The sequence below is a fragment of the Ruegeria sp. AL11 genome (assembly GCF_056540865.1).
In genome coordinates this window covers 108,968-221,597 of the sequence record NZ_JBQFXO010000010.1, presented here as the reverse complement: position 1 = coordinate 221,597, position 112,630 = coordinate 108,968, and the positions used below count along the sequence as shown (strand labels likewise).

106 protein-coding genes, 1 tRNA gene, 2 pseudogenes and 1 riboswitch (2 of these 110 cut by a window edge) are annotated in these 112,630 nt (G+C 57.9%); of the genes and pseudogenes, 45 read left to right on the top strand and 64 right to left on the bottom strand.

Going from position 1 to position 112,630, the window contains the following annotated elements; genetic code table 11:
- The 6 genes from ACR0IP_RS17270 to ACR0IP_RS17245 form a co-directional block, all read right to left on the bottom strand.
- A protein-coding gene (locus ACR0IP_RS17270) for an endonuclease/exonuclease/phosphatase family protein (protein WP_480526907.1) crosses the window boundary here: on the bottom strand, positions 1-683 show its 5' portion. It extends 346 nt beyond the left edge of the window; the window shows 683 of its 1,029 coding nt (coding positions 1-683); it begins with the start codon at positions 681-683; the stop codon falls past the left edge of the window.
- Entirely contained in the window at positions 680-1,510 is an 831-nt protein-coding gene (locus ACR0IP_RS17265) for a hypothetical protein (RefSeq protein WP_480526905.1), read from the bottom strand. The genes ACR0IP_RS17270 and ACR0IP_RS17265 overlap by 4 nt, the downstream gene beginning before the upstream one ends.
- Before the next feature lie 333 nt (positions 1,511-1,843).
- Positions 1,844-2,449 (bottom strand): 3-isopropylmalate dehydratase small subunit, encoded by a 606-nt coding sequence (gene leuD / locus ACR0IP_RS17260; protein WP_170472726.1) that lies wholly within the window; start codon positions 2,447-2,449, stop codon positions 1,844-1,846.
- Positions 2,450-2,491: 42 nt separating this feature from the next.
- Positions 2,492-3,046, bottom strand: coding sequence for an HdeD family acid-resistance protein (locus tag ACR0IP_RS17255; RefSeq protein ID WP_170379776.1), 555 nt, complete (start codon positions 3,044-3,046; stop codon positions 2,492-2,494).
- Positions 3,047-3,083: 37 nt separating this feature from the next.
- Entirely contained in the window at positions 3,084-4,487 is a 1,404-nt protein-coding gene (gene leuC / locus ACR0IP_RS17250; RefSeq protein ID WP_170379774.1) for a 3-isopropylmalate dehydratase large subunit, read from the bottom strand.
- A 43-nt stretch (positions 4,488-4,530) separates the two neighbouring features.
- Positions 4,531-4,638 (bottom strand): isopropylmalate isomerase, encoded by a 108-nt coding sequence (locus ACR0IP_RS17245; RefSeq protein WP_170379772.1) that lies wholly within the window; start codon positions 4,636-4,638, stop codon positions 4,531-4,533.
- A gap of 230 nt (positions 4,639-4,868) precedes the next feature.
- Between ACR0IP_RS17245 and rsfS the strand changes: the two genes are divergently transcribed.
- From rsfS to ACR0IP_RS17230, 3 genes are read left to right on the top strand one after another with little or no spacing between them, the layout of a single operon-like run.
- Positions 4,869-5,228 (top strand): ribosome silencing factor, encoded by a 360-nt coding sequence (gene rsfS / locus ACR0IP_RS17240; RefSeq protein ID WP_170379770.1) that lies wholly within the window; start codon positions 4,869-4,871, stop codon positions 5,226-5,228.
- A 44-nt stretch (positions 5,229-5,272) separates the two neighbouring features.
- Positions 5,273-5,743 carry a 23S rRNA (pseudouridine(1915)-N(3))-methyltransferase RlmH gene (rlmH, locus tag ACR0IP_RS17235; RefSeq protein WP_170379769.1) on the top strand — a complete coding sequence of 157 codons (471 nt, stop codon included), beginning with the start codon at positions 5,273-5,275 and terminating at the stop codon, positions 5,741-5,743.
- Between the two features lie 12 nt (positions 5,744-5,755).
- Positions 5,756-6,241 (top strand): NAD(P)H-dependent oxidoreductase, encoded by a 486-nt coding sequence (locus ACR0IP_RS17230; protein WP_170692384.1) that lies wholly within the window; start codon positions 5,756-5,758, stop codon positions 6,239-6,241.
- Between the two features lie 3 nt (positions 6,242-6,244).
- Here the strand turns inward: ACR0IP_RS17230 and ACR0IP_RS17225 are convergent, their stop codons facing one another.
- Positions 6,245-6,592, bottom strand: a complete 348-nt coding sequence (locus ACR0IP_RS17225) for a hypothetical protein (RefSeq protein ID WP_480526901.1) — start codon at positions 6,590-6,592, stop codon at positions 6,245-6,247.
- Between the two features lie 35 nt (positions 6,593-6,627).
- Positions 6,628-7,338 carry a DUF599 domain-containing protein gene (locus ACR0IP_RS17220; protein WP_480526899.1) on the bottom strand — a complete coding sequence of 237 codons (711 nt, stop codon included), beginning with the start codon at positions 7,336-7,338 and terminating at the stop codon, positions 6,628-6,630.
- A gap of 81 nt (positions 7,339-7,419) precedes the next feature.
- On the opposite strand from ACR0IP_RS17220, the gene ACR0IP_RS17215 reads away from it, so the two are divergent.
- The 8 genes from ACR0IP_RS17215 (at position 7,420) to ACR0IP_RS17180 (ending at position 17,124) form a co-directional block, all read left to right on the top strand.
- Entirely contained in the window at positions 7,420-8,859 is a 1,440-nt protein-coding gene (locus tag ACR0IP_RS17215) for an FAD-linked oxidase C-terminal domain-containing protein (RefSeq protein WP_480526897.1), read from the top strand.
- Between the two features lie 49 nt (positions 8,860-8,908).
- A complete protein-coding gene (locus ACR0IP_RS17210; RefSeq protein ID WP_480526895.1) occupies positions 8,909-10,009 on the top strand; it encodes an FAD-binding protein in 1,101 nt (366 codons plus the stop codon).
- A 4-nt stretch (positions 10,010-10,013) separates the two neighbouring features.
- Entirely contained in the window at positions 10,014-11,333 is a 1,320-nt protein-coding gene (gene glcF / locus ACR0IP_RS17205; RefSeq protein WP_170692374.1) for a glycolate oxidase subunit GlcF, read from the top strand.
- 119 nt (positions 11,334-11,452) lie between these two features.
- Complete coding sequence (locus ACR0IP_RS17200; RefSeq protein ID WP_480526893.1) at positions 11,453-12,244, top strand: trypsin-like serine peptidase; 792 nt, start codon at positions 11,453-11,455, stop codon at positions 12,242-12,244.
- Between the two features lie 8 nt (positions 12,245-12,252).
- Entirely contained in the window at positions 12,253-13,056 is an 804-nt protein-coding gene (locus ACR0IP_RS17195; RefSeq protein ID WP_480526891.1) for a trypsin-like serine peptidase, read from the top strand.
- 126 nt (positions 13,057-13,182) lie between these two features.
- Positions 13,183-13,650 (top strand): Hsp20 family protein, encoded by a 468-nt coding sequence (locus tag ACR0IP_RS17190; protein ID WP_170484927.1) that lies wholly within the window; start codon positions 13,183-13,185, stop codon positions 13,648-13,650.
- A 190-nt stretch (positions 13,651-13,840) separates the two neighbouring features.
- A complete protein-coding gene (locus tag ACR0IP_RS17185) occupies positions 13,841-14,881 on the top strand; it encodes a glycosyltransferase family 2 protein (RefSeq protein WP_480526889.1) in 1,041 nt (346 codons plus the stop codon).
- The gene (locus ACR0IP_RS17180; RefSeq protein ID WP_480526888.1) at positions 14,881-17,124 is read left to right on the top strand and encodes a glycosyltransferase family 2 protein; all 2,244 of its coding nucleotides are present in this window, start codon (positions 14,881-14,883) and stop codon (positions 17,122-17,124) included. The genes ACR0IP_RS17185 and ACR0IP_RS17180 overlap by 1 nt, the downstream gene beginning before the upstream one ends.
- A 103-nt stretch (positions 17,125-17,227) precedes the next feature.
- On the opposite strand, the gene ACR0IP_RS17175 is transcribed toward ACR0IP_RS17180, so the two are convergent.
- On the bottom strand, positions 17,228-18,196 hold the full coding sequence (locus tag ACR0IP_RS17175; RefSeq protein WP_170379746.1) for a glycosyltransferase family 2 protein: 969 nt from the start codon (positions 18,194-18,196) through the stop codon (positions 17,228-17,230).
- A 193-nt stretch (positions 18,197-18,389) separates the two neighbouring features.
- Here ACR0IP_RS17175 and ACR0IP_RS17170 point away from each other — a divergent pair, with 193 nt between their 5' ends.
- Positions 18,390-20,600, top strand: a complete 2,211-nt coding sequence (locus ACR0IP_RS17170) for a hypothetical protein (protein ID WP_480526886.1) — start codon at positions 18,390-18,392, stop codon at positions 20,598-20,600.
- Between the two features lie 9 nt (positions 20,601-20,609).
- Here the strand turns inward: ACR0IP_RS17170 and dxs are convergent, their stop codons facing one another.
- The 6 genes from dxs to ACR0IP_RS17140 all read right to left on the bottom strand — a co-directional run bounded on the left by dxs (position 20,610) and on the right by ACR0IP_RS17140 (position 25,867).
- The gene (gene dxs / locus ACR0IP_RS17165) at positions 20,610-22,538 is read right to left on the bottom strand and encodes a 1-deoxy-D-xylulose-5-phosphate synthase (protein WP_170692360.1); all 1,929 of its coding nucleotides are present in this window, start codon (positions 22,536-22,538) and stop codon (positions 20,610-20,612) included.
- A gap of 16 nt (positions 22,539-22,554) precedes the next feature.
- Positions 22,555-23,421 (bottom strand): polyprenyl synthetase family protein, encoded by an 867-nt coding sequence (locus ACR0IP_RS17160; RefSeq protein WP_480526883.1) that lies wholly within the window; start codon positions 23,419-23,421, stop codon positions 22,555-22,557.
- Positions 23,422-23,664, bottom strand: coding sequence for an exodeoxyribonuclease VII small subunit (locus tag ACR0IP_RS17155; RefSeq protein WP_170484940.1), 243 nt, complete (start codon positions 23,662-23,664; stop codon positions 23,422-23,424).
- Positions 23,661-24,587: a histone deacetylase family protein gene (locus ACR0IP_RS17150; protein WP_480526881.1), complete on the bottom strand. Its 927-nt coding sequence runs from the start codon at positions 24,585-24,587 to the stop codon at positions 23,661-23,663. The genes ACR0IP_RS17155 and ACR0IP_RS17150 overlap by 4 nt, the downstream gene beginning before the upstream one ends.
- Before the next feature lie 69 nt (positions 24,588-24,656).
- Positions 24,657-25,358: a response regulator gene (locus ACR0IP_RS17145; protein ID WP_170379735.1), complete on the bottom strand. Its 702-nt coding sequence runs from the start codon at positions 25,356-25,358 to the stop codon at positions 24,657-24,659.
- Positions 25,355-25,867: a MarR family transcriptional regulator gene (locus ACR0IP_RS17140; protein ID WP_170379733.1), complete on the bottom strand. Its 513-nt coding sequence runs from the start codon at positions 25,865-25,867 to the stop codon at positions 25,355-25,357. The genes ACR0IP_RS17145 and ACR0IP_RS17140 overlap by 4 nt, the downstream gene beginning before the upstream one ends.
- Positions 25,868-26,026: 159 nt before the next feature.
- On the opposite strand from ACR0IP_RS17140, the gene ACR0IP_RS17135 reads away from it, so the two are divergent.
- The 4 genes from ACR0IP_RS17135 (at position 26,027) to ACR0IP_RS17120 (ending at position 28,872) form a co-directional block, all read left to right on the top strand.
- A complete protein-coding gene (locus ACR0IP_RS17135) occupies positions 26,027-26,893 on the top strand; it encodes a branched-chain amino acid aminotransferase (protein ID WP_170379731.1) in 867 nt (288 codons plus the stop codon).
- Positions 26,894-27,004: 111 nt separating this feature from the next.
- Positions 27,005-27,955, top strand: coding sequence for an AraC family transcriptional regulator (locus ACR0IP_RS17130; protein ID WP_480526932.1), 951 nt, complete (start codon positions 27,005-27,007; stop codon positions 27,953-27,955).
- A 111-nt stretch (positions 27,956-28,066) separates the two neighbouring features.
- Positions 28,067-28,432, top strand: a complete 366-nt coding sequence (locus tag ACR0IP_RS17125) for an SPW repeat domain-containing protein (RefSeq protein WP_170692347.1) — start codon at positions 28,067-28,069, stop codon at positions 28,430-28,432.
- Positions 28,433-28,683: 251 nt separating this feature from the next.
- Complete coding sequence (locus tag ACR0IP_RS17120; RefSeq protein WP_170692344.1) at positions 28,684-28,872, top strand: hypothetical protein; 189 nt, start codon at positions 28,684-28,686, stop codon at positions 28,870-28,872.
- Here the strand turns inward: ACR0IP_RS17120 and cobO are convergent.
- The 5 genes from cobO to ACR0IP_RS17095 form a co-directional block, all read right to left on the bottom strand.
- Positions 28,866-29,465 carry a cob(I)yrinic acid a,c-diamide adenosyltransferase gene (gene cobO / locus ACR0IP_RS17115; RefSeq protein WP_170692341.1) on the bottom strand — a complete coding sequence of 200 codons (600 nt, stop codon included), beginning with the start codon at positions 29,463-29,465 and terminating at the stop codon, positions 28,866-28,868. The two genes, ACR0IP_RS17120 and cobO, sit on opposite strands and share 7 nt — an antisense overlap.
- A gap of 56 nt (positions 29,466-29,521) precedes the next feature.
- Complete coding sequence (locus ACR0IP_RS17110; RefSeq protein ID WP_170555248.1) at positions 29,522-30,457, bottom strand: DMT family transporter; 936 nt, start codon at positions 30,455-30,457, stop codon at positions 29,522-29,524.
- Between the two features lie 54 nt (positions 30,458-30,511).
- Positions 30,512-31,174, bottom strand: a complete 663-nt coding sequence (locus tag ACR0IP_RS17105) for an HD domain-containing protein (RefSeq protein ID WP_170379718.1) — start codon at positions 31,172-31,174, stop codon at positions 30,512-30,514.
- Positions 31,158-32,258, bottom strand: a complete 1,101-nt coding sequence (gene aroC, locus ACR0IP_RS17100; RefSeq protein ID WP_170379717.1) for a chorismate synthase — start codon at positions 32,256-32,258, stop codon at positions 31,158-31,160. Before aroC ends, ACR0IP_RS17105 begins: the two co-directional genes overlap by 17 nt.
- A gap of 141 nt (positions 32,259-32,399) precedes the next feature.
- Positions 32,400-32,837: a 6,7-dimethyl-8-ribityllumazine synthase gene (locus ACR0IP_RS17095; protein WP_170661772.1), complete on the bottom strand. Its 438-nt coding sequence runs from the start codon at positions 32,835-32,837 to the stop codon at positions 32,400-32,402.
- A 75-nt stretch (positions 32,838-32,912) separates the two neighbouring features.
- Positions 32,913-33,067: riboswitch (FMN riboswitch) on the bottom strand.
- Positions 33,068-33,121: 54 nt separating this feature from the next.
- On the opposite strand from ACR0IP_RS17095, the gene ACR0IP_RS17090 reads away from it, so the two are divergent.
- Both ACR0IP_RS17090 and ACR0IP_RS17085 read left to right on the top strand, forming a co-directional pair.
- Positions 33,122-33,751 carry an FMN-binding negative transcriptional regulator gene (locus ACR0IP_RS17090; protein ID WP_480526877.1) on the top strand — a complete coding sequence of 210 codons (630 nt, stop codon included), beginning with the start codon at positions 33,122-33,124 and terminating at the stop codon, positions 33,749-33,751.
- 56 nt (positions 33,752-33,807) lie between these two features.
- Positions 33,808-34,416: a glutathione S-transferase gene (locus ACR0IP_RS17085; protein WP_480526875.1), complete on the top strand. Its 609-nt coding sequence runs from the start codon at positions 33,808-33,810 to the stop codon at positions 34,414-34,416.
- A 3-nt stretch (positions 34,417-34,419) separates the two neighbouring features.
- Here ACR0IP_RS17085 and ACR0IP_RS17080 read toward each other — a convergent pair whose 3' ends face one another.
- Positions 34,420-34,863, bottom strand: coding sequence for a cytochrome c family protein (locus ACR0IP_RS17080; RefSeq protein WP_170679603.1), 444 nt, complete (start codon positions 34,861-34,863; stop codon positions 34,420-34,422).
- A 153-nt stretch (positions 34,864-35,016) separates the two neighbouring features.
- Here ACR0IP_RS17080 and ACR0IP_RS17075 point away from each other — a divergent pair.
- From ACR0IP_RS17075 to ACR0IP_RS17060, 4 genes and pseudogenes are all read left to right on the top strand, one after another.
- Positions 35,017-35,115: pseudogene (locus ACR0IP_RS17075) on the top strand (hypothetical protein); the annotation flags it as partial.
- A 210-nt stretch (positions 35,116-35,325) separates the two neighbouring features.
- Positions 35,326-35,910 carry a ubiquinol-cytochrome c reductase iron-sulfur subunit gene (gene petA / locus ACR0IP_RS17070; protein WP_170379708.1) on the top strand — a complete coding sequence of 195 codons (585 nt, stop codon included), beginning with the start codon at positions 35,326-35,328 and terminating at the stop codon, positions 35,908-35,910.
- Positions 35,911-35,924: 14 nt separating this feature from the next.
- Entirely contained in the window at positions 35,925-37,256 is a 1,332-nt protein-coding gene (gene petB / locus ACR0IP_RS17065) for a cytochrome b (RefSeq protein WP_170379706.1), read from the top strand.
- 17 nt (positions 37,257-37,273) lie between these two features.
- Positions 37,274-38,062 (top strand): cytochrome c1, encoded by a 789-nt coding sequence (locus tag ACR0IP_RS17060; protein ID WP_170644066.1) that lies wholly within the window; start codon positions 37,274-37,276, stop codon positions 38,060-38,062.
- Between the two features lie 198 nt (positions 38,063-38,260).
- Here ACR0IP_RS17060 and mtaB read toward each other — a convergent pair whose 3' ends face one another.
- Positions 38,261-39,517: a tRNA (N(6)-L-threonylcarbamoyladenosine(37)-C(2))-methylthiotransferase MtaB gene (gene mtaB, locus ACR0IP_RS17055; protein WP_480526871.1), complete on the bottom strand. Its 1,257-nt coding sequence runs from the start codon at positions 39,515-39,517 to the stop codon at positions 38,261-38,263.
- A complete protein-coding gene (gene dapF / locus ACR0IP_RS17050) occupies positions 39,514-40,356 on the bottom strand; it encodes a diaminopimelate epimerase (RefSeq protein WP_170379700.1) in 843 nt (280 codons plus the stop codon). The genes mtaB and dapF overlap by 4 nt, the downstream gene beginning before the upstream one ends.
- Before the next feature lie 212 nt (positions 40,357-40,568).
- On the opposite strand from dapF, the gene ACR0IP_RS17045 reads away from it, so the two are divergent.
- A tRNA-Lys gene (locus ACR0IP_RS17045) sits at positions 40,569-40,644 on the top strand.
- 355 nt (positions 40,645-40,999) lie between these two features.
- Here ACR0IP_RS17045 and ACR0IP_RS17040 read toward each other — a convergent pair.
- From ACR0IP_RS17040 to ACR0IP_RS17025, 4 genes are all read right to left on the bottom strand, one after another.
- On the bottom strand, positions 41,000-41,479 hold the full coding sequence (locus ACR0IP_RS17040) for a hypothetical protein (RefSeq protein WP_170379698.1): 480 nt from the start codon (positions 41,477-41,479) through the stop codon (positions 41,000-41,002).
- Between the two features lie 1,019 nt (positions 41,480-42,498).
- On the bottom strand, positions 42,499-43,812 hold the full coding sequence (locus ACR0IP_RS17035) for a Fic family protein (RefSeq protein WP_480526869.1): 1,314 nt from the start codon (positions 43,810-43,812) through the stop codon (positions 42,499-42,501).
- Between the two features lie 89 nt (positions 43,813-43,901).
- Positions 43,902-44,393, bottom strand: coding sequence for a hypothetical protein (locus ACR0IP_RS17030; protein ID WP_170379645.1), 492 nt, complete (start codon positions 44,391-44,393; stop codon positions 43,902-43,904).
- 59 nt (positions 44,394-44,452) lie between these two features.
- Positions 44,453-44,884 (bottom strand): hypothetical protein, encoded by a 432-nt coding sequence (locus ACR0IP_RS17025; RefSeq protein ID WP_170379643.1) that lies wholly within the window; start codon positions 44,882-44,884, stop codon positions 44,453-44,455.
- Positions 44,885-44,941: 57 nt separating this feature from the next.
- Here ACR0IP_RS17025 and ACR0IP_RS17020 point away from each other — a divergent pair, with 57 nt between their 5' ends.
- From ACR0IP_RS17020 to ACR0IP_RS17010, 3 genes are all read left to right on the top strand, one after another.
- Entirely contained in the window at positions 44,942-45,196 is a 255-nt protein-coding gene (locus ACR0IP_RS17020; protein WP_480526868.1) for a transcriptional regulator, read from the top strand.
- 113 nt (positions 45,197-45,309) lie between these two features.
- Complete coding sequence (locus ACR0IP_RS17015; RefSeq protein ID WP_170379641.1) at positions 45,310-46,065, top strand: LuxR C-terminal-related transcriptional regulator; 756 nt, start codon at positions 45,310-45,312, stop codon at positions 46,063-46,065.
- 1,264 nt (positions 46,066-47,329) lie between these two features.
- Positions 47,330-50,335 (top strand): tandem-95 repeat protein, encoded by a 3,006-nt coding sequence (locus tag ACR0IP_RS17010; protein ID WP_170379639.1) that lies wholly within the window; start codon positions 47,330-47,332, stop codon positions 50,333-50,335.
- Positions 50,336-50,902: 567 nt separating this feature from the next.
- Here the strand turns inward: ACR0IP_RS17010 and ACR0IP_RS17005 are convergent.
- The 8 genes from ACR0IP_RS17005 to ACR0IP_RS16970 form a co-directional block, all read right to left on the bottom strand.
- Positions 50,903-52,885 (bottom strand): hypothetical protein, encoded by a 1,983-nt coding sequence (locus ACR0IP_RS17005; protein WP_170379637.1) that lies wholly within the window; start codon positions 52,883-52,885, stop codon positions 50,903-50,905.
- The gene (locus tag ACR0IP_RS17000; RefSeq protein ID WP_170379635.1) at positions 52,885-54,117 is read right to left on the bottom strand and encodes a hypothetical protein; all 1,233 of its coding nucleotides are present in this window, start codon (positions 54,115-54,117) and stop codon (positions 52,885-52,887) included. Before ACR0IP_RS17000 ends, ACR0IP_RS17005 begins: the two co-directional genes overlap by 1 nt.
- A 12-nt stretch (positions 54,118-54,129) precedes the next feature.
- Positions 54,130-54,372: a hypothetical protein gene (locus ACR0IP_RS16995; RefSeq protein WP_170379633.1), complete on the bottom strand. Its 243-nt coding sequence runs from the start codon at positions 54,370-54,372 to the stop codon at positions 54,130-54,132.
- Complete coding sequence (locus tag ACR0IP_RS16990; RefSeq protein WP_170379274.1) at positions 54,356-54,589, bottom strand: HGGxSTG domain-containing protein; 234 nt, start codon at positions 54,587-54,589, stop codon at positions 54,356-54,358. The genes ACR0IP_RS16995 and ACR0IP_RS16990 overlap by 17 nt, the downstream gene beginning before the upstream one ends.
- A gap of 272 nt (positions 54,590-54,861) precedes the next feature.
- A complete protein-coding gene (locus ACR0IP_RS16985) occupies positions 54,862-55,620 on the bottom strand; it encodes a hypothetical protein (protein WP_170379630.1) in 759 nt (252 codons plus the stop codon).
- A gap of 237 nt (positions 55,621-55,857) precedes the next feature.
- Positions 55,858-56,325, bottom strand: coding sequence for an SH3 domain-containing protein (locus ACR0IP_RS16980; RefSeq protein ID WP_480526930.1), 468 nt, complete (start codon positions 56,323-56,325; stop codon positions 55,858-55,860).
- Positions 56,326-56,825: 500 nt separating this feature from the next.
- Complete coding sequence (locus ACR0IP_RS16975) at positions 56,826-57,161, bottom strand: hypothetical protein (protein WP_170379626.1); 336 nt, start codon at positions 57,159-57,161, stop codon at positions 56,826-56,828.
- 319 nt (positions 57,162-57,480) lie between these two features.
- The gene (locus ACR0IP_RS16970; RefSeq protein WP_170379624.1) at positions 57,481-58,116 is read right to left on the bottom strand and encodes a hypothetical protein; all 636 of its coding nucleotides are present in this window, start codon (positions 58,114-58,116) and stop codon (positions 57,481-57,483) included.
- Positions 58,117-58,396: 280 nt separating this feature from the next.
- Here ACR0IP_RS16970 and radC point away from each other — a divergent pair, with 280 nt between their 5' ends.
- The 3 genes from radC (at position 58,397) to ACR0IP_RS16955 (ending at position 60,809) form a co-directional block, all read left to right on the top strand.
- Positions 58,397-59,314 carry a RadC family protein gene (gene radC / locus ACR0IP_RS16965; protein WP_480526864.1) on the top strand — a complete coding sequence of 306 codons (918 nt, stop codon included), beginning with the start codon at positions 58,397-58,399 and terminating at the stop codon, positions 59,312-59,314.
- 43 nt (positions 59,315-59,357) lie between these two features.
- Positions 59,358-59,753 (top strand): thermonuclease family protein, encoded by a 396-nt coding sequence (locus tag ACR0IP_RS16960; protein WP_480526862.1) that lies wholly within the window; start codon positions 59,358-59,360, stop codon positions 59,751-59,753.
- A 234-nt stretch (positions 59,754-59,987) separates the two neighbouring features.
- The gene (locus ACR0IP_RS16955; protein ID WP_480526860.1) at positions 59,988-60,809 is read left to right on the top strand and encodes an LEM-3-like GIY-YIG domain-containing protein; all 822 of its coding nucleotides are present in this window, start codon (positions 59,988-59,990) and stop codon (positions 60,807-60,809) included.
- 25 nt (positions 60,810-60,834) lie between these two features.
- Here ACR0IP_RS16955 and ACR0IP_RS16950 read toward each other — a convergent pair whose 3' ends face one another.
- The 10 genes from ACR0IP_RS16950 to ACR0IP_RS16905 all read right to left on the bottom strand — a co-directional run bounded on the left by ACR0IP_RS16950 (position 60,835) and on the right by ACR0IP_RS16905 (position 67,157).
- Positions 60,835-61,293, bottom strand: a complete 459-nt coding sequence (locus tag ACR0IP_RS16950) for a putative molybdenum carrier protein (protein ID WP_480526858.1) — start codon at positions 61,291-61,293, stop codon at positions 60,835-60,837.
- On the bottom strand, positions 61,290-61,973 hold the full coding sequence (locus ACR0IP_RS16945) for an SOS response-associated peptidase (protein ID WP_480526856.1): 684 nt from the start codon (positions 61,971-61,973) through the stop codon (positions 61,290-61,292). The genes ACR0IP_RS16950 and ACR0IP_RS16945 overlap by 4 nt, the downstream gene beginning before the upstream one ends.
- Before the next feature lie 646 nt (positions 61,974-62,619).
- Positions 62,620-62,934 (bottom strand): hypothetical protein, encoded by a 315-nt coding sequence (locus ACR0IP_RS16940; RefSeq protein ID WP_480526855.1) that lies wholly within the window; start codon positions 62,932-62,934, stop codon positions 62,620-62,622.
- On the bottom strand, positions 62,931-63,377 hold the full coding sequence (locus ACR0IP_RS16935) for a DUF5681 domain-containing protein (RefSeq protein WP_480526853.1): 447 nt from the start codon (positions 63,375-63,377) through the stop codon (positions 62,931-62,933). Before ACR0IP_RS16935 ends, ACR0IP_RS16940 begins: the two co-directional genes overlap by 4 nt.
- A 149-nt stretch (positions 63,378-63,526) precedes the next feature.
- Complete coding sequence (locus ACR0IP_RS16930; RefSeq protein WP_170379612.1) at positions 63,527-64,051, bottom strand: GntR family transcriptional regulator; 525 nt, start codon at positions 64,049-64,051, stop codon at positions 63,527-63,529.
- Complete coding sequence (locus ACR0IP_RS16925) at positions 64,052-64,258, bottom strand: transcriptional coactivator p15/PC4 family protein (RefSeq protein WP_170379611.1); 207 nt, start codon at positions 64,256-64,258, stop codon at positions 64,052-64,054.
- A 100-nt stretch (positions 64,259-64,358) separates the two neighbouring features.
- Positions 64,359-64,733 carry a hypothetical protein gene (locus ACR0IP_RS16920; protein ID WP_170379609.1) on the bottom strand — a complete coding sequence of 125 codons (375 nt, stop codon included), beginning with the start codon at positions 64,731-64,733 and terminating at the stop codon, positions 64,359-64,361.
- A 108-nt stretch (positions 64,734-64,841) separates the two neighbouring features.
- Positions 64,842-65,078, bottom strand: a complete 237-nt coding sequence (locus ACR0IP_RS16915; protein WP_170379606.1) for a helix-turn-helix domain-containing protein — start codon at positions 65,076-65,078, stop codon at positions 64,842-64,844.
- Positions 65,079-65,197: 119 nt separating this feature from the next.
- Positions 65,198-65,848: a hypothetical protein gene (locus ACR0IP_RS16910; protein ID WP_170379604.1), complete on the bottom strand. Its 651-nt coding sequence runs from the start codon at positions 65,846-65,848 to the stop codon at positions 65,198-65,200.
- Positions 65,835-67,157, bottom strand: coding sequence for a tyrosine-type recombinase/integrase (locus ACR0IP_RS16905; RefSeq protein WP_170379602.1), 1,323 nt, complete (start codon positions 67,155-67,157; stop codon positions 65,835-65,837). The genes ACR0IP_RS16910 and ACR0IP_RS16905 overlap by 14 nt, the downstream gene beginning before the upstream one ends.
- 792 nt (positions 67,158-67,949) lie before the next feature.
- On the opposite strand from ACR0IP_RS16905, the gene ACR0IP_RS16900 reads away from it, so the two are divergent.
- The gene (locus tag ACR0IP_RS16900) at positions 67,950-69,536 is read left to right on the top strand and encodes a glycosyltransferase family protein (RefSeq protein WP_480526849.1); all 1,587 of its coding nucleotides are present in this window, start codon (positions 67,950-67,952) and stop codon (positions 69,534-69,536) included.
- A 389-nt stretch (positions 69,537-69,925) separates the two neighbouring features.
- A pseudogene (locus ACR0IP_RS16895) lies at positions 69,926-70,066 on the top strand (IS3 family transposase); the annotation flags it as partial.
- 528 nt (positions 70,067-70,594) lie between these two features.
- On the opposite strand, the gene ACR0IP_RS16890 reads toward ACR0IP_RS16895, so the two are convergent.
- From ACR0IP_RS16890 to ACR0IP_RS16870, 5 genes are read right to left on the bottom strand one after another with little or no spacing between them, the layout of a single operon-like run.
- Positions 70,595-71,137, bottom strand: a complete 543-nt coding sequence (locus ACR0IP_RS16890; protein ID WP_170472846.1) for a DUF3833 domain-containing protein — start codon at positions 71,135-71,137, stop codon at positions 70,595-70,597.
- Positions 71,134-71,751, bottom strand: coding sequence for a DUF3833 domain-containing protein (locus ACR0IP_RS16885; RefSeq protein ID WP_170661782.1), 618 nt, complete (start codon positions 71,749-71,751; stop codon positions 71,134-71,136). The genes ACR0IP_RS16890 and ACR0IP_RS16885 overlap by 4 nt, the downstream gene beginning before the upstream one ends.
- Complete coding sequence (locus tag ACR0IP_RS16880; protein ID WP_480526846.1) at positions 71,748-72,971, bottom strand: MFS transporter; 1,224 nt, start codon at positions 72,969-72,971, stop codon at positions 71,748-71,750. The genes ACR0IP_RS16885 and ACR0IP_RS16880 overlap by 4 nt, the downstream gene beginning before the upstream one ends.
- Complete coding sequence (locus ACR0IP_RS16875; protein ID WP_480526844.1) at positions 72,971-73,516, bottom strand: hypothetical protein; 546 nt, start codon at positions 73,514-73,516, stop codon at positions 72,971-72,973. The genes ACR0IP_RS16880 and ACR0IP_RS16875 overlap by 1 nt, the downstream gene beginning before the upstream one ends.
- Positions 73,470-74,801 carry an NAD(P)/FAD-dependent oxidoreductase gene (locus tag ACR0IP_RS16870; protein WP_480526842.1) on the bottom strand — a complete coding sequence of 444 codons (1,332 nt, stop codon included), beginning with the start codon at positions 74,799-74,801 and terminating at the stop codon, positions 73,470-73,472. The genes ACR0IP_RS16875 and ACR0IP_RS16870 overlap by 47 nt, the downstream gene beginning before the upstream one ends.
- 228 nt (positions 74,802-75,029) lie before the next feature.
- On the opposite strand from ACR0IP_RS16870, the gene ACR0IP_RS16865 reads away from it, so the two are divergent.
- Positions 75,030-75,755, top strand: coding sequence for an SDR family NAD(P)-dependent oxidoreductase (locus tag ACR0IP_RS16865; RefSeq protein WP_480526840.1), 726 nt, complete (start codon positions 75,030-75,032; stop codon positions 75,753-75,755).
- A 16-nt stretch (positions 75,756-75,771) separates the two neighbouring features.
- On the opposite strand, the gene ACR0IP_RS16860 is transcribed toward ACR0IP_RS16865, so the two are convergent.
- Complete coding sequence (locus ACR0IP_RS16860) at positions 75,772-77,424, bottom strand: DUF6504 family protein (RefSeq protein WP_480526838.1); 1,653 nt, start codon at positions 77,422-77,424, stop codon at positions 75,772-75,774.
- A gap of 61 nt (positions 77,425-77,485) precedes the next feature.
- Positions 77,486-77,773 (bottom strand): I78 family peptidase inhibitor, encoded by a 288-nt coding sequence (locus tag ACR0IP_RS16855; RefSeq protein ID WP_170379547.1) that lies wholly within the window; start codon positions 77,771-77,773, stop codon positions 77,486-77,488.
- 130 nt (positions 77,774-77,903) lie between these two features.
- Between ACR0IP_RS16855 and ACR0IP_RS16850 the strand changes: the two genes are divergently transcribed.
- On the top strand, positions 77,904-79,016 hold the full coding sequence (locus ACR0IP_RS16850) for an S-(hydroxymethyl)glutathione dehydrogenase/class III alcohol dehydrogenase (RefSeq protein ID WP_170379545.1): 1,113 nt from the start codon (positions 77,904-77,906) through the stop codon (positions 79,014-79,016).
- Between the two features lie 54 nt (positions 79,017-79,070).
- On the opposite strand, the gene ACR0IP_RS16845 is transcribed toward ACR0IP_RS16850, so the two are convergent.
- The 3 genes from ACR0IP_RS16845 to ACR0IP_RS16835 all read right to left on the bottom strand — a co-directional run bounded on the left by ACR0IP_RS16845 (position 79,071) and on the right by ACR0IP_RS16835 (position 83,532).
- Positions 79,071-80,009, bottom strand: a complete 939-nt coding sequence (locus tag ACR0IP_RS16845) for a DMT family transporter (protein WP_170661794.1) — start codon at positions 80,007-80,009, stop codon at positions 79,071-79,073.
- 142 nt (positions 80,010-80,151) lie between these two features.
- The gene (locus ACR0IP_RS16840; protein WP_480526834.1) at positions 80,152-80,565 is read right to left on the bottom strand and encodes a group III truncated hemoglobin; all 414 of its coding nucleotides are present in this window, start codon (positions 80,563-80,565) and stop codon (positions 80,152-80,154) included.
- 48 nt (positions 80,566-80,613) lie between these two features.
- Positions 80,614-83,532, bottom strand: a complete 2,919-nt coding sequence (locus tag ACR0IP_RS16835; RefSeq protein ID WP_480526832.1) for an error-prone DNA polymerase — start codon at positions 83,530-83,532, stop codon at positions 80,614-80,616.
- Between the two features lie 111 nt (positions 83,533-83,643).
- Here ACR0IP_RS16835 and ACR0IP_RS16830 point away from each other — a divergent pair, with 111 nt between their 5' ends.
- Positions 83,644-84,108, top strand: a complete 465-nt coding sequence (locus tag ACR0IP_RS16830; RefSeq protein WP_170379539.1) for a DUF1203 domain-containing protein — start codon at positions 83,644-83,646, stop codon at positions 84,106-84,108.
- Here ACR0IP_RS16830 and ACR0IP_RS16825 read toward each other — a convergent pair.
- Positions 84,105-85,097 (bottom strand): ABC transporter ATP-binding protein, encoded by a 993-nt coding sequence (locus tag ACR0IP_RS16825; RefSeq protein WP_170379840.1) that lies wholly within the window; start codon positions 85,095-85,097, stop codon positions 84,105-84,107. The genes ACR0IP_RS16830 and ACR0IP_RS16825 overlap by 4 nt on opposite strands.
- Before the next feature lie 87 nt (positions 85,098-85,184).
- Here ACR0IP_RS16825 and ACR0IP_RS16820 point away from each other — a divergent pair, with 87 nt between their 5' ends.
- The 4 genes from ACR0IP_RS16820 to polA all read left to right on the top strand — a co-directional run bounded on the left by ACR0IP_RS16820 (position 85,185) and on the right by polA (position 89,611).
- Positions 85,185-85,364 carry a zinc-finger domain-containing protein gene (locus ACR0IP_RS16820; protein WP_170379537.1) on the top strand — a complete coding sequence of 60 codons (180 nt, stop codon included), beginning with the start codon at positions 85,185-85,187 and terminating at the stop codon, positions 85,362-85,364.
- A 90-nt stretch (positions 85,365-85,454) separates the two neighbouring features.
- On the top strand, positions 85,455-86,117 hold the full coding sequence (locus tag ACR0IP_RS16815) for a YrbL family protein (RefSeq protein ID WP_170692284.1): 663 nt from the start codon (positions 85,455-85,457) through the stop codon (positions 86,115-86,117).
- Between the two features lie 154 nt (positions 86,118-86,271).
- Positions 86,272-86,742 carry a hypothetical protein gene (locus ACR0IP_RS16810; RefSeq protein ID WP_170379533.1) on the top strand — a complete coding sequence of 157 codons (471 nt, stop codon included), beginning with the start codon at positions 86,272-86,274 and terminating at the stop codon, positions 86,740-86,742.
- Between the two features lie 70 nt (positions 86,743-86,812).
- Positions 86,813-89,611: a DNA polymerase I gene (gene polA, locus ACR0IP_RS16805; RefSeq protein WP_480526829.1), complete on the top strand. Its 2,799-nt coding sequence runs from the start codon at positions 86,813-86,815 to the stop codon at positions 89,609-89,611.
- 43 nt (positions 89,612-89,654) lie between these two features.
- On the opposite strand, the gene ACR0IP_RS16800 is transcribed toward polA, so the two are convergent.
- Positions 89,655-89,885 (bottom strand): DUF2798 domain-containing protein, encoded by a 231-nt coding sequence (locus ACR0IP_RS16800; protein WP_480526827.1) that lies wholly within the window; start codon positions 89,883-89,885, stop codon positions 89,655-89,657.
- A 49-nt stretch (positions 89,886-89,934) separates the two neighbouring features.
- A complete protein-coding gene (locus tag ACR0IP_RS16795) occupies positions 89,935-90,714 on the bottom strand; it encodes a hydroxypyruvate isomerase family protein (RefSeq protein ID WP_480526825.1) in 780 nt (259 codons plus the stop codon).
- A 175-nt stretch (positions 90,715-90,889) separates the two neighbouring features.
- Here ACR0IP_RS16795 and ACR0IP_RS16790 point away from each other — a divergent pair, with 175 nt between their 5' ends.
- The gene (locus tag ACR0IP_RS16790; protein WP_480526823.1) at positions 90,890-91,831 is read left to right on the top strand and encodes a DMT family transporter; all 942 of its coding nucleotides are present in this window, start codon (positions 90,890-90,892) and stop codon (positions 91,829-91,831) included.
- Here the strand turns inward: ACR0IP_RS16790 and ACR0IP_RS16785 are convergent.
- Entirely contained in the window at positions 91,828-92,406 is a 579-nt protein-coding gene (locus tag ACR0IP_RS16785) for a DUF1285 domain-containing protein (RefSeq protein ID WP_480526821.1), read from the bottom strand. The genes ACR0IP_RS16790 and ACR0IP_RS16785 overlap by 4 nt on opposite strands.
- Positions 92,407-92,470: 64 nt before the next feature.
- Between ACR0IP_RS16785 and ACR0IP_RS16780 the strand changes: the two genes are divergently transcribed.
- Genes ACR0IP_RS16780 through ACR0IP_RS16765 form a run of 4 tightly spaced genes read left to right on the top strand, consistent with a single transcriptional unit; the run spans position 92,471 to position 99,148 of the window.
- A complete protein-coding gene (locus ACR0IP_RS16780) occupies positions 92,471-93,478 on the top strand; it encodes an AAA family ATPase (RefSeq protein WP_170722031.1) in 1,008 nt (335 codons plus the stop codon).
- Positions 93,475-94,350: a DUF58 domain-containing protein gene (locus ACR0IP_RS16775; protein ID WP_480526819.1), complete on the top strand. Its 876-nt coding sequence runs from the start codon at positions 93,475-93,477 to the stop codon at positions 94,348-94,350. Before ACR0IP_RS16780 ends, ACR0IP_RS16775 begins: the two co-directional genes overlap by 4 nt.
- On the top strand, positions 94,347-97,109 hold the full coding sequence (locus tag ACR0IP_RS16770; protein WP_480526817.1) for a DUF4159 domain-containing protein: 2,763 nt from the start codon (positions 94,347-94,349) through the stop codon (positions 97,107-97,109). Before ACR0IP_RS16775 ends, ACR0IP_RS16770 begins: the two co-directional genes overlap by 4 nt.
- Positions 97,106-99,148 carry a hypothetical protein gene (locus ACR0IP_RS16765; protein WP_480526815.1) on the top strand — a complete coding sequence of 681 codons (2,043 nt, stop codon included), beginning with the start codon at positions 97,106-97,108 and terminating at the stop codon, positions 99,146-99,148. Before ACR0IP_RS16770 ends, ACR0IP_RS16765 begins: the two co-directional genes overlap by 4 nt.
- Positions 99,149-99,232: 84 nt before the next feature.
- Here ACR0IP_RS16765 and pbpC read toward each other — a convergent pair whose 3' ends face one another.
- Both pbpC and ACR0IP_RS16755 read right to left on the bottom strand, forming a co-directional pair.
- Positions 99,233-101,293, bottom strand: coding sequence for a penicillin-binding protein 1C (gene pbpC, locus ACR0IP_RS16760; RefSeq protein ID WP_480526813.1), 2,061 nt, complete (start codon positions 101,291-101,293; stop codon positions 99,233-99,235).
- Positions 101,290-106,713, bottom strand: coding sequence for an alpha-2-macroglobulin family protein (locus tag ACR0IP_RS16755; protein WP_480526812.1), 5,424 nt, complete (start codon positions 106,711-106,713; stop codon positions 101,290-101,292). The genes pbpC and ACR0IP_RS16755 overlap by 4 nt, the downstream gene beginning before the upstream one ends.
- 116 nt (positions 106,714-106,829) lie before the next feature.
- Here ACR0IP_RS16755 and ACR0IP_RS16750 point away from each other — a divergent pair, with 116 nt between their 5' ends.
- Positions 106,830-109,019, top strand: a complete 2,190-nt coding sequence (locus tag ACR0IP_RS16750; RefSeq protein WP_480526810.1) for a response regulator — start codon at positions 106,830-106,832, stop codon at positions 109,017-109,019.
- 92 nt (positions 109,020-109,111) lie between these two features.
- Here the strand turns inward: ACR0IP_RS16750 and yaaA are convergent, their stop codons facing one another.
- From yaaA to ACR0IP_RS16735, 3 genes are all read right to left on the bottom strand, one after another.
- Positions 109,112-109,882: a peroxide stress protein YaaA gene (gene yaaA / locus ACR0IP_RS16745; RefSeq protein ID WP_480526808.1), complete on the bottom strand. Its 771-nt coding sequence runs from the start codon at positions 109,880-109,882 to the stop codon at positions 109,112-109,114.
- Positions 109,883-109,915: 33 nt separating this feature from the next.
- Positions 109,916-111,955 carry a DNA helicase RecQ gene (gene recQ / locus ACR0IP_RS16740; RefSeq protein WP_480526807.1) on the bottom strand — a complete coding sequence of 680 codons (2,040 nt, stop codon included), beginning with the start codon at positions 111,953-111,955 and terminating at the stop codon, positions 109,916-109,918.
- A 78-nt stretch (positions 111,956-112,033) separates the two neighbouring features.
- On the bottom strand, positions 112,034-112,321 hold the full coding sequence (locus tag ACR0IP_RS16735) for a YggT family protein (RefSeq protein WP_170472916.1): 288 nt from the start codon (positions 112,319-112,321) through the stop codon (positions 112,034-112,036).
- A gap of 129 nt (positions 112,322-112,450) precedes the next feature.
- Between ACR0IP_RS16735 and ACR0IP_RS16730 the strand changes: the two genes are divergently transcribed.
- Positions 112,451-112,630 carry the 5' end (the start) of an MFS transporter gene (locus ACR0IP_RS16730; protein WP_170661828.1) on the top strand. 1,188 nt of this gene lie beyond the right edge of the window, so only the first 180 of its 1,368 coding nucleotides appear in the window; it begins with the start codon at positions 112,451-112,453; the stop codon falls past the right edge of the window.

Sequence of the window (112,630 nt, the reverse complement as noted above, 5' to 3'; positions counted from 1 at the left end):
GACCAGAACCGGATCTCATCGCGATTGCGCAGGCCGTTGCGGTCCTCTGGCCCGTCGAAGACCGGCGGAGTGGCGTGAAAGGTCATCAGATTCAGATGACCAAAAGGCGTGGTGACGGGAACCACCCAATGCCCAGTGGAGGACAGCCTCTGCGCCGCTTGCGCCTGCGCTGACGGGTAGGGCGCGCCATTCACGACCGGCAGTTCAGCACCTGGAAGTTCGGACCACAACAGAGGCGCAAAATCCTGCGTCTCGTCCTGTGCGATATCATACCGGGACAGAACGGCCAGCCCACCATGACCCGTAAACAAGCCCCAACCCTGCGAGTCGCCCGGTCCTTGGGTGCGCTCGTCTCCATCCAGGTCCAGCCCGCTGTCTATCCCGGTATTGGGCTGCGCGGCAAAATGATGTGGATAGTCCAGACCGGCCGCGCGCAGCTCGTCGATCAAAGCGGCCAGCGCCTGGCCACCCAAATCCCAATCGATCCCCTGCAACGCCAGAATGTCGGGCTGGACGGCCACCAAGACGTCAACGACGGCCTGAACCTGATCGTCATCTCGCTGAATATCGCGCAGCAGCAACCCGGGGCCTTTGCGGCTGAGTTCGGTGTTATAGGTGGCAACGCGCACGGTCTCTGCCTGTGCTGCCAGAGGCAGCAACAGCAGGATCAGGGCACGGATCATGCGGTCTGAGTGGACTCGGTCGTGGAATAGGCGCGGCGTTTTTCGACGATCAGCCCGGCAATCCGAAGGGTTGCCATGCCGCGCATGATCATGCTTGCGGGCAGGAAGGCCCAGGCGCACATGGTCCAGATCAGGGTCTGAGGGTTGCTCAGCGAGATCGGGAGCAAGATATTTGTCAGCAGCTTCATCACTGCCGGGATCAGGAAGGGCAACAGGATGCCGATGCAGATGTTCAGGCGCCCATCGCGCTGCAGGCGTGTAACCACGTCTCCGCCCTTGGTCGGGTCGAACAGAGGCAGGTTTGTCCACACATTGAACGCCCCGTTTCCGGTCGGCCAGCCGCGCAGTTTCACAGCATAGGCGAAGCTTGCGATGGTCACCAATGCTGCCATGTAGGCGATGCTGGCAGCGACACGAACAAGCTCAACCAGCGGCTGGGAAGCGTCTGCGGGCAGCATCAATACAATCAGCCGAACCGGCGAGTAGGGGAAATCCACCACATTCGCGACGGACAAGCCCATCGCGTAGGAAAAGCGGGTCATTTCAGTCGGCGCATAGGCGTTTTTGCAGATCAGCGTCAGGAACGTGACCATCGACATCAGGCCAACGAAGCGCAAACGGTTCACCGGCGGCGCATCACGGAATTCGATAAAGCTGGGGAAGGCCGAGTTATATTCGGCAAAGGTCAGGATGAACGCGAGGATCGCGAGGAAGACAATGACCTCGGTCCCGTTCGTAGATGAAACTGGCAGGTACAACGCGGGGGTTAACACCATAACGGCGACCAAAATCCCACGTATCGCCGCCCCTGTCGTGCGTGCAATCACTATCCGAACCCTTTTTCAAACCGGAACCAGCCAATTCTATGTCGGCTTCATTCCAACTTGCGCCCGTCGCCTGCGTTTTATGACGGATACCTCTTTCGGCCCAACATGGACGATAAGCGGTAATTCGCTCAAGCCAGGGTGCAGATAACACGTGATTTCGGGCAAAATGATGGCGCAACTGGTGCGGGATTGCATCAATTTCGACGCAAATCCGACGTGTATCTCAATTTGAGACCTACATGTTGTGGTTCTCGGATTTTCAACCCCAAGAATGCGAACGGAGCCGCCTTGGCGACTCCGTTAGGTTGAGTACCAACAGATTCGTCCCCAGAATCACACCCAGGGACGGGCCTGACCGGCGTGATCTTCGAATTTGTCGATGTGATGGTCTTTTTCCATCGTCAGGCCGATATCGTCCAGACCGTTCAGCAGGCAGTGCTTGCGGTGCGGGTCGATGTCGAAGGTAATCTCAACACCGTCTGAAGTGGTGATCTTTTGATCTTCCAGATGCACGGTCATGCGGGCGTTTTCGCCCTTGTGCGCGTCATCCATCAGTACCGCGTGATGCTCTTCTTCGACTACGATGGGCAGGATGCCGTTCTTGAAGCAGTTGTTGAAGAAGATGTCGGCGAAGCTGGTCGAGATCACGACTTTGATGCCGAAATCCTTGATCGCCCAAGGTGCGTGTTCGCGCGAGGAGCCGCAGCCGAAATTGTCGCCGGCCACCAGAATCTCGGCCTCGCGATAGGCAGGTTTGTTCAGAACGAACTCTTCGTTTTCCTGCCCGTCGTCGTGATAGCGCATCTCGTCAAACAGAACGACGCCAAGGCCGGATCGTTTGATGGTCTTCAAGTGTACTTTGGGGATGATCATATCGGTGTCGATATTGATCAGCGGCATTGGGGCGGCCACCCCGTGGACTTTGTCAAACTTTTCCATGTCTACACTCCTGCGGGGTAGGGCCGCGCCCGTGCCTCGCGTTTAAGCTTCTTTCGCTTCAGTTGTTTCGTCTTTGGGTGCGTTCTTGACGAAGAACGCCATGAAGACCAATCCGAACCCGTTAAACAGCATCTCGATGCCCAGGAAGATCCCCAGAATGCTCAGCAGAGCCTGCGGTTGCTGCCCGACATAGCTCCAGATGATGCCTGCGAGGACGATCGACAAGATGCCCGAGATCATCGTGGGCCAGAAAAACTGAGTTCCCTTCATCTGGAACGACAGAATGATCCGCGCGATGCCGCCTGCCATGAACAGGATCAGCATCACAGTCGCCAGCGTCAGCGTGCCCTGCAACGGGTGATCCAGAAAGGACCAGCCCAGAAACAGCATGACCGCACCCATGATGAGTGACAGGATTTTGTTGCCAACGCCTTCAACCGTGAAGCCGCCAACGACCTGCAGCACGCCCGAGATCAGCAGCAACACGCCGGTTACCACCGTCACGGCGACAGATGCCACGACAGGTGCGCCCAGCACAAAGATACCGAACGCTATGGATAGGAGCCCCAGCAGGAGCCATTTGATCCAGTCACTCATTTGTTCAATCCCTCAAATATCTAGATATGAGGGGACCTTACATCAATTCACGGACGTCTGTCAGCCGTCCTGTGATTGCCGCAGCGGCAGCCATTGCCGGGCTCAGCAGGTGAGTCCGCCCACCACGCCCCTGACGGCCTTCGAAATTGCGGTTCGAAGTCGCGGCACAGCGCTCGCCCGGTTGCAGCTGGTCGGGGTTCATCGCCAGGCACATCGAGCATCCCGCCAGACGCCATTCGAAACCGGCCTCTTTGAAAATCTCGGCAAGGCCTTCTTCTTCAGCCTGCGCGCGGACAAGACCGGAACCCGGCACGACCATGGCGCGCATGCCGTCCTTGATCTTCTTGCCCTTCAGAATTTCCGCGGCGGCGCGCAGATCTTCGATACGACCGTTGGTGCAGGATCCGATAAAGACGGTGTCGACCTCGACATCGCTCAGCTTCTGACCGGCTTCCAGACCCATGTATTCGATCGAACGGCGGGCCGCGTCGACCTTACCGCCCTCGAAATCTTCAGGGTGCGGAACAGTTGCGGTGATCGGCAGCACATCCTCGGGGCTGGTGCCCCATGTGACGACCGGGGCGATATCTTCGCCGCGCAGCGTGATGACCTTGTCGAAATGCGCGCCTTCGTCGGTGTATAGCGTTTTCCACCAGTCAAGCGCCGCTTCCCACTGAGCGCCTTTCGGAGCATGCGGGCGGCCTTTGACATATTCAAACGTGGTTTCGTCCGGCGCGATCAGGCCAGCACGCGCGCCGCCTTCGATCGCCATGTTGCAGACGGTCATACGGCCCTCCATCGACAGATCGCGGATCGCTTCGCCGCAATACTCGATGACATAGCCGGTGCCGCCAGCAGTGCCGGTCTCACCGATCACGGCAAGAGTGATATCCTTGGCGGTCACGCCCGGCTGCAATTTGCCGGTGATCTCGACCTTCATGTTCTTGGATTTCTTCTGGATCAGGGTCTGGGTGGCCAGAACGTGCTCAACCTCGGACGTCCCGATGCCGTGGGCCAGCGCGCCAAACGCGCCGTGCGTGGCGGTGTGGCTGTCGCCGCAAACAACGGTCATGCCGGGCAGGGTCCAGCCTTGTTCTGGCCCGACGATGTGGACGATGCCCTGACGGACGTCATGCACCGGGTAGTAGTGAATGCCAAAGTCCTTGGCGTTCTTGTCCAGAGCCTCGACCTGAATGCGCGATTCGGGGTTTTCGATCCCGTTCACACGATCCGGAGTGGTCGGAACGTTGTGGTCCGGCACGGCAATCGTCTTTTCCGGTGCGCGCACCTTGCGGCCTGCCATGCGCAGGCCTTCGAACGCCTGCGGGCTGGTCACTTCGTGAACCAGGTGGCGGTCGATATAAAGCAGGCAGGTGCCATCATCGGCTTCATGCGCGACATGGGCATCCCAGATCTTGTCATAGAGTGTTTTGGGGGACATCGGTCCTCTCCCGTATGTAATGAGAAATAGCTGGCGAGGTGGCTTAGGCCGCCGATAGGCGGGCCAGAACCGTGCGGGCAGCCCCATAGAACCGTTCGCGCAACCGCGCGCGGTCTTCCAGATTCTGCTGTTGGGCTACATTGAGTCTCATATTCCGGTCAGATATAGACACTGGCCGAGTCTATCAAGGTCTTGTAAGGCCCCCAGATGCCATCAGGGCACATTCATGCGAGGCATCAGGCGTGCTTCATTGAAATGTCATGGGTCGCTTGCTACCTTGAATTTACCCTGCGCCGGGTTTTACGGCGCGCAGCAAAGGAGGACTATGTCCTGTCTCTACATACCCAGGCGGGTTTGCCCGCCGATGACGGGGCCAGTGTAATGGCCCACTCTCAGTCAATCAGCGACAAGCTGCTTGAGCGTATCCTTTCCTCACTTTCCGACGACAAGGCCGAAGACGTCGTGCAGATCAACCTGCAAGGTAAGTCTTCTGTTGCTGATCACATGGTGATTGCCTCGGGTCGGTCGACCCGTCAGGTCGCAGCCATGGCGGAAAAGCTGACGGATCGCATCAAGCAGGAATTCGGTTTCACCTCGAAGGTTGAAGGCAAGGATGCCGGCGACTGGGTGTTGATCGATACGGGCGACGTGATCGTCCATATCTTCCGCCCCGAAGTGCGTGAATTCTACCAGCTGGAAAAGATGTGGCAGCCTGCGGGCGGCAGCGCCTCAGCTAACTGAGGCGCCATCCCGGCCTTTATTGAAGGGCCGGAGGCGAGAGAGATATGCGTATCAGCATAGTTGCGGTCGGGCGATTGCGCGCCGGACCCGAGAAGACCCTGCTTGACGATTACCTGACCCGATTCGACCGGACCGGCCGTGGCCTGGGCCTTGGTCCTGCGCGGGTGATCGAGGTTGAAGACAAGAAAAACGCCGGCATGGGCGCCGAGGCCGGGTTGCTGCGTAAGGCGCTGCCCAAAGGAGCGGTGATCTGTACGCTGGATGAGCGTGGACGGCTGATGTCCTCACCGGATTTTGCCCAAAAGCTGGGAAACTGGCGTGACGCCGGGCGGCAGGATCTGGCGCTGATCATCGGCGGAGCAGACGGAATTGACCCCTCACTGCGCGCCGAGGCGGATTTTTCCATCTCATTCGGGTCCATGGTCTGGCCCCATATGCTGGTCCGTGTGATGTTGGCCGAGCAACTCTACCGGGCCGCAACCATCTTGTCGGGCGGCCCCTATCACCGGGTCTGAAACGGGTCTGACATGGCGCAGCTTCTGATTGTCTATCATTCGCGCACTGGCGGTGCTCGGCAAATGGCCGAAGCAGCGGCCGAGGCCGGTAGGGATGAGGCAGATATCGTCCTGAAAACCGCAGATCAGGCCGGACCCGAAGATTTGCTGGCCGCCGACGGCTACATTTTCTGCGCCCCCGAAAACCTCGCCGCGATTTCGGGCCTGATGAAAGAGTTCTTCGATCGCTGCTACTATCCCGTTCTGGGCCGGATCGAAGGCCGCCCCTACGCCCAGATGATCTGTGCCGGATCAGATGGAGAGAACGCCGCCCGCCAAACCGCCCGCATCGCCACCGGCTGGCGGTTGAAAGAAGTACAGCCGCCTTTGATCATTTGCACCCATGCTCAATCGCCTGAGGCGATACTGGCTGAGAAGACAATCCCCGAAGACCAGCTGGATCAGTGCCGCGAAATCGGCGCTGCTATGGCGGCTGGGCTGAGCCTCGGGGTGTTCTGATCCTTAGTTCAGGTCGATGATCGTGGTGTCTTCGCTCCAACCACCGACATTGTCGCGGGCTTGAATCTGCACCTGCGTGGTGCCTTCGGGAATCGAGACGCCGCTCAGTGAGCGGGTGAAGGGCTGTTCGTCCACATGCGGGTGATGCAATACGCGCATACCAAGCTCGGCCCCGTCCATGTCCAGCACGCGCCAACCATCGGCGTAGTCATCCCATCCGGTATCCGGATGCCGGATCGTCACATCAAAACGCCACGCATCTCCGCTGCGGCTGGCCGAGACGCTCTCGATGGTCGGCGGATCGGCAAGAACGGGTGTGGCAAGGAAAGCGGTCAGAATCAGGTAGCGCATGGGCAGATCCTAAGGAATTGATTGCGAAATAGGGATCACGTCTTGGTGTCAGGGGGTAAGGTCAGAAGCACCGTTCGCGAATGTGATGCGAACTCACGCCGGTAGAGAACACCAAAAGTGATCACGGTACCGATGATCAACGCGAGGGGGCCAAGGAACCACGCGAGCGAGGCAAGCGCGAAGTAGGTGGCCCTGAGCGCGCGGTTGAAGCTGCGGGCGGCGGTCACACAAATCTCGGCGGCTTGCGCTGCGCGCGGGTAGGCTTCCGGGTCATCGGGATCATTCGGCACGGCGGCCATCAGAACGGCGCAGTAGCCAAACAAGCGGTGCGCCCAGACGTATTTCAGGAACGCGTTTGCCAGAAACAGGATCACGACGAGGATCTTGATCTCCCACACCAATGCAGGGGCGCTGCCGATGGCCAGATCGCTGGCAACGCCTGCCAGTTGCTCGGTATTGCCCAACAAGGCCAGCCCACCGCCAATTGCGATCATTGTGGTTGAGGCGAAGAAGGTGCTGCCCTGCCGCATGGCCGCAACAACCTGCGCGTCAAACATACGGGGCTGGCGGGTGACCATCTCGTGCATCCAGCCACGGCGGAAATCATCCATCATCATCGCAACGGACAGTTTGCCCGGCGAAGGGTGTTCGATCTTCCAGCCGATCCCTTGCCAGGCCGCCAGCAAAAGCAGAACGGCGGCATAGTCCAGCGTCGAAAACATAAGCGCGCGATCAATCCAGGTCATGGCGCGACAGTAGGGTCAGATCATAAAACTTGCCAGACGGAGAAATTGGTAATATTATTTTACCAAATTGGAGGATCAGCCATGGAAATGCCCCAGCCAAATCCTGAAGTGCTTGCGCGAAAGCAGGCCGTTCTGGCGCGATTGCTGCAGGTTTTGCCTGAGGATGCGGTGATTCACGACCCGTCAGAGACTCGGGCCTATGAGTGTGATGCGCTGACCGCGTATCGTTGCCCGCCCATGCTGGCGGTGCTGCCATCGACCACGCAAGAGGTCTCGGACGTGCTTCGCATTTGTCATGACGAGGGCGTGCCGGTGGTCCCGCGTGGCTCGGGGACTTCGCTTGCAGGCGGGGCGCTGCCAACGGCGGATAGTGTGATCCTTGGCGTGGCACGCATGAATGACGTGCTGGAGACCGACTATGATAACCGCTTCATCCGCGTTCAGACCGGCCGCACCAATCTCAGCGTGACCGGCGCGGTTGAAGAGGAGGATTTCTTTTACGCCCCCGACCCTTCATCCCAGCTGGCCTGTGCAATTGCGGGGAATATCGCGATGAATTCGGGCGGAGCGCATTGTCTGAAATACGGCGTGACCACCAACAACCTGTTGGGTGTGACCATGGTGATGATGGATGGCAGCGTGGTCGAGATCGGCGGCGCACATCTGGACTCCGGCGGTCTGGACCTGTTGGGGGTTATCTGCGGCTCGGAAGGGCAGCTTGGCGTCGTGACCGAGGCGACGCTGCGCATCCTGCGCAAACCAGAAGGCGCGCGGCCTGTTCTGATGGGGTTCGATGACAATGAGGTGGCCGGTCAATGTGTCTCGGACATCATCAAGTCGGGTATTTTGCCGGTCGCGATCGAGTTCATGGATACGCTCTGCATCAAGGCATGTGAGAACTTCGCCCATGCCGGCTACCCCGATTGCCACGCGCTGCTGATTGTCGAGGTCGAAGGCTCGGATGCCGAGATCGACTATCAGCTGTCGAAGATCGTCGAGATCGCGAAACGTCACAACCCGGTGGAACTGCGCGAAAGCCAGTCCGCTGAGGAAAGCGCCAAGATCTGGCTGGGTCGGAAATCGGCTTTTGGCGCGATGGGGCAGATGAACGACTACATGTGCTTGGACGGCACGATCCCCGTCTCGGCGCTGCCACAGGTTCTGCGCCGCATCGGAGAGTTGAGCGAGGACTATGGCCTGCCCGTCGGCAACGTTTTCCACGCGGGCGACGGCAATATGCACCCGCTGATCCTGTTCGATGCCAACAAGCCCGGTGATCTGGAAAAATGCGAGGCGTTTGGCGCCGATATCCTGAAGCTTTGCGTAGATGTGGGTGGCTGCCTGACCGGAGAGCACGGGGTGGGCATCGAAAAGCGAGATCTGATGTCGCATCAATATAGCGCGGCCGATCTTGAGGCGCAGATGGCGGTGAAGGATGTGTTCGACCCGCAGTGGTTGCTGAACCCAGCCAAGGTGTTTCCTTTGGACGTGTCACAGGCGCGCCGGATGGCTGCGGAATAGGGGGCTCTGCCCCTATCCCCTCGAGGTATTTTAGAACAGAAGAAGTGTCATGAGACCTGAGACAGAAACGGAACTGGCCGAGATCGTGGCCGGGTTGCAGGGGCCGGTGCGTATTGCAGGTGGCGGGACGCGCGGGGTGGATGGCCCGGGGGCGGTTTTGAATGTGGACGGATTGCGTGGGATATCGCTCTATGAACCCGGCGCGCTGACTTTGGTTGCGCAGGCGGGAACTCCGGTGGCTGAGATTGACGCCGCGCTGGAGGCCGAAGGTCAGCAACTGGCGTTCGAGCCGGCGGACTACCGCGCGCTGTTGGGCACCTCGGGTGAGCCGACGATTGGCGGAGTTATCGCTGCCAATATCTCGGGGCCGCGGCGGGTGCAGGCCGGGGCGTGTCGGGATTTTCTGCTGGGCGTGCGCTATGTCGACGGACAAGGGCAGGTCGTGAAGAATGGCGGGCGGGTAATGAAGAATGTCACCGGCTATGATCTGGTCAAGTTGATGGCAGGCTCCTGGGGGACGCTTGGGGTGCTGACCGAAGTGTCGTTGAAAGTTTTACCTAAATCCGAAGCGGTCGTGACCCTGGGCGTGCCGGTTGCCCATGCCTCGGGCGCGGTTGAGGTTCTGTCTGCCGCATTGAGGTCGCCTTGTGAGGTGAGCGGGGCTGCCTTTGCCCCCGAAACAGGTCAGGCATTGCTGCGGATTGAGGGGTTTGCGGATTCGGTTGCGTATCGTGTTGGGCGATTGCAGGACGTGCTGTCCGGGTTCGGCGAGGTCGCCGTTGTTGAGGATTCAGATGCCACTTGGCGCGCGATCCGGGACGTGACCCCGTTCGTGGGGAAAGAGGGCGATGTCTGGCGTATCTCGGTCAAGCCCAGCGATGCGCCGGAAATCACTGCGCGGCTTGAGGCCAATAAACTCTTACTCGATTGGGGTGGCGGTTTGATCTGGGCGTTGGTGGATGAGGGCACCGATGTCCGCGCGCGGCTTGGCGGTTTTCAAGGCCATGCCTCTATCGTGCGGGCTAAACCCGAGACGGTTCAGGCGCTGGGCCGGTTCCAACCGGAGCCCGCACCGGTTGCAGCCCTGAGTCAAGGGTTGCGGCAGCGGTTCGACCCAAAAGCTCTGTTTAATCCGGGATTGATGGGGTAGGCCGATGCAGACGACTTTCACCGAAGAACAGCTGCAGGATCCGGCGATCAAGCGCTCGAACGAGATCCTGCGCAGTTGCGTCCACTGCGGGTTTTGCACCGCCACATGCCCCACCTATCAGGTGCTGGGGGATGAGCTGGACAGCCCACGCGGCCGTATCTACCTAATCAAGGATATGCTTGAGAATGAGCGTGTGCCGGACGAGAAGACGGTCAAACATATCGACCGGTGCCTGTCCTGTCTGGCCTGCATGACGACCTGCCCGTCGGGCGTGCACTACATGCATCTGGTTGATCACGCGCGCGAATATATTGAAAACAACTACAAGCGCCCATTGTCCGATCGTGTGCTGCGCTGGGTTCTGGCGCAGATTTTGCCCTATCCGATGCGATTTCGCTGGGCCTTGATCGGGGCCAAGCTGGGGCGTCCGTTCCGGTTTCTGATGCCAGATGCCCGGCTGCGGGCGATGCTGGACATGGCGCCGAAACATATCCCTCCGGTCAGTCGCAATGACGACCCGCAGAGCTTTGCGCCCAAAACGCCGCGCAAAAAGCGTGTGGCTTTGATGACGGGCTGTGCGCAAAAGGCGCTGAACACCGATATCAACGACGCAACGATCCGTCTTCTGACCAGGTTGGGATGCGAGGTGGTTGTCGCCGAGGGGGCCGGATGTTGTGGTGCGCTGACCCACCACATGGGCAAAAGCAAGCAGAGCCACGCGGCGGCTGCAAGCAATATCCGTGCTTGGGTGCGTGAAATGGATGGGGATGGGCTGGACGCCATCGTCATTAACACCTCGGGCTGTGGGACGACGGTCAAGGACTATGGGCACATGTTCCGAAATGACCCTCTGGCACAGGACGCGGCACGGGTGTCGGCCCTTGCGATGGATGTCAGTGAGGTCCTGATGCAATTGGATCTGCCCGAGCAGTCGGATCAAGGGCTGACCGTGGCCTATCACGCGGCGTGTTCGCTGCAACACGGGCAGCAGATCAAGACCTACCCGAAGGAGCTGCTGAAAAGCGCTGGCTTCAAGGTTGTTGAACCCGCTGACAGCCATCTGTGTTGCGGCAGTGCGGGCACGTATAATCTGATGCAGCCCGAGATCTCGGGCCAGCTGAAACAGCGCAAGGTGCGCACGCTTGAGGCTAAAAAGCCCGACCTGATCGCTGCGGGGAATATCGGCTGCATGATGCAGATCGGATCGGGGACCGAGCTGCCGATCGTCCATACGGTCGAGTTGCTGGATTGGGCCACCGGAGGTCCGAAACCTCGTGGTTTGCAGACGGGCAGGGCGACTTCCGAGGTGCCTATTTTGCGCTAGGCAGCGATGATGCGCCTTGGCATCAGTTGAACAGGAAATTTCCGCCAAGCCGACCTGCCCTATTTTCGCCCCACGCGACCCGTAGAACAGTTGATCGGAACGGATAGCCGGAGAACCGCGTGCGCAACTGGATCAAGGCCATCGTGCTGAGTGTGCTGCCAATGGCTGCCTCGGCGCAGGATACCGGGCTGAAAAGCCTTGAGACGTCGGATTCCGGGCGGCAATGGATGGCCGTGGGGCGGCTGGATATTGATGGCACCGGATTTTGTACCGGCGCGCTGATCTCGCCCACGCTGGTACTGACAGCCGCGCATTGCCTGTTCGAAAAACATACCAAGAAGCGAATCGACCCGTCGCGGATCGAGTTTCTGGCGGGTTGGCGACGTGGGAGCGCTTCGGCCTATCGTCCGGCGCGACAGGCCGTGATTCATCCGAAATATGTCTATAACGGCAGGGCCACAAGCGACCGTGTCCGTTACGATCTGGCGCTGATCGAACTCTGGCAGCCGGTTCGCAACACCACCGTTATTCCTTTTGAAACCGGCGCGCGCCCAGACCAAGGCGAGCAGGTGGGTGTCGTGTCCTACGCGCATGACCGGGCCGAGGCCCCGTCACTGCAGCAGGTTTGCTCGGTCATGGCTGGGCACCGTGGTGTTTTGGTAATGTCCTGCGACGTTGATTTCGGGGCCTCTGGCGCGCCGATTTTCTCTCTGAGTGGTGAGCGTCCGCGAATCGTATCTGTGGTGTCGGCCAAAGCCGAGCTTAACGGGGAAAACGTGTCGCTGGGTACCGCGCTGGATGGATCGCTACAACTGCTGCAGGCGGAACTGTCCAATGGAAATGGGTTTGGCCTGTCTTCGGGCAGCACCGGGTCTGGCAAGAATGTCGGGGCAAGGTTTATCAGGCCATGATACGCGCCTTGGCACTTCTCATTTTGTGCGCCTCTAGTGTGGCCACGGCAGCGCAGGCCCAAAGCAACAAACGCACGCTTACCGATCGCGATGACCTCTACGGGTGGGAGGCGATCGGCCGACTGGATGTCGGCAAACGATCTTTCTGTACGGGGACGCTGATTGCGCAGGACATGGTGCTGACAGCCGCCCATTGTGCCTTGGATAAACGCACCGGACAGGCCTATGAGCCGGGCGAGGTAACATTCCGCGCTGGGCTGAGCAATGGCGTCGCACTCGCCGAGCGCAAGGTGGTGCAGATTGCCACGCTGCCAAGCTATGGGTCCAATGACCCTTTATCGTCTCAGGGTGTGCGCGAGGATGTGGCGCTTATGCGGCTGGATGAGCCGATCCCCTATTCGATTGCCGATCCTTTTGTCCTTTATAAGGGACCCGTCATCGGCTCGGAACTCAGTATCGCCTCCTACGGGCGAGGCCGGTCCGAGGCCATAACGCGCGAAAAATCCTGTCGAATCCTGGATCGGCGAGACGGGCTGATCACCTTTGATTGCGACGTCACCTTTGGCTCATCGGGGTCGGCCGTTCTGACCAAAAACGGGTCGCGCTGGCAGATTTTGTCGGTTGTTTCCGCCATTGGCGAGAGTGGAGGCCGCAAGATCGGATTCGGGATGGAACTGTCTCCGGTCGTCTCCGAACTCAAGGCGATCATGCGGCGGGATGCACCCCAACCCAAAGCCAATATCCGCAGATTGCAGGTGGGTTCGGGCAAGTCCGGATCGGGCGCGAAATTCATCAGCTCGGGCGGGGGTTGAACTTACGTAAATCGTTACCCATTTGATTTGTATCGGATCGCCACAACGGGGTCCGGTATCACCCGAGGCCCGTCCAGATTGGAGGGCTGAACATCGTAAATCGCTCTAGGATGAGGATAACGACACATGCGTAGTTTTGATTTTGCACCGCTGCACCGCGCCACCATTGGTTTCGACCAGATCGCCGACATGATGGACCGCGTTCTGACCAACGACGTGGCACAGCCCAGCTATCCCCCATACAACATCGAAAAAACCGACGCCGACACCTATCGGATTTCCGTCGCTGTCGCCGGTTTTTCCGAAGAAGACCTGTCCGTCGAAGTGAAGGAAAACGCGCTGATCGTGGCTGGCAAGAAAGCCGCCGAGGACAAGGACCGCAGCTATCTGCACCGCGGTATCGCCACCCGCGCGTTTGAGCGCCGCTTTGCTCTGGCCGACCATGTCCGCGTGACAGGCGCCAGCCATGAAAACGGCATGCTGAACATCGACCTCAAGCGCGAAGTACCCGAAGCGCTGAAGCCGCGCCGGATTCAGATTTCCTCGGGCAAAGCCATCGAAAAAGATGTGGTTGATGCCAAGGCCGTGAACTAACGCGCCTTAAGTTCCTGCGGCGGTCTCCTCCTCCCTGACTGCCGCAACACCCGCCCCGCGTTCCTCCAGACGCGGGGCGTTGTTTTTTTGGCGCTACCCAAGGGCTCCCTTCCCTGATCAACCACGTGGCTTTCCTGTCCCGATCTGCCTATAAGTGAATGAAAAGACCAAGAGCAGTCAGAGGTCATGCATGACCCTATTGGGCATCACATGTCAGAAGGATGACGGGCCGTTTCTGGTGGAATGGCTGGCCCATCACCTTGCGGCAGGCGTCGATCGGTTTCTGGTGCTGAGCCACGATTGCTCGGATGGTTCAGATGCGTTGTTGCAGGCGCTGGCCCAGGATGCGCGGATTGAGCATTTTCCATTCAACCCTAAGGGCAACAAGGCCGTGCAGTGGCAGGCGTTGAAACACGCCTCGGATCACCCAGCTTACGCTTCGGCCGACTGGGCGCTGTTTTTCGATTGTGATGAATTCTTGTGTCTGCGGGATGCCACTCTGCCAGATTTGTTGACCCGGTTTGAGGCGGCGTCGGCGTCTTTCGACGCTCTTGCCTTGCCGTGGCGGTTTTTTGGCACGGGTGGTCAAGTACAGCGTGGCAGCGGTTTGACGCCCGAGAGGTTTACACAAGCCGCGCCCGAGGATTTGCATTTTCCGCTCGGCCACCTGTTCAAGACGCTCCACCGTCCGGCGGCGTTTCAGAAGCTGGGGGTGCATCGGCCCCGCAGCAAACCGTCAAAACCCGCGCGCTGGATCGGGCCGGATGGGGCGGACCTGCCGTTGGGCTTCGTGTGGAATGATAGCGCGATTTCGCTCTATGGTCTGCCTGTGGACGCGCGTCAGGTCTGGTTGAACCACTATGCCTTGCGCTCGCGCGAAGAGTTCATGGTTAAACGCGCGCGCGGTTTGCCGAACCACACGGAGCGCGAAATCGGGGTGACCTATTGGGCCGAGCGCAACTGGAACACGGTCGAAGAGACAAGCATTTCCGCAATGATGAACGTGACCCGTGCTGTTTACGCCGACCTGATGGACCTGCCCGGCGTAGCTGCCGCGCATGAGGCCTGCCTGAACTGGCACCGCGCCGCCTATGCGGCCTTGCAGCAAGATATCGAGGCCGTACGGCTGGAATTCCGCCTAGGGCTGGTCAACAGCATCCCGCCCTCGGCGCAAGAGGGGGCTGCGTTTGTTGCCCGACAGGTCTCGCTTTTGTCGAAGGCGGCTGAGTGATGGGGCTGATCGAACGGCAGCTTGCAGGTCAGGATTTGGGTGTCGCGATCCTGCTCGATGCGGTTGTGCATCAGGATGGTGGCGCGCAGGTCGTCACGTTGTTCTTTGATCGTTTGTTTGCGCCCGAGGATGTCATCCCCCCTAAGGGCAGTGTGCTTGAGGAGACGGGCGCTGTGGGCGACGCGCGCATCCTGCGATACCGCCTACAGCAGAACGCCCGCCCTCGGTTCACGATTAGCGGAGAGACCTTTGATCTGACCTGTGCGCCGTCGGAATGCGCGTTGTTTGAGGGGAAGAACGCCTTCATCGCCCAACGCAACGGCGAAAGCGCCGAGATCGTGTTGGAGTGGTTGGCCTACCATATCGAAACGCAGGGGCTTGAGGCTACGGTGATCCTCGACCGAGCCCCTCCCGGTACCGAGGATGGGTTTGCCGCCGCGCTTCGCAAGGGGCTGGAAGCTCACGCTCTAACCTGTCAGGTGGTGCTGGTCCAAAGCCCGGTGCCGCTGGGCAAACCCGACCTGCCGCCCGAGGCGCACCCGTTTTGCGTCAGCGAGTCTCCGGGAAAGGACCGGATGGAGGTCCCGCCGCCCAGCCCATGGGACAGCCCGCTTGGCGCGTTTTCGGTCTATGAAATCATGCGTACCCGGTTTCTGGCGCAGGCGCGCGCCGTGGCAAATATCGACGTGCATGACCTGATGGTCGAAACAGATACATCTGTATTCGACGCAGCCGTTGCAGCCGAGGGCGGGCTGATCGCGCTGTTCGGACGGCATTGCTATCCGTGGCGCGTGCGTGCGGGCCAAAAGGCGCATTTCGGCGATCATATCTGCGTGCAATTCGATGCGACGGGCGGTCGGCAGCGCTGGTGCATCGCGCCAGCCAAATCCGCCCCAGATGCGGTCTGGCGGCTGGTCCGGGTCGGAAATGCGCGCCCGAATTCGACCCTAACTATGGGGTTCTACCGTCACATGCTGTTGCGGCACCCGACACGCTCGATCTCGAAAATTGTGCCCAAGACCTCTCTGATCGAGCATGAGCCGCTGTTGCAATTGTCCGCCACGACCTGGGGGCACAAACCGGTGCGGATGCCCGAGTTGGAGGTCACCTCAAAGGAAACAGGGCGCGGGCGTTGTGCCATCGTGACCACGATGAAGAATGAAGGCCCGTTTATTCTTGAGTGGCTCGCCTATCATCGGGCCATTGGGTTCGATGATTTCCTGATCTACACCAATGACTGCACCGACGGCACCGATACGATGCTGGAGATGCTGCAAAGCAAGGGCCTGGTTCAGCACCGAGACAACCCGTTCCGTCGGATGGACATGCGCCCGCAGCACGCGGCCCTGCATTCCGCGGATGATGAGCAGATCGTCAGGGATGCCACGTGGGTCGCCTGTATTGATGTGGATGAATACGTGAACATCAAATGCGGCGACGGCACTCTGGACGCGCTGTTTGCCGCTGTGCCCGACGCGAACATGATCGCGATGACATGGCGGTTGTTCGGCAATGGCGATCTGCACGGGTTCGAGGATAGACCCGTCATCGAACAGTTCCAGCGCTGCGCCCCTGAATATGCCCGCAAACCGCATCAAGCCTGGGGGTTCAAGACGCTTTTCCGCAATATCGGCCTGTTCCGAAAGCTCGGCGTGCATCGCCCCAAGGGTCTCAATCCGCAGTTGTGGGAGGAGATCAACTGGGTCAACGGGTCCGGTGCGCCGATGCCGCGCTCGATGTTTCGCAATGGCTGGCGGTCCACGATAAACACCTATGGCTACGATCTTGTGCAGTTGAACCACTACGCCGTCCGCTCGGCCGAGAGCTTTCTGGTCAAGCGCGACAGGGGCCGGGTGAACCATGTTGAGCGGGATCAGGGCCTCGCCTACTGGTTCCGCATGAACAACAACTACGCTGAGGATCACTCTATCGCGCGCATGGTGCCAGCGATGCGGGCCGAGTTGGACCGCCTGCTCAGCGATCCCGAGATCGCCGCCGCACATGCCCATTCGGTAGATCGCCACCGCGCCAAGATCGCGGAGCTGAAGGCCACGCCGAACTACGCCGCGTTCTACGCCGAACTGACCGGCGCGCGCCTTGAAAAGCTTGCGCGTCTGCACCGGCATTTCGGGGCGAATGTGTTCCTCAAAGGTCCTTCATCCATTCCGGATGACGTGCTGGAACGTGACCCCGACAAGGATTGGTTCTTTACCGTCGATCATGACGGGGAAACCCAACACTAGATCGCTTTGTGTTTAATTTGATTCGAAATACGCTGCCTCTCCCTGCGGTCGAACGCGCATTTCGATGATTTTTTCTCAGGTAAAACGCAAAACGCTTGAGACCCTAAAGCGCGGCTTTTAGCCCGTTGACCAGCTCGTCCATTTCCGGATCCAGCTTCATTGAGGCTGCCTTGCGCCGGTGCCATTCCACCGCCCGTGCATGCAGATCGCCCAAAACCGGGTCAGATTTCAACTCATCCGCCAGCTTGTTGCTTTGCGGGGCGTAGCGCTCGATCGAGGTGTCTTTCTCGTCGTTGAGGTTGAACCTGTCCCAGTACTCCATGCCCAGCACATGGTGGCTGTGGTTCGCCCGCCCGCGCGCGCGTTTGATCAGAAAACTCTCCATCGAGCGCAGCGCATAGTGGTTGACCTGCGCGTGGGTAAACAGGGGCGGGTTCTCGGTGCGGGCGCCATTTACGACGTAGTCCGCGCCGCCGGGCAGAACGCGCTTGGTGTCCGAGACATGCTCATCCAGAGACACCGGCGCATGCAGGCCCATCCGCTTGAATTTATGCTGGTTGGTGTAGAGAGACTTGACGAATTTACCGGTTTTGGGCCGTTCCTCTGCGTCCCATTCAAGCTCGCCCATGGTGAATTGCTGGGTGACTGGCGCGTCGTCGAACCGCTCGATATGGTCCGGGCCGAAGACCCGCCAAGGAACCGAGATTACATCCGCATCCGCACCAGACCCTTCGACCAGCGCGCGGGCCGAGCCATCGCCCATATGGATATTCAGGTACTCATCCACATCGCAGACAAAGACCCATTTGGCATCCATCACGATGTCGTAGCGACGCGAGGCCTGCCGCAGGGCCGAACGGTGAATGCCGCCGCTGCGAATGATCGTGTTGTGCTGGGTGACCAGCCCCATCTCTTGCAGGCGCAGAAGGATTTCGACGGTGGGGTCGGTGCAGTCATTCGTGCAGACCAGAATGTGGTCAAAGCCCAGCGTTTTGTAATGCGCCACCCAATCAATGATGTAGGGGCCTTCGTTTTTCATCGTGGAGACGACTGTATAAGTCTCATTGCTCATGACTGTCTGCTCGCTTGCCTGCTTTGGCGCTTGGGTCTTGTCTATGCGGCGCAAAACGGGATGCACCAAGGTCACGCCCGGCCAACTATTCGCGCCTGCTGCGTAATCTGGCGGTACCCAAGCGCGGCGCAAGACCTTAGGATCAAGAAAACGACGCGTGTGCCAAAATACACGCAGGCACAAGGATACGCGGATGGCACGCACGCGCGAGGTTGGCACGTTATGGATCGGTGGCGCGCTCAGTTGGCTTGAACAGCTGTGCCTGAAATCCTTTGTGGACAAGGGGCAGAAGATCACCCTGTTTTCCTACGAGGATATCCCCAACGTCCCCGATGGTGTGATCCGCCGCGACGGGCGCGAGATCATAGATACCGACGATTTCATCAAATACGAACAGAAGAACTCCTTCGCGCTGTTTGCCGATTGGTTCCGGCTGCACATGATTCAGAAATGCCCCGGCATGATCTGGATCGACACGGATGTCTTTTGCCACCGTCCCATGACCTATGACAGCGACTATGTCTTTGGGCATGAGCTGCCGGACTCGCCTCGGATCAACAACGCGGTGCTGGGGATGCCTTCGGACAGTGAGCTATTGCGCCAGATGCTGGACTTCACCGAGGATCGCTATTCCATCGCACCGTTCCTGCCAAAGGCGAAACAGCGCGCCATGCAGCAGGCGGCGGAAAGTGGCAATCCGGTTCACATTTCGCAGCAGCCATGGGGTGTCTGGGGGCCGATGATGGTGACCCATTTTGTTCACGCCATGGGTTTGGAGCACCACGCCCTGCCCGTCAGCGCTTTTTACCCGGTCACCTTCCCCGAGCGATATAAGTTCATGCGTCGTGTGGCGTTGGCCAAGCAGCTGATTACCGAAGACACCACGGCACTTCATCTGTGGGCCTCCAACAAACGTCAGCTGGGCAACCATCACAACGGCCTGCCGCCCAAGGGCACATATCTTGCCAAGCTTGTGGCCGAGACGCGCATCAACCCCGTCCTCGCGCCGATCAAAGGGCGTGGGCACACGGTGTTTGACGGCGCGCTGATTGATGAGGTCGACCTGACCGAGGTCCGCTCGGTCGCGGATTTGACCGGCAAGGCGCGCAGCTTTGTTCTGGCGCTGCATCACAAGTTCGATTGCGACGTCAAGCTGGTCGACGTCAACCGTCGCGGCAAGTTCAAATCCGAAGAGGAGCCGTGGATCGCCGACTATGTCGCCTTTCTGACCGATCATGAGGTTGACCGGGACCGGATCGAAATCATCACCTCCCAGGACCGGCTCAAACCGGTGGATGTGCTGTGCAATCTCGAAGGATTCGGCGATCGCTACAAGGTGCCGTTCCTTGAGAAATTCCTGACCCGGATGCTGCATTCCGACACGCGGCTCTTCATGGATATCCGCAAAGGTTCGGGCGCGTTTCCCTTCCTCAGGGCCTTCGGGACCAATGAAAAGATCGCCACGCATGAGGTTGATGGGCACGAGGTCACCCGCGTCAAGGTTCTGCCAAAACCGCCAGAACCCACCGATGCCGCAAGCAGCTGGGCGCGGATCGCGACGGATCTTGCAGGCAAGGACGGCTGGTATCGACCCGGTGAGAACGGGCACTCGCTGCTTTATATGCCGCGGTCCAAGGACACTCTGGTCGTGACCTTCGACAATCTGGACGTGGCGATGAACAATCGCAAAGATCGCCGCCCATGGGGATATTCCTTCATCAAAGAGCAGAACTGGTCGATGCTGTCGGCCATCGCGGGCGGCTGGACTTGGTATCGCGAACCGTGGGTCTATGACCAATTCGATAACCTGAAGCAAAGCGGTTTCTTCCAGCAGTTTCAGCGTGTTGTCTTTTATGGGGCCTCGATGGGCGGCTATGCGGCCTGCGCCTTTTCTCCGGCAGCACCGGGCTGCGATGTGGTTGCGATCTCACCGCAAAGCACGGTCGACAAGTCCGTGGTGCCGTGGGAGACGCGCTATAAAACCGTGTGGGATCGGGACTTTACCGGCCCCTATGGCGATGCCGCGCAGGTCAGTCAGGCCGCACGACGGGTGTCGATCCTCTATGACCCTTATGAGCCGCTGGATGCGGGCCACGCAGCGCGGTTCACGAATACCAACGTCTCGCATCTGCGCGCGCCGCTGCTGGGGCATCGGTTGGGGTCCTCTCTTCTGCAGATGGGTATCCTGCACCCGATCATTCTGGGGGCGTTGAACGGAACCTTGACCGAGGCTGAGTTCTACACCCTTCTGCGCGCCCGCAGACAATTCCCGCGCTATCAGCGAGAGCTGTTCAATCGCGCGGTCAAGAAAGGGCACAAGGACCTCGCCCGTCGCCTTGGCGCACATATCCTTAAGCAAAACCCCAACCGGGCCGTGCGGCTGGGGTTGAAAGAACTGGGTTAAACGCGGCGATCAGGCGCGTTTTTCGCCGATGGTCGCAACGCCCAGAACCTCCAGAACCTTGGCTTCGATCTGTTCGGCATTCATGCCCGCCACCGCGTACATATCCGCTGGGCTGGCCTGATCGATGAAGATGTCGGGCAAGACCATCGAGCGGTATTTGAACCCGCGATCAAACACGCCTTCCTCGGCCAAGAGCTGCGCGACGTGACTGCCGAACCCGCCCACGGCGCCTTCTTCGATGGTGATCAGCGCCTCGTGGTTTTCGACCAGATCAAGGATCAGATCGCGGTCCAGCGGCTTGGCAAAGCGCGCGTCCGCAATGGTCGGGGTGATGCCGCGAGCAGACAATGCCTCGGCCGCTTTCTGCACCTCGGCGAGACGGGTGCCGAAGGACAGCAAAGCCACGCGCGCGCCTTTCTGCATCAACCGGCCCTTGCCGATTTCAAGAACTTCGCCCCGTTCGGGGAGGTCAACGCCAACGCCCTCACCTCGGGGATAGCGGAACGCAATCGGGCCATCATCATGGGCTGCGGCAGTGGCAACCATATGCATCAGCTCGGCCTCATCTGCGGCGGCCATGACGACCATGCCCGGCAGATTTGCCATATAGGCAATATCGAAGGACCCGGCATGGGTGGCCCCATCCGCGCCAACAAGGCCGGCACGGTCGATGGCAAAGCGCACTGGTAAGCGCTGGATCGCCACGTCATGCACAACCTGATCATAGCCGCGCTGCAAAAAGGTCGAATACATCGCGCAGAAGGGCTTCATCCCCCCTGCCGCCAGCGCCGCCGAGAAGGTCACACCATGCTGCTCCGCAATCGCCACGTCAAAACAGCGCGATGGGTAGCGTTCTGCAAACAGGTTCAGCCCGGTACCATCGGGCATGGCGGCAGTGACGGCGACAATCTTGTCATCCCGCGCGGCTTCTTCCACCAGCGTTTTGCCAAAGACCGACGTATAGGACGGCGCGTTTGAGGGCGCTTTTTTCTGTTCACCCGTGACCACATCGAACTTGGCGGTCGCGTGGCCTTTGTCGCGGGCCTGCTCGGCCGGGGCGTAGCCTTTGCCCTTTTTGGTCAACACATGGATCAGGATCGGCCCCGTCGCCCGTGCCTTGACGGTGCGCAGAACCGGCAGCAACTGGTCCATGTCATGCCCATCAATCGGGCCGAGGTAAGAGAACCCGAGCTCTTCGAACAATGTCCCGCCAACGGCCATTCCTTTGAGCATCTCTTTGGCGCGTTTGGCTCCTTCGCGGAACGGCTCGGGCAGCAGAGAGACCGCGCCTTTGGCGGCGGCCTTCAGCTCGTGAAACGGTTCCTCGGCGTAAATGCGCGACAAGTAGGTCGACAGAGCGCCCACAGGTGGCGCGATGCTCATCTCATTGTCGTTCAGGATCACGATCAGGCGCTTTCGCAGGTGGCCTGCATTGTTCATCGCCTCAAACGCCATGCCCGCAGACATCGAGCCATCGCCGATCACCGCAATCGCATCGCCCAACCCCTCTGGTGTTACTCCGCCCAAATCGCGGGCGACGGCAAAGCCCAAAGCGGCGCTGATCGAGGTGCTGGAATGCGCCGCGCCAAACGGGTCATAGGGGCTTTCACTGCGTTTGGTGAAGCCGCTGAGGCCATCCTTCATGCGCAAGGTGCGGATACGGTCGCGGCGTTCGGTCAGGATCTTGTGCGGATAGCACTGATGCCCCACATCCCAGATGATCTTGTCGCGCGGTGTGTCGAAGACCGCATGCAACGCCGTCGTCAGCTCAACGACACCCAGGCCTGCGCCCAGATGCCCGCCGGTGACCGAAACGGCCGAGATCGTCTCGGCCCGCAATTCCTGCGCCACCTGATGCAATTGCGCGTCCGAGAACTGCTTCAGATCCGCAGGGCGGTTCACAAGGTCCAGCAGTGGCGTATTCGGACGGTCAGACATTTGGCGCGTTCCTGGCTTAGCTGTCCCGGGCAATAACGAAGCGAGCAGCGTCCTTCAAGGTTTCAGCCTTTGCCCCATACCCATCCAGCGCGGCGCAGGCTTCGCCCACCAGCTCTGCTGCACGGGCCTTGGCTGCATCCAGTCCCAGAAGCGAAACAAAGGTTGCCTTGCCCGCATCTGCATCTTTTTGCAGCCGTTTACCTGCCTTTTCGGCATCGCCCTCGATATCCAAGATGTCATCGGCGATTTGAAAAGCAAGCCCAAGGGCTTGGGCATATTGGCGCAACGGGGTCGGATTAACCTGCGCCAACCGAGCGCCCGCGCAGGCGGACCATTCGATCAACGCCCCCGTCTTGCCTGCTTGCAGCCGTGTGATTTCGTGCAGCGAAAGCGGGGCAGAGGCCGTTTCAGCCGCAATATCCAGTGCCTGACCGAGAACCATGCCCTGCGCCCCACTTGCCTTGGCCAGAGTCATTGCCAGTTCGGCGCGAATCTCGGGCTTGCCGACTTCGGGCCGTGTGCAAAGCTCAAACGCCAGGGTCTGCAAAGCATCCCCGGCCAGAACGGCAGTGCCTTCGCCCCATTTCACGTGAACCGTCGGGCGCCCGCGTCGAAGGTCATCGTCATCCATGCAGGGCAGGTCATCATGGACGAGGGAATAGGCGTGCAACGCCTCAATTGCCGTCGCAGGCCAGATTGCCTGAGCGGCGTCAATGCCATGCAGGCGCGCGCTTTCCAGAACCAGAAACCCCCGCAGACGCTTTCCGCCTTCGGTGGCGTAGGCCATGGCCCGCGTCACGTCCAAATCGTCAAGCGCCCCCAGAACCATGTCAAAATGGCTCTGAACCCGCGCCGCATCCTGCGCCAGCCTGTCGCGAAACATTTATTGACCTTCGACTGGAGTCGTCCCGGTTGGCTGCCCGCTGGCGTCCAGCGTGATGGCGGCGACCTTCTCTTCGGCACGCTTCAACTCATCTTCGCAGCGCTTTTTCAAAGCCGCGCCGCGCTCATAGAGGGCAATCGACTGATCCAGCGCCACATCACCGCGTTCCAATTGGCCGACTACGGCCTCAAGCTCTTTCATCGCCTGTTCAAACGTCATCTGCTCAACGGGGGTATCGGTCATCGTGTTGCCTTCATCAGTTCTTCCACATGGGCGCGTGTCGCCTCGGCCAATGCGTTCAGATCATACCCGCCCTCCAGAGTCGAGACGATACGGCCTTCACAAACATCATCCGCGATCTTGCACAGCTCGGCGGTGATCCAGGCGAAGTCGCCCGTGGACCAGTTGAGATTGGCCAGTGGATCGTCCTGATGGGCATCAAACCCGGCCGAGATAATGATCAGCTCGGGCTTAAAGGCCCTCAGGCGCGGGAAGGCCTGCGCCTCATAGGCTGCGCGCATCTCAGCCCCACCGCTCGCAGGTGGCAGGGGTATGTTCAGAACCGTGTCGTAAGCCCCGGTTTCATCGGGTCGACCGGAGCCTGGCCATAAGGGCATCTGCTGGCTGGTGATCACAAGCGCGCGTTTTTCGTCCCACAACAGGTCCTGCGTGCCATTGCCGTGGTGTACATCGAAATCCACCACCGCGACACGGTCCAGCCGGTGATGGTCCAGAGCATGTTTGGCACCCAAGGCGGCATTGCCGAACAGACAAAACCCCATCGCCTTGTCGGTTTCCGCGTGGTGCCCCGGCGGGCGAATGGCGCAGAATGCGTTCGGCACCTCACCAGACAGCACCAGATCCACCGCCCGAACAACGGCCCCAGCGCCCCGATACGCAGCGTCGACCGACCCCGGAGACATAAACGTATCCCCATCAATCTGCGTATACCCCTCTTCAGGCCGCGCGGCCCGGATATCGCGGATATAGTCCTCAGGGTGAACCCGCAGCAAATCACCATCCGCCACCATCGGAGCGGTCCTGCGGTCCAGATCCAAAGCCTCCAACGCATGTAGTATATGCTCTAGCCGCGCCACACGTTCAGGATGGCCATCGGGGGTGACATGGCCCAGACAATCTGCATGGGTCAACAAGGCCGTCTTCATCAGGATCCCCTCTTCATCTGGCTAAAAATATCTTCGCCGAAGGCATAAAATCGCCGCTCAGCGGCCCGGTCAATCCGGTGCCAGCATATACCCTGCTCCGCGAACGGTTTGCAGGTATCGCGGCTGCTTGGGGTCCTGCTCGATCTTGCGACGCAATCGCGTGATTTGCACGTCAACCGCCCGTTCCTGCGCCTGTCCCTTGTCGCGTCCCAGGTCCTCAACCAGCTTTGCCCGGCTGATCGGCTCCCCCGGTTTGGCCGAGAAAATCTTCATCAACTGGCTTTCCGTCGCGGTCAGACGCACCGGGTCCTCGCCCTGCCACATCTCTCCCCGCTCGATGTCATAGCGGATCGGGCCAAGGGTCAGGATTTTCGCTGCCGCATCTTGAGCAGGAGCTTCCGGCATCCGCCGCAGAATGGCATTGATGCGCAGCAACAGCTCTTTCGGCTCAAACGGTTTGGCCAAATAGTCATCGGCCCCGGCCTCAAGCCCAGCAATCCGATGCTCGGTCTCGCCACGCGCCGTCAGGAGAAGGATCGGAGTGCTGTGGGTCTCGCGCAGCGCTTTGGTCAGGCTTACACCATCCTCGCCGGGCATCATAACATCCAGAACGATCATGTCGAAGTCCAGCCCGGACAGCACCCGACGCGCATGCGCCGCATCGCGCGCGGCGGTCACCAGAAACCCGTTCCGCATCAGGAACTTTTTCAGCAGGTCGCGAATGCGCTCGTCATCGTCGACGATCAGCAGGTGGGCATCCATATCGCTCATGAGGTCGTATCCCGCAACTTCTTGTAAGCATGACGCATATCAGCATCCATCATTGCTTCAAGTACTTTGCGGAAACCGGCCACGGCCTCGGGCCCCGCATCCTTGTAAGCGGCCCGCATCCGCGCGCGCTGGGCGTCGGACAATGTCGCCTCAAGCGCGCGGCCTTTTTCCGTCAGAAACAGATGCCGCTCGCGCTTGTCGACGGTCCCAACCCGGCTTTCGACCATGCCGTCTTCGATCAGGGTCCGCAGCACCCGGTTCAGGGATTGTTTGGTCACGCCCAGAATGGCCAGCAGGTTGTTGACCGTCGTGCCTGGGGCGCGGTTGATAAAGTGGATCGCGCGGTGATGCGCGCGCCCGTAAGACATGTCCGAGAGGATACGATCCGGATCCGCCGTAAACCCGCGATAGGCGAAAAACATCGCCTCAATCCCCTGCCGCAACTGCTCATCGGTTAGGAATAACAGGCTTTCACCCCTGTAAATCGGGGCGGGGCGGATTTCGGACATATCATGCCTCATGCGTTACTCGGTTTGCAGTTTAAGTCAGCCTTATTGACATTCCAAGGGCAGACAGGTATCGAATCGCAGTTTTTGCGCAAGATTGTGTCCGCTCCGGACCTAACTAGCGCAACATTCGCAAATTCAACCCGGTTCAGGAGGTTTCGCATGGCGGGGTATGATGATCGTGATGGCACCATCTGGTTGGATGGTAAGCTGGTCCCATGGCGCGAGGCCAATGTCCATATCCTGACACATGCGATGCACTACGCCTCGTCCGTGTTCGAGGGTGAGCGCGCCTATAACGGCAAGATCTTCAAGAGCCGGGAACATTCCGAACGCCTGATCGCCTCGGCCGAGGCTCTGGACATGCCGATGCCTTACGATGTGGATCAGATCGAGGCCGCCAAGGAAGAGGCCCTGAAAGCCAGCGGCCTGCAGGACGCATACGTCCGCGCGCTGGTCTGGCGTGGTTCGGGCGAGGATATGGGCGTGGCCTCGGCCAAGAACCCCGTGCGGATGGCTGTCGCCGTCTGGCCGTGGGGGGCCTACTACGGCGACGCCAAGATGCAGGGCGCCAAGCTGGACATCGCCGAATGGAAACGCCCCAGCCCGGAAACCATCCCCGTGCATGCCAAAGCGGCGGGTCTTTACATGATCTGCACCATCTCCAAGCACAAGGCCGAGGCCAAGGGCTGCTCGGATGCGCTGTTCATGGACTGGCGCGGCTATGTGGCCGAGGCCACCGGTGCAAACGTCTTCTTCGTCAAGGATGGTGAGGTCCACACACCGCTGGCGGATTGCTTCCTGAACGGCATTACACGCCAGACCGTGATCCAGATGCTGAAAGACAAAGGCATCACCGTGCATGAACGCCGTATCAAGCCCGAGGAAATGGCTGATTTCGAACAATGCTGGCTGACCGGAACGGCGGCCGAGGTCACTCCGGTCGGGCAGATTGGCGACTACACCTTTGAAGTGGGCGATCTGACCCGCGAAATTGCGGAAGACTACGAGAAACTCGTCCGCGCCTGATAAGACCTGAAACCCCCGCTTCGGCGGGGGTTTTTGTTGCAGGTCGTGCAGAGTGTTTTGCAGATCGTTCAACAGCATGGACCTTGGCGTGCCGCGCTGTATCTTTGTCCTATGTTGGACCTTCTCAGCGATATCCTCACCCGCCTATCCCTGCGCGGTACGTTCTATTTCCGAACCTCCTTCACCCCGCCTTTCGGGATTCAGGTGCCCGGCTTTGAAAACGTGGCCCGGTTTCATTTCGTCCAACGCGGAGAACTGAAGGTCAACATCCCGGCAACTGGCGAGACTGTGCGTCTGAAACAGGGCGATCTGATCGTGATCCCGCATGGCGCGCAACATGCGCTGCTGTGCAATGAGGTCAGGCCGTTTGACGCTCTGCCATTGGAACAGGTCCTAGATATCGCGGGCTATACCGGTGAAGGCGTTCTGGTCTATGGCGGCGGGGATGAGGAACGCGACACCCAACTGATCTGTGGGCATTTTTCCTTCACGGGACAGGCTGGCCGGAATGGCACCGGTCATATGCTGATCGACCGGCTGCCGCCCTACATCCTGATCCAGAACTACGGACAAGAAGCGGGATCGTGGATCGAGGCCACCCTGCGCATGATCGGCTCAGAAGTGTCCGGCGCGCGGATTGGCGGTGACCTGATTGCTCTGAAACTGTCCGAAGTGCTGTTTGCTCAGGCGATCCGGGCCTATTTGGAGCATCAAAGCCCTGACGATGACGCCTTGGCCGGGTTTGCCGACCCACGAATCTCGCGCGCTTTGACCGCGTTCCACCAAGCCCCCGCGCAGGAATGGAGCGTGGCCAGCCTTGCCAACGAGGCAGCGATGTCGCGCACGGCCTTCGCTCAGCTCTTTGCCGAGAAGATGGGAACCACCCCGATGCAATATCTGACGGACTGGAGGATGCAGATCGCCTGCCACGGTCTGACCGAGGGGCGTTGGAACGTGGCCGACGCCGCAGCCGAGGCCGGATATGCATCTGAGGCGGCGTTTTCGCGGGTGTTCAAGAAGCAGGTCGGAGTATCCCCGGCCGCTTATCGCGAGATGCACTGATCCACCAATACTTCTGAACGATCTGCAATGTTTTGCAAACGATCTGGGCTGCTGCGGTCCCAATGCAGGTCTTATTATTGATCTGTCTCTGATTGAGGAAAGGAAACCCAGATGTCCCTCCGTTTTGTCACACGCAATATTCACGCTTATCTCGACTATCCCGTTGCCATTGCGTTGATGGTGCTGCCCTTTGTTCTGGGGTTGGGCCAATCCAACCCGCTGGCGCTTTGGCTGTCCGTTGTCACTGGCGTTGCCGCTTTCGTCCTGACGGTGTTCACCGACCATCACCTGGGGATTTGGCGGGTGTTGCCTTACAAACTGCACCTCGCGGTGGATCTGGCCGTTGGTGTGACCTTCCTATTGGCCCCCAGCCTGCTTGGCTTTTCGGGAATCGACGCGTTGTTCTACTGGCTGAACGGGGCCGCTGTAGTCGCTGTGATCTCGCTCAGCGCGCCTGAACAGACCGCAGCGGCCTGATTCCAGTCTATCCCTCACTGCTCAAAGCCGCGCCATCTTGCGCGGCTTTTCCCTTTTTTAGGATCTGCTTTTCCGGGCAAAGCAGGCTCGCTATCTTGCCCGGTCGTTTCCCTTGCAAAAACCGACAAAAACAGTCAGAAAAAATCAACGCCAGATGAACCGATCAAGCACATGGTTCCGGGGCGGTCTGTGGGCTCAGCAAGTTCAGTCGTGATGGCCCGCCACCGTTCCGGGAACGACCGAGGGCACCGATGCGTACCAGATTTGAAGAGCTGCTATCCGACCCGTGTTGCGCGTCCTGCGATTGCGACGCACTAGCCTCGGATGTCGCGGCCTATCTGGATCGCAAGACCTGCGACGCAGAAAAATGCCGAGAGCTGAACCAACAGCCCTCGGACGATGTTCTCAGAGAAACACCCAAAAGGGCGCGCGGTCAGTAGTCCACGCCGCGCTGGGCTTTGATTCCGGCCTTGAAAGGGTGCTTTTCTTCGGTCATCTCGGTAACCAGATCGGCATAGTCCCGCAGTTCTTGCGGGGCATCACGTCCCGTCAGGAATACGCTGGTCTTGTCGGAGCGGCCATTCAACCCCTCGATCACACGCTCAACTGACAGGTATTCGTAGCGCAGCGCGATGTTGATCTCATCCAGTACGACCAGATCGTAGTCTCCGCTGGCCATCAGGTCGCAAGCCTTGTCGAACGCGGCTGTGGCGGCCGCGATGTCGCGCTCGCGATCCTGAGTGTCCCAGGTGAAGCCTTCGCCCATCGTGTGCCACGTCACCAGATCGCGTTCTTCGAAAAAACGCCGCTCGCCGGTTTTCCATTTGCCCTTGATGAACTGAACAACGGCCACCTTCTGCCCCCAGCCAAGTGCACGGATCACCACTCCAAAAGCGGCCGAGGATTTGCCCTTGCCCTTGCCGGTATTGATCAGCACCAGGCCACGGTCAGGGTCGACCGCTTCGGACACTTTCTTGCGGTGCTTGGCCTGCACCTCTTGCATCTTTTCCTTGTGGTCTTGTGCGTCACTCATGTGGAGCCCTCATTAATTGTTGCGCTCAAACTAAGCGAAGTTGGCGAAAGGTAAAGTCACGGTTTGTGGTCCGTCAGAGACCGCGCCTTGCCGCGCTCCAACCCCAGCTGATGCTCGCGCCAGACCACGACCACATTGCCTGCAATCACCAGCGCAGCCCCCAGCAAGATCGCCAGCGTTGGCAGCTCATCGAACCAGAAATAGCTGATCGCAATGGCGAATAGCATGGTTGTGTAGTCATACGGCGCTAGCATCGACGCCTGACCAAACCGATAGGACGAGGTCACAAGGATTTGCGCAACCCCACCAATCAGGCCCACAACGACCAACAACAGAGCCTGATCCAGTGTCGGCATGGTCCAACCCCAAAACACGGTCAGTGATGACAGGAGCGTCGCAGTGATCGAGAAATAGAACACGATGGCGGCGGGGTGGTCGACCTTGACCAATTGCCGGATATGGATTTGCACAAAAGCCCGCGCGATGGTTGCAGCCAGAACGCAAAGGGCGCCAATCGTTGCCGCCACCTCCATCTCGGTGCTGCCGAGCCGAGGCCAAAGCATGATCAGAACCCCAACCAGCCCAAGCATCACCGCACCGATGCGGATCATGCGAATGCGCTCACCCAACAGCAGGGCGGCCAGGACGAGGGTAAAAATCGGGGTCGCGTAGCCAATGGCGGTGACCTCGGGCAAAGGCAGCAGGCTGAGGCCGGTAAAGGTCAAGCCCATTGCGCTGGTGCCCAGAACACCGCGCCAGAAATGGCCCATGGGTTTCTTGACGACAAAACCCTGCGACAGCTCCCCGCGCCAGATCAGCCAGGCGATGATGACGGGAATCGCCAGGAGAGACCGGAAAAAGACCAGCTCACCCGGTGGAAAATCTTCGGACAACGCCTTGACCAAGGCCGACATCAAGGTGAACAGCATCAAGGCGGCCAATTTCAGGCCCACAGCAAGAGCCGGGCGGTGCGATGTCAAGGATTGTGCCATTGGCCGGGAACCTGCGCTTTTGGCGCGGAAAGATCAACGACGGGATTGTACCAATCAGGGGGTTTCCCATGGCGCGGGCACGGGGTGGCCGATTTCATCCGCGAAGGCCCTGAGGAATTCTAGCATCTGCGCCCTGCGTTCTTGTGCCAGAGCATGACCCGCCTCGGTCAACATGTCGTCGGGCAGGTTAAGCAGTTTCACTTTCCAATGGTCGATTGAAAATCTCAGGTCGTCCAGATCGCGCGACACGGCAAAGGGATCTTCGGGGTCGTAAAGATCCCGGCCCAATGCACCAGCCACCGCAAAGGTGCGCGCAATACCGATCGCCCCCAGCGCATCGAGCCGGTCCGCATCTCGCAGGATACGAGCCTCGGGCGTGCGAGGCGGGATGTTGGCCGAGAAGCTGTGTGCCTCAATTGCGTGTTGGGTGGCTTGGACCAGCGCGTCAGAAAAGCTCAATTCCCGCAGAATAGGCTCTGATTCCTGCGCGGATTGGCGTGAGGCCAAGTGGCGGTTCGGGTCGTTCTTTGGCAGGTTGATCAGATCATGCAGGTAACTGGCGGCCAGCAGCACGGCCATGTCCGCCTGATCATCCGCAATCGCCTGAGCATTCCGCCAGACGCGGTCCAGATGGGCCAGATCATGAGCCGGATCGGTTTGCATACGCTGCGCGACGATGCCGCGCAGGCGTGTGCGCAGATCAGCCGATATGTCCACGGTTCTCGCCAATCTGGCCACGATGCAGCAGCAGGTGGTCCAGGATCACACAGGCCATCATCGCCTCGCCGACCGGAACCGCGCGGATGCCGACACAGGGGTCGTGGCGGCCTTTGGTGATGATCTCGGTTTCCTCACCCGATTTGGTGATCGTCTTGCGCGTGGTCAGAATTGACGAGGTCGGTTTGACCGCAAAGCGCACCACAATGTCCTGTCCGGTCGAGATGCCACCCAGAATGCCGCCCGCATGGTTCGAGCTGTACTGAGGGCCGTTCTGGCCCATGAAGATCTCATCCGCGTTGGCCTCACCGGTCAGTTCGGCGGCGGCCATGCCTTCGCCGATCTCGACGCCTTTGACGGCGTTGATCGACATCATCGCGGCGGCGAGATCAGTGTCTAACTTGGCGTAAATCGGTGCGCCAAGCCCGGCGGGGACGCCGCGCGCGACGACTTCGACGATCGCGCCGACCGAGTTGCCGGACTTGCGCAGGTCATCCAAATAGGCGGCCCAGTCCTCGGCGGCTTGGGCGTCAGGCGTCCAGAAGGGATTCTGTTCGATCTGCGACCAGTCGAAATTGGCGCGGTCGAATTTGTGCGGGCCGATCTGGGTCATGTAGCCGGTGATCTGCACATTCGGCGCGATCTGTTTGATTGCTTCGCGCGCCAGTCCTCCAGCCGCGACGCGTGACGCGGTTTCACGGGCCGAGCTGCGCCCTCCGCCGCGATAGTCGCGGATGCCGTATTTCTGCCAGTAGGTGATATCGGCATGTCCCGGGCGGAACTTCTCCATGATATCACCGTAGTCTTTCGAGCGCTGGTCGGTGTTCTCGATCATCAGCTGAACGGGCGTGCCGGTGGTTTGGCGTTCGAACACGCCAGAGAGGATTTTGACCTGATCAGGTTCGCGCCGCTGGGTGGTAAACTTGTTTTGCCCCGGTTTGCGCTTGTCCAGCCAGTGCTGGATCATCGCCTCGTCGATCTGCACGCCCGGAGGGCAGCCGTCGACCGTCGCGCCCAAGGCGGGCCCGTGGCTTTCGCCCCAGGTGGTGACGCGGAAGAGGTGTCCAAAGCTGTTCATCGACATGGGGCGGGCTCCTTTGCGGGGTTGTGATTAGCGGGGAGAGCCTTTGGCCTCAAGCGAATTTGCATTTGATATTGGGGGAGGGGGCTCTGCCCCCGTCGCGCAAGCGCGCCTCCCCCGAGGTATTTTCAAACAGAAGAAGGATCAGGTTGCGTTGATCGCTTGACGGGTTTTCGTGATGTTGAGGGCGGCGTTGGCGGCCTCGCGCCCTTTTTGCACGAAGTGGTCGCGGTAGATGGCGTTGTGGTGGCCGGTTTCCTGATATTGATGTGGGGTCAGCGAGACCGACAGGACGGGTACGCCAGTGTCGAGGCTTGCGCGCATCAGGCCGTCAACCACGGCCTGGGCCACGAAATCGTGCCGGTAGATGCCTCCATCAACCACGAAGGCGGCACAGGCGACAGCTGCATATTGGCCGGTTTGGGCCAGATCGCGTGCAATCAGGGGCATTTCAAACGCGCCGGGGACGTCGAACACGTCAACCTGATCGGCGGGGATGAGCTCCAGAAACCCTTCGAGCGCGCGGTCAACGATATCGGAATGCCAGTTGGCTTTGACGAAAGCATAGCGGGTGTGTGTCATCATGATCTCCTTAGCAAAACAGACACTTCACCCAAGGCGATCACGAGCAGACACGCCGTTTCACCGACGCATCTGGCACGTTCTCTTTCATCCGGACTTTAACCGTCGGCTCTGGCCTCTCACCAGATCTGCTGACACCCCTTCGTGAACACGGCGAGGCCGCTCGCGGGCTTACAGGTCATCGCCCGCATACCGCCGGTGGGGAATTTCGCCCCGCCCTGAGAACGAGGCGGACCTTGCATAGATTGGGCCTCCTCTGCAAGAGATTTGGCAGGAGGAGTCTCATGCACCCGAATCCCGCCTTCCGCGCTGAGGAGATCAGCCGACATATCGCCTTTGCCCGTGATCGCGCCTTTGGCGTTTTGGCTGTGTCTACTGAGGCCGCGCCTTTGATCAGCCACGTACCGTTTTTACTGTCTGAGGATGGCTTGGTGGTTGAGTTGCATCTTGTCCGGTCGAATCCGATTGTTCGGCTGCTGAAGGCGCCGCAGGCAGCCCGGATCGCAGTTTCGGGGCCCGATAGCTATGTCTCGCCCGATTGGTATGAGGTGAGCGATCAGGTGCCGACATGGAACTATGTCGCCGTTCACCTAACCGGCGTTCTGGAACTGCGCCCGGCGGAGGAGATGCGGGACCTGCTGGACCGGCAGTCGGCGTTTTTCGAAGACCGGCTACGCCCGAAGCCGCCCTGGCACAGCGGCAAGATGGATGACGACGCGCTGGAGCGGATGACGCGGATGATTCTGCCCTGCCGGATGCGGGTCGAGGATATTCAGGGCACGTGGAAGCTGAACCAGAACAAGCCCGACGACGTTCGTATGAGGGCGGCAGAGCAGGTCGGGAATTTTGGAATCGGCTCGGAAGTGCAGGCCTTGCAGGCGTTGATGCGCGCTGTAGAGCCCTCGGGGAAATGACGGCTTTTGTTTTCTTCAACCTGCTGTAAGGTCAGCCCAAACAAAGGAGTGCGCGCATGAAACTCTATCACAGTCTGACTTCACCCTATGTCCGTAAGGTTATGGTTTTGTTGCATGAAACAGAACAGCTGGAGGATGTTGAGTTGGAAACGGTGGCGGGTACGCCAGTGGCCCCAGCCGCGCCCTTGATCGGCAAGGCCCCTTTGACCAAGGTTCCGGCCCTGGAGCGCCCCGATGGACCGACCCTGTTCGACAGTCGTGTGATCTGCGCCTTTCTGGATGACCGCGCCGGGGGGCGGCTCTACCCTGAAGGTGCGCGGCGCTGGGATGTTCTGACGCTTGAGGCGCTGGCAGATGGCGTACTGGATGCCGCTCTGCTGATGACATATGAAAGCCGGCTGCGTCCCGAAAACAAGCAATGGGATGAATGGGTGGATTCGCAATGGGTCAAGGTCGAACGCGCTTGTGCCGTGTTGAACCAGCGCTGGATGGCGCATCTTTCGGGCCCGCTGGACATGGGGCAGGTGGCCGTGGGCTGTGCGCTGGGCTATCTGGATCTGCGCCATGACGCGCGGGGCTGGCGCAAGGGCAATGATGCCCTCGCAACCTGGTTTGCCGAGTTTGACGCGCGTCCGAGCATGGTCGCCACGCGCCCGGTGACGTAAACCTTACTGGCTGAACGTCGCCAGATAGGCGGCAATGTCGTCCGCACCTTTCTTGAGCTTCACGCTCATATTCGGGCGCGCGGTATCGTCCTGCAGGAACTCTTTGATGAACCCGATCGGGTCCTCGGAGTAAGCGGCGATGTTTTCCTCGGTCCAGACCAGACCTGCGTCGCCGGCGCGGATCATGTCGTCGGTGAACATGCCGATGGGTAGGCGTTCGCTGCCATAGCGATAGTCGTTCTCGGATCCGGCGGTGCGGCCCACAACCCCGTATAGGTTGGGGCCTGTGATGCCGCCTTTGACCAGAACCTCGCCATCCTTGATGATCGCGTGGCATGCCGAGCAGCGGTTGTAGAGTTTTTCGCCTTTGGCGGGGTCTCCGGCCGCGGTGGCTTGGGTCGAAATAGAAATCGTTAACAGAACGGCGGCCAAGTGGGTCTTTGACATGGGGGGTCTCCTGATCGGCGTTCGCGCGAAACCGGGCATCAGGTATTCGCGCAATAAGTGCAACAGGAAACAGGCCCGTTCGCGGTGCTAAAAATCGTCTATTTCAGGCATATGATTTGTTGCTGAACAAACCCGGTTTCGTATGTCGGATTTTTCAGGTTTTCGCACCAATGCGACCCGCTTGTGCTGTCGGCCCAGGTTCGCTGGTCCCGGTCAGATTGGGGTCACAGGGCGCGAATCAAGCGGGGCTGATTCGACGCTTCGTTGAAACATGAGGACGAGAAACATCAAAAAGACTGCCCCGCGCGATGATAAATTACGCAGATGCGGCGTATTGCGCATTCAACACCGCTGGACGAATACTATTCTGCTCGGTAGAGAATTCCGCTAAGACCCGGCATCCGTGCCGGGTTCCAGCTATTGGCCCGTTCGCACGGGCGCTAGACAATCGGAGAAAACCTCGTGTCCCACGTAGAAGACCACGAAGGCACCCGCAGAGATTTCCTGTACTACGTCGCGGGCGGCGCAGGGGTCGTTGCGACCGGTGCTGCGGTATGGCCTATGATCAATCAGATGAACCCGTCGGCGGATGTGCAGGCTCTGTCCTCGATCCGTACGGATGTAAGCGGGGTTGAGCCGGGTACACAGCTGACGGTCAAGTGGCTGGGTAAACCGGTCTTCATCCGTCACCGCACAGGCGCTGAAATCGCCGAAGCGCAGCAGCAGGACGAAGAAGCGGTAGGTAACCTGCCTGACCCGCTGGCCCGGAACTTCAACATCAACGCAGATGCACCCGCGACCGACGCCAACCGCGTCATGCCATCGCCCGAAGGCGAGGCAGAGGGCGCGTGGATCGTTCAGATGGGCGTTTGTACCCACCTGGGCTGCGTGCCTCTGGGTGATGCAGGCGACTTTGGCGGCTGGTTCTGCCCCTGCCACGGCTCGCACTACGATCTGGCAGGCCGGATCCGTAAAGGCCCCGCGCCTGAGAACCTGCCGATCCCACCGGTCGAGTGGGTCGACGCTTCAACCATTAAACTCGGCTAAGGGAGACCCAACTTATGTCCGGCATTCCCCACGATCACTACGAGCCGAAGTCAAACGGCGAAAAGTGGCTGCACAGCCGCCTTCCCATTGTCGGCCTGATGTACGACACCCTGATGATCCCCACGCCCAAGAACCTGAACTGGATGTGGATCTGGGGCATCGTTCTGGCCTTCTGCCTGGTGCTGCAAATCGTCACCGGCATCATGCTGGTTATGCACTACACGCCGCATGTCGATCTGGCCTTTGCCAGCGTCGAACACATCATGCGTAATGTGAATGGCGGTTACTTCATCCGCTACCTGCACATGAACGGCGCATCGCTGTTCTTTGTCGCGGTCTACATTCACATGTTCCGTGGTCTCTACTACGGCTCATACAAAGCCCCGCGTGAGATCACGTGGATCATCGGTATGCTGATCTACCTGATGATGATGGGCACCGCCTTCATGGGCTATGTTCTGCCTTGGGGTCAGATGTCCTTCTGGGGTGCGACCGTGATCACCGGCCTGTTTGGCGCGATCCCGTTTGTGGGTGATGCGCTGCAGACATGGCTGCTGGGCGGACCCGCAGTGGATAACGCCACGCTGAACCGCTTCTTCTCACTGCACTATCTGCTGCCGTTCATCATTGCGGCGCTGGTTATCGTGCATATCTGGGCCTTCCACACCACCGGCAACAACAACCCCACGGGTGTTGAAGTGCGTCGCGGCTCAAAGGCCGAGGCTGAGAAAGACACGCTGCCCTTCTGGCCGTATTTCGTGATCAAGGATCTGTTCGCTCTGGCGGTCATCCTTGTCGTGTTCTGGGCCATCGTGGGCTTCATGCCGAACTATCTGGGCCACCCCGATAACTATATCGAGGCTAACCCGCTTGTGACGCCTGCACATATCGTGCCCGAATGGTACTTCCTGCCGTTCTACGCGATCCTGCGTGCCTTCACCGGTGAGGTCTGGGTTGTTCAGTTCGCCAGCTTCATCACCGGCGGCATCATTGATGCGAAATTCTTCGGTGTTCTGGCGATGTTCGGTGCGATCCTGGCCATGGCTCTGGCGCCCTGGCTGGACACCTCGACTGTGCGTTCAGGTCGGTATCGTCCGATGTTCAAATGGTGGTTCTACCTGCTGATTATCGACTTCTTTGCTCTGATGTGGCTGGGTGCGATGCCCGCGGAAGAACCCTATGCGACCTTCTCGCTGATCGCCTCTGCGTACTGGTTTGCGTATTTCCTCGTAATCCTGCCGCTGCTTGGCGTGATCGAGAAACCTCTGGCCCCGCCTGAGACCATCGAAGAAGACTTCAACGCGCATTATGGCAAGGCTGACGCCGACGCCACGCCGGCCGAGTAAGAAGAGGGACCGGAAACATGTTCAAGAAACTTGCAATCGGCGCTGCGTTTGCCCTGGCCCTTACCCCTGCCGCTTCCTTTGCGGCAGGCGACTACGACACTCATATCGAGGATTTCGACTTCTCGTTTGAGGGTCCGTTTGGAACCTGGGATCAGAACCAGCTGCAACGCGGTCTTCAGGTCTATACCGAAGTCTGCGCGGCCTGCCACGGCCTGCAATACGTTCCTTTGCGCGATCTGGAAGCGCTGGGTTACAGTGAAGAGCAGGTGATCACTTATGCGGCGGACAATTTCGAGGTTTTCGACCCCGAATTGGACGATTTCCGCCCGGCGATCCCGACTGACCACTTCCCGGCGAACAACGGTGTTGGCGCGCCGGACCTGAGCCTGATGGCCAAAGCGCGCGCGGGTTTCCACGGCCCCTACGGTCTTGGCATCAACCAGCTGGTCAAAGGCATGGGCGGCGCGGAATACATCGCCTCTCTGCTGGACGGCTACACTGGTGAAGAGAAGGAAGAAGCTGGCACGATCCTGTACGAAAACAAGGCCTTCCCCGGAGGCTGGATTTCGATGGGCCCACCGCTGTCCGAAGATCAGGTTGAATTCGCCGACGGCCACGCGGCCACCGTCGAAGCGATGTCCGAAGACGTTGCAGCCTTCCTGATGTGGGCCGCTGAGCCCAAGCTGACGGACCGCAAGAACGCTGGTTTTGTCGGCGTGATCTTCCTGACCGTCCTGTCGGTGCTGCTGTATCTGGTGAACAAGCGCCTGTGGGCACCGCATAAGGGCAAGCTGCGCGAGCAGTGAAGCTTTTGAGCTTTTGAAATTGGAGACCCCCGCGCCTTTCAGGTCGCGGGGTTTTTTTTGATGGGGCAAATGGGCCAGCCCCTCTTGGCCTGCGGCCAATTCCGGGGCTCCGCCCGTTCGCGGCTGAAATCGTCCACTGGACGATTTCTTTTACGCCGCTCACCCCAACGGGGTATTTTTAGCCAGATGAAGAGCGGATCAGGCTTGCAGTTGGGTTGTCGTTTGCCCGGTGATTTTGGCGGTGACGATCTGGCCTTCGGGATGGGGGGTGTCGAAACTGACCTCAGTGAATTGTTCGGTGCGGCCCATATGCGGGTTTTCCATCAGGATGTGATGGGTTTGACCGATCTGAGCTGAGAGGTGTTTGGCGACCTGAGCCTCTCCGGCCGTGCGCAGGCGCGCGGCGCGGTCCTTAATGATCTTGCCGTTGACCTGCTGTGGGATTCGCGCCGCTGGCGTGCCTTCGCGTTTGGAGTAGGGGAAGACGTGCAGCCAGGTCAGGTTGCAGTCCGTGACCAGCTTGAGGGAGTTTTCGAAATGCGCTTCGGTTTCCGTAGGGAAGCCAGCGATGATGTCAGCACCAAAGGTCATGCCGGGGCGCAAGCTGAGGGCCTCTTCGGTGAAACGGATCGCGTCATCGCGCAGGTGGCGGCGTTTCATCCGCTTCAGGATCAGGTTGTCGCCATGCTGCAGCGACAGGTGCAGATGCGGCATCAAGCGAGGCTCGGTCGCGATGGCCTGCATCAGGTTTTCGTCCACCTCGATCGAATCGATTGAGCTGATGCGCAGACGCGGCAGATCGGGCACGAGCTTCAGAATGCGCATGACGAGATCGCCCAGTTTGGGCTGAGCGGGCAGATCCGCGCCCCATGAGGTCAGGTCAACACCGGTCAGGACGACCTCGTTATAGCCTTTGTCGACCAGCCGTTTGATCTGATCCACGACCACTCCAGCCGGCACACTGCGAGAGTTCCCGCGGCCATAGGGGATGATGCAGAAGGTACAACGGTGATCACAGCCATTCTGGACCTGCACATAGGCGCGCGAGCGGGTTCCGAACCCGTCAATAAGATGCCCTGCCGTTTCGGTGACCGACATGATGTCATCGACCTGAACGGTTTCGGTCTCGCCGATGAAATCAGCCGCCATGCCTTTCCAAGTGTCAGGCTGCATTTTCTCGGTATTGCCGATCACGGCATCAACCTCGTCCATGGCCGAGAAGGTCTGCGGTTCCGTCTGCGCAGCGCATCCGGTCACGATCAGGCGCGCATTGGGGTTTTCGCGGCGCAGCTTGCGAATCTCTTGCCGCGCCTTGCGAACCGCCTCGGCTGTCACGGCGCAGGTGTTCACGATCACCGCATCTTGCAGACCCGCTTGCTGAGATAGCTCTTTCATCGCCTCAGTCTCATAGGCGTTCAGGCGACAGCCCAGAGTGGTGAATTTCGGGGCGCTCATCCCAGTGACCTCAGAAATTCAGGGGTGAGAGTGCCCGAGAAAACATAGCAGGTCGGCCCGGTCATCCAGACGCCATCATCGCGCCAATCGATCCAGATAGTGCCGCCGTCCAGCTCGATCTGCACCTTGCGTCCCGTCAGACCGCGCCGGGCCGCAGCAACGGCCGTTGCGCAGGACGAAGACCCTGAGGCCAGCGTGATGCCCACGCCACGCTCCCAGACGCGCATACGGATGTGGTCCGGTCCGATCACCTGCGCCACCTGCACATTAGTGCGTTCGGGGTAAAGGGGGTGGTGTTCGTATCGCGCGCCGAACTCGGCCAGGGGAATCGCTTCGGCGTCGTCCACAAAAAACGTGCAATGGGGGTTGCCCATGCCGGTCGCCGAGGGTGTGCCCTCAATCGGGAGTTCCAGCGTTTCCATCTCTTCGCCCAGCGGTATGTCCTGCCAGTCCAGTTGAGGCTGTCCCATATTGACCGAGGTCAGGCCGTTGCCTGCATCCTGCGCGTATAAAGTGCCGCGTTCGGTCGTCAGGGTCAGGTCTGTTTTGCCGCTTTCTTCCATCAGGAAACGGGCGATACAACGCGTTGCGTTCCCGCAAGCGGCTGAGGTCGAACCGTCTGCGTTGTAGAACACGAGATGCGCGTCGGCCGCTCCGTTTTCGATTACGGCCAGTTGGTCGAATCCCACACCAAACTGGCGGTGTCCGATTCCCTTTGCCAACGCAGCGCTGATCGGCGTCGCCTGCGCGCGCGCGTCGACAATAACGAAGTCATTGCCCAGCCCGTGCATCTTCATGAAGGGCAAACCGGTATCGAGTCTCTGTTGCATGGCGGGCATATAACGTTGGTCCTGCGATGAATCCACCCTGTGGCGTCGATTCCTGAAAAAAGGGCTTGACCCCCCTGCACCACCTGCCTAATTAGGCCGCCTATCGGGTCGCCGGAAACACTGATTACTCTGGCGAAACGAGGTGCAAAATAAGGTCTTGAACCCGGTCGGGAAAATGCCTTAAAGAGCGCCACGGATCGTAAAGATCCAGACAAAAGAGTGGGCCGTTAGCTCAGTTGGTAGAGCAACTGACTTTTAATCAGTGGGTCGCAGGTTCGAATCCTGCACGGCTCACCACTTTTTTTCTTTTTAAAACAGTAGGTTCAGACTGGCGTTGTCCAGATGTGTTTGAGCCAATTCGTGCTGCGTTGCCGTGCTAGGGGACATATGGGGGACAAAGCTCCAAATTCTTGCCTTGAATCGAATGAGAACAAGGGTAGAACATTAGGTTATGAACAAATGGCCCAGAACAATTCCGTTGGACCTCAAATGCAAATTGGAGAGTATCCGCGAGTATCGCAGCGCCCCATCACTACAGGATGATTGGGGTGTGATCTTTGAGTGGCTAAACCAGCACGGGATCCAGCCACCAAAGCATCCGCTGCCTAGAGAGCCAGAGATCAAACACCAGATGGGTCGAAACTGAAGCTGTCTAAGCCTCAGGTGTCATTTCATCTATCAATACTTTGATCAGTTCCAGCACGAGCACATTGGCATTCTCGCGCTTAACGAATGTATAGCCAACCTCACCCAAGATAGCAAAAGCACTACCCTCCGAATAAGTAAGCTCCGCTGGTGCGAGCAACCTTATCCAGATACCCCCATAACAAGTGCCGTCCGAACCACGCCCACTGTGGACCAGGATGTCAAAGTCCATCTGCTTTCCAACTTCAGAACTGTCATCTTCAACATAGATGGAGTAGCCAAGCTCTCTCAGCTTGTCTTGCGCATAGGTTTTTGCCTCACCGATATTGGTCCAGCAGCCACCGACAGCTTCGTCTTGGACAACGACCTCAACGCCTCGCATATTTTCGGGCGCCACTACGTTCTCCAAAACCCAAGCCTGGGCAGTCGTTGGTAAAACAGGTGCAGCTACAGCAGCGACAAATGCAATTGGTGCAAAACGTTTCATCGATATCTCCTTTCCACAGCACTCGAAAAGTAGATGGGAACAAACTTTCAACCCGGCATGTGATTTGCAGACGAATTTGGGCCAAATGGTCGAAATGATGGCAGAAACCAAAAAGTCCCGCGCTACCGAGGGATGGAAAGGTGAGCGCGGGGAACAGTTTGGGGTAGACGAGTTACGTGCCTGGGGGAGAACTGGATGAATTTATGCTCGATCAAAAAACGAAGCGATTTCAAACTGACCGGTATGGGTTCTCCGCGACAGGCAACTCTGTCAATCTTGCCCGTACCGATTGGCTTGCTTGGCCTCGGAGACGCCAACGGTAAGAGGCCCGTTTCTTTTCAATAGAAATCCAAACAAAAGCCTTTTTGAACCATCCACCTGTCCGCTCCAAACTCTACGAATAGAGCGTCCAAAAGATAAATTCGGAATACATTTTCCAAGTTCCGCTCAGGCATGCGAAGGATAGCGTGTTTTAAACGGAGTTTTGCATTGAAGCGTATTGTATTGGCTAGCTTTCTAGCGGTTTCTCTTTTGCCTTCCATTGCGCAGTCTCAAAACGCTGACACACGCGCGCCTACTCAAACCTTTTGGGATCGAGCCAAAGCCCTCAGTGAACCGAACAGACTAAACGCAGCCTGTTGTAAGGTTTGCCGGAAAGGAAAGGCGTGTGGGAATAGCTGCATAAATCGGAGCTATACCTGCCGCAAAGGACCAGGTTGCGCCTGCAATGGATAAAAACTGCTTTCAGTGAAACAACCGGCTCGTTTCAGGATCGGCGGCATATCTGAGGCTCAGCCAAGGGGTATAGTTCAGTTGGTAGAGCAACTAACTTTTAGTCAGTGAATCGCAGGTTCGAATCTTGCACATCTCACCACTTTTTTATATTATAATCAATATCCTAGTAGGCCAAACACATTTCGGAGCTTTGCCAGAGTAGCCGTTCTTGTTGTTTTGGGGGCATGCGGGGGACATTTTTGCTGGATTTGCAGAAAACCCAGTTCTCATCGAATCCAGTAGCTTTAGGCCCGAACAATCTCCATTAGCGGCTCGAAAGAGTACAACGCAGCTCTACGCCCGCTTGCCGGTACAAGTTCCCTCAACAAACCTTGGTCAGAGAGGGTCTTCGTAAACTTGGCTGCTGTTTGCTTTGGTATTCCACTCTGCCTAGTGAACCGATTGTTGCGAAAAATCGGTTGGCTGAAGATGAAATCTTGAGCAACGGTAGTCCACTGAGATGCAAGTGCTTCTCGGAAAACCTCTTTCATATCTTCGTAGAGCAGATTTATTTCATTGGCGGTGCCGAGATTCCGGCTTGCTTGCTGCGCGATGGCTTCAAGAAAAAACTCACACCACCCTGTCCAGTCTCCAGACAGGGAGACCTGACGCATTCTTTCGATGTACTGTTCCTTCGCTTCTTCAAAGTAACTACTTACATAGAAATGTGGCTGGCTTATCAGGCCTTTCTCCCAAAGGCCCAACGTGATTAAAAGACGTCCTATTCTACCATTTCCGTCGTTGAACGGGTGCAGCGCCTCAAACTCAATATGAGTCAATGCCGATGTTATCAGTGGTAGGTATTGGTCGCCGTTCAATACCTCTATTAGCTTCTCCATGGACGGCCCCAATTGTTCTGGAGAAATCGGTATAAAGTTTACTTCACGCCTTCGGTCGTCTCCTATGTAGTTTTGCTCTGTCTTATATTTTCCGGGCGATTTTGCTGCTCCACGTCCAAAACTCAGCAGCGTTCTATGCGCTTGCTTGATGAGAGCTTCCGATAGTGGATGTCCACTGGTCATTGCATTTTGAGCGGACTTAATAGCTACACCAAACAGTGCAACTTCAAACGCTTCTTGCCTTGTTTCACCTTTCGCTGGTTGTGTGGCATCTTCGTGGTCTGCTTCATATCGCAACACTTCGTCCAAAGTAGATATTGTTCCCTCCATGCGCGAAGAAACGAGGGCTTCTTGGCTCCTAAGCGGTGCCAGTAGTATTTCGCTGTTGTGCAGTGACTTTAGCATTTGGTCGTACCGAGCCAATGCATCTGTGGCCTGAGTTGCTGGTCCGATCAATTTTGCATAATCGAGGGATTGCGGAGGAAATTGCCCGTAGTGATATTCAACGGCATTTGAGAAGTCGTATTTTCCGATTGCGATTGCCATCGTTTCAACCTGTTTGTGTCTCTGTGAGCCGTGTTTTAGAGTCTCAAAGGCTGTTGCATCTATAGCGTGGGCCTCTACGGCGCTTGAGGGTGATTTTTTCTTCTTTTGGAGACACAACATCGTTTGTGTCCCTAATGCAAGCATCAAAGTGCGTTGTGACTCTAAATCTGACACTTTTTGTGCCTCAAAAGCTTAGGCCATAGCGGAAGCCCAAGGAGGCATCACAATATATGGTCTGGGTTCACGTGAACTTTTAAATTAGCTTAACCCCTAGCCACCACCAACGGCGGTTCCTTCGGAAACGACCGGATGTCGAACCACTTGAAACAGGTGCCATCCGGGTTGCGCTTGTCACCCATGTGCAAAAACGCCCCTGCTGTCCTATGCCGTATTAGCGCCGCTCTAAAGGCCCTCAAATCTATCAACCACCAGCTACGGATAGTTTGCCCATCTGGCCCCGCATGGCCGTAGAACATCCAGTCTCCATGGCCGTTCACAATCTTGGATAGCTCCGTTTCTGCACCTGTGGGCAGCTTTGCCCTGATGGTGAATTGATGCGGGTATCTGTCGGCGAACCCGTGGCGTCTCACCCTGGCTGCAATACGCATGTCTTTGGCATCCAGCATCAGCAGGTCTGTGGCTTGAAAGTGGTCTAACGGATCTGGTGCGGCTTGGAGGATGTGGGTGCCGATGATGCTCTTTATCTCTGGCAAGAACTGATCCGACCAATGCCGATTGACGCTGTAGAAACTCATATCCAATCTCACAAAAGAAAACGGGCGCAGAGAAAGCCGCGCCCAGTAAATTTGCTAGTTTACGCCGCTTCTTCTTTGACTTCCTTCAAAGCCTGTTTTGCCGCCTCGACTGTCTGCTCCAGTGGAGCCAAGCCACTGATGTAGGCCTTCATACCAATCTCGATTGCTCGAAGTTCTTGGTCGTCGAGCAGTTCCAGATTCTCGGCGATTTGCTGCTCGTTTCTCCACGATTTCCGGAACGCAACAGCCATGCCTTTTGGGTCGCCACATGCCAGCCAGTCGATGGAAATAGCCTCTTCTTTGCACCAGCGAAGAAACACGTCATCAATCAAGATGTCGCCATCCTCATCGTAGCGTAGCCCTGGGTCGGGTAGTTCGAACCAATTGCAGAATGCTTGGACTCGCTGCTCGCATGTAGCCAAGTCTTCATAGTCAGCTACGAAGAATTCAGGTTGAGCGCTATCGTTCGCGCAAACGCGTTGTTCAGTCATTGCTGTTTCCTCCGATTGTGATAATGTTCTAAAAAGTAACATAGGTAATGTTCTAAATTGGAACAAGAGCAAAAATACATTTCCGGCAAAATTCGAGCTGCGCGGGGATTACTAGACATTTCTCAAGCGACCCTTGCGGAAGTGGCTGGTGTATCATCCATGACGGTGAAGCGCGCAGAAGGTTCAGGATCTCCGTTCCCTGCGGAGAAAGCCATATTGGCAATCCAAAAAGCCCTAGAAGCCCAAGGTATCCAATTCGTTGACGAAGGTGATATGGCCAACGGGGTCGGGGTAGCGTTGCGTTTGAGATGAGTGATGGTTTCTGACCAAAACGATTAGAATGTAAGATGATGGACCGAAGGAACTGAGTTCAGTAAGTTAGAGAAGAATTCAAAACTGTTTTTTACATTTTTCTAACCGTTTTCATGGAAAACTACGCTGAGCTTTACCTGCAAACACTTTCGCGCCTGAGAGAAGCGGCGAATACTGGCACGTGCTGGGAAACGTCTCTGGATATCGCGCGTGAAATGGGTGCGGACGCACTAAATGCAGCGATGTTCAAAGGCAGGGCTTTGGAGCCAGTTTGGATACGTATCTCAACCCATGAAAAGGGTGGCTTAGCGCGCTATGTAGAGAACGACTTCATGAGCGTTGATCCGGTGCTAGTGGCGCGTGCACAAAACAAGCTTAAGGACATTGATCATGTTTCACTCAAGGAGAACATCGCCAGTGGTCGGCTTTCAACCAAAGAACTGGCTTGTCACGAACACTTGCTTCGATACGGACAGTCCGACTTTGTTACTTTTCGTATTCGTAAAGCAGAAGGCCAAGATGAGATGCTGGTTGTCTTCGCTTGCAATGAAGAAAAAGCGACTTGGATGGTTGCGCGTTCAGAAGAAATATCTGTTATTGCAAATCTTTTCGCGCTGTTCGTAGCGCCGCCAACTCCAAAGGAGCCGACTGGAAAGGTTCCGCTACTGTACGAGTTCATCACAAAGCGAGAGCGCCAAATTTTACAGCATGTCGCGCAAGGACACCAGAATGCTGAAATCGCTTATCGCTTAGGAATTACCGATGTTACGGTCAGAATGCATTCAGCTTCGGCACGAAGAAAAATGAACGCCACAACTCGTGCCCAAGCAGTGGCTCTAGCCTTGGCACGGGGCTTAATCACACTTTAACCATACTACCTATCGCTATCGATATATTGTCGAACTCAGTTTGCTAGGGAACTGTTGTGCATGTAATTCCACAAAATTGAATCACAACGTTAGGAATGAAGATGAAGACTCCTGCACTAGTTTCCCTTTTCCTTATTTCGTTACTCGCCACACAAGTCGACGCACGCTCGTCAATTTCAAGGTGTGGGTTTGTTTTTGTTACAGAAGACGACGGCACTCACGCTGTCTATCAGAATGGCGAGCTTCGCGAGACGTTTAGCTCCGGAACATCGCTCAGTGACATAGTAGAAAAGTACTGCGAATAGCCCGGAATGGTGCTCTCCAATTAGCAATACAGCCTAGACATCGTTTTTCTTTGACTGGCACCAATCATTTTTCACAAAACGGAGCAATAATAATGGTCCGCATCTTTTCGCTTTCTTTCTTGGTAATGTTTTTTCAATTGGCCATGGCCTCGGCACAAGCAGATACTGCAAAAAGGTACAAGTATTCGGAACCACGGCAATGCTCGTCTGATTGCGACAGGATGCAAAGAAATGCCGTAGTCGATGCAAAAGCTTGGTGTGGAAATCGCGGCACTAAGAAGGGCGGTTCAAAGAGCGACTACACGTGCCAACAAAATGGACAATTCTGCGATATTTCAGGGGAAGTTGTGTGTGGAAACTCCCCTGCTCGACCCGAGTTCTCGCAGTACCATGATGGTTGTCGACAACAGGGCCAAGGCTGCACTTGTAGTAATACCGGTTGGTCCGGCCAATGCGGGACAGGAGGGCACAAACGAGGTTTGTATTGCAGGTGTGACTAACGGAGACTGAAACCACTCGATATGTAATCTGAGTCACAGACTATCCCAACAGAATCGGCCAATCTGACTTCATTGATTAACTAGCGTTGGTGTATTTGAGAACGCGAGTTTTTCTCCTCCCTGTTAGACTGGGCGCGCTTGTGGTTGGGCGCGCCCCATTTTCTTTTTAGGCCCACAAACATCCAAAACTAGAGCCAATGCATAGCTCGGATAAATGAAGCTAAAAGCCCAACCGACGATTTCGCCAGGCCTTTGTGTGAATTTATGGACGCCCTCAAGTCTCTGACGCCGCTACATTTTCGGGATGTTTTCGAGTTCTGACGAAACGATGAACGGCGCGATGGATTCTTCTACGTTTAGTTCGGTGTCCTAAATATTTCTTGACTCAATATGTCTCGCTATAGTGGACTGGAGCCCATTTTTTTGGGGGACTAGTGTATGCCTACAAGGCCGTTTTCAGTGTTTTTTCTTCCTTTCTCCGGCAATGATCCAGTTACGATTACACAAGGTGTTGGAGGTTCATTTTCTCACAATGGCAGACTTCAGTACTCACTAGATTTCGGATTGAGTATCGGTTCTGAAGTCTACCCAGTAGCCGATGGTACGGTTATCAGTGTTCATAATGGCGCCACCAATTTCGTTCCGCCGCCAGGAAGCAACGGTAGCACGATTGACGATAGCTTTGACCCTTTACCAGGTGCAGAGCTCAGCATGGGACCAGGTTTACTCGGCAACTACGTCACCGTTCGTCACCTATTGGAGGTCGGAGACTCTGAGCCGCAGGAAGTCTATGTGACCTATGCCCATTTATCACAAAACAGTATGGGCTCGTTGTCTGTCGGCGACAACGTATCTACCAGTGACATTTTGGGCGAAACAGGTTTCACAGGGGCGATGTACAGCAGTGATCCCGATGGAAATGCTGCACACCTTCACATACAATTTGGCTCAACTGTTCGCCCTCTTGGCGATGGTTTCATCGCTTCAGCAGTCGACAACGAAGAAAACTATTTGGGTACAACCTTTCTCAACGGTGAAGCGGGCGCTCTCTCACCAGTGGACACCTCAGCTCAAGGCTTCGTGTCAAATGCAGATTTAGCAGCGATGCTTCAAATCTCTGTCGGTATGCCAAATGACCAATTTGTAAGTCTAGCGTTGTCCGATTTCGACGACAATTTGGTTCGGGACGTTTCGTATTTGGCAACTCCGATAAATGAAAGGGATGATGGCGTCTCAAACTCCTTGTTCCCGGAAGACGGTGTTTCCAGCACAATTTCTTTTGCGGATGCGGCCTCCGACTTTGGAGTTTCCGATGGAACCGATGTTGCAGAATTGTACTTGGAGTCAGTTCTCGGCAGTGCGATTTCAAACGTGAGGTACACAGGAAGCGAGGATGCAGCATTTTTAGTAAGTGACTTTGAAATCCCCGGTGTCGGCATCGATTTGGAGGGAGGTATCCTGCTTTCATCCGGTGGATATCCTGGATCGTCCAACACAAGCACAGGCTTTACGGTTAACCACGGGACACCCGGCGATGATGACCTGAGTGGCGTTGCTGCCGCAGCGTTTCCTGGAGCCGGTTCTTCATTTGATGCCTCAGTTTTGGAATTCGATATCTTCGTGGATGATCCCGAAATCGATGGCATTCGCTTTGACATCATATTTGGGTCTGACGAGTACCCTGAGTTTTCCAATACATCTGTGATTGATGTTGCAGCGGTTTTTGTGAATGGGGAAAACAGGGCGTTGTTCAATGGCGATCCAAGCACTCCTTTAAGTGTAATAGATGAAAATCTTGAACTCAATTTTGTTGACAACACTTCGGGAACTTACGCCATCGAGTGGGATGGTTTTGGTGCGCTCTCAATACGGCCAGAGCTTAATTTGGGCCAAAACACAATTAAGATTGGCGTCTCAGATACTGGAGACAGCATTTTAGACTCCGCAATTTACGTAACTAATTTCGAGCTTCTTCGCGACGGCGCAGTTGGGGGCGATATCTTCCGAGTTGTAAATGGAGCGGTGGGGCAGAACGACCTAGAAGCATCGGAAGCTCTTGAAGAGTTCAATCTGGCGGAAGGACCGGGTTCAATATCTGGCACTTTGCTGGAACTAACAAATGACGTTGTAACTGGGTTCACTGACCAAATTGAATTGATAATTGAACAGGTTAACCTCCTTCAGGAATGGCTTACCGTTACGTTCGGATCCGCCATCCTCGATATCGACGAGGATGGCGATGGTGATGTTGATGGCACTATCACGCTTGAGGGTGACTTTACGGGTGCGGTTTTCAACGTTGAGGCTGAAGGTGAAAACACAAAAATCACCGTGGAGTTCCCCACTGAGTTCAGTGCCAACGACGATAGCTTCGTCACGAATGAGGACATGGTGTTAGAAGGAGATGTTTTGCTGAACGACACCGGTGTTGAAGGTGACGTGTTCACCACTTCTCTCCTCTCTGATGTCACGAACGGTACGCTGGTGTTAACCGAAAATGGTACTTTCGCCTATATTCCGAACGCCAACTTTAGCGGCGCCGACAGCTTCACCTACCTATTAACCGACGGTGAAAGGGTTGAAGAGGCAACTGTCGACATCACAGTGGAATCTGTAAACGACTTACCGATAGGCGTGGACGATACATATGCGACGGCCTACCAAACGGTGCTGTCTGTCGGAGCAATGGGTGTGCTCCACAACGATAGTGACGTCGAAGGGGATACTCTAAGCGCAATACTCGAAAGTGGGCCAGCGAATGGTGGTTTGACGCTCAATACAGACGGCTCCTTTACTTACACGCCCGATGCGGGGTTCTCGGGCACCGACAGCTTTACCTATTTCGCCAATGATGGAACTTCGAACGCGGAAACGCCAACGACTGTGTCCATCACGGTTGAAGAGCCACCTACAATAAACTCGCGCATCGAATTCATAGAGGCCAAGGGCCGGGACAAAGCAGTATCAATTATAGACGGTGCAGTGGTCGGGGTTGAACGGTTGCGTCGCCTAGAAAAAGAAGTGGAAATTGACGCTGCCAACCTCAAAATAACAGCAGATGACGGCCACCGCTGGAGTCCTGACTTCGTCACAACTGCGGGCAATGGAATAGGCGTTCGTTCCATCTTTGGAGACCATCTTTTCGGGAAGGATCGAAAGACACTGGATGATCGAGAAACCCTCTCGTTTCACCTCGAAGACGGGAACTCACTGGGTGACGCACTCGAATTGGAGTTCGAGTTCATAGAGGTGCTTGGTACCGGTCAAGTGTCTCTGACCTTCTTTGACGACGGCGTGGAAATTGATGCTGCTCTTCTGGATGTCGAAGGCGGGTCAGTCAACTACGACCTAGAGGGCAATATGACCTTTGATAGGGTAGAAATTGGAGTTGAAGGAGAGCTTGATTTGACGATAGGAGCGGTCGAATTCCTACGGCTTGACATCGACGAATTAAACTTTGTTTGACGGCCATTCATTTTGAGCAACTAGCCTCGCTCGAAATGATGTGATTGCAGGATAAATTCCTCAAAATGCGATTGCATTGTGCTCCACACTGGTCTGGCGCTGCGCCTTCGAAGGTGTTTCGGTTTTTGGTGAGCCAAAATCGGGAGGATGAGTCATATTTTTGGTTCCAATTGTAGCGCTCTTTCGCGGTCAGTCATGAGTGTACCCAATATAGGAACAGGCGTTGATATCATTGCGCAATCCGGGGCCAACTAAGCCAGCGGACTTTACACGTGGCGTGGCGGAGCCCATGTAATGGTTATGACTGTAGCGGACCTTACTATATTCCAACTCTACTGCGTGATTGCCGCGTCCGCTTCGGTATTTGGGGCGTTTTGCTGGGCGCTATTGACGGTGGCGAATGACACAGACAGGCAGCTTTCTTGGTTGGGCTGGGGCGCTCTAAGCATTGCCGCTTTAACAATAGCGGTAGGCCCCGCATTGTACGGGGCTTGGATACTGTACACGGCCCTCTACTGACGCCTCATCATTGACTGCGCGGGCCACAGATATTCAACCAATGATCCATTAGTTTGCGTCGGGCTTTGTAGTGATTACGTTGAGCATCAGCGCGCGGGTAAGAATGCCCTTTAGGGGACTAGTCACTGATTGCGCCGTATTCTTGATCTGAACCGGCAGAATCCCACCAGTCAGCATTTCAGCTACAACCGGGGCTACACGCGCCTCTCTGCCCGCTGTAGCCTTTCTGAGCAGGGCACTGCCCCCATGACGCGCAGCCAGCACAGCGCCAGCGCCGATACCAGCACCCTGCAGGTCTCCTGTCACCGCAAAGCCTGTGCCGCCACCTGCGCCGCTCAATAAGCCGTGCTCGATGAGCTGGCGCGCCGTGGTGGAATTTCCTGTAAGCGCCCGGTGCGTGCCTGCAAAGATGCGTTCGTTAGCAATCTGCTTTTGAACCGTTGCTGCCCCCTCTGACCCCAGAGCGGCCTGCATGGCGTCCCGCTGACGGCGCGGCCCAAACAGCGTATCAACAACACCCGGCGTTTCCCTGCGGTTTTGAATCTGGTCAATCTTGCCAGACGCATAGCCCTGCGCAACTTCGTTGGGGTGAGCCATCGCCACCTTTTCAGCGCGGCGCGCATAGTCTGCCGAGACGCGGGGCTTTGCGCCCTCTGCGCCGGTGTTTACCGCATTCACACGGGTGTGTGCGCTTGCCGCCAGTTCGCGGGCGCCGCCATATTCGGGCATCAGGTCATCGATGCGTTGACGAACCTGCCTGGACAGCATTCCAGCGATTGCCTGCTCATTGTTCGGACCCTGACCCAGAGCAGGGCGTGCCATGTCATCCAGTGCTTTTTTAGTCTCATCCAGAATAGCCAGTACTGACGGCTCACCCTTTACACCCTCTGCCGCCAAGCGGTCTCTGGCTAGGCGTTCGCCTCGCTTCAGAGCCTTGCGCCCCATATCCGTCTGAAACAGGTCATCAAAGGCACTCATGTCGATGTCATGGCCTAGCGAACGGGCCTCTTCATAGGCTGCGTTGATACCGGGGCGGGTTTGCTTGTGAATGCCGGACACCAAATCATCAACTGATTGCGGTACATCCATGCGGGAGGCTGTCAAAAGGCTATCAGTCAAACGGTCGCTCTGACCCGCCATACGGGCGTGTGAGGCTGTTTCAAGCATTTCGCGGGCCTCTGGGCTGGAATTGGCAGCAGCGCGCCCTAGAGCGCGCCCACGTTCGCCAAGAGCGTCAATAACCATGCCGTCAGGGCCTAGGTCGTCCAGCTTGGCCGCTACTTCTGGCGTTAGTGCCTGCTTCACCCGTGCTGCCGCCTGGGACGCTGGCGCTCCAAACCTGCGGGCTAGATAACCGTGCACTGCGGGAACGTTCGAAAGAATGCCGGAGGCTACACCACCTGTGACTGCGCCGATCCCAGCACTAGCCGCTGCGCCCTTTCCGCGCTCATCAAGGCCGCCATCGGTATGACCAAAGCCCGCCAAACCACCGTATAGCCCGCCGTCAGCCATAGATCCTGCAACCAATTTACCCGGAGTAGATGCTCTAGCGGCCAAGCTCAGCCCAGCTTTGCCGATCCCTGCTACGCCGGTTGCAAGCCCTGCCACATCGCCAATAGTCGAAGCGGTTGGGTTTTTAACTCTTGCTGACTTTGAACGCGCTTGCTCCTCGGCAAGGTTTTCGCTGAAGCTCTCCGGTTCATGTCCGAACAACCCATGCGGCAACCCATAGACCGCTGGACCGGCGGTTTTGACCAGTGCCTGTGCTTCATCGCCAAACCCGAACAAGGCCGTATCTGCTGCTGCGCGCGCGCCAGCCCCGATGGCCTCGAAGTCCCGAATATTGGCACGGGGAACAATCCCGCTTTGGCGTAAGCCTGTCATTGCCCGTTCAAACAATGACTGCTCGTAGGGGGCGACGGTTGAGCCATCGCCTAGAGGTTCTGCGCTGGCCTTGTCGGCATATTTTTCCCAAGGCCTACCTTCCGGTTTGCTCGGAACTTTTTTGTACTTTTCCCAGGGACCAGCCATCAGTTTACTCGCTCCCAGCTTTCCGGGTTTTGCGGATCACCACCGAGGAAACGGTAGCCGTCTTCGATTGTTCCGACTTTCGGCCCGCCGGCGCTCGATTGTGTTGCGCCTGCAGTTGCCTCTACGGAGCCATCCTCCAGCATTTGCCAACTTCCCTCACCGTAGGCGAGATCCAGAGCAAGCTGGCGATAGGCCTTGGCGGCGCGTGTGTATTCTTCAGCGCTGGTGGAGCTGTTCAAAGCCGTCACCGCATTCCCGATTGCGACACGCTCGCCGTCCGTCAACTGACCAACTGCGCCCCCCGTTGGGCTGTTGTCCCGCATGTTTTGAATCTCGGCAAGCGCTGCTGAGTCAGTGATTTGGTTGGTTCGGTTGCCAAAGTCTACCGCGTCGGAACCTGTAAGAAGCTGACCGATTCCTGTACGCCGGAAGTCACCAACAGCCCCGGTTACAGGCAGAAAGTCACCATCCTCGATTTCATCCAAGTTGAGAGCAATGGAATTGAGGGTTGTGCCTAGTTTCAACTTAACACTGCTGTACTTGTTGGTCTCTTTGTCCTCTAGGTTCTGCGCCTCAACTGCGGCGGGTCCGCCTGGGATAGGCTCCGCACGTCCGGCCTGTCGGTCATATCGCCAGCCTTGAGGCAGGCCTGCATCCTTACCGTAAAGGTATGGGTCAGGTTCGCTCCCGCCAGTTGTGACGTTTACATGAGTTCCTCCACCGCCCACTTGGGTGATTTTACCTGTGTTTGCACCACTCAGCCCGCGTTGCCATGCCTTGCTTGCATCCAGGCCCAAGGCGGTGACATCTTCCGGGGTAAGCTGCTCCCAGCCTTCAGGGGCTTTTGGTGGGGCCGCGACGTTCGGCAACACCCGCGTGCCATCCTCGAAGTAGTTGAAGCCGTCAGCGCCTTTGATGATGCGCCGTTGCTTTGGCTCCTGCGGCATCATTGTCTTCATGATGAACGGTGCAGCAATAGAGGCGGGCATTGCGGCGAGTATTTGACGCATGCCCGGATCCATGCGTTCCAACGCTGGACCAATAGCCTCCTGCATTCGCTTTTGCCTGTCCTGCTCTTGCATTCGTTCGTAAACCGGCGACAGGTTTGGCGTCCGGCCAGCGTCAAGCTGTGAAAGCCCGAGGCCGATCCCCTGCATGATATTGGCAGTGCGGGGCGACATGTTGCCGAACAGCCCGCGTTTCTGCCCTTCTTTTGCTTCTCTGAACAACATATCGAATTCCCTTTAGTGCGGTCCGAACACGGAAAGATGGGCCTCTAGCTGCCAATATAGTTGAGCGTAGACCCGTTGAGCGGCCACGCGCATCTGCGGGTCAAAATCAGGTTCTAGAAATGGCTCCAGCCAAGGCGACAACTCCACCAGGTCAGGGGGAAAACGCTGCATCGCCATAGCCACCAAGTGGCCAGCAGCGGCTTGCGTTCTTTGGCTGTCAGACAGTCCATGCTGAAACTCAACTTTGTTTTGCATCGCCAGCCTCCTGCGCTTTGTAGGCTGTTAGTGCAGCGTGAAGAATGCCCCAGCGCTGAACCTGGGCGTCCGCAATGCGTTTGCGCCCCTCCGCTGTTTTCGGGCCAGTAGAAGCGCCGCCATGCAAGCGACAGCGGCCAGTGCCGTTGACTGGCAGTTCCTGACACGGGCCGTCAGGCGTGCGGGCACCACAGCGCTTAACCGTAAGAGTTTTCATGCCTTCCATGCCGCTATCTCTCTGCCAATCTCAATGCTTCGATGGTATCATATTACCCCAAAAAAAGCAAGAACAAGATAGGAACATCCTCGTGCCAAATAGCTATCAGTTACGCCGCACTCGTTTCCGAGTTTGGGCAATCTCCGCCAGATATGGCCAATGAGTTGGGCGCAGAAATCAAAAGAAGGTTCACGCAGCGATCAGATGCGCTCTTCCAAAAGCGGACTTAACTTCAGATTGGCTCGTAGATTCTAATTTCGTGATCTTCGATTCTAAACACTTACTCCGAGAGCCTTGAATGCACGAGTTAGGTTTCGGTTTGCTTTATCTTTTTTGGCGTCCTTTGTAAGACCCTTCAGCCATCCATCGTTGATAGATTTTTCCTTTATGGCACTCTTAATTTCAGCGTCTGCTTTCTTAACGATTTTCGCATGGGCCTCGTGAATTCTCTTCGCTTTAGGTCCAACAGAACCGTACTCTTTCAAAAAGACAAATGCTGTCGCTTCATGTGATGCAGTTTCTGGGGACTTCACGCGTGTTTTGAGTATGAACTCATAAATGCGTACTGACGCCTTGTGTGCCTTAACCAGACCTTGATACACCTTTTCCTGTTTCTTTGATTCCCGACTGTGGATCTTGCAGAGGAACCACCGATCCTGAAGATTTTTACCGTACGCCTTGAGTTCGCTGACGTATTTGGTGCGCGCGCTGAGCGCCTCTTTGCTATCGATACCGTGCTTACTCACCATTTTGGCCCAATTTTCCCAAAGCTTGTCTTTCTTAGTGGGTATTTCTGCGTATGTGGCGGCAGCAGCGGCCTCGGTCGCCTTGACCCGCTTATCAAGCGACTTCTTAAGCTTTTCGGCTTCCTTGCTCGAAATACCGACTAGCTTCTTGAATTGTTCGATGTCGTCTGGACTTATCCCTGCCGCTTTTGTCACCGTGTTGACATTGTCGTACAGCGATTTGGCTTTGCCGTAGTAGTCGTGGCTTTTTTCTAATATTTCAATCGCTTCAATCGCGCTGGGCATAACAACCTCCAGATTTGGAATCTCTAACGTGAAACTTTGGGGGTCATGCACAATTTAGCACACAAATGTTGGGGCCTGTGTAACCCGCATCACTGACCATCCCCGTGGAATAGGCCAAAGTTGGTGCAGTTAACGAGTAAGCGTTGGTGTATTTGAGAACGCTGATTTTTTGTAATTCGTTTGGTGGGGCGCGCTTTTAGTTGGGCGCGCCCTTTTTTGGCGTTCTACTCTAGACCGTTAATGATGATGGTGCCCGTGACCGTTGCTGTAATGATGGTGATGCCCTTGACCGCCGTCGTGGTGGTGATGTGGAGCAGCCTGATGAGACGGAGGGGAGTAGTATGGCCCGAATTGACACTCAGGGTCTTGAGGAGCGTGGTAGCAATACGGACCTGGAGCCGGATGGTAGGGGTGATAATAGCGGTTCCAGTATGCGTACCAAGGGTAGGCTTGGTAGTGGTTTTCCCAATACGCCTGACTGAATTCTACAATCGCTATACCAAGTGCTGCAGCAAGCACCGGGTTCATGACTTTTTTCGAGCCATCACTATCAGTGAGAATGTAGTTTGACGATATCCAGCCGCGAGCGCCATTCCACCCGGTATCGCACCAGCTATAGCCTGTCTGGCAACCGTATATTTCGATTGTCGCGTCTTGCGGCAACGTGGCGACGACTGGATAGTTCGTGCTTGGACCGGCTCGCATGTGAACAGAAGTGGTCGTAAAACCTTGTGTTTGGGCTAGGGCTGAATTTGCTATCAAAGGTACAAAAAATGCCACTGACAAGCAAAGAAATAAGTATCGCATAGGTTTTCCCAACTGCAAAATGAACTTGGGAAACTACATCGTCCAATCTGATTTCAGTCAAGTTAAACCCAAAACTACAGACAGAATTTGCACTACCAGTCGATGCTAGGCTTCTTATCCCGGCTCCGGTTCTGGCATGTCCAAGACTCCTGCTATTCGGCAAGCCCTGGCTTTCACAAAAACCTGCTTGGCTTAGTCGGTATAGAACTGTTCTATGTTCACGCCCTTTGGCACTGACAAGACGCCGATGCCCGCGCGGATCGAACGCATCAAAGGTTAGCGGTGCGAACAGGCTGTACGACATACGCGGCCTTGACGACTATGCGGATAGCCTACCGTATGCAGATGGTGGGGTATCAATGACGGTCTTCGCCTTTGCAGCGGTATTGCGATTGGCTTCACGCAACCCGCATCATCAAAACCATAGCCAAACAGGCGCAGCCAATGCCTGCGAGCTCGCGAAGCCCAACATACTCGTCGAAGAAAGCCCACCCCGCGCCGCATAAAATTATCAATGATAGCATTGAATAAGCTACGGCGGCTTGTCCAAGCGTCACATGACGCATGGCGAAATACCAAAGAATGGCAGAGCAGGCATAGAGAAGGATGCCCACAAGCATGGGCGGAGAGGTAATCGCCCTAGCTCCATCCGCTGCAACCTTGATGAGTAGGTCTCCTGCAATGACCACTGCAGCGGTGAACATAGAAAACAAAATTCCATATAGTACGCTCATAGCAGCTCCAATAAATTATGCTGAAATTAATGCCACGCGAAATACATGCGTCGAAGCAACTATCGTCCGCTATGAGCAAGCTTCTGTCAAACGTGCCGGAGTCTGCCACCATTTGCGCATGTGATCCGCCTCACTGACGTATCCAACGAAATCGGGCAGTCTGACGATATTGATGAACTAGCGTTGGTGTATTTGAGAACGCGAGTTTTTCTCCTCCCTGTTGGACTGGGGCGCGCTTGTGGTTAGGCGCGCCTCTTTTTCTTGTTCGACGAGAAGAAGCCCGCAACCGAAATTCGGGTTGAGCTTCATCTGCCTTCCATCAAAGCCCGACATTGTCAGATGCGGGAGTAGTGAAGTTACCTCCCATGAAATGGCCTTTAAGGAATTCTAGAGCTTCCTCCAGTCCCTCATTTGCCGTCACCCCGAAGTAGCTGAGGGCCACTGAAAGAACCAAGGCAATGCAAGCCATCAATACAAAGAAACCGTGGATTTTGAACCAGTCAGAGTGAACACCAACTCTATTAATTTTGAGCAATTCCTTTTTTAGTGGGGACGCCTGAAATTCTTCCCTAAGAAGTGCTTCAGCTTGGTTGCTGAATATCTGGCCAAGTGTAGTACCGTCGCCGAGAAGTTCATCTATCTCAATGCGCAAGGCTCTAGCACGAGTGTAGTCGCGCTCCTGAAGATAGTAGTATTTCAAGGCAAACTTTTTTCCGCGCAGCGCAAGCAATAAAACCAAAATTGAAATCATGACAGATGGGAGCGCAAAGCCGGTGCTAACTACTACGCAAAGCAGAACAGTGTTGGCCGCAACTATCATACTGGCTGTCCGTTCGCGGCTACTTTCTTGCCAGAGCGCCGTTGCTCGCATCTCTCGATGAATATCAAGGAAAACAACTAACCTGTCGGCTTTATTTGTTGCCACGGTACTAGCGTCACTCGGTGCTATCGTCATCAATTTCTCCTAAAAAAGTTATCCCAATTGCTGGAGTTTTCACCGCCTGCAACTGATTGGCAACCTTCGAAAAAGTGTGTACGTGATTGATTTTCTTGATCTGATCGCCACTCGGGACGCCCAATTTGGCGTATTCCAACCCGTTTTTCAGGATTGAAACGCATTTTCTGCATTGCAACAAAAGCTCGGCGTATACATCATCTTTTTACCACTCATTAACCAACCATTTAGCAAGTTCACGTGGTAGGCTTCAAAAATGGGTGCAGTGATGAAAAGCCGAATGCTTGACAATCTCAAACAGGTCATTGCCGGGGACAAGAAGAGGTTCGGCAAGCTGGTCAAATACGATGGGCAAGGCGGTTTTTCGGAAGATGCGCTTCAAGGCCTAAAGGATCTGGAGGCGCGAACTCCACCACCTGACGCAGTTTTGGAACCGGCCTACGCGCCCGCCTATGTCAACCGTGACCGGCTATCATCAAAGAACGCCGCTGGTGGCGGTCTGGTTAAGGGGGATGACGGGGCCAAACGCCCGCATTATTGGGGGCATCGTGAACGGCTAAGAACTCGCTTCCTCAAGGGCGGTCACGAGCCAATGCCCGAGTACGAGTTGCTGGAACTACTCTTGTTCAATGCGATTCAACGGATTGACGTAAAACCACTGGCAAAGCGCCTCCTGGCTGAGTTCGGTGATTTGAACGGCGTCATTGCTGCGTCCAAGCATCGTATTCTTCAGGTCGAAGGTGCAACCGATTGGGTCTACTACCATCTCCGTGTGGTCGAGGCCTTCGGGCACAGGATGGCCCAGGCCCAAGTGATGAAAAGGGACGTCGTGTCATCATGGGAAGCATTGGTGACCTACTGCCGTACTGCCATGGCCCACCGAGAGGTTGAGCAATTCCGCGTCCTGTATCTGGATCGTAAGAACGTCTTGATTGCCGATGAAGAACAGGCACGAGGTACTGTTGACCATGTGCCAGTCTATCCGCGTGAGGTCGTCAAACGTGCATTGGAGCTAAACGCAAGCTCGTTGATCCTCGTTCACAACCATCCATCTGGAGACCCGACCCCCAGTAAAGCAGATATCGAAATGACTGAGCGCATACAGGACGCCTGTGACACATTGGGCATTTTGATACATGACCATGTTATTGTCGGGAAAAAGGAGGAATACTCTTTCAAAAGCAATGGGTTTCTTTAGAGATTTCCTCAAGTGGTTTTAAGGACAGAAGCTTTAGCTACTCATGAAATACTTGATATTCATTACTGCTGCCTTTCTGGTTGTCCCAGCTTTTGCGGATTCCCTACATGTCCGGGATGCTGATACAATCGTTGTAGACGGCACCCCGGTTAGGCTGAACGGCGTTGATGCACCCGAGCTGGGTACACGCTCAGGGCAGAACGCTAAACGCTGGATGGTCAACTATCTGCGCGGCAAGTCTATCTCCTGCCAATTGAATGGTGAGCACACCCATGACCGCTGGGTAGGGGTTTGCTATGCGGACGGGCAGGACATCGGAGCGGCTGTCATCGCTGCGGGGCATGCGTTAGACTGTCGGCGGTACTCAGGTGGCCGATACAGACACCTAGAGACGTCAGCAGCGAAATCGCGGCTCAAACGAGCCGGTTATTGTAGGTGATGAACTGGAGCGATTGTCGGCGTCGCAGACAAAATGGGCTTTCGCTGCGCTTGCGATTTATTGCATAACTCAAGGAATAGTGGCCGCAGAGCTGGCGTTCGCTGCGTAAGCAATACCGAGTACTACCAACGGCCGTTTTCGCACTATTGATGTTGCGATGCCCGCTTTGGGTTGCCAAGTTTTCAATTAACTCTTCGAAAGATTCATTTATCCAAGCGTGTTTGAGAGAAGATAATGCAGTATTTCAACTCGATGACTTCGGCCAAATTGCAAGCATATGTGTACGCCTTAGCTGATCCAAGAGCAAAGGGCTCACTAAAGGAGCGAGTCTTCTATGTTGGAAAAGGGAATGGAAATCGCTGTTTCAATCACGCGGCTATCGCGAGAGGACGGCAGGAACAGCCTTTAAATGAGCACGAGCATAAGCTCAGCACAATCCAAGCTATTCACAATTCTGGTCAAGAGGTTGAGGTGTTCATTGTCTCGCATGGCATGACCGACGATGAAGCCTTTGCTCTGGAATCGGCTTTCATCCCCTTGATCGGTGAAACCAATGCGGTCAGGGGCCACGGCGATCAACTCATGTGGTTGAAGAAGAACCAAATTGATCAGCTTTATGACAAACCTATCGAGCGAAGTGATGTTGAGTTGCTCCGAGGGAATGTTCTTTTTGTCAGTTTGAATCAGCAAGACACTGACGCTTTGGTCAAGGCAGGCGCTGAGGCTCAATTGGCGAGCGCGACTTTGGGAGATTGGAACCTCGGCGAACCTCGATCCAGTTTAGTCGACTGTATTATCGGGGTTAAACACGGTTTGATCATATCGATTTTCAAGATTGAAAAAACAAGAAATGGCGTAGCAATGTTCGAGCGTATTCCGCCTAAGAAAAAAAATGCGCACGGTCGTTCCCGCTTTGTTGGTACACGGGTTCAAGAACTTGAGGAGAAGCTCGCCTCCCGAAGTGTGTTTGAAGCTGATGCCATGCTTTCCAAAATTCGTCCTGGTGCAGGATGTCAGTTTTTCCCGGCGATGGATCAAACCACTGAATGCAGATAGACAATCGGAAGTGTGATGTGCTGACCTATGTGGTCGAAAGAGCATCGCTCAGGAAAGCAAACGCCTTTGAATATACCCCAGGTGCCTCAGATTCACGTGGTCCGGCAACGTTGAGAACCGAAGGCTTGATCGATGCTACCCATTGCCGAACCCGCTCAGTTTCTTGACGGTTTTTATCTGCAAGCGCGATACGCAAAACCGGCTTTCCTACCTCAATTGCGACTTGATGAGTATAGTTCGTGCCGGTGCCTTCTGATCCATTTGTCAGAATAAGCGTCGCGTCGCTTGAACCGACGTTGAGCCGGGTTCTGACGTCTGGTTTTGGCGAAGGTGCTTCCGTTAGACCTGAGTATCGTTCTGGAATGCGGCCAGCTTCGTTGATGCGACCTTTGGGAACCCAGCCGCCGTAGCTCAAACCGCGTTGGATAGCGAACTCAAGTGCAGCCAAGTCTACGCCAGTTTGCCCACCCGATACGATTTTCACGGTAATCTTCCTGCCGGGTCCGACTTCTCACCTTCGCCAGACCGAACAATTTGCATTTCGTTCGAGTTTAAGGGCTCCAGCAGTTCGAATGCGTCATCCGCGTTGCCATCCATCCATTGTTTATAGTCCTCCGGCTTGAGGATGACGGGCATTCTCTGTGGGTGGATGGGCTTCACCAGTTCATTGGCCGTTGTGGTGATGACGGTGTAGGTTTCAACCTCCTCGGGCCCTTCCTTGCCAAGGTACCGCGAAGTTTGCCACATACCCGCAAATGCGAATGGCGGGCGGTCTTCATCGCCCTTCAGTGCAAACCAGTAGTAGGTGGCCGGGTTTCGTCCTTTGGCCTCACAGAACGAACTCGCCGGAACGAGACAACGCCGCTCCTCAAAGCTCTGTTTCCACAAGCCGTTTGAGCGAACCTTGTCATCACGTGCGTTGTTCCAGGCACCGGGTTGAATAATTGCGCCGGTTTTCTTCGACTTCTTTGTTGTGCGAAAGCCCCAGCTCAGTGGGACCAACTCACGCTGACCTTCCTCGCCTTTCCTGACTACCGGGGCCGAGTGCTTCGGATAGATGGCTGGCAATGGTTCCGCATTCCCGAGCCTGTCACGTTCAACGGTCACGTCAAACAGTTGGCGCATCGCTGTGGCAGGGATGGTGTTGGAGTATAGGTTGCACATAGCCAGAAAGGCTAAGCACAAGACCCGAATTGGACAAGGCAGTGTGTCTTGACCGTTCCCCAGATCCGGCCAGAGGATTGCTGCGAAATACCAATACCCGCTGAAGCTATAGGTCTTTTGAAATCTTTGAGCTTTTGGTGATGTGAGGGGCTGGTTGAGGGGGTATAGACCAGCCCCTTTTTCTCACCCGTGAGTGAGTGGAGGTGTGTGTAGTCTGAACTACTGTGACACCAATGCTTGTCGGTTAAAATTGGGGAAACCCCGTATCGTCCAGTTTTATGGCGAAACGATTTGTTTCTCGGTCCGAAACGGAAAGTTTCACAATGAATCGTGGACACAATTTGGCCACAATGCGATCCTCTGACCGTGGGTGACATGCTTGTATTTTAGAACGTTCTGGTTTTTCTGACTGGATTTGAGGGGGTTAATTGGTTCGGCGTGTCACCCAACGATGCCCTGAAGCAACCAACGATAGCAAAGAAGTGCTTTCCGTTACGTCAGCGAGCTTCCCGCCTTTCTTTCATTAATCTGTCACAATTCAAACATTCAGATTCGATAGCGGGTAAGTGCGGCGCGTCTTGAATGGGGTTTGCGATTGTAAATGAGGGGGTACGAGTTCGGCGCGTCGTACCCCAAAACGGTAAAATCAAATCCACTTCACATCCCATCGTAGTGTTACAGTCGCACCTACCTTTTTGCCGATAAGGATACCCATTTGCTCGAAACGGTGCATGAACTCCGCGCCTGTCTCACCATCTTTTCGCTCTAAGGTCTCTGCTTCTTCCGAACCGGTTACACTGACGATGGCACGATGAACGTTCTCCACCAGATTTCGCGGGTATTCGCCTTCCGTTGAGATGGGGGCACCGTGTTTGTCAAAGAACTGGCCTTCAGTGACAACGACCTTGAATTCGTTTTCTGATGCTGTTTCCAGTTTTTTGATACGCTTTCTAATGCTCATTGCGCTGCCTCCAGTGCCGTGATCCGGCGTTCCAGTTCGGTTGTTTCCAGCACCCGTCTGTATTGCTCAACCAGCCCCATGACCGTTGCGCCCTCCAATGGTGTCACTTCGCCCTGAGAAACCGCCTGTAAGACCGCCTGAGCGACCTCTGAGGCGTCCTCGGCGGATTTGATAGGCGGCAGGTCGAAACTAACCGGCGCGTCCTTCCTCGTAGGCGCTATCCGCTCCAAGCAAAGGCGCAGGGCCGTGCTGTCACCCTCTAGCGCCATTTCCACCGCCTTCTGCGTGATTGCATCAGACTGTCCCTCAAGCAGCTCCTCAACGGCGCGTGTGACCTTGTGACGTGCCCCTCTGGGTCGTCCTGGGTTGCCAGTTGCGAAAGTGCCGTCCGGGTTTCGCTCGTCCGTTGTCATGCCGTTTTTTCGGTCTGGTTCATGCGTCATTGCTCGTGCCTCGCTTGTTGGATTGTTAGTGCAGAAGGTGTCCGTTTCCCCCAGACCCCCTGGTAGATTAAGGATGTCTTAAAAGTTGCGACGGGAGACCTGCCGAAATCGGGTGTTTTCGTCGCAAATATTGATACGGCCCGTCGCATTTATTGCGTCGCTTCCGATTTTCTCGTCGCGAATTTTATGACGGTCTCGTCGCAGTTTTTGAGACAGGGTTTTGTTTTTCCTCCCTTGCCAGTTGGGTTGTGAATCGGGGCTTTGACGACTGCGAAATCTGAGCCCTTCGACCACTGCTTGTACAACCTTCTGCCGGACTCGCCGCGTGCGGTTGGCAGTGAAATCTCGGTGAGTTCAAAAAGCGGAGAAGATGCGACGCCGCTGGTGCCCAGTTTTGGTGGACGCGTAACGGCAATGAAACCCTTTGCTTGAAGCTCTCTAAACGCTTTGGCAGCTGTGTTGTATGACACTCCCAAACGTTCAGCGGCTTGTCTGACGCTTAGGCAAATCTTGCCGTTATTGTTGTATTCCACACCGTGCCATTCCAGCCTGAGCCAAGGGTAAAGTGCCTGCGCCGTTGACGAGAGGGCCCGCCAAGCGGGCTCCTCCATCATGTTTCTGACAAGCTTGGTCCAATGCTCGCCGCGTTTTTCGTTCTTCCTGTCGCGCCCCATCTAGGCCACCTCCGCCTTGCTTAGCGCATCAATGAAGTCGGACAGCAACTCGGCCTTGAAGGCGACACCCTGCTTGCCGGGTAGCATCTGTCCGTCTTTGGAGACGAAAAACACACGAATGTTGATGAGGTCATGTCCCTGGAAGTCATCCCGGCTGACGCGGAATTCCTCGCGGCTGTTTTTAGGGATCTGGGTAATGAGCGCCATTAGCGACCCTCCCCGTAATACAGTGTTGCGACGATGCGCGCGGCGGCCTCTGAGAGGCCGTGCTTGCGACGAAGAGTAGATACTTGAAGGTCAACGGTTCTCATGCCGCAACCTCGTCCGTCTCGATCCGCTCAATCTGTGAAACCAGTACATAGATGCCATACTTCTGGCGTCCGGTGTCTGCATCGCCCCGATACATCTTGCATTCGATGTTCACGCCATCATCGCGCCGCAGCGGCAGCACTTGGTCCGAGAGGCGACAGTAGCTGGCCGCGTAGAGTGGCGACCGCATCAGCCCTTCAAGAACTTGGCGTTTGTGCTTGGATGCGTAGATTTCGCGCGGTTCCTGACCCGGATCAGTGATCCGATAGAGGGCAGGGGCTGTTAGGTTAGGAAGGTCCGCCCAGCGGTACACTCGCAGTGCGTTTTCGGGTGGGAGGTCTGCTTTGATTGTTTTGTTTTTTTCGAAAATCATCCTGTATTACCTTTCAATAGTTGAAAGGCACGGGGTTGTGGCGTATTCTCAGAATGTGAACCTAAGAACATTGCCCCTTCCCGTGCCTGTTGCGGGTTGGGGTTTTTCTTAGGCGGCAGGCTGCGCGACATCATTGAACCAGCGATCCAACTCATCGTATTCCAAACGAGTGGCACCACCGATTTTGACGTACTTGAGACGACCTGCCTTCATCTCGGCGTACAGAGTCGCACGAGACATGCCAGTGTAGCGAACTCCGCCATTCACATCCGTGGCGCGCGGCCTGACTGGATGATCCGTGCACAGTTCGATTTCAGCGGATTTGACTAAAGAGTTGTTATCCATCCTGCTTACCTCTGTGTTGCTTCGATGAACACAGGGTGGCAGGGGCTAATCGCGCCGAAAATGCCGCCGAATTCGCGCCAATCGCGCCGTCTACGAATATGGACAGATTTTCGCACGAATTAGCCGGTTTTGGGTTTTACTCCCGGCTTTGAGCCATCGTCTGGCTTGTAGACATCCCACAATTCGTAGCGTTCCCTGTCTCGTGATATGCCGTACGCTTTGCGCCATTCTTCACGCTGTGCGACTGTCGGCTTTCTGCCCGGGAAGGTATTAAGAAATTCGGTGTAGGCATTATCCCTTTCAGCGATAGTCGCGAATTTTTTGATGGGCTTGCGCACTAGGTTCGGAATTGCCGCTCTCAGTTTGTCAGCCTCAGATTTTCTTACGACCACTTGCTGCCCCTCGAACTGTTCCAACCCTTCAACAAACGCAGGCGGGAAGCGGTAAGCAAAACTACCATCAAGGGCTGTGTTCAATAACAGCCTTGAACCTACATAAAGCTCTGGCGTCATACCGGCTGCTGCTTCACGGATAAGATGAAGAGAAACAGTCCAACTGCTGCTATCGATGAATGCAAACACATCTGATCCGCCCCAAGAAACAGAATGAAGCAAATCGGTTGAGATATTTACGGGTTGAGCCGACGGCGTACAAACAGCAACCGCCTGAACTTGAGAGCATTGGGCAATGAACTTTTCGATGCCGACCCCGGCCATCCTATAGTTCTCTGCAACCTCATAGAGCGAAACGAAACCATCAGGACTGAACATTCGGTGCACCCCCAATCGCAATTACGTCTGCGCTTTCCTGCGTCACCAGTTCGGCCCATTTGTCCAATGCAACGGCGCGCTCAGCCAACAATTCAGCCTGATTATAGACGCGAGCCACAGCGCTGGCCTTTGAGGCTGTCGCGGCGTGGTTCAAAACCCGATCCACGACGGATTCCGATATCCCGCGCTCGGCCATATGCGTGGCAAACGCTGTCCTGAAGTCATGCAGACGCCACGGCTCGAAATCATCGCCAAGCAGTTTATCAAGCCGGGTTTTCATCTTGCTCCAACCAGATATTGGAGTGCGGCCTGTGGTGGTGAATAGGAAATCTGATGTAGCAGATGTAGCAGGGGCCTTGCCGGATTTTTTGCTTTTCTTAGCCTCTGCGGTAGCTTGCTCGCGGCGTGCTAAAATCTGTTCAATCTCAGCCAGCGCCGGTGCTGATAGATGGGTGATGTGCCCTCGCTCGTTCTTTTCTTGCGATATGGCTTTTTTGAACCGGGACTTTGAAAGTTCCAGCTCGCTTTTACGCAGGTTATTGATCGAAGTGCGGCGCTGAACGGTTAGCAGCAGAATGCGCACAGGCGGCCCCCATAGGTCCCCGAGTTTGTAAGTCTGTTTCCAGATTGCCCGTATCTCATCCAGGCTAAGCACTCGATCCCTGATTTGTTCTTTGGTGGCGCGTTCAAGTCGGTCGCCAACATCCTCACTCAGATATTCCCGACGCCACGCCCAGCGCGTGAAGTGTTTCAAAGCCGCTCTGATCCGGTTTGCCATGAACATCTTGCCTTCCTTCGCCTTGTCATCAATCGGCTTTTGTAGGCTGGCGCGGGTCAGTTCACCAATGGGCTGGGCGAGGTGCTTGCGCAATGCGTCTTCAAGCTGGCGTTTCCGCTCACCCTGCCTTTTCAGCGTGGAAAGGTGCAGTTCATCGTATGCATCCAGAACGTCTTGAAGGGTTTGGGCCGTAGCGGCGGCGCGCTCCTGATCCCTACGGATTTTCTGGGCCTCAAGAACGCGGTCGAACCCTCGTGCGGCCTCGGCCTCAATCTCAAGGGCCAGCGCCCTTGCTTCACCCAGCCCAAGCGCCCCATCCTCACGCTTTCCAGCAGGTGACCATGTGCAGTAGGTGCCAAATGTGTGCTTGCGCTTAGCACCACCCTTTATCCTCTTTTCGTACATCCATACCGCGCGGGCAGGGTAAACTCTCAACCGCAGGCCAGTGCGCTTAGTGTCCGACACCTCAACCCGCCCCTCGGCTGGGGGCTTGAGCTTCATTAGGAACACGTTGGTAAGCTCTTTCTTCACGTTTTGGCCTCTGGGGGACTCATGGGGGACAAAATACGCCGGATTGTGATGGATGCCTACGGACAACGATAGACGTTTTCTGTCTGGGGGACAACATACCTTGCGCCAGAAATCCATGCAAAATATAGGATATTCCGAATGCCTGTAGACGATTTCGGACGCTGGTGGACAGCGGGCGTGAAAGGTGGTGTTTCTGACTTTTAATCAGTGGGTCGCAGGTTCGAATCCTGCACGGCTCACCACTTTTCATAGTGGCAGATGACACGAAGTTTGTCTCTTTCGACAGGGGTTTGCCGCTTTTTAGCGCTGATCAATAGAATCTGTTCATCGTGAACTATTTGCCTGCCGTGGATTTGGGCGTTCTCGATAGTTTTCAGACAAAAACCGCGTTCACAAGCGCATCAGCTTGCCGCGGCTTCTGAACTATTTCATTTGGCTTGTGTCTCTTGTTCTACATTCTCGGTCCTCCGTTTCTCAAACATATCGGTAGTCCAAATAAATGGGGCATTACAGAGCACTGATACGGCTCCCTATGGGTTAGGACGCTATGGTTCTGCAGTAGTTCACGTCATTAAAAAAATTAGAGCTAAAGTCTAAAATTCTTAGCAGCTAGTAGCGAATATGTGGGTCGGACGCGATTGTGTTCAGCCATAGTAAGGCGGTGCAAGCAGGTTGACCTTTTAAAGTGGCCGCAAAAAATTGGCTTGGCGGGATTGGTTGCGCTGAAATCAAGTCGCCCTCGTGACACGTAGCCATCAAATTAATGCCGGAATGATTAGCTAGTTCCCCAACATGACTACGATTGAAACAATTGATGAATATCCGTCTCGTAACGTGGATTGCGCAATAGTCGCAGTTGGCGCAATCACATTCGCCGCTCTCTGCGTCCTCTATTGGCCATTTGTGGCTGATGATGCATATATCGTCGGGCGATATGCGCAAAACGCTGCAGCAGGAAACGGGCTGGTTTATAATATTGGTGAGCGGGTTTCTGCACTTACCTCACCGTTGCACGGACTGCTGGAAACGGGACTAGCATATTTCGGTTTCGATCCAGTCGCGAGCTATCGGGTCGTTGCACCGATGCTAGTACTCGCAGGCTGGTTTGCTACAATACGCGAGACTGGACTACGCGGACCAGCGCTTGTGTTTTTCACCGCTTTGTCGCTGTTTTCTCCATTCGTCGTGCTTTGGACTGTTGGTGGTTTGGAGACGCCGATACTGTCCTGCCTCGCAACTCTGTTTATATCGCGCCTTTTAGTAGTGTCTCGAATGGGGACCGCGGAAGGGCGCGACTTTGTTTGGCTCGGATTTTTGGCCGCGCTTATGTTCCTGACACGCTTCGATAGCGTTCTCGTTACCGGATCGGTCTTACTGGCTATTGTCATGGTCGAGTACCGCCGCCCGACCCTTTGGGGCAGCGCCGCGCTGTGCGTTGCCCTGGCATCAAGTTGGCTGATATTCTCAGCCCTTTACTATGGCGATATTTTACCGACCTCGTTCTACGTCAAATTGGCTTTTGGTGGACGTGTACCCCTCGACAGCCTTTCAGCCCTTCTCAACTTTGCGGTCCTATCGGGCGTAGGTTTCATAGTGCTCCTTACGTGGTCCAAGCCGTCAGCAGAGCGTACACCACTATCAAAAGCAATCCTCAGAGGAGCATCCATCAGTGCAGTTATATTTCTGATTTACGCGAGCCGAGCATCTGGTCAGCATATGATGTTTGGCTACCGTCTGTTCGTGCCATACCTCATGGGCGTTAGCCTGATATTATCGCTTTCACTTGCAAAACCTCGCCCAGTGTTGGCCGAGTTGGTTGTTGGATATCAGGCCATCATGGTTGCGATCGTTGCTTTTGTAGGGATAAACCCCGCGCCCCTGACAATGTTACCTCCACTAAACCGGGCATACGTGGAATATGAATACATAACACCTGCGACCTATGGGCAGTTCATGGACATGCTGCGTAACGATGCCGAAGAAATTACGGCGCATTGGCGAGAAGCAGGTCTCAAGGGCACGCCGCGCATCTACCTGCGTACCGGTGGCACGGGATATTGGTTGCCGGATTTCTACGTCTACGAAACACTAGTCTCCTATCGTCATGACTGCGGTGTGCCGACGCTCTCGATGATCGACGCATCGCAATACATGCAGCAGCTTGGATTCAGTCTTTCCGGCACCGTCGTTGAGGATCGCGGGCGCGAACGCGAGGATATCCCGAATGACGCGCCACTTCTCTTCGCAACGACTATGGACTGGATGGGCCCGGAAGTGACGGGCTATCTGTTCGGTCCAGAACCGAAGCCACTGCACCTAGGTCCGCAAGTTGTGTCGAAGTGCATTCACGGATCTCAGCCTTCCAACAATCAGGGTTGACCCAACGGTCCCCGCCGTCAATGCAACTCGTCTGAGTTATGGAGTGATCACCGAGGCGAGCTAGGAGGCTGCTGGATCGTTCACGATAACCAGAACCGGCATAGACCCGTTCCCGCCTGTATCCGTCCGTTTGGCGAACGCTGGCGGGCATACGCTGAATATGCAGGTCGGAGAACTGAAGCACGATTGTAAAGCGGCGGCCGGGGGCCTGCCTTTTTCAGTTGTAATGAGTGCCTCCATACCCCCAACCGACTAACAACACTAACACCGACTTTTTGCCGGGATGCCAGTTGTAGTCGCTGTTGGTGTTGTAACGGCCATTAGGGGTATGGGCGATCTTCCCTCTCTGAAATGGTCCTCCGCAATATTTAGGAGCACGGAGGAAACACATGGACAACAAGCGACCAAAGTCTGAAGAGACTGTCACTAAGTTACAGCAGGTAGAGGTTCTGACTGGGCAAGGTATGCCGCATTTGGATGCGATCCAACAGCTTGGCGTGACTAAACAGACTTACTACCGATGGAAGACGTAGCACGGTGGAGTGGGCACGGACCAATTGAAGGAGCTGATGCCAGGTTTCTGAGGATCGGTTTTATCTCCGCCAAAACGGAAAGCGCTTGAGGTAGAAGTGTCGGTCAGTGACACCACCTTTGGTTGCTTGTGAAAATTACACTTATATTTAAACGTGTTGAATGGCGACTTTCCAGTGGATTTCCGCCTGCGGAATTCGAAAAAATTGGCAGATTCAGCTAGATTTGCTATCCTTTGACCAAAGGGCGTCAAAAAACCCGGGGGCAAAAATCGAGCAGAAATCAGGCAAATCTTCACAGGTGGTGTGGGTCAAAATACCCGAGCATCTCAATGGCACTCGGCGCGGGTTGTTTTTCTTGTGGGCCGAGGTCGAGCGTGCTCAGGTGGAGGCCAAGGCCGCGCCACCGCCCTCTGAGGCGCGTCAGCCCGAGTCGAACAAGATATTCGGTTGGGTTGACGAGTTTATCTTCTATGAACGCGACAGGGCGGAGCAGCCGGATCAGCGCGCCGAGGCCCCGTCGGGCCGTCACAGTTTCTCAAAAAACAGGATAACCTCGCCTATACGGACGCCAAAACGCGAAACATAGGCGCGGTTCAGCAGACGGTCATCTTCCAGAAGCCACATCCAGTCGTCAAAGTTCACACGCATGGTGCCCTCTTTGATCGGCAGGTCGATCTTGTATTTCCAGTTGAACGTATCTCCACGCTCAATCCCGTCAGCAACACCCAACACGCCCGGCGCGGTGCCGGTCCAGGTGTCGTCGCCGGTTTTAGTCAGGGTCCAGATGCGCTGTTCGGTTGCGCCATCATCGTAGACGAAATCCTCGACCAGGGTCAGGGTTTCTCCGTCCCAGGTGCCGTCGATCTCAACCGTGAAACGACGCGGTACATTGCCCAGAATGTCTTGGAACTGACCATAGGCCACGGTCTTGCCTTCGAAGAACTCCTCGAGGTTCAGCTGCCGATCGGACAGAAAGCTTTTGGGTACCCGCGGTTTGGCCGAGCAGGCCGCAAGCAGTGTCAGGCTGGCGATTGCGATGAGAGAGATCAGAAAACGCAACCGGGTCATTGCAGCGGCCTGTTTTCAGCGTCCGCATCATACCCGTTTGCGCCGGGTACATGTGCGGTCTGCACCTCGGGAGCGGGTCGCATGGTTGCCACCAGTTCCGCCACCTTGAGGCCGAATTTGCGCATCTCTGAGCGGTTCATAATCGCTCCGTTTTCGGTCAGGTACATCCAGTCGGTGACGTCCAGCGTGTGCCCTCCGGCGTCTTCGGGCAGGATGATCCGGTAGGACAGCTTGACGGTCGAGCCCGAGATCACGCCTTTGCCCTCACCGACGATATCGTCTGCCGTGGCCGTGAACGTGTTGCCGGTGCCCAATGTCAGATACCACTTTCGGGTCATCTGTTTACCGTTGGAATAGGTGAACCACTCTGCCAGAGTGCCCGTGTTTCCATCCCATTCACCGACCATTCGGGCAACAAAGCTGTTCGACATCTTGCCGTTGGGGCCATAGATCAGCCCCTCGGACAGGATATCTCCGTTCAGGTGTTTGGTCAGGGAAAACTCTGGCCCCGTTCCCGAGTAGTCAGCCGGGGATTGTGAGCGAAAGCTCAGGAACCGTCTTTTGACCGCCACGATAACGAGGATGGCGAGCAAAATCACAACAAGCGTATTCATTTGGCTGGGACCTCCGTAGGCAGGGTCAAGACCATCCCGAATGCGCCCAGCTTTAGGATGCAGGGCAGCAGGGCATAGGCGAATGTGAGCGTGTTTAGAGCCTGTGCCGAGTTGGCTTGACCGGGTGAAAAACCGCTGCGTTCCAGCAGGGGCAGGGTGAAAAAGGCAGCGAGCGCGAGGCCCAGCTTGCCAGCGAAAGACCAGATGCCAAATGCGGCCGAGGCATTCAGCCCCGCGCGTGTCAGCACCACGGAAAACATGGCGGGCAGGATCACGATATCCGCTCCTGCGGCTGCGCCCGAGGCCAGGCAGATCACGGCAAAGGCGGTCAGCTCTCCAGCCGAGAGGGTGGCCGCGCCGATGAAGGAAGCGATGCCAAGCGGCATGGCTATCATCAGGGTCTGTTTCGGGCCGATCCGATTGCTGAGTCGCGCCCAGAGGGGCACGCTAGCCCCGGCGCTCAGGAAGAACAGGATCAGTAATGGGCCGGCCATACCGGAAAGTTGCAGTTTGTCCTCGACGAAGAACAGAAACAGCGTGGCTGTCAGGGCGACCGGCAGGCTGTTGATCAGCGCCAGAACCAACAGGCGGAGGGCGCCGGATTGTCCGAGCGCGGTGAATGAGATGCCCTCGCCCGTGATGGGTGTGCGTCGCCATATCGGGATGGTGACGATCAGGGTTAGGAGCGCCAGCGCGCCCAGAAACAAGCCAAAAGCGGGATAGCCCTGTCCCTGCGCGCCGAAGGCAACGAAGAGGGCCGGAGCGCTGGCGGCCAGAACGACTCCGGTCAGTTGCCCGCCTTCGCGGAAGGCGGCGAGGCGCATCAGCTCTTGCGGGTCGGCCTGTTTGGCCAAAGTTGCGCTGCGGCCATAAAGCAGGATGGTGCCAAGGCTGTAGGCCGAAAATAGCAGGACGAGGATGGCGACCAGCGCGCCGACGCTGGCCCCGTCCGGCAGGCCGAATAGCAGCGGAAACCCAACTGCCAGCCCAAGCGACGCCAGAGCGGCAAACAGCAGCTGCCCACCTGGCCAGCGGTCGATGGCCCAGCCGATCAGCGGGTCTTGCACCAGATCGACCAGCCGGATCACCAACAGCACGGTTCCGATCACCCCAAGGCCAATGCCCAAATTCACCGCCGCAAAGCGCGGCAGGTGAATATAGAGCGGGATACCCGCCGCAGCGAGCATCAGCGCATAAAGGCTGACCCGGGGATACAGCATCACTGTCCCTTCAACTGCCGTGTAAAACTGGCGGACCGAGTGTTGTCGCCAAGAAAAATCGACATGAACGATTTCTTGATGCCGGTGTTGGTTAGTGTGCAGGTTTGTGCACCATTGCGCCAAAACCCAACTTTGTTAGGTCCTTCGGATATGGCCAGATAGCTGTCACCTTTGCTGACTGCCTGAAAACAGGTCTCTAGCTGGGCTTTTGTCGGCGCGGGATTGCCTTGCCTCGCCATCTCATCCAGCGTCGACTCTACAAGAGCCTTTTGTGCGAGGTTTTTTCGATAAGTCAGTTGCAACCCGAAATCCTGGGTCCAATTGAATGCCGCTCCAGCAGGCGTGAATAGCTTGGCGTCATAGACAGGCAGGCCCAAGAACCTAAATGTCGAGCTGCCCAAAAGCTTGGGATCACTCAGTTCGCTGGACAGAGGCGACGCCACTGCCCCACCACTCGACAGTAAGGCGATCGACAGCAGCGCTACGCGCAAAGTGGATTTATTCGGCGGCCACATGGATGGCCGGATCTTTTTCAAGAATGCCATTGTCAGCTCCGGTTATGTGCGGGGCGCCGCTCAAGCGGTCGACGACATGCATCGCGCTGGCGATCCCGTCTTCGTGAAACCCGTGCCGGTTATAAGCTCCGGCGTACCAGGTGTGATTCTGTCCCTGCATGTCGCGAATTTGCCCCTGCGCTTTCAACGCGACTTTGTCGAAAACCGGGTGGGCGAACTCGACTTGGTCATAAATCTTGTCCTCGGCAATTTGCGAAGACGCGTTCAAAGATACAAAGAGCGGATCGCTGTCCGGGATGTTCTGCAACCGGTTCATCCAATAGGTCACGCCAACATCCCCGGCTTGCGAGCGATAGGTCCAGCTGGACCAGCAGGCACGCCGCTTTGGCATCTGGCTTTCGTCACAATGCAGGATCGCGTGATTGGGCTGATAGCGGATCGCGCCAAGGGCCGCGGCCTCATCCGTCGTGGCGTTGTCGCCCAGAATGGCCAGTGACTGGTCCGAGTGGGTCGCAAGGATGATCTCGTCAAATTGATCGGCATGGCCCTGGCTGGTGACCGTGACGCCGGTCTCATGACGCTGTACGTGATCTACCGGAGCCGCCAGACGGATGTCGCATCCGCGCGACCGCAGCGCGGCATCGATTCGGCGCACATACTCGATACTTCCGCCTTTGACTGTGTACCACTGATGCTGGTTGGCGCGGCCGCTGGCCAGCAGTGCATGGTTGCGGAAGAACTGCACCAGCGAGCGGGCCGGGAACTGATCCACAAACTCAACCGGCGTAGACCAGATCGCGCCGCACATCGGCATGAGGTAGTTGTGGCGGAACCAATGACCCAGACGCATCTGGTCCACCAGTTCTCCGATGGTTGTGTCATCATCCTTCGCGGCATCCGGGGCCTCTTTACTGAAGCGCAGAATGTCCGAGATCATCTTGTAGTAAGACGGGCGCAGCAGGTTGCGTTTCTGGGCTGTCAGAGTGCGCAGCGTGTTCAACCCGTATTCAATACGACCATTGTCGATGGTCGCGCCAAAGCTCATCTCGCTTTTCTCAACGGGGACGTTCAGCTCATCAAACAGCTTGGTCAGGTGGGGGTAGGTCGCGTAGTTGAAGACGATAAAGCCGGTATCGACCGGTTGGTCTCCGTTCTTACCCGCCATCACTGTTCGGGCATGCCCGCCAAGGCGCGGCTCGGCCTCGTAAACGGTAATATCGTGCTGTTCTGAAAGGTAGTAAGCTGCGGAAAGTCCTGAAATGCCTGCACCTATGACTGCGATTTTCTTGCGCTCGCCTCGCGTTTCGTCGAACATGTGATCCCCTTAAGTGCGACATTTATCTAGGGATACGTAGCAGGTTCTGACGCGGATCAATCAGGTTAGATTATATTTCCCAACGCACTATATTGTGACTTCGTGGCAAAATTCCCTCAGCTGAGGATGATCCGACCGGTTGGCTTGGTCGTAAAATATACATGATAGCTGAAGCAGAACCGAAACCGCGCATGGGGCGTTGTTTCATGGTTCCACGATAGGGCAGGCATGACCGGTTTCGAAGGAAATACGTATTGGATTGTGGGCGCGAGCGAAGGGCTCGGGCGCGCTTTGACCCAAGGGCTAAGCGAGCGCGGCGCGCATCTTGTCTTGTCGGCGCGCAATGCGGATCGGTTAGCCGAGATCTGCGCAACCCTTCCCAATGCGCGTGCAGTGCCTTTTGACGTGACCGATCTTGAGGCCGTGCGCCGTGCCGTGGCTGAAGTCGGAGAGGTCGATGGTCTTGTCTACAACGCCGGAGCCTACGAGCCGATGCGGACCGGTGATTGGGATACCGAGACGGTTTTGTCGATGACCGACGTGAACTACACCGGTGCCCTTCGGGTGTTGGGTGAAACCGTGCCGGGCTTCGTCAGCGCTGGACGCGGGGATATCACGCTGATCGGTTCTTTGTCCGGCTATCGCGGCTTGCCTGCGGCGGTGGGCTATGCGGCCAGCAAGGCGGCCTTGGTCTCGCTGGCCGAGACCATGCGATTTGATCTGGCGGGTACGGGCGTGACGGTTCGGATCGTCAATCCCGGCTTTATCAAAACCCGCCTGACCGAGAAGAACAACTTCAAGATGCCCATGCTGATGTCGGCCGAGGATGCGGCAGAGCGTGTGATCAAAGCGATGTCGCGCCGCCGGTTCCGCACCGATTTTCCAGCTCCGTTTTCCTGGGTGATCCGGTTGCTGGACTATTTGCCCGATATCCTGATTTATCGCGGAAAATAGACCCTAATTAGGATTTCTAGCCAAATTGCCCCTGGCAGAACCAGCCTGCGGACATGGTGCCTCCGTGGCCATAAAACAGCCAGAGCCTCTCCCCCTGTTCGGTCACCACCACCCAGTAATCGCGTACGCCGCTGCGCCAGTTGGGGTCGTCCAGCCACCATTCCGGGGCGATGCGTTCCGGGCCTGTGGCCTGCGCCAGTTGCCAGTCCCTCCCGCGCCAGCGAAAGGCGGTTGGAACATCCGGGGTTTCCGGGGCCATCACCGGCTCGGGCTGCCACATCTGCAAGGGTCGCGGACGGGGTGGTGCAGGCCAGTCGGGCGCGGGTTCTGACCATGCAGCAGCCAGCACCTGCGCGGTCTTCTCGGGGATATGCGAGGCCGCCGGATGCCGCCGGGTGATCGCGTCGAGCCCCACCCGCGCGCCCAGCTTGCCGATCAGGTCTTCGACGGCGGTGTTGCCGTCCAGCCGGTCGCGAGCCACACGGCGCGCCTCGGCATGACCGGCCATGGTGCGGGCGTGGATGGGTTCCGTCTGGATCGCCTCAAGCCGCAGCATGTCGATGCCATAGCCTGCATCGATCTTGTCGATTTTCATCTCTAACAAAGGACGAATGCGATGTTTGTCATAGGTCGGGCGGGCCAGACCGATCTCGATGACCTCAGCCGCCTGATCGGCGCGATGGGCCTCAAGCCGCAAGGTCCGCACCCCGCGGCCCTTCTCCTCAAGCTTGGTACAAAGCGTTGGCAGCACCCGGTCAATTGCTGCCATCACATCCTCGACCAGACCGATCGGGTTGGGCAGGGTCATGCGCACCGCAAAGTGATTTGGCGGGCGGGCGGGAGAGACTGGCTCGGGCGCGCTGCCCATTGCCTGATCCAGCCGCAGCACCAGTCCGCGTCCGAACCGTCGTGCCAAACCGGCGCGGGGTTGGCCCAGAAGGTCCCCGATCCGACGCAGGCCCAGACTGTTCAACTGCGTTACGACACGATCTTCCAGCCGCAGCGCTGCGATGGGCAAGGGGCTGAGCGCGCCATAGGATTGCCCTGGTGCGGCGATCCGCGCCCCGCCGCCCAAGGCCACCACCTGCGGCGCGGCCCCGCCCTTGGTCCAGTGTCGTCGCTTGCTGGCTCGGGCACGGGTGGCGCGGGCCTCTTGGCTGATGGCGTCGCCGTTGCGGTCGGAGATGGCCTCTTGCCCGGCATAGCGCGCCAGCGCCCAGGCCGCGCCCAACGTGTCGGCAATGCCCATCTGCACGCTCAGGCCCATATCGGCACAGTCGACCTCAAGCACGCGCAGCAACGCCTCTTCCCCGCCAAACAGATGCGCGCAGCCCGAGAGGTCAACGATCAGCCCGTCCGGAGCCTCTTCGGCGACCCAAGGGCTGAACTTGCCTGCCCAGCGGCGCAACGCGGTCAGGAACGCGGCCTCGGCCGGGGCATTGCGGTGCCGCGTGATCAGGGACGCGCACATGGCATGGGCATCTCGCACCGGCTGGCCCACCTGTAGCCCGGCGGCCTGAGCTTCCGCGTTCAGAGAGGTGATCACCTGCATGTTCGACTGCTCGGCCACCACGGCCAAAGGTCCGACATGCAGCCCCCGCGCGGCGCGGATCAGCCGTTCAGCCCCCAGACGGGGAAACCAGAGTGAAAGTATTCGGCGTTTTGGCATCGGCAGACATCAAAATGTTCCTATTTTGTTCCTATCCGAGAATCAGCGCCGGAGTCCACGCTTACCCGCAGGTCAGGCGCTGAATGATGCCCGCACCGTTCACGAAGACATTCAGCCGATCGATACGGTAGTCCTGTGTCGCAATGTCATTGGGTCCCAACACCCGCGCGCGCTCGGGCAGGCTGGCCTGAATGGTCGAAACCGGCTGGCCGATGGAATCCGCAAACGGATCGCCTTTGCAGAAGGCCAGATCGACAGGCGCAGCCTCGGGCGCAAGGTCTGCTCCGTCCAAGGTCGAGGTTTCGGCACAGGCGGCCAGAAGGATCAGGATCGGGATAAATCGGTGCATTGGCGTTCCCCAGTATGACAATGTCGTTTCTGCAATATCAAATGTTTAGCCAATCTGCCATGAAAGTGGAGTTGAAAACACCCTGCATTTGACGCAGGGTCGGGTCAAACAAGACTGGGAGACAAGCACCATGCGCACCCGTGCAGCCGTCGCCGTTCAGGCTGGCAAACCTTTGGAAGTGATGGAGGTGAACCTCGAAGGCCCCAAGGCGGGCGAGGTTTTGGTCGAAGTAAAGGCCACCGGCATCTGCCATACCGATGAATTCACCCTGTCCGGCGCAGATCCCGAAGGCCTGTTCCCGGCCATTCTGGGCCATGAAGGCGCAGGCGTCGTGGTCGAGGTCGGCCCGGGCGTCACCAGCCTGAAGCCGGGCGACCACGTAATCCCGCTCTACACACCCGAATGTCGTGAGTGTGAATACTGTCTGCATCCAAAGACTAACCTGTGTCAGGCGATCCGCGAGACTCAGGGCAAGGGCCTGATGCCCGATGGCACCTCGCGCTTCTCGACTTTGGATGGCGACCCGATCCTGCACTACATGGGCTGCTCGACCTTCGCCAACCACACTGTCCTGCCTGAGATCGCGCTGGCCAAAGTGCGTGAGGACGCACCCTTCGATAAGATCTGCTACATCGGCTGCGGCGTCACCACCGGCATCGGCGCTGTGATCAACACCGCCAAAGTGGAAATCGGTAGCCGTGCCATCGTGTTCGGTCTGGGTGGTATCGGCCTGAACGTGATCCAGGGCCTACGTCTGGCCGGGGCCGATCAGATCGTCGGTGTCGACCTGAACCCATCAAAGGTCGAAATGGCCACCAAGTTCGGCATGACGGATTTCGTTAACCCGAAAGAGGTCGAAGGCGATTTGGTTCCCTATTTGGTCAACCTGACCAAAGGCGGAGCAGACTATACGTTCGACGCCACCGGCAATGTCGGCGTGATGCGCGACGCGCTGGAATCGGCCCACAAGGGCTGGGGTGAGTCGATCATCATCGGCGTGGCACCTGCGGGGGCCGAGATCTCGACCCGTCCGTTCCAGCTAGTCACGGGCCGTTCCTGGCGCGGCACCGCCTTTGGCGGCGCGCGGGGCCGGACCGATGTACCCAAGATCGTCGACTGGTACATGGAAGGCAAAATCGAGATCGACCCGATGATCACCCACACCATGGGTCTGGACGACATCAACCACGGTTTCGACCTGATGCATAAAGGCGAGAGCATCCGCTCGGTGGTCGTCTACTAAGGCTCTAAACCAGTTGAATTCGCTTAAGCGGCGCGCTGTCTGGCGCGCCGTTTTTCATTCGCCGGGTCGCGATGCGCCCGTATCTGACCTTGGTGATCGCACGCGCAGAACCGGCGTGTTAGCCGAGGTGGTGTTCGACCGGCTTTCGCGCCAGACGACGAAGATGCCCGAGGCGATGATGACGCTTGCGCCGACCGCAACCCAACCATCCGGGTGTTCGCCAAAGAAGATCATGCCGAACAAGGTGGCCCAGATGATCTGGCTGTACTGGCTGGGGGCCACGACACCGGCCGGGGCCGCGCGATAGGCCAGAATGATCAGATGCTGGGCGATGACCGAGAACACGCCGACCAGCGCCATCATCGCCAGATGTAGCAGCGAAGGCGGCTGGTAGACTGCCGGTTGCATCAAGCTCATGACCACGATGGCCAGCAGCATCGGGTAGAGGATCAGCACGGCTGAGCGTTCCTCATTCCCGATCTTGCGCACCAGAACAGAGCCTAACGCGCTGCAAAACGCGGCTGTCAGGGCGGCCATGTGGCCGAGTGTGATATCCGTCGCGCCGGGGCGAAGAACGATCAGAACACCGATCAAGCCGACGCCGACCGCAGCCCAACGTTGGAAACGCACGACCTCTCCTAGAATCGGAATCGACAGGACTGTGACGAACAGGGGGAAGGCAAACAGCAGCGAATAGACCTCGGCCAGAGGCAGGACCGAAAAGGCATAGAAAGCGCACACCATGGATGTAACCATCAGTGCCGACCGGAGCAGGACAAGCCATGGGTGGTGTGGCAGGAAATTCCCGGTCGTGCGGTCCGTCAGGATCGTTACTGCCATGGGCACAAAGGAAAACAGCGTGGCGAAGAAGATGATCTGCATTACCGAATAGGTCCCGCCCAGCACTTTGATCAGCGCGTCATGGCTGGCAAAGACCGCGAATCCCAGAAACGCGAAACCAAGTCCCCGGAGGGTGGTATTTTGAGTGCTCATGATCTGGCCTCAGGCGATGTCGGTGTGGTGGCTTTAAGCCGGCGCAGCCAAATGGGCTGTCTTTTCCCTGAGTAGACGCATTTTCCCGGACCGCATAGCCCCTATTTTACCGCTAACACGGCAAAGCCGCCATGTTGTGAGATCAACGCAGGATCGGCGGCGCGTCCTTGGGCTGTCGAGCGGATTGGACGCCCGCCTTCATCCCCACACCGATCCGTTGGGCCAGCGCGACCCATGGGGTGGCCGTTTCCCAGGGTAGGGTTTGGGTGGCGACCGCCTCGAACAGGTCCAGCCAATGGGCGAACATCTCGGGCTGCACGTCGGGTCTTTCGCTATGTACCCGTTGCGGATTGCCGTTGTAGCTGCGCTCATAAAGGATGGCGTTGCGCCAGAAGGCGGCGATCTTGTCCTCATGCGCGGGCCAGTCATGGACGTGCTTGTTGAACACCGGTCCCAGAACGGCATCCTCGCGCACGCGGGCATAGAAGGCGTGGACCTGCGCGTTGATCTGGGCCGGTGTTGCGGGAAAGCGCGGGGGCAAGGTGGGTCTGGTCATGGTGGTCTCGGGTTTCGACTCTAGCCCGGGACATATCCGGGGCGGAGGTCAGGCAACAGGTGTGGTTTTGTCGCGCGGCTCGGGCGTCAGCAGGTGCCGGATCAAGGCCACCGGATGCGCCTTCAGGCTGAGGCGTGTGGCGACGTAATCCTCGACCACCTGTTCGCCCAATGTCATCTGCGGCAGGTAGGCTTCGGGTTCATCCAACGTCTCGCCTTCCAGATCCTGTGAAAACAGCGGCAGAGGCTTCGCGGTCGCAATCGCCTTGGCCTGCCACAGAGCCTCGCGCCGGGTGAGGTCGCAGGCGGCGAAGGCATCGGCCTCAGCCAACCGTTCGATCACCGATGGTCCCAACCCTGCGCGACGCCAGACGTCATCCACCTGAGTGTAGCCGTTGCCCCGTGCGGCGGTCAGCCAGCTGGCGTCCTCCTCGCTGAGGCCCTTGATCTGGCGGAACCCCAGCCGCAGGGCCAGCCCACCATGGCCGTCAGGTTCCATCACATTGTCCCAGAAACTGGCATTGATGCAGACCGGGCGCACCTGAACGCCGTGTTCGCGGGCATCCCGCACGATCTGGGTAGGGGCATAGAAGCCCATCGGTTGCGAGTTCAGCAGCGCGCAGGCGAAAATCCCCGGATGGTAGCATTTGATCCAGGCCGAGGCATAGACCAGCAACGCAAAACTGGCCGCGTGGCTTTCGGGAAAGCCATAAGACCCGAACCCTTCGATCTGTGAAAAACAGCGTTCCGCGAAATCCTGCTCGTACCCGTTGCGCTTCATCCCGCGTAAGAACAGCGCGCGGAACTCGCTGACATTGCCATGTTTCTTGAAGGTCGCCAGTGAGCGTCGCAGCCGGTCCGCCTGTTCTGGGGTGAACCCCGCGCCGACAATGGCGATCTGCATCGCCTGCTCCTGAAACAGCGGCACGCCCAGTGTTTTGCCCAGCACATCCCCCAATGCGTCCGAGGGGAAGCTGACCTCCTCCTCGCCATTTCGCCGCCGAATATAAGGATGCACCATGTCGCCCTGAATCGGGCCGGGGCGGATGATGGCGACCTCGATCACCAGATCGTAGAAATTGCGCGGCCGCATCCGGGGAAGGAAGTTCATCTGCGCCCGGCTTTCCACCTGAAACACCCCAATAGAGTCTGCTTTGCACAGCATATCGTAGACCTCGGGGTCCTCGGGCGGCAGGGTGGCGAGGGTATAGCCGGTCTGGTGATGCTGCCCGATTAGGTCGAACGCCTTGCGGATACAGGTGAGCATCCCGAGGCTGAGGACATCGACTTTCAGGATACCCAAGGAGTCGATATCGTCCTTGTCCCAGCAGATGACCGTGCGCCCCTCCATCGTGGCGTTCTCGATTGGGACAAGTTCGTCCAGCCGCCCCTCGGTGATGATGAAGCCACCCACGTGTTGTGACAGATGGCGGGGGAAGCCGTCGATCTCATAGACCAACATTAGAGTCTGTTTTAGCCGTCGATCTTCAGGGTCGAGACCGATTTCGCGCATCCGATGCGCCTCAAGCCCTTTGGTCGAGAAAAAGCCCCAGAGCTGTGAGGACAGGGCCGAGATCGTGTCCTCGGTCAGACCCATGGCGCGGCCGACCTCACGAATGGCACGCTTGCCGCGATAGTGAACGACCGTGGCGCAGAGGCCCGCGCGTTCGCGGCCATAGCGGTCATAGATATGCTGGATCACCTCCTCGCGGCGCTCGTGTTCGAAATCGACGTCGATATCGGGCGGCTCGTCGCGGGCCTCGGAGACGAAGCGCTCAAAGACCATCGTGCCCATCTCGGGGCTGACCTCGGTGATGCCGAGGCAGAAGCAGACCACCGAATTGGCCGCTGAGCCGCGCCCCTGACACAGGATATCGCGCGAGCGGGCGAAATGGACGATATCCCGGACGGTCAGGAAATAGGGTTCGTATTTCAGCTTACCGATCAGGGCGAGTTCATGCGCCAGCATCTTTTTCGCCTTCTCGGACGCGCCTGCTGGATAGCGCCATTGCAGTCCTTCATGTGCCAGACGGTGCAGGCGTTCGGTCGGGGTTTCCTGTTCACTACCTTCGCTGGGGTATTCATAGCGCAGTTCATCAAGCGAGAAGGTGAGCTGTTCGCTGAGGTCATGGGCGCGGGTGACCGCCTCCTCGTGAGTTTTGAAGATACGCAGCATTTCCCCCTCGGAGCGCAACCGCTGTTCGCCATTGGCCAGCGCGTCGCGGCCCAGCTCATCGACCTTGCGGCGCAGGCGGATGGCGGTCAGCACGTCGGCCAGCTTGCGGCGTGCGCCGTGGTGGATCATCGGTGCGGCACTGGCGAGGGTGGGGATATCGAGTTGCTTTGATTCAGTCTCTAACAAAGAAAAATATGTACTATCTGCGCCATCATATCGAGGGTGCATCAGCAGATGCATCCGCCCACCAAAGCGGCGCGTCAGCTGTTGCGCCTGTGTCCGCCATACACTCGCGCCGCCCTTTGACCGGTCTGCTTGTGGCCAGAGCAGCAGGTGGAGGCCGTCGGAAAACTCCAGCAGGTCAGACAGGTGCAGGATGCAATCGCCTTTTTCCGCACGCAGGCGGCCTTTGGACAGGATGCGGCACAGGTTTCCCCAGCCCTGTCGGTTCAGGGGCAGAGCGGTGACGGTGGGCGCGTCGGTGAAGATCAGCCGCGCTGCCGGGATCAGGCGGGGGACCGCGTGGATCGGATAGGACGGCGGTTTGGGGATGTGATCGGGGCAGGGCGGGCCTAGGCTCGTGTTCTGCGCCTCCCACTCCAGCCGTTCGCGCACCTTACGGGCGATCTCGCGCGCTTGGGTATGGGCGCGAACGATCCCGGCGACCGAGTTGTCGTCGGCAATCGCGATGGCGGGCAGGCCCAGGGTCACGGCACGCTCCATATACTCCTCGGGGTGAGAGGCCCCGGTGAGGAAGGTGAAGTTTGACGTGATCGACAGCTCGGCATACATGGCGAGTCACTATTATATTCACGTTTTGTTCCTTTTCGAGTCCTTTGCGCAGGAACCGGGTCGCTTGCGGCTGATCAGGAGGGCATGGTTTGGGAAAAAAGGAGACCCGAAATGTTCAAGATCACCGCACTTCCCACTGACGAAGTCCGCGCCCTGCAGGCGGGCGGGCCAGATGCCTACGGCGCCACGCCAGAGCGGGCTGTTTCCACCGGCGCAGGTAATCCCTGTCGCCATTGCTTGCAGAACATCCCAGAGGGGCAGGACATGCTGACTTTGGCACATAGACCCTTTTTAGAGCCACATCCTTATGCAGAAACCGGCCCAATTTTCCTGTGCGCCAAACCATGCGAGCGTTACGAAGGAGATGCATTGCCGGAGATACTGAAGTCTTCCCCCGACTACCTGATCAAGGGCTATGGTAAGGATGATCGGATCGTCTACGGCACGGGTGCCATCACGCCGACGGACCAGATCGGAGCCAAAATTGCTGATATCTTTGCCAGAGCGGACATCGCTTACATCCACGTCCGATCAGCGCGGAACAATTGCTATCAGGCGCGGATCGACCGGGCCTAGAGCTTGACCCGGTGCATACCCCGGCGCGGCTGATCCTGATCCTCGGCCGGGGTGTCATCCGCGCGCGATGAGGTCAGCGCAAGGAACACATCCTCGAGGTCTGCTTCTTCGGTTCGGACGTCGCGGATGCGGATATTGGCGGCGCGCACCGATTCCAGAACCTGCTCGGCGCTGGTCTGGGCGCTGCGGTACTGCAGCACAAGGCTGCCATCGTCGCGCAGGTTGGCCTCGACACCATCCGTCATGGGCAAATCGGTAACGGGGCTGTCAGGGGCGATCACCATCGTTCGGCTGTCCATTCGGCCCAGCAGGTTGGCCGTGCTGTCCTGGGTGATCTTTTCACCGTGATTGATGATGGCGATCTCGTCGCACATCTCTTGCGCTTCTTCCAGGTAATGCGTGGTCAGGATAATGGTCATACCCTGCTCGTTCAGCTTGCGCACATTGGCCCAGAGCATCTGGCGAAGCTCGATATCCACGCCTGCCGTTGGCTCGTCCAACACCAGGATCTTGGGGTGATGCACCAGCGCCTTGGCCAGCAACAGCCGACGCCGCATCCCGCCGGACAGCGTGCGGGCATAGGCCTCGGCCTTGTCGCTCAGGCCCACCAGTTCCAGAATCTCATCACTGCGGCGTTCGGCCTTGGGCACACCATAGAGACCAGCCTGAACCTCCAACGCACCACGTGGGGTGAAAAAGGGATCGAGGTTCAGTTCTTGCGGCATGACACCGATGGCAGCGCGGGACGAGCGTGGGTTCTTGTCCTGATCATATCCCCAGATCGAAACATGGCCGGAAGACTTCACCACCAACCCCGCAAGGATGTTGATCAGGGTCGATTTCCCCGCCCCGTTCGGACCGAGCAAACCAAAGACCGACCCGCGCGGAACGGTCAGGTCAACGCCCTTCAGCGCGTGTTTTTCGGGCTGGCCTTTGCCGCCGCGATAGGTCTTGCGCAGCCCTTCGATCCTGATTGCCGCATCGCTCATGTGGCTCTTGCCCCCGGTTTGCTCATCGCTCATAAACGCACCTAATGCATGCCCGCGAGGCCGACAACCAGTGAAGGATCGCCAGCCGTGACAATCGAAGCGCCGGAAACGAAGATCGTGGAAACTTCTCGTGTTGCCTGTGATGGCGGCGAAGGCGCGTTGGGACACCCGCGGGTGTGGCTGCAGATTCCGGAAGACACCGGTTGGGTCGAATGCCCCTATTGCGATTGCAAATATGTGCTGGCGGATGGACATTCACAAAACTGACGCATAACTGTTACATCAACGGCGGCCGTGGTTGATTTGGCTTTTCATGGCCGGTACAGCCGTTTGTCTACGGTATAAAACGGAACCCAAATGCTCTTTCCAGCGCAGCCTTTACAGCTGTCAGAACAGGATCTTTTGGCACGTGGTGGTCAAAGAAACGTATATGCGTGCCCAGGTCGGCCAGAGCTGCTGATCAAAATCACTAGGCCGCGTAAACGCCCTATTCGGTCGTACACCAAGCGGCTGATCCAGCAGGTGTTTCCCGATGCAAAATATCGTAACGCCCTCAAAGAGATGGAATGCGAGTTGAAGGCGGCCTTGAAAAGCGGCTCTGACATAGCGAAACTACCTGTCGCGCGCGCATTCGGAATTGTTCAGACTGATGTCGGCCCGGGCATTATTGTAGAGCGGATTCAGTCTGAGGATGGGCAACTTGCTCCGCAGCTGTCATCGGTGTGCAAACAGGGCCAGTTGACGGACGACGTTCTGAGCGAACTCAACAGTTTTGTGCATCGGTTGTTTCAGCTTCAGATCGTAGGGCGCGACATCCACCCCGAAAACATTGTCTACGGGCTGCGCAATCAAACCAGACTATTCGTTCTGATTGACGGGTACGGAGAGCGCAATCTGGTTCCTTTGCGCACGCTGAGCCGTCGTTTGAACAACCGTTCGCTTAGCAAGCAAATGCAGTATATCGCTGATCGCACGGGGCTGCTCTGGGACAAGTCGCAGCGGGTCTTCCGCACTACATGACAGCCCCGATAAATAGGGCGCTGCAGCGGGTGCGGTCTTTTCTATGGTCAACAAGGCACAAAACGATCCCGAAGAGCTCCTTACCCGCCCTCTGCCCAAATCTTGCCGCGATTGTGATGGTACTAAGGTGGTGCAGTCAGCATAGGTGAGTGTGATGACGGACATTTCTGCAACTGAGACTGCCAACCCTGTGTTCGGTTGGATCGGATTTTGCCTTGCGGCGATGGCCTTGTTCGCGGCGTTGTTCGTATTTTGGGCCGGGCCGTTTGCGCCGCAGCAGTCCACCGGCGTGTCACTGGGGGAGCTGGCGGCCGAGTTTGGGAAATCCACCCTGCGTGCTGCTGCTGGGCTAGAGCAGCCCGAACCTGTCGCCCAAACTCGTGATCTGGACGATTTCCTGCAGATCGGTGTCGCCATGCTGGGCGGTCTGGCCATTGTCGTTTCTGCTATTGGCATTTTGCGCCATGAACGGATGCGGCCTGCCATCGCCGGGGTGACCATTGGCGTCGGCGCAATCCTGTTTCAGTTCTTCGCGATGGCCTTCTTTGCCTTCCTCGGCGCGCTGATTATCATGGGGCTGCTTCACAGTTTCTCGGATGTGTTTGGCGGCCTCTTTGGCGGTTAACTGACGTTCCTCACTGGTCAGTCGCGTGGCCCTGTGGCAGAACCGTCCCTGACCGACAGGGAGCACGCGCATGAGCAATTTCGGAAAAGGATGTCACCTGCATCTGATCGACGGATCGGCCTTTATTTTTCGGGCCTATCACGCGCTGCCTCCGCTGACACGCAAGTCGGATGGTTTGCCGATCGGGGCTGTATCGGGCTTCTGCAACATGCTGCAGAAATATGTTGAGGGGAACGCCGGCCCCGATGCGCCGACCCATGTGGCGGTGATCTTTGACAAGGGCTCGCATACGTTCCGCAACGATCTTTATGATCTCTACAAAGCCAACCGCGAGGCGATGCCCGAGGATTTGCGCCCGCAGATGCCGCTGACTCGCGAGGCCACCCGCGCGTTCAACATCGCCTGCAAGGAATTGGAAGGCTATGAGGCTGACGACATCATCGCCACGCTGGCCGTTCAGGCGCGCGATGCGGGTGGGCGCGTGACCATCGTCAGCTCGGACAAGGACCTGATGCAGTTGGTCGGCGGCGGCGTTGAGATGCTGGACGCCATGAAGAACAAACGCATCGACACGGATGGCGTGTTCGAGAAATTTGGCGTCGGGCCAGATCGCGTGGTTGATGTGCAGGCGCTGGCCGGGGATAGCGTTGATAACGTGCCGGGGGCTCCGGGAATCGGCGTCAAGACGGCGGCTCTGTTGATCAACGAATATGGCGATCTGGAAACTCTGCTGGACCGTGCGGAAGAGATCAAACAGCCCAAACGCCGCCAGACCCTGATCGAAAAGCGGGATCAGATCGAACTGTCGAAGAAGTTGGTGCAGTTGGATGAGAACACGCCGCTGGATTTCACCCTCGACGACCTTGAGGTTCAGGACCCTGACCCCGAAACCCTGCTGGGCTTTCTGGCAGAAATGGAGTTCCGCACCCTCACCAAACGGATTGCCGACAAGCTGGGGGCCGAGGCTCCGGTTATCGCCGATGCGCCCGCGCCAGTCGCGGAAGAGATTATTGCCGAGGCGATCCCGTTTGGCGCGTCGAAATACGAGTGCGTGCGGGACGCGGGCGCTTTGCAGAAGTGGATTGATCAGGCCTATGAACGCGGCTGGGTTGCCGTAGACACCGAGACAACCGGGCTGAACGAAATGATCGCCGATCTAGTCGGCATTTCGCTTTGTATCGAAGCCGGTGAGGCCTGTTATATCCCGCTGACCCACCGCGACGGATCGGCGGATGATCTGTTCGGCTCGGATGCGCTGGCCGAGGGGCAGATGCCGCTGGATGAGGCTCTAACACTGTTAAAACCGCTGTTCGAAGACCCCTCGATCCTCAAAATCGGGCAGAACATGAAATACGACGCCAAGATCTTTGCGCGCTATGGCATCGAGGTGGCTCCGATCGATGACACGATGCTGATGTCCTATGCCATGCATGGCGGTGAGCATGGGCATGGGATGGACACTCTGTCCGAGCGCTATCTGAGCCATACTCCGATCCCGATCAAACCGTTGCTGGGATCTGGCAAATCGGCGATCACCTTCGACAAGGTCGCAATTGATGAGGCTACGGCCTATGCGGCTGAGGATGCGGATATCACGCTGCGCCTGTGGCAGTTGTTCAAGCCGCAACTGCATCAGGTTCAGGTGACGACGGTTTATGAAACGCTCGAACGACCGCTGGTGCCGGTTCTCAAGGAAATGGAGATGCACGGCATCAAGGTGGATCGCGATGTTCTCAGCCGGATGTCGAACGCCTTCGCGCAGAAAATGGCCGGGTTAGAGGCTGAAATTCACGAATTGGCTGGTGAGAACTTCAATGTCGGTTCGCCCGCGCAGTTGGGCGAGATCCTATTCGACAAGATGGGCCTGGAAGGCGGCAAGAAGGGGAAAACCGGGAAGTACTCGACCGGGGCGGATATTCTTGGGGATCTGGCGACCGAGCATGAGTTGCCGCGCCGGGTACTGGACTGGCGGCAGCTGTCGAAGTTGAAGTCGACCTACACGGATGCGCTACAGACCCATATCAATCCGGACACGGGCCGTGTGCATACGTCTTATTCGATCACCGGCGCGAACACGGGCCGTTTGGCCTCGACCGATCCGAACCTGCAGAACATTCCCGTCCGGACCGAGGAAGGCCGTCGTATTCGCGAAGCGTTCATCGCCGAGCCGGGCAATGTGATGGTCAGTCTCGACTACAGCCAGATCGAGTTGCGTATTCTGGCGCATATCGCTGAGATACCGGCGTTAAAACAGGCCTTTGCCGACGGGTTGGACATTCATGCGATGACCGCGTCCGAGATGTTCGATGTGCCACTGGATGAGATGACGCCGGATATCCGCCGTCAGGCCAAGGCGATCAACTTTGGTGTGATCTATGGTATCTCGGGCTTTGGCTTGGCGCGCAATCTACGTATCCCGCGGGCCGAGGCTCAGGGGTTTATCGATCGCTATTTCGAGCGTTTCCCGGGTATTAGAGCCTATATGGACGACACGGTCGCCTTCGCCAAAGAGAATGGCTACGTGCAGACGCTGTTTGGACGAAAGATCCATACGCCTGAGATCAACGCGAAGGGACCACATGCTGGATTCTCGCGTCGGGCGGCGATTAACGCTCCGATTCAGGGGACGGCGGCAGATGTGATCCGGCGCGCGATGGTTCGGATGCCTGAGGCGATCAATGGGTTGCCGGCCAAAATGCTGCTGCAGGTCCACGACGAATTGCTGTTCGAAGTCGCCGAAGATGCGGTGGATGAGGTGATCGGCGTTGCGCGGGACGTGATGGAGGGTGCCTCAGACCCTGCCGTGAAGCTGGACGTGAAATTGGTTGTGGACGCCGGTCAGGGGGCGAACTGGGCCGAAGCGCACTAAAGGGCGCTGCTCATCAGGCCCGGCGGGCCCGCTTCGCAGCGGGTCAGTCCTGCGGCCTGACCATGCGGTTGACGAACCGTTGCACACTGGGGCCAAACAGCAGGATTACGGAGAAGGCGATTGGCCAACAAAAGGCCCATGAGGCCATCCAATCGCTAAGAGTGGACGGGCCAAAGCCGATGGCTTTGACCGTTGCGATCCCGGTGACGATGCAGGACATTAGCCCCGACATGATCAGGCTGAACACGGCGCGGGCGTAGCGGGCAGGGATCATAAAGTGCTTCCTTGGTATCTACGGTACAACAGATGACCCCATCTGCGGTTCAGAGATCTGCATTGGCAAGAACTGCCTTATGCATCCAATCTAGGGACGAGGTCGTCAAAGCTGTTGAGGGAGTATATTCCGCACTGACCCATCCTTCATAGCCAGAGACCTCCATCGCCTTGAACAGGGTCTGAAAATCCAGTTCGCTGCTACCCGGTTCGGACCTGTGGGGTGCTGCGCCGATCTGGGCGTGGATGACGCGATTGTGAAAGCGGTCCCAAATCTCCAACGGGTCCGAGTGAATCATTTGTGCGTGAAAGCTGTCATATTGCAGACCTAAATTGGGGCGATCCACGCGATCCAGAATCTCGGCGGCCAAATCGTAGTCGTTGAGGAAATAGCCGGGCTGGGACGCGGGGTTCAGCGGCTCGATGGTGAAGGTCTGGCCGGGGGCTGTATCGGCGGCCCATTGCAGGTTGCGAACAAAGCAATCCAGCGCCTCAGGCCCCGATGCATAGCCGGACATGATGTGGATCAGGCCGGGTTTGAGCACATCGGCATAGCGCAAGACGCGGCGGATATCGGATTGGAACCGCGCCTCACCGCCGGGAACGGCGGCATAGCCCGGCTCACCCCCGGTGTAGTTCGGGGGAGGCGCGTTGATCAGCACAAGCTCCAGACCGTTGGCCAGAAGGGCACGGCGGGTCTCTTTCGCGGCCAGCTCATAAGGGAACAGAATTTCAACGGCCTTGAAGCCCGCCTCAGCCGCGGCCTGGAACCGCTCCAGATACGGGAGTTCGGCAAAGAGCAGAGAGATATTGGCAGCGAATTTGGGCATGAGAGGCCTTTGGGTCGGTGATCCGCCCAAGCTTAGTCTCCACCGATTTTCGAGGAAAGGGATTGAAAACGACAGATTGTCGAAAATCGACAAGAAGGCAGGCCCAAGTCCAGAGATGTTTGGGCTAACACGGCGAATCATTTTTCTGCGCCGTTCCAACAGAAGGTCCGATCCCATGGCGATGAGCCCTGATCCTGTGCGCGGGAACACTCTTCCTATGTCCACTGGCCGCAGCTCGGCCTTGTCTGGAAACGGTTTGGCTGTGGCGTCCATGCTGACCTGGGCAGCGGGGTTTCCTGCGGCCGAAGTGTTGCTGCAGACCTGGCCCCCGGTCGCGCTGTTCGTGGCGCGCCTGGCGCTAGCAGTGGCGGTCATGGTGCCTTTGTGGTTTCTGATCGACGGGCCAAGCCGGGTTTTACGCGCCCGTTGGGGTCATGCGATGCTTGTTGGCGGGACACTCGGGGCCGGTATGTTCCTGATCATCGTGGCGCAAAAACTGACAGATCCTGTGACCGTCGCCATCATTGCCTCCTGCGCGCCATTGTTTGCCACTCTGATCGAACTGGCAACCGGGGCACGACGGTTGCGCTGGAATTTCGCGCTTGGCGTTGTGGTGTCCATCATTGGCGGTCTGATCGCGACCAGTGCAGTGGCGCCCGCGCAATTGGGTTTGGGCGCGATCTGCGCCATCGTGTCCACCGGGTTGTTCTGCTGGGCGACTATGGCAACGGCGAGGGATTTTCCCGAGCTGAGCCAGACCGGGCGCAGCACAATTACGTTCTTCGGCGGCTTAGTCGTCGCTTTGCTGCTGTTTTTCGGGGCATGCCAAGTGGGTATGGATGTCATGCCAACGGCGCAGATTGATGTTCAACAGATCGGAATGCTTGGGATCTATGCTCTGGTGTCTATGGGCCTCAGCCAAGTTCTGTTTGTCGGATCCGTTGGGAAACTGGGCGTTGCTTTGGCCTCGTTCCACATCAACATCGCACCGTTCTACGTGATGCTGATCATGCTGGTGCTGGGGGAAGAGTGGAACTGGACCCGCGCTTTGGGCGCAGGGGTCGTTGCGGTGGCCGTAGTGCTGGCGCAGGATCGGAAATTTGCAAAGGCGGCTTAGTCCGGCAGGTCTTCTGACTTGATCAACGGAAAGAAGCGCTGTTCGGACCAAACTCCGAACCAGTCCTCATGATGGGTACCCATCTCGACCAGCCGGTAAAAGCTCTTGCGGTCAATCCGGGCCTCAAGCCCGTCGCGGATCAGAATGTATGGAGAGGGTTCCTGGGTCTGCGGGTCCATGACAACGCGGATCGGATGATCCGGCCCGGCCACCGCGATATCGCCAACCTTGGTGGTGAAAGTCAGAGCCTGCGCCTCACCCTCGCCCGAGGCATCGACATCGACCGCGATGAACGGCGCATCCTCGACGGTGATTCCCACCTTCTCGACCGGGGTCACCAGATAGTATTTCCCGTCCTCCAGCTTAAGAATTGAGGAAAAAAGCTTCACAAGCTCGAAACGGGTGATGGGCGAGCCTAAATAACTCCAAGTGCCATCTTTGGCGATCCGGATGTCCAGATCACCGCAAAAAGGGGGATTCCAGAGGTGAACGGGGGGTAAACCCTTGGTTTTGGTCGCTTTGATCGAGGCCGCAAGACCGTCAGGGGAAGGTTTCACAGGTTTTTGTCCGCTCATTGCTTTTGCCATTTCCTCTCAGCGCGATAGACTTCATCTATAATAGTCCACGGAAGGGAAAGTCATGTCCGAACCTGCCGACCTCGTGTCCGAGATCGAAGCGTTGGAAAACAAGCTGCAAGAGGCGAAATCCTCGATCACCCGCCGCTTCATCGGGCAGGAGAGGGTCGTGGACCTGACCCTGACGGCGCTGCTGTGCGGGGGGCATGCCCTGCTGATCGGCTTGCCAGGTCTGGGCAAAACCCGACTGGTCGAGACGCTGTCGACCGTGATGGGCCTGCATGGCAACCGTATTCAGTTCACGCCCGACCTGATGCCGGCCGATATTCTGGGATCCGAGGTTCTGGATACAGCCGATGACGGCACGCGCCATTTCCGGTTTATTTCGGGGCCGATCTTTTGCGAGCTGCTGATGGCGGATGAGATCAACCGCGCCAGCCCTCGGACGCAGTCGGCGTTGTTGCAAGCGATGCAGGAGCGCACGGTGACCGTGGCGGGCGAAGACCGCGTGCTAGGCACGCCGTTCCACGTGTTGGCAACGCAAAACCCGATTGAGCAAGAGGGCACCTATCCGCTGCCCGAAGCTCAGCTGGACCGTTTTCTGGTGCAGATCGACGTGGAGTACCCTGATCGCCAGACCGAGCGGGATATCCTTCTGGCCACCACCGGTGTAGCCGAAGAAGAGGCGCATCAGATCTTCAGTAAAGAAGAGCTGTTGGCCGCTCAGGTCTTGTTGCGCCGGATGCCTGTGGGGGACTCGGTTGTGGAATTGATCCTCGATCTGGTCCGCGCGTTCCGTCCCGACGAGGCGGGTGTCTCGGATCGCGTCGCTGAAACCGTTGCCTGGGGTCCCGGTCCGCGTGCGGCGCAGGCGCTGATGATGACTGTTCGGGCGCGGGCGATGCTGCAGGGGCGTCTAGCCCCCAATGCCGAGGACGTTCTGGATATGGCCCGCCCGGTTCTCAGCCACCGGATGGCTCTGAACTTTGCGGCACGTGCGCGGGGCGACAGCCTTGCCGACCTGATCGACAGCACAGCTGCTGGCCTGATCCGCACTGAGGCTGCGGCGTGAATGCTGCGCTGACCCTTCGTCAACGATCCGAGGCCGAGGCGTCCCGGCTGCCGCCGCTTTTGGCGCGTGCCGAGCATCTGGCCGGCACTGTTCTACTAGGTGACCATGGTCGGCGGCGATCCGGCATGGGGGACGACTTCTGGCAATATCGTCCCGCCCAGATAGGAGACAGCCGCCGGATGATCGACCACCGCCGCTCGGCACGCGGGGATCAGCAATTCGTGCGCGAACGCGAGTGGCAGATCGCGCAATCGGTCATGCTGTGGGTCGATCAGGGGGCCTCGATGCGTTTTGCGTCGGACAAGGCGCTGCCCTCCAAGGCGGATCGCGCCAGGCTGTTGGGTCTGGCGACTGCGATCCTTCTGGTGCGCGGGGGCGAGCGCGTTGGCTTGACGGGTACAACCCTGCCGCCCCGACGCGGGAACGCGCAGATCATTCGTTTGGCCGAGGCCTGGTCAGAGGACTCGGAGGTCGACTACGCGCCACCCGAACACCGGGCCATGATCCCGCACGCCCGTGCTGTGTTCATCTCGGACTTTCTTGGCCCAATGGATGAGGTCGAACTGGCCCTGACCAAAGCAGCAGATCGCGGCGTTCGGGGCGTTTTGTTGCAAGTCCTCGATCCGGGGGAAGAGACGTTTCCCTTCGCGGGCCGCACCATTTTTGAAAGCGTCGGCGGCACCATTCGGCATGAAACCCTGAAGGCCGGAGAGCTGCGCGACCGGTATCTGGATCGCCTTGCCGAGCGCAAGGATGCGCTAACGCATCTGTGCCGCGCGACTGGTTGGCAATTGGGTTTGCACCACACCGGAGAAAGCGCGCAATCGGCTCTATTGTGGCTCTATCGTGCGCTGGACGGGGGTGTTCAATGACCGTTTTGGCGGGCATCGGTTTCACTGCGCCGTGGGTGTTGTTGGGTCTGCTGACCCTGCCGATTCTGTGGCTGATCCTGCGCGCGGTGCCGCCCGCGCCGATCCGTCGAATGTTCCCGGCGGTTACACTTTTGCTCGGCCTCAAAGACGACGAAAGCGTATCGGACCGAACGCCTTGGTGGTTGCTTTTGCTGCGGATGCTGGCGGCGGCGGCGATCATTATCGGTTTGGCCGGTCCCGTGTTGAACCCGTCGCGCGATCAGACGGGCACAGGTCCCCTGATGTTGGTGTTGGATGCAAGCTGGGCCGGGGCCACGCGCTGGTCGTCGACGCTGGACCAGATCGACGCGCAATTGACCGAAGCCGGGCGCGCAGGCCGCCCCGTCTCGATCCTGCGCCTGACCGAGCCGGAATCGCCCGTGTTTCAGGCGGCCGAGGCGTGGCGCAACCGTTTGCCGGGGCTTGTTCCGAACCCGTGGCAGCCGACCGAAGATCAGGTTGATCAGGTCATCGCCGCGCTGGATCAGGTCGAGGGCGGGTTTGATACGCATTGGTTCAGCGACCGCTTGAGCTATGAAAAACACCCTGAGTTAGTGTCTGAACTACAGTCCCGCGGGCAGGTCACCGTCTACCGCTCAAACGCGGCAGCGTTGGCACTTTTGCCTGCCGTTTATCAGGACGGAGTCATTCAATTGACCGCATTGCGGGCCGAACCGGGCCCGGAGGAGAGCGTGACCGTTCTGGCGCAAGGCCGTGACCCGGCAGGCACGGCACGGGTACTGCAATCGGCCGAGATGACTTTCGCAACCGGAGAAACACAGGCCCAGATCGACCTCGCTCTACCGTCTGAGCTGCGCGCCCGGATCACACGGTTTGAGCTGCAGGGCCAGCGCTCGGCCGGGGCGGTGACGCTAACCGATGACAGTTTGCGGCGGCGCGAGGTTGCGCTGATCGCCGGAACCCTCAACCGCGAGGGGTTGGAGCTGTTGTCGCCGCTCCATTACCTCACGCAGGTTCTGATCCCCACCGCCGATTTTGTTGAGGGCGGCCTGCCCGAGGTTCTACCTGCAAATCCCGATGTAATTGTGCTGTCGGACGTCGCCCAGATCTCGGGTCCGGAAGAGGTTGCCCTGATCGAATGGGTCGAACAGGGCGGCCTGTTGCTGCGATTTGCAGGGCCCCGCATGGCGGCGAGCGATCTGGGTCGCGATGAAGAGGATACGCTGCTGCCAGTTCGCTTGCGCAGCGGCGGTCGCACCGTTGGCGGCGCAATGAGCTGGGGGGAATCCAAGACACTGGCACCGTTCCCCGAAGACTCGCCCTTTTACGGGTTGCAGATACCAAACGACGTGACCGTGTCCACTCAGGTCATGGCGCAACCAGACCCTAACTTGGCGGATCGCGTGATTGCGTCACTGTCGGACGGTACACCTCTGGTCACGCGCAAGGCGCTTGGCTTGGGGCAGGTTGTCCTGTTCCATGTGACCGCCGATGCGGAATGGTCCAGCCTGCCGCTGTCTGGCCTGTTCGTGGAAATGCTGGACCGTCTGGCCGTCGCCTCGGCCGCGAAATCGCGTCAGGTCGCGCAATTGGAGGGCACCACGTGGGAGCCGGTTCAGATCATGGATGGGTTCGGCGCGTTGTCCGATGCCGGTACGCTGGCGGGTGTGGATGGGGTTGAGCTGGTGTCAGGACAGATTGGGCCCGACCTTCGTCCTGGCCTCTATGAAAGTGGGAAGCAAAAGCTGGCGCGGAATGTGCTGTCCGAGGATACAACGCTCAGCCCTGTTGCATGGCCCGCAGATGTGCCGATCCGTGGGCAGGAGGCCTCAACCGAGACGCCCTTGGGAGGAATACTTCTGAGCCTCGCATTGATCCTTTTGACCGTGGACGTAATCGCGTCTCTGGCCTTGTCGGGCCGATTGGGTCTGGCCAAGGCGGCAGCGGTTGCTATGGGGGCCGTGTTGCTCGTGCCCGAGGCGCAGGCGCAGTCGCCCGATGAGACCGACTTTGCCCTCGCCGCCACGCATGAACTGGTTTTGGCGCATGTGCTGACTGGCGACAGCCAGGTGGACGACATCGCGCAAGCCGGGTTGCAGGGATTGGCCCAGACGTTGAACTACCGAACCTCGGTCGAACCCGCTGCGCCGATTGGCGTTGATCTGGAACGGGATGAGCTGGCCTTTTTCCCGCTGCTCTACTGGCCCATCACGCAAGATCAGCCGCGCCCCTCGGATGAGGCCTATGCCAAGCTGAATGCTTATCTGCGCTCGGGCGGTATGATCCTGTTTGACACGCGCGATGCGGATATCGCGGGTTTCGGTGCCTCCAGCCCCAATGGGCGAAAGCTGCAGCAACTGGCTGCGCCGCTAAATATCCCCGCGTTAGAGCCGATTCCGAACGATCACGTGCTAACGCGAACTTTCTATCTTCTGCAGGATTTCCCCGGACGCTACGCCGGAACCGATGTCTGGGTCGAGGCCGCTCCGCTGGATGCCGAACAGATCGAAGGGATGCCTTTCCGCAACCTCAACGACAACGTAACGCCCGTGGTGATCGGCGGCAATGACTGGGCCGGGGCCTGGGCGGTAGATCGCAACGGGCAGGCTCTGCTGCCGGTCGGGCGTGGCTATGCGGGGGAGCGTCAGCGCGAGCTGGCCAATCGCTTTGGGGTCAATCTGGTGATGCATGTGCTGACCGGGAACTACAAATCCGATCAGGTCCATGTGCCTGCTCTGCTGGACAGGTTGGGACAATGACCGGAACCGTTATATTTGATCCGCTGATCCCTTGGCCAATACTACTTGCGGTCGCCTCGATCGCCGTTGCAGGTGTGGTCTTGGCGGTCTGGCGTGGGTTGTCCGGATGGGCTTTGCGCGGGTTGGCCGTTTTGGTGGTGATCGCGGCGCTTGCCGGTCCGGTCTACCAGGTCGAAGACCGCGCGCCGCTGACAGATATCGTCCTAATGATCGAGGATGAAAGCGCCAGCCAGACACTCTCGGACCGAGCCGACCAAACTGCCCAAGCGGCTGAGGCCTTGGCGGCCGAGATCGAGTCGCGCGACAATACCGAACTGCGCCGCATCCGCGTGGGCGACGGCGATGGCGACGAAGGCACGCAGGTCATGGCCGCGGTGAATGCGGCCCTGGCCGAGGAGCCGCGTGCGCGGGTGGCTGGTATACTGGTGGTCTCGGACGGGATCGTTCATGACGTTGATCGAGCACCTGACCTGCCCGCGCCTCTGCATCTTTTGCAAACCGGGCGCGAGAGCGACTGGGACCGCAGGCTCATCGTCCGCAATGCGCCTGCCTTTGCCATAATCGGTGAACCCGTAACCCTGACTCTGCGCGTTGAAGACAGCGGCGCGGCTCCGGGCGGGGCCACCAGCGCGCCGCTTGAGATCTCGGTTGACGGGGGCGAGCCGGAGGAATTCCGTATACCCATTGGCGTGGATGTCGAACTGCCGATTTCTCTGCCGCATGGTGGGCGGAACGTCATCCAATTCACGGTCCCGGAGGCCGATGGTGAGCTGACCGATCGCAACAATACCGCATTGATCCAGATGAACGGCGTGCGCGACCGCCTGCGCGTCCTGCTGGTGTCGGGCGAGCCGCATCCCGGCGGACGCACCTGGCGCAACCTGCTTAAATCCGACAGCTCGGTCGATCTGGTGCATTTCACCATTCTGCGCCCGCCCGAGAAACAGGACGGCGTCCCGGTGGATGAATTGTCTCTGATCGCCTTCCCGACACGTGAGTTGTTTCTGGAGAAGATCAATGATTTCGACCTGATCATCTTTGATCGCTACAAACGCCGGGGCATCTTGCCTGCGATCTATCTGGATAACGTGGCCGATTATATCGACAACGGGGGCGCTGTGCTGATCGCCGCAGGCCCTGATTTCGCCACCGCGGACAGCATCTTCCGCTCGCCCCTCGCGGGCAGTCTTCCGGCGCAACCGACGGCACGGGTGATCGAAGAGCGCTATGTTCCCATGGTCAGCGATCTGGGGCATCGGCACCCTGTGACCACCAATCTTGTTGATTCCGAGGATTGGGGCGCGTGGCTGCGCCAGATCGATGTGAATGAGCGCTCGGGCCAGGTGCTTATGACCGGCCTTGAGGACCGGCCGCTGTTGGTATTGGACCGGGTCGGTGAGGGACGGGTGGCCCTGTTGGCGTCAGACCACGCCTGGCTATGGAGCCGGGGTTTTGAAGGCGGCGGGCCTCAGTTGGAACTGCTGCGCCGTCTGGCCCATTGGATGATGAAAGAGCCCGAGCTTGAAGAAGAAGCGCTCTGGGCCGAGGCGAACGGCCAGTCGATGCGCATTATTCGCCAGACTCTCGAGGAAGAGGTCGGTCCGGTCACGATCACTCGGCCCAATGGCGAAACGCTTGAGATCATCCTTGAAGAGGTCTCGCCCGGACGGTTCGAGGCGCAATATTTCGGACCCGAGATTGGCCTCTATCGCCTGCAGGAGGGCGATTTGATGGCCGTGATCGGCCTCGGTCCTGCGGCTCCGAAAGAGTTTGAGCGTACCATCGCAACAGGTGAAGTGCTGGAGCCTGTGATCGCCGCCATGCGCGGTGGTGTGATCCGGCTGGAAGAGGGTTTACCTTCAATCCGCAACGTCCGCGCTGGGCGTCCGGCGGCGGGGCGTGGCTGGATCGGTCTTACCCCGCGCGAGGCCTATGAGACGCGGGACGTTACCCAAGCCGGGTTGCTGCCGCCGTGGCTGGTACTGCTGCTGGCTGGTGGCTTCCTGCTGGGCGGCTGGCTTCGCGAAGGCCGTCGCTAGATCGCCTAGGGTTTGACTTGCGACACAAATACCCTGCCACGCTATCAGCGTTCTCGGACATTCGAGTCACTTGATGGAACCGCTTTAGTCGATCCGAACTGACACCCGATCTGACGCGCCATGGGCGTCTACCACCACCAGTGCGGAATACCCGCGACCCGGGTTCGGGATGTCGAACTCGCGATGTCGTTGCCCAGTCAATACCGGAACGCCATCCGCCAAAAGCGAGAATGGTTCAACGCCGCCGCGCACTTTCACGGTCACCGGGCCTCCATCCGTCTCTAACACAGAGTTATTGGGCGGAAAGATCAGGTCCGGGGCGCTTGGGTCATCGTCGAACGCTGCCCCTCGGGGCCGAAAGCGTTGCAAAGGTTGCGGCAGTTCGGCGGCCCCCACGATCAAAGTCGATGGCGGTGGTGGGCGCAATGGCGTGGCAGTCGGTTTCAGATGACCGAAGGCTTCAAACAACAGGGGGGCCGCCAACTCTCCACCAAAGGCGCCGGGGACCGGAGTTCCATCCGCGCGCCCGAGCCACACACCGATGACATGCTGGCCGTCAAAGCCGATCGCCCAGGCGTCCCGGTGCCCGTAGGACGTGCCGGTCTTATACGCCAAGCCAAATGCAGCGGCCCCTGGTGGAGGGGCAAGACCGACCAGAATATCGCTCACCTGCCATGCCGCGTCATCTGACAGAACCCGAGGCGTCTTAGCGCGATCCGCCAAGGCCTCATGGCGCAACCATGGCCCCTGCCCACCTGCGGCCAACGTGGCGTAGAGTTGCACCAGATCGCGCAGGCTCAGCCCGACACCCCCCAGTGAGATGGCAAGGCCTGGGGTGCCTCCTTTCAGTTTCGGGTGGGCTCCGGCCTGCTTAAGGGCGGCCATCACGCGCGCAGGCCCAAGCTCATCCGTCAGGCGTACAACTGGAATATTAAGCGACATTTGCAGCGCGTCCCGAACCCGCACATCGCCGCGAAATATGCCATCGAAGTTGCGTGGCGCGTAGCGACCAAACATCACCGGGCTGTCGCTGATCAGCGTTTCGGGATGGGCAAACCCCTGATCGAAGGCCAACCCATAGACCAGAGGCTTCAGCGTCGACCCCGGAGACCGTAGCGCTTGGGTCATATCCACGAACCCTTGCCGCGCGTCCTGGTAGCCCGAAGAACCGACCGAGGCCAGAATCTCTCCGCTGCGGTGATCAGCCACGATTAAAGCCCCCGAAATACGCGGTCCCGCTCGCGCCGCTGCCTGCGCCACAAGAGGCTCCAGCCGTTCCTGCAGCCCGGCATCCAGTGTCAGATCCAAAGCCTCTGATCCCGGGTTTTCGCGCCGCGCTCGGTCTGTGAGGTGAGGGGCCAAACGGGGAAATGCGCGCATCTGATCCGGGATATCTTCCGTCAGCGCGCTGTGCATCTCAGATTCGGTCAAAACCCCATAAGACTGCATCCGCTTCAGAACCCGGTCACGCGCGTTTCGGGCGGCCAAGGGGGCACGGTCCGGGCGTCGGACTTCGGGCGATTGGGGAAGGGCAATCAGCAGGGCTGCCTGCGCGGGGGTCAGCCGCGCCGGGTCTTTTCCAAACCATGCACGGCTGCCTGCGCGGAGGCCTTCCAGATTGCCACCGTAGGGGGCGTGGGTTAGGTAGAGATTTAGGATTTGCTGCTTGCTCTGACGCCGTTCCAGCGCCAAAGAGACCCTAACTTGGCGAATTTTGCCACTCCAACGCCCGGTTGAGCCATCCTCGATCAGCCGCGCGACCTGCATGGTGAGCGTCGATCCACCGGAAACGGTACGTCCGTTCCATAGGGCTTGGCCAGCCGCGCGGAGGAACGCGAGGGGGTCGACGCCGGAATGTGACCAGAACCGTTTATCCTCATACCGGATCAGCATCTCGGTAAAGGCGGGATCCACCGGGCCGGGGCGCATCCGCCAGATGCCGTCCTCGACCGGGAAGGCCCGCAGAAGCGCTCCGTCTCGGCCCCTCATTTCGACCGAGGTTTCGGCCAGAACAGGTGGCAGGACGGTCGCGTCTACCCACGTATCCAACCGGTCCCGCGCAAAGGCGGTCAGGTAGAGCGCAGAGGCCAGCGCCAGCAGCACCGGGGCGAACCCCTTGCGCCGAAATGGATGGCGCGGAATCACCGCACCTCAACCCGCCCGGTTTCCGTCCGCGCGCGGTTTTGCGGGCGATACATATCCTCGACCGAGGCGGCCGGGTGGTGGAACGCACCGGGCGTAACGGCGCGGGCCACATAGGCCAGCGTCACCGTTTCGCCCCCAGACAGATTGACCGCCGCTAGGAAACGGTCCGAGCGGAACTCGGTATGAGTCGCGTCGGACAGGTCCAGCCAGTCCAACGCGCGCACATCGCCTGATCGCAACAGGTTGGGGTTGTCGATCTCGATCCCCGCTGCCAGAGGGTCATCGATCATCAACCGCGCGCCGCCGCTCTCGAACGGAGTGACGGTCAGGACGGTTACAAAGCGGTCACCGGCAGTGAAGGTTGACGGATCCAGAGGGTCGCCTTCCATCGAGTAATAGGCTCTGTTTATGGCGTATCCGGTGCCTCCGGCCTCGGGCGGAGTGGTTGGGATGCCCGTCACTGTAAGTGTGATATCGGTTGGGTTGGCTGCGGTGGCCGAGATGTTCAGGTCATCGATAAACCCTGCCTCACGCACCTGAACGAAAGGGCCAGAGACCGGCGCGCCGTTCACCATCAACCCCGAGTCGGATGGGTCGGATACAAGCGCATGAGCGGCCAGCAGGGACCATGAAGCCTCCTGCGTCGACAAATGCGCGCGACTGGAGGTGACACGTTGGATAAGTGCGTCCCGATCCACCGCCTGACTGCCCGCATCGACCGCAAGGGTCAGCAGCCCGGCGGCATCCCGCAGGTCTGTGCCGTAGTCGACTCGCCACAGGTAGCGCTCCTGCGCGGGTCGGCGCTGCAGCAGCTGGGCCGCACGGGCGAACATGGCGTCGGCACGGGTCTGATCTCCGTAGGACGCCAGCGCCGCCCCAAGTTGCGCGGCGGCCAGAGGGGTGTCGAAAGCGTCCCCCTTGGTATCCGCGTAATAGCGCAGATCGCCCATCGAGGCTGCGCCCTCGCGCGCCAGCACCATCAGAGCATAGGCAATATCCTCACCGCCTTCGTCGAAATCCGGGGCATAGTTCACGCGGTTGCGCAGGTTATGCATGGCCTGCGCGAAGGCGCGGTCCGACACCGGGTGGCCTTGCGCTCGGGCGCGCGAGAGGAAGTCGGTGACATAGGCGTCCAACCAGAAATCTCCGCTCTCTGCACGCCAGAGGCCAAACGCTCCGTTCGGGGCCTGCCGGGTCAGGATGCTGCGGATCGAGTCTCTGATACGTTGATCCACAATCGGCCCGTCACCCAGCCCCGACGCTTGCGCCACGGAGGACAGGTACAACAGCGGCAGAGCCTTGCTGGTGATCTGTTCGGTGCAGCCATATGGGTAGCGATTCAGCTGATCCAGCAGGGCGGGCGTGTCGAACTTTGCCAAAGCGCCTGCAGACAGGATCGCCTTTGCGGTGCCGGGCTGGAAGCCATCGAACACGTCCTGGGTGAACAGGAAATTGTCGCCCGTACCCAGAGAAAACCGCCGTGTTTGAGCCACAATAGGGTCGTTTGCGCGTACCGGCATCCGGAGGGTTTGCGACAAGTCACGGCCATCCGGCGTCGTGATCGCCACGCTGATTTCCGGGTCTCCGACGGCAAGCGCGCGAAGCGGGATTTCGAACACCGCCTTGCCGCCATCCTCCAGAACAAAGCTGGCGGGCGCTGTTCCCAACTCCAACCCGGTTGAGGTGGTCAGTCCCAGTGCCATCTCACCTGATGGGCCATCGGCATGGACGATCTCAAGCAACATCCGGCTTTGGTCGCCGGGGGCCAGAAAACGGGGCAGGCTGCCTGTGACGACCACGGGGTCGCGCACGATTATCTCGGCCTCGGCCTGTCCTACGGCTGCCGCCGACCAGGCAACCGCCATCAGCCGTACGGTTCCGTTGAAGGCGGGCAGAGGGATGTCGACCTCGACCTCTCCGTTTGCGTCTACCTTAACCGGGCCGCTGAAAACGGCCATCAGGTCTTGTGTGGGCGGAGGGGATTGCCTCTGCATCCCCGAATTGTCACCGCCCGAGCGGATCGTGCCCATCGCGCCGTTCATGCCGTCGATCAGGCGGCCATAGACATCACGCAGGTCCACACCCAGACGGCGCTGGCCGAAATAGTAACCCTGCGGATCGGGGCTTTCGAAACCGGTCAGATTCAGAATCCCCACATCCACGGCGGCCAGGGTCAGCCAAACAGGCTCACCTTCCTGTGCATTTTCGACCCTAATAAGGGCTTTCTGTGTCGTTCTCGGAGAGGTCACCTGAGGCACATCAATGCTCACATCCAGATTTCGCCCGACAGGCTCAACTTTTGCATGGGCCACGCCCATCGCCCGTGCCGGGTTCTGGCCGGCGGCAACATCCATGGGGCGGATCACGGTGGCGGTGACATAGGCTCCGGCACCCCAATCCTCGGTCACGTCGATCGGGATCACGGTTTCGCCCTCTGGCACGTCGACCATCTGACGGTCGATCAAACGGTTCGAGAGGACCTCGATCTGCGCCTCGCCTGCCATGCGCGGCACGATCCGCAGTTGCGCCGTGTCACCCGGGCGATAACTGTCGCGGTCCAGCGACATTTCCAGCCGGTCGGGCGAGGTGGAGGCATCCGCCGCCTGATACCAGCCCGCGCTGAACTCCACGGCGGTTTCCGCGTAGGCGCCATCGAGGCGTTCAACCACCAGTTCATACTGTCCCCAGTCAACCGGCTGCGACAGGTTCAGTGGCTCTGCACCTGTCTCAACCTCACCGGTGGCAATACGGGAGCGACGCGTTGTCGGCTCCCAATTCCAATCGCCATAGAGCTGATACCATTGATAGCGGGTTTCCAGCCTGTTCAACGTCCAGCGCAGGCGCATGGGTTCAACGGTCAGGTCCGGAGACAGGCCGATGATTTGGAACGCGGCCTCGGTGCCCTCGGGGATCACATCCTCGAACAGGGGGCGGACACCGATCATTGCCTGTGCGGATCGGACCGGAGCCGTCAGGCGGCGTTCGACGGGGTGGCCTGATCCGTCCGTCAACCGGGCGATGATTTCGGCCTCAAGAGGTTTGCCATTTGTCTCTAACACGGGGATTTCAATGGCAATCGAGGCCTGCCCAGAGGCATCCGTCTGCGCATCGCCGAAATAGGTGCTTTTGGTTGAGGTCTCGGCGTCGTAGCGGCCGAAACGATAGGTTTCAAAGCCCGGAACGGCGTCGGTTGGGCGGGCGATGACCTGACCGTCAATGCTCAAACCCGATCCCGGCGCGCCGAACAAGTAGCGTGCGTCGATCTGCAAGGGCGGCGTATCGCCGGGGCGCAGAGGGGCGTCCGGCAGGCTGAGGTCAAAGTCGATGCGCTCGGGCAGGAAATCCTCGACCAACACGGTTTGACGGGCCAGAGCGTCGGCTTTGGGGTCGGACTTGATCTCGATCTTCCACGTTCCTCGCGGCACATCCGGGGCGACGGGCAGGCTGAAGACATGGCCGCCCGCAACACCGCCATCCGAGACCGCGCGGCGATACTCCACCCCATCGGGGCGATAGAGAATGGCAGTCAGGGGCAGGCCTTCGATGGCCTGAGCTTTGTTGTCGCGGGATAGAGCTGTGATGTGAATGACCTCTCCGGCGCGATAGGCGCCCCGGTCCGTGGTCAGGAACACATCCACAGGACCCGCAGGGGCACGCCCTTCGACCCCGCGATCCGACAGGTCAAAAGCAGGGTCGGTCAGAGAGAGGAAGCTGAAATCGGATTCCCCATCAGCCACCATCACCAAAACCGGTGCGCTGGCGCCTTTGCCGCGGGTCAGGCCCGCTTCGAACTGCGCATAGCCACTGTCATCTGTCTGCGCCTTGGCAATCACCGCGTTGGCGTTTGAAACCAGCGAGACCTCGATCCCCTCGCGCGGGGTTGCGTCGTGCAGACCGCGTACGGTGACATGCAGCCCGTCTGTACCAAGGGCTGTGCTGATCCCCAGGTCGGTCAGCACAAACCACTGTGTTGCGCCTGGATCATCATAAGGATCTGCCCCGGGGACGCGCGCAGTCAGGGCATAGATCCCAGCGGGTTGATCGGCAATCGCCTCGGCCATGGGCAGACGGGCGGTCATGCTTTGGTTCAGTTCGTTTGCGATCTCGGCTGTTCCGGTCCAGACATCCTCGGCAATCTCGTCCGAGAATTCACGTTCCTGCCATTCGCTGAGGGGGCGGCCAAAGAAATCCTGCTGGACGGCCCTGATCAGGTTGCGGTCGCTGACGCGTCGCAGGGTCAGGTCCAGAGAACCGGTATTGACCGTCTCGACCGGCAAGGCTGCATCCGCCGACTTTGGCAGCACATAGCTGCGGCCCGGAAACCGGACCGACGGAGCACGGTCACGGACGTAGTGCGTCAGCTCGACAGTACGGTTCAAGGCCTCACCCGAGGCTGCCGGAAGCCCTTCGCGCAGGGAAAAGCGATAGCGCTGACCATGCGCAACGCCGTCCAGGCAGAGGCTTTTGCCATCGACCTGCACCACCAGCCCATCGTCACTGCGCTGCACAAACGGGTCATAGTCGACGCCCGCCTTGACCAAGGGTTCCGAGAACTCAACGCAGATACGCGGCGCAGCGGCGTTGCTTTCCACCGTGCTGTCGATGATGCGGAAGCCGTATTTTCCGATGGCATCATCCAAAGCCGCCAGGACATCCTCACGCGGTTGGACCTGTTCGGCCAGCCGCAGTGCCGACACCATATCGCGACCGCGTTCGACCGCTTCCAGCGCGTCTGACATCACCATCAGCGCCGCGATTTGGGCCCCCGGTGCGTCCGCGCGCAGATATCCGTTGATGGCGGCGTTCAACGCGCGGGTGCGGAAGTCCTGCTGCTCCTGATATCCGTTCGGGTTCAGGCGCAGCAGCAGCCGGGCGTATTCAACCCATAGGTCGGACGCATCGCTGAGGGTCACGGCCTCCCCAGTCCACAACATCGCAAGCCGATCCGTATCTGCGTTCAGCGCTGACTCCAGCAAAGTCTGCAGGTCACGCCCTCCGGCAGAGTGGCGAAACCCAAGGTCGCGGGCCTGTTGAAACGCTTCGTTCAGGTCTTTCTGGCGAAGGAATGTGAGGGACTCAGCGCGCGTTTTCCCCAATAATAGGGTCTGTTCTGGGATGAATACTTTCTGTGCCGACACCGCGCCTTGATATGGCTCCTGCCGGTTCACACCGCTTTTAGGAAAACAGGCATCCGACCGAGTGTTATAGGTAAAGGCCGTGCAGCTTTGATTGGCCGAACACGCGCGGATGCAGGACTTTAGATCCGTATCGAACAGCGCATCCAGATCCGAGCCATAAAAATCCGCATCTCGGGTCGTGATATAGCGGAACTCGGGCACGGCAGTCTGGGCCAGAGCGCCCAAGGTCAGGGCGAAAGTGGAAATGATGTAAGTTATTGAAAAAAATACAAAGCGGTGCATTTTGACCTCCTGTTTGGGGTCAATTTGACACGTGCGGTGCCCCTCAGGCAACGGCTTAAACACTTTTTCACCGATTGCCCGGATGCTGACGGCAGAGCAGACCGGAATTACGCATCATGAGCCTCGCACAAAAACTGGCACAGGAACGGCGCGCGCGCCTCGCGGCGGAACGGATGTTGGCGCTGAAACAGGCTGAGCTGTCTTCGGCCAACCGCAAACTGGGCCGTCATGCGATGGCGTTGACCAAACGAATTGGCGAGACTCAGGCCGAAGTTGAAACCGTCCGGGGCGAGAATGAAAAGGTCAAATCAGATCTGACCGAGGCCCATGCCAAGGTCGAAGTGGCCGAGCGTCGCCTGTGGCATTCGATCCAGACCATTCAAGACGGGTTTGCCTTTTTCGACGGTGACAGTCGCCTGATCGGGGCCAATACCGCCTATCTGAGCGTGTTCGAAGGTCTTGATGAGGTCGCGCCGGGTATCTCGTATACGCGCATTCTTGAATTGCTGACCAACGAAGGCATCGTCGACACCGACTCGGAAAAGGCCGGGGACTGGCAGGCACGCATGCAAAGACGCTGGGCACGGGCTAATCCGCCACCCGAGGTGATCCAATTGTGGAATGGTCAGTATATCCGCCTGATCGACCAGCGTGGCAGCGGCGGTGATGTGGTTAGTCTTGCCCTGAACATCACCGCTTCCGTCCGGCATGAGGCGGAATTGCAGGCCGCACGCGACCGCGCCGAGGCTGCAAACCGCGCCAAATCGGCCTTTCTGGCGAATATGAGCCATGAAATCCGGACGCCCATGAACGGTATCGTCGGCATGACAGAGTTACTGTCCGAAACGCCGATGGATGAAGAACAGCTCCTTTATGTCAACACGATCCGCAACTCGGGCGAGGCGCTTCTGGTCATCATCAACGACGTGCTGGACTATTCCAAAATCGAAGCGGACAAGCTGATCCTGCACCCCGAGCAGTTTGACCTCGAACGCTGTATCCTTGAGGTTGCGATGCTGCTACAGCCCAGCGTGCGCGACAAGGGCCTGACCCTGCTGGTGGATTATGATCTCTTCTTGCCGACGTTGTTCGTGGGGGATCCGGGCCGTGTGCGGCAGGTTCTCACTAACCTTGTTGGCAATGCCGTCAAGTTCACCAGCGAGGGGCATGTGCTGATCCGAGTGACCGGTGTACCCCATCCAGATCGGCAAGATTGCGACGTTCACATCGCTATCGAAGATACCGGCATCGGGATTGAGGACGACAAGATCAACCACATTTTTGGTGAGTTCAATCAGGTCGAAGATGAGCGCAACCGCCAATTCGAAGGCACAGGGCTGGGCCTCGCGATCACCAAACGCCTGATCACGATGATGGGGGGCAATGTCTGGGTCGAAAGCGAAGTTGGGCAAGGGTCGTGTTTTGGTTTCCGGGTGTCTCTGCCCACCGCCGAGGGGCCGCAACCCTCTCCGCCTGACCTGCAAGGGTGCCTGAAACACGTGATGCTGGTCGAGGATATGGCCGCCAACCGGGCCATCCTCGCCAAGCAACTGGGGCGCCTTGGGGCAAAGGTCACAGTTTGCGCTTCCGGGGGGGAAGCGCTGTCGAATCTGGATCCCTCGATTGATCTGTTCCTATGCGATCATGACCTGCCCGACATGGACGGGATGGAGCTTGCGACCATGCTGCACGAACGCGGCTGGACTGAATTGCCAGTGGTCATCATGTCCACCAATCCGGGCGTCATTCACGCCAGCCCTGCACGGCACCTGATCGAAGGTGTTCTGCAAAAACCCATTCCTCGGTCTGAGCTATACAGCCGACTTATCGCTTTGGGGGACCCTGCATCTCAGCCAGATACCTCGCCTCAACCTACGCCTGAGACCCACCCAATCGGGAACCGCGTGATGCGCGTTCTGGCGGCCGAGGATAACAGGACCAACCAGCTGATCCTGAAGAAGATGGTCAAGGATCTGAACATCGACTTGCGTTTCACGGGTAACGGGCAAGAGGCTGTTGATCTCTATCAGGAGTTTTCACCCGATTTGATCTTCATGGACATTTCGATGCCCCGAATGGATGGCAAACAAGCCACCGCCGAAATCCGCCGCCGCGAGGTTGAAACCGGTCGTCACGTGCCGATCGTCGCCCTGACAGCGCACGCCATGGCGGGGGATGATCAAGGCATTCTGGAGGCCGGTCTGGATCACTACCTTACCAAACCGCTGCACAAGAACCTTATCCAACAAATGATCCTGGACCATTGCCCCGAGGACGCTGAACTTGTCACGTCCAAGCCCGAATAAGCAGCGGCAGAGACCCTAAAAAGGTATCCCAAATTCATCTGGCTAAAAATACCTCAGGGAGCGCGAGGGGCTGGCCTCTCGCTTCCTGCCCTCTAAGCCGTGTAGGGACGCACGAAAACAGGCTTGTCATCCTCCGATAGATCGGGGCGGTATTCATAGCCGCCGCTGTCAAAATCCAGCAACCCGGCCGGATCGGTTAGACGATGTTGAATGATGTACCGCGCCATTGCACCCCTCGCTTTCTTGGCGAAAAAGCTGACGATTTTGGGCGTACCGGCTTTGTCCTCCATGAAGACCGGAGTGATGACCTTCAGGTTCAGCGCTTTCAGATCGACCGCCCCGAAATACTCCTGACTGGCGCAGTTCACCAGGACCTCGCTGCCAACCTCAGCCCCTTGCGCGTTCAGTGCTTTGCTGAGCTGGTCGCGCCAATAATCATAAAGGTTCTTGCCGCGCCGCGTTTTCAGCTTGCTGCCCATTTCCAACCGATAGGGCTGAATCGCGTCCAGAGGGCGCAGCACACCGTAAAGACCGGACAGAATGCGCAGATGGTCCTGCGCCCATGCCATCTCATCCGCGTCCAGTGAGGTTGCCTCTAACCCCTGATAAGTGTCACCGGCAAAGGCCAGTGCGGCGGGGCGGGTAGCCTCAAGCCCGGGCGCATCGGCGAAGGCGCGATAGCGGTCCCGGTTCAGCCGGGCCAGATCATCGCTGAGGTCCATCAGTTTCTTGAGGTCGCCCAGTGTCAGATTGCGCGCAGTCTTGGACAAACGGATCGCATCGTCCTGAAAGTCGGGCTGCGTGGCCTCAACATCCCGTTCTGCCCAGTCCAGCCGCTTGGCCGGGGAAATCACTACCAGCATATCCGCCCTCGTTCCTTGCCTGATAGGGCGTACTTAGCCCTCTTGCCGCAGCACGTCCAGAAAGGCTGCACCGAACCTTTCGTGACGACGATCGCCCAAAACCTGTTCGACCCCGCGTGAGTCATCCGGTCGCAACTGCGCCACCTTCGCCAGTTGCGAGGCCGTGCAACTGAGCGGCTTGTCGATCCCATCTGGCCCGCGGGACAATTGCGACTGCACCTCAAGCAGGCGGTCGTAAATCTCGCCCTGCTCGCGACCGGCCAGCTTGCGGCGGGCGGGGTGGACAGCTTCTACGGTCCCGGCGATGACCTCGAGGAAGGTGTCACCATAGCGTTCAAGCTTTTTGGCCCCGACCCCTCCGATGCGGGCCATGTCGTCCAGTGATTGCGGGCGTTTCTCGGCTATTTCGATCAAGGTGCGGTCGGGGAAGATGACATAGGCAGGTACACGCGCGGCCTCGGCCAAAGCGCGGCGCTTGGCCTTGAGGGCAGAGAGCAGCGGAGCGTCTTCCTCGGCCACCATCGCCTTGACTGCCGGGCGGCGCGCGGCTTTGCGGATCGTATCCTTGCGTAGGTTGATCTGCGCCTCACCCTTCAGGATCGGTTTGGCGGCCTCGGTCATGCGCAGGGCGCCGTGGCGTTCGGGGTCGGGGCGGACCAGATCATGGCCCATCATCTGCCGAAAGATCGCCTGCCATTGCGGGCGCGACCAGTCTTTGCCGATACCCCAGGTCGACAGCGTATCATGGCGGCGCGCGCGGATCTTGTCGGTTTCATTGGCCAGAAGGATGTCGATCAGATGGCCACTGCCAAACCATTCCTCGGTCCGCAGAATCGCCGACAGCGCCATGCGGACAGGGGTTGTGCCATCAAAAATCTCGGGTGGGGTGTCGCAGAGATCACATTTCCCGCAAGGCTCGGCCGTTTCTCCGAAATAGCCCAGAAGAGTCTGACGACGGCACACCAGCGCCTCGGCCAAACCCAGCAGAGCGTTCAAACGCGCATGATCCGCCATGCGCCGTTCGGGCGGGGCGAGGCCTTCATCCACCTGAGACCGCCGCAAGCGAATGTCGTCGGGCCCGAATAGAGTCAGGGTTTCAGCCGGGCCTCCGTCGCGCCCGGCGCGGCCTATCTCTTGATAATAGGCCTCGATGGATTTGGGCAAGTCCGCATGGGCGACCCAGCGGATATCGGGTTTGTCGATGCCCATCCCGAAAGCCACAGTGGCGACGACGATCAGCCCGTCCTCTCGCGCGAAACGGGTTTCGACGGTACGCCGGTCCTCGGGGTCCATACCGCCATGATAGTGACAGGCTGAATGCCCTTCGTCGCGCAGAGCCTTGGCCAGCACTTCGGTCTTATTGCGGGTGCCGCAATAGACGATGCCGGATTGGGTTTTGCGCGCGGCGGCGAAATCGAGGATCTGCTTGCGTGGTCCGTCTTTGGCGGCAAAGGCAAGATGGATGTTGGGCCGGTCAAAGCCGCGCAGGAATTTGCGTGGGGTGCCGCCGTCGAACAGTTTCTCAACGATCTCGTCCTGCGTTTCGGCATCCGCCGTGGCAGTGAACGCGGCCAGAGGTATGTTCAGGGCGCGCCGCAGCTCTCCGATCCGCAGATAGTCGGGGCGAAAATCATGACCCCATTGGCTGACGCAATGCGCCTCATCGACGGCGATCAGGCTGACATTGATCCGACGAAGCATTCCCAGCGCGGATCCAGCGGCCAAACGTTCCGGGGCCATGTAGAGGAGTTTCAGCCGCCCGGCCTCCAACGCCTCCCATACCGCATCGGTTTCTTCGGGGGTGTTTCCCGAGGTCAGCGCACCGGCTTCAACCCCGGCCTCCTGCAAGCCTCGGACCTGATCGCGCATCAAGGCGATCAGCGGAGATATCACCACCGTCACACCGTCGCGCAGCAGCGCAGGCAATTGATAACACAGGGATTTACCGCCGCCTGTTGGCATTATGGCCAGCACGTTTTCACCTGCGGTCACGGCATCGACGATCTCTTCCTGACCAGGGCGGAAGTCGTCGAATCCAAAGACATCTCGCAGCAGGGGTGCGGCGTCGAACATGTGTGGGGTTGCCCTGTTTTAAGGTTTATCTGCTCTTAAGACAGGACAATCACACACTAAGATTCGGTGAACAAGAGGTCAGACGAAATAGCCCGCATTGTTGATCAAGATAATCCGTGCCGCATAGACCCCGATCAGCACGACCAGAGGGGTCAGATCCAGCCCGCCCATATTCGGCAGTATACGGCGGATCGGGCCGTAGATCGGTTCGAGTATGCGGTTCAGGCCGTACCAGATTTGCGCGACCAGCTGTTGGTGCAGATTCAGCACCTGGAAATTGATCAGCCAGCTCATGATCACGTGGGCGAGGATGATGAACCAGACAATGTCCAGGATCAGCAGCAGTATTTGGATCAGCGACAGCATGGGTACTCCGTTCTTTCACCGAAAAAGACCTAAGCACACACGCCGCAAAGAGCAAGCCTGCGCCAACTGAAAGCTTGCGAAATGGGCCAAACACCCGTCTTATTGGACAAAAGAATAACTGGGGCAGTCATGGCAGAGATTTCCAATCGCAAGCGCATCTGGGGCTGGTGGTTTTTTGATTGGGCGTCGCAGCCTTATCATACGCTGCTGGTCACTTTTGTTTTCGGCCCCTATTTCGCCGGAGTCGCCGCAGGGTATTTCACCGAAGCCGGGCTGGACCCGCAAGCCGCTGCTGCGCGGGCGCAGACG

What these genes read in the sequence shown, in the direction of transcription:
- leuD (WP_170472726.1), bottom strand. Translation starts at nt 2,449, where the DNA reads ATGGAAAAGTTTGACAAAGTCCACGGGGTGGCCGCCCCAATGCCGCTG.
- ACR0IP_RS17255 (WP_170379776.1), bottom strand. Translation starts at nt 3,046, where the DNA reads ATGAGTGACTGGATCAAATGGCTCCTGCTGGGGCTCCTATCCATAGCG.
- leuC (WP_170379774.1), bottom strand. Translation starts at nt 4,487, where the DNA reads ATGTCCCCCAAAACACTCTATGACAAGATCTGGGATGCCCATGTCGCG.
- ACR0IP_RS17245 (WP_170379772.1), bottom strand. Translation starts at nt 4,638, where the DNA reads ATGAGACTCAATGTAGCCCAACAGCAGAATCTGGAAGACCGCGCGCGG.
- rsfS (WP_170379770.1), top strand. Translation starts at nt 4,869, where the DNA reads ATGGCCCACTCTCAGTCAATCAGCGACAAGCTGCTTGAGCGTATCCTT.
- rlmH (WP_170379769.1), top strand. Translation starts at nt 5,273, where the DNA reads ATGCGTATCAGCATAGTTGCGGTCGGGCGATTGCGCGCCGGACCCGAG.
- ACR0IP_RS17230 (WP_170692384.1), top strand. Translation starts at nt 5,756, where the DNA reads ATGGCGCAGCTTCTGATTGTCTATCATTCGCGCACTGGCGGTGCTCGG.
- ACR0IP_RS17225 (WP_480526901.1), bottom strand. Translation starts at nt 6,592, where the DNA reads ATGCGCTACCTGATTCTGACCGCTTTCCTTGCCACACCCGTTCTTGCC.
- ACR0IP_RS17220 (WP_480526899.1), bottom strand. Translation starts at nt 7,338, where the DNA reads ATGACCTGGATTGATCGCGCGCTTATGTTTTCGACGCTGGACTATGCC.
- ACR0IP_RS17215 (WP_480526897.1), top strand. Translation starts at nt 7,420, where the DNA reads ATGGAAATGCCCCAGCCAAATCCTGAAGTGCTTGCGCGAAAGCAGGCC.
- ACR0IP_RS17210 (WP_480526895.1), top strand. Translation starts at nt 8,909, where the DNA reads ATGAGACCTGAGACAGAAACGGAACTGGCCGAGATCGTGGCCGGGTTG.
- glcF (WP_170692374.1), top strand. Translation starts at nt 10,014, where the DNA reads ATGCAGACGACTTTCACCGAAGAACAGCTGCAGGATCCGGCGATCAAG.
- ACR0IP_RS17190 (WP_170484927.1), top strand. Translation starts at nt 13,183, where the DNA reads ATGCGTAGTTTTGATTTTGCACCGCTGCACCGCGCCACCATTGGTTTC.
- ACR0IP_RS17185 (WP_480526889.1), top strand. Translation starts at nt 13,841, where the DNA reads ATGACCCTATTGGGCATCACATGTCAGAAGGATGACGGGCCGTTTCTG.
- ACR0IP_RS17180 (WP_480526888.1), top strand. Translation starts at nt 14,881, where the DNA reads ATGGGGCTGATCGAACGGCAGCTTGCAGGTCAGGATTTGGGTGTCGCG.
- ACR0IP_RS17175 (WP_170379746.1), bottom strand. Translation starts at nt 18,196, where the DNA reads ATGAGCAATGAGACTTATACAGTCGTCTCCACGATGAAAAACGAAGGC.
- ACR0IP_RS17170 (WP_480526886.1), top strand. Translation starts at nt 18,390, where the DNA reads ATGGCACGCACGCGCGAGGTTGGCACGTTATGGATCGGTGGCGCGCTC.
- dxs (WP_170692360.1), bottom strand. Translation starts at nt 22,538, where the DNA reads ATGTCTGACCGTCCGAATACGCCACTGCTGGACCTTGTGAACCGCCCT.
- ACR0IP_RS17160 (WP_480526883.1), bottom strand. Translation starts at nt 23,421, where the DNA reads ATGTTTCGCGACAGGCTGGCGCAGGATGCGGCGCGGGTTCAGAGCCAT.
- ACR0IP_RS17155 (WP_170484940.1), bottom strand. Translation starts at nt 23,664, where the DNA reads ATGACCGATACCCCCGTTGAGCAGATGACGTTTGAACAGGCGATGAAA.
- ACR0IP_RS17150 (WP_480526881.1), bottom strand. Translation starts at nt 24,587, where the DNA reads ATGAAGACGGCCTTGTTGACCCATGCAGATTGTCTGGGCCATGTCACC.
- ACR0IP_RS17145 (WP_170379735.1), bottom strand. Translation starts at nt 25,358, where the DNA reads ATGAGCGATATGGATGCCCACCTGCTGATCGTCGACGATGACGAGCGC.
- ACR0IP_RS17140 (WP_170379733.1), bottom strand. Translation starts at nt 25,867, where the DNA reads ATGTCCGAAATCCGCCCCGCCCCGATTTACAGGGGTGAAAGCCTGTTA.
- ACR0IP_RS17135 (WP_170379731.1), top strand. Translation starts at nt 26,027, where the DNA reads ATGGCGGGGTATGATGATCGTGATGGCACCATCTGGTTGGATGGTAAG.
- ACR0IP_RS17130 (WP_480526932.1), top strand. Translation starts at nt 27,005, where the DNA reads ATGTTGGACCTTCTCAGCGATATCCTCACCCGCCTATCCCTGCGCGGT.
- ACR0IP_RS17125 (WP_170692347.1), top strand. Translation starts at nt 28,067, where the DNA reads ATGTCCCTCCGTTTTGTCACACGCAATATTCACGCTTATCTCGACTAT.
- ACR0IP_RS17120 (WP_170692344.1), top strand. Translation starts at nt 28,684, where the DNA reads ATGCGTACCAGATTTGAAGAGCTGCTATCCGACCCGTGTTGCGCGTCC.
- cobO (WP_170692341.1), bottom strand. Translation starts at nt 29,465, where the DNA reads ATGAGTGACGCACAAGACCACAAGGAAAAGATGCAAGAGGTGCAGGCC.
- ACR0IP_RS17110 (WP_170555248.1), bottom strand. Translation starts at nt 30,457, where the DNA reads ATGGCACAATCCTTGACATCGCACCGCCCGGCTCTTGCTGTGGGCCTG.
- aroC (WP_170379717.1), bottom strand. Translation starts at nt 32,258, where the DNA reads ATGTCGATGAACAGCTTTGGACACCTCTTCCGCGTCACCACCTGGGGC.
- ACR0IP_RS17095 (WP_170661772.1), bottom strand. Translation starts at nt 32,837, where the DNA reads ATGACACACACCCGCTATGCTTTCGTCAAAGCCAACTGGCATTCCGAT.
- ACR0IP_RS17090 (WP_480526877.1), top strand. Translation starts at nt 33,122, where the DNA reads ATGCACCCGAATCCCGCCTTCCGCGCTGAGGAGATCAGCCGACATATC.
- ACR0IP_RS17085 (WP_480526875.1), top strand. Translation starts at nt 33,808, where the DNA reads ATGAAACTCTATCACAGTCTGACTTCACCCTATGTCCGTAAGGTTATG.
- ACR0IP_RS17080 (WP_170679603.1), bottom strand. Translation starts at nt 34,863, where the DNA reads ATGTCAAAGACCCACTTGGCCGCCGTTCTGTTAACGATTTCTATTTCG.
- petB (WP_170379706.1), top strand. Translation starts at nt 35,925, where the DNA reads ATGTCCGGCATTCCCCACGATCACTACGAGCCGAAGTCAAACGGCGAA.
- ACR0IP_RS17060 (WP_170644066.1), top strand. Translation starts at nt 37,274, where the DNA reads ATGTTCAAGAAACTTGCAATCGGCGCTGCGTTTGCCCTGGCCCTTACC.
- mtaB (WP_480526871.1), bottom strand. Translation starts at nt 39,517, where the DNA reads ATGAGCGCCCCGAAATTCACCACTCTGGGCTGTCGCCTGAACGCCTAT.
- dapF (WP_170379700.1), bottom strand. Translation starts at nt 40,356, where the DNA reads ATGCCCGCCATGCAACAGAGACTCGATACCGGTTTGCCCTTCATGAAG.
- ACR0IP_RS17040 (WP_170379698.1), bottom strand. Translation starts at nt 41,479, where the DNA reads ATGAAACGTTTTGCACCAATTGCATTTGTCGCTGCTGTAGCTGCACCT.
- ACR0IP_RS17030 (WP_170379645.1), bottom strand. Translation starts at nt 44,393, where the DNA reads ATGAGTTTCTACAGCGTCAATCGGCATTGGTCGGATCAGTTCTTGCCA.
- ACR0IP_RS17025 (WP_170379643.1), bottom strand. Translation starts at nt 44,884, where the DNA reads ATGACTGAACAACGCGTTTGCGCGAACGATAGCGCTCAACCTGAATTC.
- ACR0IP_RS17015 (WP_170379641.1), top strand. Translation starts at nt 45,310, where the DNA reads ATGGAAAACTACGCTGAGCTTTACCTGCAAACACTTTCGCGCCTGAGA.
- ACR0IP_RS17005 (WP_170379637.1), bottom strand. Translation starts at nt 52,885, where the DNA reads ATGGCTGGTCCCTGGGAAAAGTACAAAAAAGTTCCGAGCAAACCGGAA.
- ACR0IP_RS17000 (WP_170379635.1), bottom strand. Translation starts at nt 54,117, where the DNA reads ATGTTGTTCAGAGAAGCAAAAGAAGGGCAGAAACGCGGGCTGTTCGGC.
- ACR0IP_RS16995 (WP_170379633.1), bottom strand. Translation starts at nt 54,372, where the DNA reads ATGCAAAACAAAGTTGAGTTTCAGCATGGACTGTCTGACAGCCAAAGA.
- ACR0IP_RS16990 (WP_170379274.1), bottom strand. Translation starts at nt 54,589, where the DNA reads ATGAAAACTCTTACGGTTAAGCGCTGTGGTGCCCGCACGCCTGACGGC.
- ACR0IP_RS16985 (WP_170379630.1), bottom strand. Translation starts at nt 55,620, where the DNA reads ATGCCCAGCGCGATTGAAGCGATTGAAATATTAGAAAAAAGCCACGAC.
- ACR0IP_RS16980 (WP_480526930.1), bottom strand. Translation starts at nt 56,325, where the DNA reads ATGCGAGCCGGTCCAAGCACGAACTATCCAGTCGTCGCCACGTTGCCG.
- ACR0IP_RS16975 (WP_170379626.1), bottom strand. Translation starts at nt 57,161, where the DNA reads ATGAGCGTACTATATGGAATTTTGTTTTCTATGTTCACCGCTGCAGTG.
- ACR0IP_RS16970 (WP_170379624.1), bottom strand. Translation starts at nt 58,116, where the DNA reads ATGACGATAGCACCGAGTGACGCTAGTACCGTGGCAACAAATAAAGCC.
- radC (WP_480526864.1), top strand. Translation starts at nt 58,397, where the DNA reads ATGCTTGACAATCTCAAACAGGTCATTGCCGGGGACAAGAAGAGGTTC.
- ACR0IP_RS16960 (WP_480526862.1), top strand. Translation starts at nt 59,358, where the DNA reads ATGAAATACTTGATATTCATTACTGCTGCCTTTCTGGTTGTCCCAGCT.
- ACR0IP_RS16955 (WP_480526860.1), top strand. Translation starts at nt 59,988, where the DNA reads ATGCAGTATTTCAACTCGATGACTTCGGCCAAATTGCAAGCATATGTG.
- ACR0IP_RS16945 (WP_480526856.1), bottom strand. Translation starts at nt 61,973, where the DNA reads ATGTGCAACCTATACTCCAACACCATCCCTGCCACAGCGATGCGCCAA.
- ACR0IP_RS16940 (WP_480526855.1), bottom strand. Translation starts at nt 62,934, where the DNA reads ATGAGCATTAGAAAGCGTATCAAAAAACTGGAAACAGCATCAGAAAAC.
- ACR0IP_RS16935 (WP_480526853.1), bottom strand. Translation starts at nt 63,377, where the DNA reads ATGACGCATGAACCAGACCGAAAAAACGGCATGACAACGGACGAGCGA.
- ACR0IP_RS16930 (WP_170379612.1), bottom strand. Translation starts at nt 64,051, where the DNA reads ATGGGGCGCGACAGGAAGAACGAAAAACGCGGCGAGCATTGGACCAAG.
- ACR0IP_RS16925 (WP_170379611.1), bottom strand. Translation starts at nt 64,258, where the DNA reads ATGGCGCTCATTACCCAGATCCCTAAAAACAGCCGCGAGGAATTCCGC.
- ACR0IP_RS16920 (WP_170379609.1), bottom strand. Translation starts at nt 64,733, where the DNA reads ATGATTTTCGAAAAAAACAAAACAATCAAAGCAGACCTCCCACCCGAA.
- ACR0IP_RS16915 (WP_170379606.1), bottom strand. Translation starts at nt 65,078, where the DNA reads ATGGATAACAACTCTTTAGTCAAATCCGCTGAAATCGAACTGTGCACG.
- ACR0IP_RS16910 (WP_170379604.1), bottom strand. Translation starts at nt 65,848, where the DNA reads ATGTTCAGTCCTGATGGTTTCGTTTCGCTCTATGAGGTTGCAGAGAAC.
- ACR0IP_RS16900 (WP_480526849.1), top strand. Translation starts at nt 67,950, where the DNA reads ATGACTACGATTGAAACAATTGATGAATATCCGTCTCGTAACGTGGAT.
- ACR0IP_RS16890 (WP_170472846.1), bottom strand. Translation starts at nt 71,137, where the DNA reads ATGACCCGGTTGCGTTTTCTGATCTCTCTCATCGCAATCGCCAGCCTG.
- ACR0IP_RS16885 (WP_170661782.1), bottom strand. Translation starts at nt 71,751, where the DNA reads ATGAATACGCTTGTTGTGATTTTGCTCGCCATCCTCGTTATCGTGGCG.
- ACR0IP_RS16880 (WP_480526846.1), bottom strand. Translation starts at nt 72,971, where the DNA reads ATGCTGTATCCCCGGGTCAGCCTTTATGCGCTGATGCTCGCTGCGGCG.
- ACR0IP_RS16875 (WP_480526844.1), bottom strand. Translation starts at nt 73,516, where the DNA reads ATGGCATTCTTGAAAAAGATCCGGCCATCCATGTGGCCGCCGAATAAA.
- ACR0IP_RS16870 (WP_480526842.1), bottom strand. Translation starts at nt 74,801, where the DNA reads ATGTTCGACGAAACGCGAGGCGAGCGCAAGAAAATCGCAGTCATAGGT.
- ACR0IP_RS16865 (WP_480526840.1), top strand. Translation starts at nt 75,030, where the DNA reads ATGACCGGTTTCGAAGGAAATACGTATTGGATTGTGGGCGCGAGCGAA.
- ACR0IP_RS16860 (WP_480526838.1), bottom strand. Translation starts at nt 77,424, where the DNA reads ATGCCAAAACGCCGAATACTTTCACTCTGGTTTCCCCGTCTGGGGGCT.
- ACR0IP_RS16855 (WP_170379547.1), bottom strand. Translation starts at nt 77,773, where the DNA reads ATGCACCGATTTATCCCGATCCTGATCCTTCTGGCCGCCTGTGCCGAA.
- ACR0IP_RS16850 (WP_170379545.1), top strand. Translation starts at nt 77,904, where the DNA reads ATGCGCACCCGTGCAGCCGTCGCCGTTCAGGCTGGCAAACCTTTGGAA.
- ACR0IP_RS16845 (WP_170661794.1), bottom strand. Translation starts at nt 80,009, where the DNA reads ATGAGCACTCAAAATACCACCCTCCGGGGACTTGGTTTCGCGTTTCTG.
- ACR0IP_RS16840 (WP_480526834.1), bottom strand. Translation starts at nt 80,565, where the DNA reads ATGACCAGACCCACCTTGCCCCCGCGCTTTCCCGCAACACCGGCCCAG.
- ACR0IP_RS16835 (WP_480526832.1), bottom strand. Translation starts at nt 83,532, where the DNA reads ATGTATGCCGAGCTGTCGATCACGTCAAACTTCACCTTCCTCACCGGG.
- ACR0IP_RS16830 (WP_170379539.1), top strand. Translation starts at nt 83,644, where the DNA reads ATGTTCAAGATCACCGCACTTCCCACTGACGAAGTCCGCGCCCTGCAG.
- ACR0IP_RS16825 (WP_170379840.1), bottom strand. Translation starts at nt 85,097, where the DNA reads ATGAGCGATGCGGCAATCAGGATCGAAGGGCTGCGCAAGACCTATCGC.
- ACR0IP_RS16815 (WP_170692284.1), top strand. Translation starts at nt 85,455, where the DNA reads ATGCTCTTTCCAGCGCAGCCTTTACAGCTGTCAGAACAGGATCTTTTG.
- ACR0IP_RS16810 (WP_170379533.1), top strand. Translation starts at nt 86,272, where the DNA reads ATGACGGACATTTCTGCAACTGAGACTGCCAACCCTGTGTTCGGTTGG.
- polA (WP_480526829.1), top strand. Translation starts at nt 86,813, where the DNA reads ATGAGCAATTTCGGAAAAGGATGTCACCTGCATCTGATCGACGGATCG.
- ACR0IP_RS16800 (WP_480526827.1), bottom strand. Translation starts at nt 89,885, where the DNA reads ATGATCCCTGCCCGCTACGCCCGCGCCGTGTTCAGCCTGATCATGTCG.
- ACR0IP_RS16795 (WP_480526825.1), bottom strand. Translation starts at nt 90,714, where the DNA reads ATGCCCAAATTCGCTGCCAATATCTCTCTGCTCTTTGCCGAACTCCCG.
- ACR0IP_RS16790 (WP_480526823.1), top strand. Translation starts at nt 90,890, where the DNA reads ATGGCGATGAGCCCTGATCCTGTGCGCGGGAACACTCTTCCTATGTCC.
- ACR0IP_RS16785 (WP_480526821.1), bottom strand. Translation starts at nt 92,406, where the DNA reads ATGAGCGGACAAAAACCTGTGAAACCTTCCCCTGACGGTCTTGCGGCC.
- ACR0IP_RS16780 (WP_170722031.1), top strand. Translation starts at nt 92,471, where the DNA reads ATGTCCGAACCTGCCGACCTCGTGTCCGAGATCGAAGCGTTGGAAAAC.
- ACR0IP_RS16770 (WP_480526817.1), top strand. Translation starts at nt 94,347, where the DNA reads ATGACCGTTTTGGCGGGCATCGGTTTCACTGCGCCGTGGGTGTTGTTG.
- ACR0IP_RS16765 (WP_480526815.1), top strand. Translation starts at nt 97,106, where the DNA reads ATGACCGGAACCGTTATATTTGATCCGCTGATCCCTTGGCCAATACTA.
- ACR0IP_RS16755 (WP_480526812.1), bottom strand. Translation starts at nt 106,713, where the DNA reads ATGCACCGCTTTGTATTTTTTTCAATAACTTACATCATTTCCACTTTC.
- ACR0IP_RS16750 (WP_480526810.1), top strand. Translation starts at nt 106,830, where the DNA reads ATGAGCCTCGCACAAAAACTGGCACAGGAACGGCGCGCGCGCCTCGCG.
- yaaA (WP_480526808.1), bottom strand. Translation starts at nt 109,882, where the DNA reads ATGCTGGTAGTGATTTCCCCGGCCAAGCGGCTGGACTGGGCAGAACGG.
- recQ (WP_480526807.1), bottom strand. Translation starts at nt 111,955, where the DNA reads ATGTTCGACGCCGCACCCCTGCTGCGAGATGTCTTTGGATTCGACGAC.
- ACR0IP_RS16735 (WP_170472916.1), bottom strand. Translation starts at nt 112,321, where the DNA reads ATGCTGTCGCTGATCCAAATACTGCTGCTGATCCTGGACATTGTCTGG.